Genomic DNA, 114116 nt, shown 5'->3' with positions numbered 1-114116 from the left:
GTCGCGCACCGCCTTGGTCTTGAGCGCGGCCGCGTCCGATCCGGAGCCCGGCTCGGTCAGGCAATAGGACGCGATCCGGTCCATGGTGACCAGATCGGGCAGATATTTGCTCTTCACCGTCTGGCTGCCGAACCGGTCGATCATCCAGGCCGCCATGTTGTGGATCGAGATGAAGGCGCTGGTGGACGGGCAGCCATAGGCCATCGCCTCCATGATCAGCGCGGCTTCCAGCCGGCCAAGGCCGATGCCGCCCATCTCCTCGGACACATAGATCGCGCCGAAGCCGAGATCGGCCGCCGCCTTGATCGTGTCGCGCGGGAAGATGTGCTTCTCGTCCCATTCCGCCGCATGGGGCGTGATCGCGTCGGCGGTGAACTTGCGCGCCAGATCCTGGATCTCGCGCTGGTCGTCGCTCAGGTCGAACTGGGTGGTCATGGCTTCGGCTTACCTATGGTTGCATCGTGATCGCGGCGGCCTGTTCGGCTTTCGCTTCGTCTTCGATCTCGGCGACGGACTGGCGCGCCATCTCGAAACCGCCCGTCCAGCCCTCCAATATCCACCGGCCCGATACGGACAGGCCGTCATGCGCGAGTTCGCCCGCATAATCGACCCGGTGCGCCAGATCGGCCGAACCGTCATAGACCTTGGCGAAGGCGACCGAGAAGCCGTCGCGGGTTCCGCGTATAAAGGATTCGAGACGCTGCGATGACCGGCTGATCGTGTTCGGCTCGCTGATCGATCCGCTCAACGCGCCGCCGGCATCGTCGATATTGGCCAGGAACGAAACGACGGGCTCCGACGGGGCGTCGTACCAGTAACGCCCCGTCCAGAAACCCGTCATGTCCGCCCTGTCCAATGTCACCCCATGGTCGGGATGACGAAGGCGTTGCTGCCGTCGGGCGAACCGTCGGGCCAGCGCTGCGTGATCGTCTTGGTCTTCGTCCAGAAGCGGACGCCTTCCATGCCGTGCTGGTTGATGTCGCCGAACGCGGACCGCTTCCAGCCGCCGAAGCTGTGATAGGCGACGGGCACGGGAATCGGCACGTTGATGCCGACCATGCCGACATTCACGCGGTGCGCGAACTCGCGCGCGGCATGGCCGTTGCGCGTGAAGATGGCGACGCCGTTGCCATATTGGTGCTGCGAGGGGAGGGCGAGCGCCTCCTCGAAATCATTGGCGCGCACGATCTGGAGCACGGGGCCGAAGATTTCTTCCTGGTAGCTCTGCATGGTCGGCTTGACATGGTCGAACAGGCTGGGGCCGATGAAGAAGCCCTGCTCGTGGCCCTGCAAGGTGAAGCCGCGGCCGTCGACGACCAGTTCCGCGCCCTCGTCCACGCCGGTCTGGATCCAGTTCTCCACGCGTTGCTTGTGCGCCGCGTTCACCACCGGGCCGTAATGCGCCTCCGCATCGGTCGAGACGCCGACGCGCAGCGCCTCCATCGCGGGCACCATCTTCTCGCGCAGTGCGATCGCGGTCTTCTCGCCCACCGGCACCACCACCGGCAGCGCCATGCAGCGCTCGCCCGCCGAACCGAAGGCCGCGCCCGACAGGTCGTTCACCACCTGGTCGAGATCGGCGTCGGGCATGACGATGCCGTGGTTCTTGGCGCCGCCCATCGCCTGGACGCGCTTTCCGGCGGCCACGCCGCGCTTGTAGACATAATGGGCGATGTCGGACGAACCGACGAAGCTGACCGCCGCGATATCGGGATGGTCGAGGATCGCGTCGACCATTTCCTTGTCGCCATGCACGACCTGCAGCACGCCTTCGGGCAGGCCGGCTTCAAGGAACAGCTCGGCCAGGCGGACGGGCACGGAGGGGTCGCGCTCGGACGGCTTGATGATGAAGGCGTTGCCGACGGCCAGCGCGACGCCGGACATCCACAGCGGGATCATCGCGGGGAAGTTGAAGGGGGTGATGCCCGCGCCGATGCCCAGCGGCTGGCGCATCGAATAGACGTCGATGCCCGGCCCGGCGCCCTGGGTATATTCGCCCTTCAGCGCGTGCGGGATGCCGCAGCAGAATTCGATCACTTCCAGGCCGCGCTGGATGTCGCCCTTGGAATCGGCGATCACCTTGCCATGCTCGGACGAGAGCAGATGGGCCAGCTCGTCCATATTGGCTTCGACGAGCGCCTTGAAATTGAACATCACGCGCGCGCGGCGCTGCGGATTGGTGGCGGCCCAGCCCGGCTGCGCCTTTTTGGCGGCGGCGACGGCGGCTTCGAGCACGGCCTGATCGCCCAGCGCGACGCGCGCCTGGATCTGGCCGGTATTGGGATTGAAGACGTCGCCGAACCGTGCGCCGTCCGACGCGAGCGGGTTGGCGAGCTTGTGGGTGACCTGACGCATGGCGTGGGAACCTCTCCTATGGTGACGCGGGCCTACTGGACCTTTGTGAAATTGCACTCAAGTCCAAATCTTCGCATGCCGAACCTGCAATTTTGCAGGGATTTGGGGTGGCCCCCGCGCTGTCATCCCCGCGCATGCGGGGGTCCAGCTTCTTCTTTTTCCCTGACGCTTCCCGGAAAAGCTGGATCCCCGCGTGTGCGCACTGTTGTCCGGGATTTTTGCGGGAGGTTTACGCAAACCTAGCAATTCGGCGGAATGTGCCGACAATGCCGGTGACGAGACATGGTTTGCGGTCGCAGTGCACCTCTCCTCCCTATCGAAGATGGGGAGGGGGACCACCACGGCTTATGCCGTGGTGGTGGAGGGGAAATGCGATGGATCATCCAGCGCCGTAGCTGCCAGAAATCCTGAGAGAATCCGGTTCGAAGGCAGCGCGAAACGGAGGCGTGGTCCTTCCCCTCCACCACGCCGCTTCGCGCCGTGGTCCCCCTCCCCATCTTCGATAGGGAGGAGAATTCTTCCCGCCTCAAGCTTCGAGCGAAATCCCGGACAGCTGTGCGCGTGCGCGGGGATGACGGGCGTGGAGAAGGGCGCCGCGCCTCGATCCGGCGTCGGTCTGCGCCGGCATTGCCTGGCGATTCATCCCGACGCGCGATTCGATCCGCGAATCGGGGCGCGTGGGCCTGCACGCCGGCCTTTCGGGAATCTTGCGCCGTCACCCCTTGAAACGGACCGGAATGTGTCTGAATGGTCACACATTTCGTTCCATTGTCACGCCTGGCGTGACAGTTTCGTTAAACGGGCTTGCGATCGCGGCAAATTTATATAACATGTTCACTATCAGCTGGGGAGCAGATTCCGGCGGTAGTGGCAAAGTCCAGATTGGGAGGGTTGAGTGTCCAGAATAACGAAGTTCAGCGCGTCGTGCGCGGCTTTGGCGATTGCGATGGTGTCCGTGCCCGCATTCTCCCAGACGGCCGCAGCGGACGAAGCCGAAAGCGACTATACCGACATCATCGTGACGGCGAACAAGCGCGAACAGCGCCTGCAGGATACGCCGACCAGCATCGGCGTCATCTCGAGCGAGGCGCTGGCCGCCCGCCAGGTGACCGACGTGCAGGAAATCACGCGCAACGTCGCCGGCCTGAACGTGGTCAATGCCGGCCCGGGCCAGAACACGCTGATGATCCGCGGCCTTGTCGGCGCGGGTGAATCGACCGTCGGCCTGTATTACGACAACATGCCGACCGCCGGCATGGGCGAGAGCGCCGCGCTTGCGGGCGGCCGCCAGACCGATTTCCTCGTCTACGACGCGCAGCGCGTCGAGGTGCTGCGCGGCCCGCAGAGCACGCTCTACGGTTCGTCGGCGCTCGCGGGCGTCGTGCGTATCCTCTCCAACCCGGCGAAGCTCGGCACCTTCGAGGGCCGCGTCGACCTGGACGGTTCGACGGTCTCGCACGGCGGCGAGGGCTATTCGGTGAAGGGCATGGTCAACGTGCCGCTGGGCGATCATGTCGCCATGCGCTTCGTCGGCTATGGCGTGCACACGCCCGGCTTCGTCGATCAGACGCGTTACGGCATCAAGGACTTCAACGACGCCGACAGCTGGGGCTTCCGCTGGAACACGCTGTTCGAGCTGGGCGAGAACACGTCGGTGACGACGCAGCTCTATGTGCAGGATCTCAAGTCGAACGGCCCGGCCTATACGCGGCCGCGTTCGTCGGTGATCGGCGGCGTGACGCTGCCGGGCGCGGGCAAATATGCGACCAACGCGCAGACGCTGGAAACCTATGACGACCGTTCGATCCTGGCGAGCCTCAACTTCGAGCATCGCTTCGACAATCTGACGCTCAACTTCAACCAGTCCTATCAGAAGCGCCGCAACGTCAGCTTCACCGACGAGCAGGGCCTGCCCTATTTCTTCGGCTTCCTGCAGTCGATCGGCGCCTTCCCCAACATCACGCTGCCCCAGGCGATCACCTTCCGCTCCGAACAGGATCTGGAGATGTGGAATTCGGAGCTGCGTCTGGCTTCGGACTTCGACGGCCCGCTCAACTTCGTGGTCGGCGGCATCTATCAGGACCGCTCGGTCTCGATCGCGAACAGCTTCATCGATCTCGACCAGGCGACCGGCGACGTGCTCTACAGCCGTCCGCTCTGGTATGCCCGCGCGGCCGATTTCCAGCTCAAGCAGCTCGCGGCCTTCGGCGAGGTGACGTTCAAGGTTTCGGACCAGTTCTCGCTGCTGGCGGGCGCCCGCGTCTTCCAGAACAAGCGGCGTGACATCGCCCGCTCGATCGTGCCCTTCCTGCGGCTCGGCACGGCCGGCGCGCCGGACGATGTGAAGAGCAAGGAAAGCAAGGTGATCTATCGGTTCGAAGCCGATTTCAAGCCGAGCGACAATGTGATGCTCTACGCCTCCGCCTCGCAGGGCTATCGCGCCGGCGGCACGATCGTCCGCGTCATTCCCGAACTGCCGGCTTCCTACGGTCCGGACTATACGTGGAATTTCGAGCTGGGCGCCAAGACCGACTGGCTCGACCACGCTCTCCAGGCCAATATCGCCGTCTATCAGATCGACTGGTACGACACGCAGATCGCGGGCGAGTTCTTCAACGGCTCGTTCGAGGGCATCCTGAACTGCGAAGGCCGCTGCGCGCGTTCGCAGGGCGTGGAAGTCGACCTGACGGCGCGCCCGGTGCGCGGGCTGGAGCTGACGGCGAGCGGCACGGTGTTCAAGGCCAAGTGGCTGAAGGCGCAGCCCGCGATGAACGGCACGCCGGCGGCGGGCACCCAGTTCACCAACACGCCCACCTTCACGCTCAACGGTTCGGCATCGTATCGCTGGGAAATCGGCGGCGACAAGGAGATCGAGATCCGCGCCGACGCGCAGCATCGCGGCAAATACGCCTATTCGGACTATCGCCCGCAATATAATCAGTTCTCGCCCAAGGCGTTCACGCTGGTCAACGCGGCGGTCACGCTGTCGGCGGCGGACAAGTGGAACGTCTCGCTCTACGGCCGCAACCTGACCGACAAGCGCGCGGTGCTGACCACGGCCGGCGACAATGTGCAGTTCGATCAGGAACTGATCGCGCAGCCGCGCACCTTCGGTGTGCAGCTCGGCTACAGCTTCTAAGCCGACACGGGTTCACCCCCGGGGCGGGATCCGGTTTCCGGATCCCGCCCTTTTTTGTGTGTGGGAGAGACGGACTTTGCTTCCTGCCGCCACATCTTCCTGTCATCCCCGCGAAAGCGGGGATCCAGCTTCTTCTTCTTTTTCCTGACGCTTCACGGAAAAGCTGGATCCCCGCTTTCGCGGGGATGACAAGGTGGGAAAGGATGGCATGACGGTTGGGACATTGGCCGGCTTTGCAATCGCAATGGCGCTTCCGCCGTGTCGCGACGGCATGCTAGGGTGAAGGATGAGCGAAGAGTTGGATGACAGGGCCGACGATGCGTCGTCCGCGCGCGTAAAGAGCGTCGAGGTCGCGGTGCAGATCCTGGATTCGCTGACCGAGGCGTCGGCGCCCGTCCGCGTATCCGATCTGGCGCGCCGGCTGGGCATGACCAAGGCGCGCGTATCCCGCCACCTGCAGACACTGACGCAACTGGGGCTGGTCGATCGCGCGCGCGAGGGCGAGGGCTATGTGTTCGGCCGCAAGCTGCTCAAATTCGGGCGCGCGGCGGTCTATCGCAGCAATATCGTCCAGCTCGCCCAGCCCTATCTGCAGGATCTGTTCGCCGGAACCGGCCATACCGCGCTGCTCGCCATCCCCTCGCGCGGGGGCGCGATGGTCGTCGCCTCGGTCAACAACCAGTTCGAGCCGGGGATCATGATCCATCCCGGCATGCTGCTGACGCTGCCGACATCGCCGGCGGCGCGGCTGATCTATTATTTCGAGGGCAAGAAGCCGAAGCCGGTGCGGGTGGAGGGCAATCTGCGCCGCCACGGGCTGGACTATGAAGCCAATCCGCACGGCACCGGCCTGGGCGGCATCGCCGCGCCGGTGTTCGAGCCCGACGGGCTGATCGCGTGCTCGATCGGGCTGATCCTGTCATCCTCGCTGCTGATGCCGGAGCCCGAGGAGGCGCTGCTCGATCAGGTGCGGCATGCGGCGCTGCAATTGCAGAACGACTATGCGGAAGGCGCGGTTTCGCCGCTGATGCCGGCGGTGGAATAAGCGGGGGCTTCTTCTTCTTCTGTCATCCTCGCGCATGCGGGGATCCAGCTTCTTCTTCTTTTTCCTGACGCTTCACGGAAAAGCTGGATCCCCGCGTGCGCGGGGATGACAAGGGAGGGGGTGAACGACGGCTGGGCAAATCTGATGGGCCTTGCGGAGTGACGGGGGCAGTCCCACGCACCCATCACCCCGCCGAAACCCCCGGATATTGCAACCGCGAGCCCAGCCGGCGCGAGGATTGCGCGCAGCAGCGGATCAGCGATTGCAGCATCGCGCGCGAGGGGCCGTGTTCGGCGAGGTCGCCGCGCGGCACCATCAGCGTGACGACGGCCGAGAGATTCTCGCCCTGGTCGAAGACGGGGGCGGCGAGCGCGCCATGGCCGAGATTGAACTTGTCGCGCGTCCAGCAATAATAGTCGCGCTGGATCTTGCTCACCTGCTCCATGAATTCGGCGCGGTCGCCGATGCGGAAGCTCGCCTCGCGCGTGCAGAGATGTTCCAGCCGCGCCTCGCGCGCCTCCTTCGGCAGAAAGGCGAAGACGATCCGGGCGGAGGGTGAATCGGGCAGGCCGAGGACAAGGCCGGGCTCGACATTGATATGGATCGCCTGGGGCGCGGGAATGGTGCGGACGACCACGGCGTCGCCATCGGCCGGGGTGCAGAGCAGCACGGTCAATTGCGTCTCGCGCCCCAGCGCGGTCAGATGCTCGTCGAGCACCATGCCGATATCCATGCGCCGCGCGGCGATCTGCCCCCAGCGCATCAGCCGCCAGCCCAGTTCATAGCCCCGGCTGCCCTGGCGGCCGACCAGCCCCAGCTCCTCCAGATTGGTCAGGTGCCGCGACGCGCGGGATTTGGTGATGCCCAATATGTCCGCCACGTCCTGCACGCTCACCTTCGATCCGCGCTCCGCCAGCAGGTCGATGATGTTGGCGGCGGTGGCGACCGATTCGATATTGCCCAGCCCGATGGTCGGCGATTGCCGCCGCAGATCCCGATCGCTCATCCGGCCCTCCATTTGTCGCGCATAGTGCAACATATGGACGCTGTTGTTGCGCATGTCGAGACACGCCGATAGCGAAACCCCCGAAACATCGGCAGTTTGGAGAGGCGCCGCAATGGCGAGTCCGGCACAGAATGAGCGGCTGACGCGCGTGGGACCGGGAACGCCCATGGGCGAGCTGCTGCGGCGTTACTGGCATCCGTTCGCGGCGGCGGCCGAGCTCGACGATCTGGGCATCAAGCCGGTGAAGCTGCTGGGCGAGGAGCTTGTCGCCTTCCGGTCCGGCAATGGCGGCTATGGCCTGATCGACCGGCAATGCCCGCATCGCCGCGCCGACATGCTGCACGGCATCGTCGAGGATGACGGCATCCGTTGCAGCTATCATGGCTGGTGCTTCGGCGCGTCGGGCCAGTGCCTGGAACAGCCCTTCGAGGATCTTGCCAATCCCAAGGCGCGCTTCCGCGACAAGATCCGCACCAAGGCCTATCGCGTCGAGGAAAAGGCGGGGATGCTCTGGGCCTATATGGGGCCGGAGCCCGCGCCGCTCGTGCCCAATTGGGAACCCTTCACCTGGGAAAACGGCTTTCGCCAGGTCGTCTATGCCGATGTGCCGTGCAACTGGTTCCAGTGCCAGGAGAACAGCCTGGATCCCGTCCATTTCGAATGGATGCACCGCAACTGGTCTTCCCGGCTGTTCGGCGACGGCAGCTATGGCCCCAAGCATCTGGAGCTGAAGTTCGACGAGTTCGAATTCGGCCATATCTATCGCCGCGTCCGCGAGGATACCGACAAGAGCAACCAGCACTGGACGGTGGGCGCCACCGCGCTGTGGCCCAACGCCTTCTTCCTGGGCGACCATATCGAATGGCGCATCCCCGTGGATGACGAGAACACGCTGAGCATCACCTGGATGTTCCACCGCGTGCCCGTGGACCGCGAACCCTATGTCCAGCAGCGCGTGCCCTATTGGAAGGGGCCGGTGAAGGACGATCAGGGCAACTGGATCACCAGCCATGTGCTCAACCAGGATATCGTCGCCTGGGTGGGGCAGGGCGTGATCGCCGATCGCACCGAGGAGCATCTGGGCCAGAGCGACCTGGGCATCGCGATGCTGCGCCGCAGCTTCGACAAGAACATGCAACTGGTGGCCGAGGGGCAGGACCCCAAGGGCCTGATCCGCGATCCCGAGCGCAACATGTGCGTCGAGCTGCCGATCAAGCACCGCGAGATGTTCACATCGTCGATGACCCTGGCGGAGAGCCGCGCGATGGGCGACGCGCTCGCATACCGCCTGAACCGCCCCGATTACCAGCATCAGGTGGGCCAGCCCGAGGCCGTGAAGCGCGAATATCAGGTCGCGATGGGCATGATTCCCGAAGACGCCGAACACACGATCTAACCGCGCCGCCGGCGCCGAACCCCTTTGAGCATTTGAGCAGGAGAGCGACATGAAACTTGGTACGATCAGGATCGACGGCAAGCCGACGGTGATCGCGCGCGTGGCCGACGAAGCGGCGGTCGCGCTCGATTTCGCATGGATGGAGGATCTGATCGAGGCGGGCGACAAGGGCCTGGATCAGGCGAACGAGGCGATCGTCGCCGCGCTCGCCGGCAAGCTGCCCGTGATCGAGCTGGGCAATCCCGACTGGATGGCGCCCAATCCGCGCCCGTCCAAGATTCTGGGCTGCGCGGTCAACAACAACAATCTCAACGAAAAAGCCATGAAGCCGATGACGGCGCCGATGTTCTTCATCAAGGGGCGTTCGGCGCTGACCGGCCATAACAAGACGATCGACCTGCTCGCCGATCACGGCCAGTCGATCCCCGAGCCCGAACCCGTCGTCGTCTTCGGCAAGCGCGCCAAGAACATCGCCCCGGAAGAGGCGCTGGACTATGTGTTCGGCTACACGCTGACCAACGACGTCACCGCCAGCGGCGTGAAGTTCGGCCAGGATTCGATCGCGCTGAAGCAGACGGCGGACGTGGTGAAGCCGCACCACACCGCGTGGCGCCCCAAGTTCGAGGGTGAGGACACCTGGCTGCTCTTCATCTACCATTCCAAGTCGAAGGCGGCGGACACGTTCGCGGCGATGGGCCCCTGGCTCACCACCAAGGACGAGGTGCCCAACCCCAACGCGCTGAACGTGCGCGGCTATATCGACGGCGAATGCTATGCCGACGACAGCACGGGCAATTATTTCTTCCCCGTGGAGCGCGTGATCTCCGAAGCCAGCAAGTGGTTCACGATGGAGCCGGGCGACTGCATCCACACCGGCACCGCGTCGAAGGGCACGCCGAAATTCCCGCGCGGCAATATCGGCACCTATCTGAACCTGTATGACGGCAAGGTCACCGATGTGGAGATCGACGGGCTCGGTCGCCTGTCCAACCGCATCCGCATGATCCCCTGACGCACCGGACGGGAGGGACGAAGTGGCCAAGATCGTGCTCGGTATCGGCTGCGCGCACACGCCGCAGCTCCATACCCTTGCGGAGGACTGGGATATCCGGGGCGCGCGCGATCGCGCCGACGGCATCCCGCTCTGGTACAAGGGGAAGAAGCTCCCCTATGCCGAGCTGGAGGCGGCGCGCGCGGAGGACGGGATCGGCGACCTGCTCGATCTCGCCACCCGCCGCGCGGCGCTGGAGGCGAGCTTCGCCGCGATCGACCGGTTGCACGAGATGTTCGTGGCGGCGAACGTCGATGTCGTCGTGATGATCGGCAACGACCAGCATGAGTTCTTTTCGGACATCGTGCCCGCCTTCGCGGTGATCGGCGCGGACGAGCTGCCCAACCTGCCGCGCACCGCCGAGCAGAACGCCCGGCTTCCCGTCGGCATCGAGATTTCGGACCACGGCCATCTGCCCAGCGAGCGCGTGAGCTTTCCCGGACAGCGCGCGCTGGGCAGGCATATCGCGCGCAGCCTGGCGGACGAGGATTTCGACGTCACGCTCTGCCACGAGAAGCCGACCGTCACCAACGACAAGTCGCTGCTTTACGGCCTGCCGCACGCCTATGGCTTCCTCTACAAGAACGTGCTGCGCGATCATGTGAAGCCCAATGTGCCGGTGGACGTGAATTGCTGGTATTATGACAACAGCCCCTCCGCCCGGCGCTGCTACAAGTTCGGCGGCGCGGTGGCGCGGGCGATCGAATCCTGGGATCAGGATCTGCGCGTCGCGGTGATCACCACCGGCGGGCTCACCCATTTCGTGGTGGACGAAAGCTGGGACCGCTGGTTCCTCGACGCGCTGGCGCGCGACGACGAACAGGCGCTGTCGACCATTCCGCAGAACGAGCTGATGGCCGGCACGTCCGAGTGCAAGAGCTGGATCGCCACATCCGCCGCGATGAAGGAAGCCGGCCTTTCCATGTCCGTGATCGATTACCAGAAGCTCTACCGCACCGAGGGCGGCACCGGTTCCTCCTGCGCATTCGTGGCGTGGCAATGAGCGCGCGTTCGGTGATCATCTCGGGCGCCGGCCCGGTCGGCCTCGTGCTCGCGCTCGATCTCGCGCGGCGCGGCATCAGCTCGACCGTGCTGGAACGGCGCGAGGCGGGCGAGCCGCCGAGCGTGAAGTGCAACCATGTCGCATCGCGCACGATGGAGGCGTTCCGCCGCCTGGGCATCGCCAACGATGTGCGCGATGCCGGGCTGCCGGCGGATTACCCCAATGACTGCGTCTATCGCACCACGGTGACGCAGGGGCACGAGATCACGCGCATCCCCATCCCCGCGCGCGCCGAACGCTGGACCGATTTCGACGGGCCGGACACATGGTGGCCCACCGCCGAGCCGCCGCACCGGATCAACCAGATCTATCTGGAGCCGATCATCTTCGCGCATGCCGAAGCGCATCCGCTGATCACCATCCACAACCGCACCGAACTGGTGGAGGCGGCGCAGGACGAAGACGGCGTCACCGCCACCGCGCGCAACCTGGACAGTGGCGAGACGATGACGCTGGCCGCGCCCTATCTGATCGGGTGCGACGGTGGGCGATCGCTGGTGCGCAACATCATCGGCGCGAAGCTTTCGGGCGACCCCGTCGTCCAGCGCGTGCAATCCACCTATATCCGCGCGCCGAAACTGCTCAGCATGATGCAGGGGCGGCCGGGCTGGATGAACCTGTCGCTCAATCCGCGCCGCTCGGGCAACACCGTGGCGATCGACGGCAAGGAGAACTGGCTGATCCATTGCTACCTCTACGAGCATGAGGAGGATTTCGACGCGATCGACCGCGACGCCGCGATCCGCACGATCCTGGGTGTGGGCGACGATTTCGAATATGAGATCATCAGCAAGGAGGACTGGATCGGCCGCCGTCTGGTGGCGGACAAGTTCCGCGATCGCCGCATCTTCATCTGCGGAGACAGCGCGCATCTGTGGGTGCCCTATGCCGGATATGGCATGAACGCGGGCATCGCCGACGCGATGAACCTTGCCTGGCTGCTCGCCGGCACGCTCAACGGCTGGGGCGGCGCGCATCTGCTCGACGCCTATGAGGCGGAGCGCCTGCCGATCACCGAACAGGTTTCCCACTTCGCGATGAACCACGCGATCAGCGCGATGGCGCATCGCCGCGAAGTGCCGGCGGAAGTGGAGCAGGATGACGATGCGGGCGCGGAGGCGCGCGCGGGCATGGGCAAGCGCGTCTATGACCTGAACGTCCAGCAATATTGCTGCGGGGGCCTCAATTTCGGCTATTTCTACCCGAAATCGCCGCTGATCACCTATGACGGCGAACAGGCGCCGGGCTATTCGATGGCGGGTTTCCAGCCCTCCACCGTGCCGGGCTGCCGCACCCCGCATTTCTGGCGGACCAACGGCCGTTCCGCCTATGACGATTTCGGCGCGGACTATACGCTGATGCGCTTCGATCCGGCGGTGGACGTGCTGCCGCTGCAGATCGCGGCGGCGGAGGCGGGCGTGCCGCTGGAGATCATCGACGTGGCGGAGGACGAGCGCACCGGCGTCTATCGCCACGCCCTGCTGCTCTCGCGGCCGGACCTGCACGTGGCCTGGCGCGGTGATGCGCTGCCGGACGATGTCGACGGGCTCGTCGGCAAGATCCGGGGCGCCTGAAAGCCAACAAGACTGGAGAGATCGCGATGAAGCTGGTGACGTTCCTCGATGGCCAGGGCCGGGCCCGGCCGGGCGTGCTGGCGGATGGCGATCTGATCCTCGACATAGCCGCCGCGACGGCGCGCGACGGCGGTCCGGTGCTGGACGATATGATCGCGGTGATCGCCGCGGGCAGGATCGGCCTGAACCGGATCGCCGACTTACTGCAATCGGCCCCGGAGGCGGAATGGCGCGCGCGCGAAACCGTGCGCCTGCTCTCGCCGCTGCCGCGCCCCACCCAGATCCGCGATTGCGGCAATTACGAACGCCATGTGAGCCAGGCGATCGCCGCCGCGATGGAGCTGCGCGCGCGCGCCACCGCCGATCCCGCCGCCACGCTGGCGGGCTTTCGCGCCGCCGGCCTCTATAATATCCCCCAGGTCTGGTACGATCAGCCGCTCTATTACAAGGGCAACCCGATGAGCGTGATCGGCCCCGATGCCGATGTGATCCGCCCGAGTGCGGCAAAGCTGATGGATTACGAGCTGGAACTGGCGGTGGTGATCGGCGGCCCGGCCAAGAACCTGACGCCCGAAACCGCGCTGGATGCGGTGTTCGGCTATACCATCTTCAACGATTTCAGCGCGCGGGATCTGCAATCGCGCGAAACCCAGTTCCGCTTCGGCCCCGCCAAGGGCAAGGATTTCGACACCGGCAACGCGATCGGCCCCTGCATCGTCACCGCCGACGAGATCGCCGACCCCGAAAACCTGACCATGATCGCCCGCGTGAACGGCGAGGAACGCGTGCGCACCACCTCCGGTGGTGGCCAGCACTCGATCAGGGACACCATCGCCTACATCTCCCGCGACGAAACCCTCCACCCCGGCGACCTGATCGCGCTGGGCACGGTGCCGGATGGGTGCGGCTATGAGAGCCTGACATTCTTGGATGACGGGGATGTCGTGGAGCTGGAGGTCGAGGGGATTGGGGTGCTGCGGAACCGGTTGATTGGGGGCTGAGGGGTAGGGCGGTGTCACGTCATGGTGCCGCAATTCTCTGTGGCTTCCTTCCTCGCACGAGATTTTTCCGCCACGAAGTTTCATAGTTGGAATTCGAACGTCATGCTTGGTGACAGCTTTGCGCCCTCATTTCGGACGTTCAATGTGGGCAGCGCTGCTCTTCAAAGCCGTCGTTCGTCAACATTCGTCTACGAAGGGGCTAATGGAAGCTATTGCTGAAAGCGAAAGATCGTTTCTGATTTATGGTCAGGGTTTCGATGGCTCATTCTGCCAGATCGCGACGGCAGCTACTCACTGCGATCCGATGCTCCCATGGAAATCTGTCACTTCAACGCCGCGTAGGCCTTCGCCAAACGCTCTTCAAGGTCGGTGAGCATCGGGTCTAGCGCAGTGGTAATTTCGTCGAAGCTGTGATAGGTCTTTGGAAGATCGAAGCCAAGGAAGCTACCATATTCACCCATTTGAATCGGGTACCGCTCGCGTCGCGCTTCTGCTAGTACCGTCTCGGAATACAGAACAATCAGGTTTCCGGAGTAGCTGTGCTCAAAGCTATCCGATCGAAGACCGATCTTAATCCGATAGCTCTTGTCCAAATCCCAATACAGTGACTTCGCTATAGCGACACGATCGGCAATGTCGCGTAATCGCATAGCTGATAGATCATTTTTAGTTTCCAACGAAAGAGTTGCCAACGAGCTAACCTGTACGTTCGTTAGGTTCGCGGCCTCGATCGCCCCTGCTTGAAAACCCGCTTCGCACAGAAGGATGCCTCGATCGGCACCAAGATCTGCCACGATCTCGCGCAGACCGAGCACATGAAGTTTAGAAACAGGCGATTTCCAATGCTTGCACTCGACGAGCCAAAGAATCTCAAAGCCGACGTGCTTAGATCTTACCACCACGTCGACATCATGCGTGGTTCTTGCACCCTTCAATGTCATGTCAATGTCGGCAGATAGGCCAAGCGATCGGAAAAACTCGGCTGCTTCCTGTTGGTACTCTTTCCAATCAACAGCCATCGCCCCCACTCCCGTCAAATATCACAATAAGTCAAGGAAACTGCTCTTGATCAAAGGCTTATTTGTGGGCAACCCTCAGCGAGGGTCGTTACCGCAAGAGGAAGGATGGCGATCGTTCGCGAGATGGGCAGTTTGAGGCGAGTAAGAAACGACTTGCGATACTCCCTCAAGTGAGAGGTAGACCGAGCTGTTGCGGGCCAGGCGATAATCGTAGCTCGAGGCGATCCGTCTTCAGAACGATATCTAGACGCATCCCTAACTGTTCAAAATAGATCGAGCGCGGCTGGTCCATTTCCATGAAGCCAAAAAAAGAGAAAGGAATTTCAGTACTATCCTCTGTCGATCGATCCGTCAGGACCTCGCCAATCCCACGCTCCCAGTCAGCCAGCACATCACGGTCAGAACCAGCTATCCCCGTCTGAAGGAGGATCAGACCTTCTTCGAATCCTCCCGCCTTACGCCTCTTATCGTCTGCCGAGCGCTTCACCGCATCGAGTGAGACACCCTCCGCTTTGGCAATAGCGCGGAAGACTTCAAACAAATCCGCTAGCTCTTCGCGTTTTTGCGCCTCGCTTGAAGCCTCTCGTACTTCGAGTGCTTCCTCAATCAGCTTGCTGATTAGAAAGCCCTTGCGCAGATTTCCGGATATCTGCCGCGCGACCTGAATTTCTTGTCGCTCCGCTATCCTCCCCGGTATTTTGTCGCGAACAAGCTTGCCGAGGTTCGTTGCGCGACGGACGCGAGAATGGTCTTTTTCCGTTGGCGTGACGATGGTGCAGCCGATTTTACGCAGTTGATAGAATGCGTGGGCGAGCGTCGAGCCCGACAGAATGATTGGAACGCGCGCTGCGTGAGCAGCTGCGCCTACAGCCTCAATGAACTCATTGTCGCGCATGAGATTTAGATCCGTCGGCCGTAAGGCCAGAGCCTGCCTGGTTCGTGCACCTTGCCACGCTACAAACTGCCCAAGCGTTTCACGATCGGTCACCGTAAAGACTCTGTAGCTGCTTCGATCGGGGTTTCGCCCGGGATCGTGATCTGCTTCATGCGCTTCGGTCCAGTACCAGGGGAGATTGAACGCCCTGCCGTCCACGTCCACGCAGCCGATAAACCACATTATATGACAGGCGCGCCCAAGACGCTCGGCGACGTGCGCGGATCGTAATGCGACATCCTTTGCTTCGGCCGAAACGATGCTGTTGCTTCGCGCTAGTTCATTCTTTACCCGAACATACTGCCACCCCCCGTCGGGCTGCGAAATGAGCATATCAGATTTGTATTCAGGATAGTCGGTAGCGTGCCCTGTCGGCACGTGTACTTCCCAAATATCATACGGACAATATTGCAACGCATCTGGCAGGCCCCAGAGGGAATTAATCTCCACAACCGGATTCTGCGGTTCCGCGCGCACCCATGCACTGCTCCGGGAGGCTACGAAGCGGTGCGCGACAAATGCGAACTGCTTGTCGGGGTTTGCGCGCCTTAGCTCCCGCGCATTCTTTATAACCCAATCTGCGGCTGTAGCTGGGTCGAGGCATTCCGATCTAGGCAGATTGGTGATCTTTTCCGCTCCTGCGGGGACGCTTGTGCGCACCATGATACCAGCTTTACCGATTAGCGCCCGGAAATCGTCCTCAAGCTTCTTTTGAGCTGATTTGGTAAGTCGCTTTGGCAGCGCGCTTAGCGGCGCATAGAATAGAGTGGGCTTGTGAAGCGCATTAGGCTCCCACAATTGCTCAAGGACTTCCAGCTTGTCCCATTCTCGAAGAGCGCTCTCCTCCGCCAACCGAAAATAGGCGCCGCTGTTTGCTTCCGGCCGAGCTGCTGGCGCTACGCGAACTTGGAATGGGTTTGCGCCCCAAAGGTCCTCGTCTTCTTCGTCGATCTGGACAAGATAATAAGCGCTGTTATCGGTGATCCACTCACAGTTCAATCGTTGTGACCGCCCCCGCAGAAGCTCGTTATTGAGCCAAGCCCCGACGCTTCCAAACAGGCGCTCACGCGCCAAGCCGGACTTAACGGCCAGCCGTGCTTCAGGTTCGGCAGCTTGATCGCGTTGGCTGTTCAGCCGCTGGCGAAGGGTCAGGCCGTCGGCTTCCCTTATTGAAATTTCCCAATGATCGCGGGTCTTGGAAATGCGCTGTAGATTGCCAAACTCGCCCTGAGCGGTCGGGCGAATGTGGCGGTGGACCATGATACCTGTTTCACGATCTCCGGTTGATGCAAGAACCTTGCTGATCGCATCAATCAATCCGCTGCTGAATACAGAGAGGTCGTCGTCAAATTCGAGCTCGTGGCTTTCGAATGTGCCACGTTCCCAGATGCTCTCACCGACGACGCTTGATCGAACAAGAAGCTGCTTTCGAGGCCCTGAGATCTCGCGCAATTTTGTGACAAAAGGCGCATCTAGCCAGTCGTGAGCAACGGAAGCTGATGCGGCCAGCGCTGCGGAAATCAGTGCAAATGGAGGAGTCCAGGCTCTTGGAATCGCTAGAGAACTCGCGCCTTTCACGCCGAACCTAGTGGCAAGTTGTTGAATGTCCGCCCAGTCGATGCGCTCGTATGCATCGGACAGGATGATGTCGTTCACTTCTTCTCCAGTGTACCGAATACGGCGTTGGCAATGTTCGAGAGCAGCCCGCTCACGCCGTCTGAGAAATAGCCGACCAGGAATGCTAGCGCCGCTGTCGGCGCAATCCCCGAGGCTGGCGCGGCAGCCGTCTGCGCGGCGAACATGCCAGAAGCGAACAAGGTCATTACAACACAAGCATAGGCTCCCCCAATAGCGGGGGTCATCAACCGCCAATAGCGCCTATCAAGGTGCCATTTACCCTTGGCCACTGAGTGGATCAGCCATTTAATAGAGAAGGTAATTCCACCGACCGATCCAGTGCAGAAAATCGCAAGCAAGCGAAAGCTTATGGAGAGCTTGGCGTTGCCTAGAGAAATGGAGATGTTTTGATCTGCCAATCCGAGGCAAATTCCTGCGCCAAGGATTGAAATTACCAGCATGAAAATGAGAGTGTACGTTTCTACGTTCATCTCACGCCGCGCTTCAAGCGGGTATTTCGACTCCCACTGCCAAGGTTTCCGCCCATCAGTATAGTCTTGAACCCCACCAAAGGTGGGCTTCATCGGCGCCGTCGGCTCTGCCGCCGGCGTGGGGGGCACGTCGTCAGCAGTCACGCTGTCGGGCGGCCTCGAGATGGCGGAACATCTCGATCGTGCCTTCGATGTTCTCGTTATGGGGATGATCGCGATAATTCCAGGTCTCACCATCGCCGATCAATGATGCCGCCACTCTGCGGAAGAACTGAGAGCCTGCGCTCTCGACATCAGTCGCGACAATCGCAATGTCACCGGAGCCAGCGATATAATAGGATCTGGCGCCCATCTGAGCATACGCGTCGACGGCATTGGCTTCGTACCAAGTAAGATCTGCTCCAGCACGCGCGCCAGCCGTGAAGGCGGCAAAATCGAAAGGGGGGCGCACGATCACGTGTAGGTGCGCGTAATCCAGGCCGCACCCAACAGGTGTGCCCGTGCTCACCGGGCCATGCTCGAACCAAATTATCTCATCCATCGCAAGAGAGAGGTGAGCAGCGATTTCGCGGACCGCTTCCAAGGGAGAAAGGCCCGATTTAGAGGCCCATTCACGGGCGTTCGTTGCTGAGCGGCGGGGGATAATCAAAAGCCAACCCGGCACAATGGCGCCTAGGGTCGGGGCAACGATCCAATCCTGAGTTTCGAGCAAAGGCCTATCGTAGACCGCTGTGCCGCGCCCAGAAAGCAGCGCCGCAAACCGTTGTTTGCCGCTGGCCATCTCGATACCCGACGTCATTGCCACCTCAAAACGATCCTATCACGCCCATGGCCATGGTGAAAGCATCCCACATTGGCCTACCACGCCAGCGGTTTCAACAGCTGGATACCAATCAGATCGCCAATGCGAGGTTAAGGGGCGGCAAGTAGGCCGTTTCGGCTGCTCGCAAGTAGCAGGCCGGTCTCCTAGAGCAACTTCTCATTTCGCATAATGACGCTGCAAAGCCGTCAGTCGGCAACCGGCCCACCATTGCCGTTTTCCTGCCAAAACCCACGCTCTGCTTAATCACCCCGCTCGCATAGCAGCAACCCGCTCTCGGAACTGCCGCCGTCCCACCGTCAGCAGGATCGCGGTGATCGGGCCGACGATCGCGGCGGTGATGGCGATCGAGATGTTGAGCTTGGATTCGTCCATGATGATGTAATCGCTCATCGCGGCGGGCACGATCGGGCCGAGCGCGGTGCCGAGGATGCCGGTGGAGAGCAGGAACAGCGCGCCGAGCTGCGCCCGCAGATTGTGCGGGGCGATCATCTGCACCGCGGCGGGGATCAGCACGGGATTGAAGCCGCCGAAGAACTTGATCGGCCAGATCATCACCGCCATCAGCGTGGCGTTGGGCATCAGCGGCATCAGCGTGCCGAAGATGCTGAGGCCGATCGCGCACACCGTCGCCATCATGATGCACGCATCCACCTGTCCGCGCGCGATGCAGCGGCTGGAATACCAGCCGGCGAACACCATGCCGGCGGGGCCGGCGGTGAGCGAGGCGAGGCCGTTCACCCAGCCCGCCTCGTCCGCCTTCCACCCGTGCATGCGGATAAACAGTTCGGGATACCAGGCGTCGAGATAGGAGAGGATCGAGAGGAAGCCCGCGCCGATGAACAGCGAAACGCCCATCAGCGGCCATTTGCCGAGGAACTGGCCGATCACGGTGAGCGAGAAGGAGCCCGTGTCCACCTTGTCGATCGTCTTCTTGCGCGCCGGTTCCCTGAGCGTCGCCACCCACAGCGCGATCAGCAGCCCCGGCGGGCCGATGATCAGGAACACCGCGTGCCACGACTTGTAGGTGCCGAGCAGCGGGAAGGTGACATAGGGCGTCGTCTCCAGCGCGCCGACGATGATGCCGCCCAGGATCAGCGCGGTGCCCGCGCCGATGAAGATGCCCAGCGAATAGATGCTCATCGCGCGCGGCAGGCGGGTGTCGTCGAACCGGTCACGCAACAGCGAATAGGCGGACGGGGAGAGCGTCGCTTCCCCCACGCCCACGCAGATCCGCGCCGCCATCAGCGCCGGAAAGGTGCGGGCGAGCGCGCAGGCGCCCGTCGCCAGCGACCAGACGGAGATGCCGGCGGCGATGATCCATTTGCGCGGATAGCGATCGGCCATCCACCCCATCGGCAGCGCCATCGCGGTGTAGAACAGCGCGAAGGCGCCGCCTGTCAGCAGCGCGAACTGCGTGTCGGTGATGCCCAGGTCCGCCTTGATCGGGCCGACCATCAGGGTCAGGATCTGCCGGTCTAGGAAGGAGAGGGTATAGGCCACCATCAGCACGATGGCGGTGTACCAGCCATAACGGTAGCTGACGGGCGCGCCGTCGGCGCTGCCCTCCGGTGCCTGTGCCGCGACTGTCATTGAACCTCTCCCGTTGCCGGTTTGGGCATGTTTTGCGTTGGAATATCGGGTGTGGGTGCCGGGTGGCGCATCGCCGGCGCGCGTGGCGTCAGAACAGTGCGCCAGCCCCGATGCCGTTCGGGCTGAGCCTGTCGAAGCCCTGTCCTTCTCCCGCGATGGCAAAGGAAGAACAGGACTTCGACAGGCTCAGCCCGAACGGTTTGGATGGGGACGATCGTCGGGGTCATCTCCGGCATCCTAATCATCAGGCGTGGACCAGTCCCGGTGCATCCTCGAGTTCGAGGCACAGATATTTGAGTTCCAGATAATCGTCGATGCCGTGGCGGGAGCCTTCGCGGCCGAGGCCGGAGGATTTCACGCCGCCGAAGGGCGCGACCTCGGTGGAGATCAGTCCGGTGTTGATGCCGACGATGCCGGTTTCCAGCCGCTCGGCCATGCGCCACACGCGTGAGACGTCGCGGGCATAGACATAGGCGGCAAGGCCGTATTCGGATGCGTTGGCGGCGGCCACCGCGTCCTCGTCATGCGTGAAGCGGACGATGGCGGCGAGCGGGCCGAAGGTTTCCTCCACCAGCACCGCCATGCCGTCCGCCGCGTCGGCGATCAGCGTGGGTTCGAAGAAACGGCCGCCCAGCGCGTGGCGGCGGCCGCCCGCCACCAGCCGCCCGCCGCGCGTGAGCGCGTCGGCGACATGCAGCTCCACCTTGGCGACCGCCTGGTCGTCGATCAGCGGGCCGATCGTCACGCCATCGTCCGCGCCATTGCCCACTTTCAGCTTCGCGATCGCCTCGGCGAACAGCGCCACGAACGCGTCATAGACGCCGTCCTGCACATAGAAGCGGTTGGCGCACACGCAGGTCTGGCCGGCATTGCGGAACTTGCTGGCGATCGCGCCCTCGACGGCGGCGGGCAGGTCCGCATCGTCGAGCACGATGAAGGGCGCGTTGCCACCCAGTTCCAGGCTCAGCTTCTTGATGGTCGGCGCCGATTGCGCATAGAGCGCGGCGCCCACGGCGGTGGAGCCGGTGAAGCTGACCTTGCGCACGATCGGGTTCGCGGTCAGTTCCCCGCCGATCGCGCGGGCGGCGCTGCCGGTGACGATGTTGAGCACGCCCGCGGGCACGCCCGCCTGTTCGGCGAGCGCGGCAAAGGCGAGCGCGGTGAGCGGGGTCTGCTGCGCGGGCTTCACCACCACGGTGCAGCCGGCGGCCAGCGCGGGGGCGATCTTGCGCGTGATCATCGCCGCCGGGAAATTCCAGGGCGTGATCGCCGCGACCACGCCGATCGGCTGCTTCAGCGCGAACAGGCGCTTGTCGGGCAAATGGCCGGGGATCACGTCGCCATAGACGCGCTTCGCCTCTTCCCCGAACCATTCGATGAAGGACGCGGCATAGGCGATCTCGCCGCGCGCCTCCGCCAGCGGCTTGCCCTGTTCGGCGGTCAGCAATTCGGCCAGTTGATCCTGATGCGCGACGATCAGATCGAAGTAACGGCGCAGGATCGCCGCGCGCGCCTTGCCGGTGCGGGCCGACCATTCGGGGAAGGCGCGGTGCGCGGCCTCGATCGCGGCGCGGGTTTCATCGGCGCCGAATTCGGGCACGCGGCCGATCACCTGACCCGTGGCCGGGTTGGTCACCGGCAGCCATGCCTCGCCGGACAGCCATTCCCCGCCGATCAGGCAGGCATCGCGCAGCAGGGCGTTCATCAGTTGCCCGCGCCCAGCTTCATGATCTTGTGCTCGCCGGTGGCGAAGGCGAGATTCTTGGTTTCCATGTAGAAATCGAAGCTCCAGTCTCCGCCGTCGCGGCCGATGCCGCTGGCCTTCACCCCGCCGAACGGGGTGGGCAGGTGGCGCACATTCTCGCTGTTCACCCAGACCATGCCCGCTTCCAGCGCGTTCGACACGCGCAGCGCGCGGCCGATGTCGCGCGTCCACACATAGCCGGCCAGGCCGTAATCCACGTCATTGGCCTTGGCGATCGCATCCGCCTCGTCGTCGAAGGGGATGGCGGTGAGCACGGGGCCGAAAATCTCCTCGCGCGCGATCCGCATCGTCTGTTCGGCGGCGGTGTAGAGCGTGGGGGAATAGAAATAGCCGGGCCGGTCGATCCGCTTGCCGCCCGCCGCGATCGTTGCGCCGTCGCCTTGCGCGATCTCGGCATAGCTGCACACCTTGCCCAGATGGCGCTCATGGATCAGCGGGCCGACCTCGGTGGCGGGATCGAAGGGATCGCCCACCTTCAGCGCGGCGGCGCGTTCGGCGATGCGCGCGACGAAGCCGTCATAGATCGAACGCTGCACCAGCACGCGCGACGAGGATGTGCAGCGCTGGCCGTTGAGCGAATAGATCATGAAGACCACGGCATCGAGCGCGCGCTCCAGATCGGCATCGTCGAACACGATCACCGGATTCTTGCCGCCCAGTTCGAAATGGACGCGCTTCAGCGTGTCCGCACCCTGCTTCATGATCGCGCTGCCCGTCTTCGATTCGCCGACAAAGGCGATCGCCTTGATGCCGGGATGTTCGGTCAGCCGCCGTCCGGTCGATTCGCCCAGGCCGTTGACCGAGTTGAACACGCCGGCGGGCAGCCCCGCATCATGCGCGATCTCGACGAGCAGCCGCGCCGAATAGGGCGACCATTCGGCGGGCTTGTGCACCACGGTGCAGCCGGCGGCCAGCGCGGGCGCGATCTTCCATGTGGACAGCATGAAGGGCGTGTTCCACGGCGTGATCACCGCGACCGGGCCGATCGGATAGCGCGTCGTGACGTTGAGATGGCCGGGGGAGGGCAGCGCCTGCCCATCGGCGGCGCCCGGCGCGCGATCGGCGAAGAAGCGGAAATTCTCGGCGCCGCGCAATGCCGCCTTCGACATGAAACGCCAGGTCTGCCCCGCGTCCAGGCATTCGATCGAAGCGATCTCGTCGGCGCGCGCCTCGATGCCGTCGGCGATCCTGTGCAGGATCTCCTTGCGCTTCTCGCCGGGGGTGGTTGCCCAGCCATGGAAGGCGCCGACGGCGGCGTCGACCGCCGAATCGAGTTCGGCGGGGGTCGCGTCCTTCGCCTGGCCCAGCTCCTCGCCGGTCGACGGATCATAGATCGGGAACGCCTCTCCATCGCCGGAAACGGCCGCGCCCGCGATATAATGGCCCAGCGGCCGGGTGCGGAACGGCTCGGTGGTTTTCAGAGCCAGTTCGCGGCGCTTGGCGGGCATGGGTATCTCCGAATGAAATGGTTATCGTGTTAAATATATACTCGGAGTTTCGCCGCCGTCAAACCACTTCTGGCCCCGAAGCGCCGAATGCTCCGGTTGACATTTATCGTGTTAAGTATCATCCCTTGGGCCTCATTCAAACCGATCGAGAGCAGGATGTTCGCGGGCACCGCATATGGAATCGCACTCAATGACGGCGCGCAACTGAGCGCGCTGGATCCGGCGTTTCACGAAAAGCCCTATGGCCAGCCACCCAGGGCGCCGGTGCTCTATGTGAAGTCCGGGCCGGGCATCGTGCGGGGCGGCGCGGCCATCGCCGTGCCGCAGGGCGCGGACGGGCTGGTGCTGGGCGCGACGATCGCGTTGCAGCGGACGGTGACGGGTTTCGGCGCGGCGCGGCTGGCGCTCGACCTCGCGGTGCCGCACCAGAGCTTCTTCCGGCCCGCCATCGCCGAACTGGGGCGCGACGGCCTGCTGGCGGTGGGCGATGCCGGCGTGGTTCCCGCCGCGCTGGACGATCTGGAGATCGTGACGACGGTGAACGGCGCGGAGGTCCATCGCTGGAACCTGTCGCGCCTGCACCGCGACGTCCGCACCGCGATCGCCGACGTCACCGCCTATATGTCGCTGCTGCCGGGGGACATGCTGCTGGCGGGCGTCGCCGGCGACGCGCCGATCGGCCGCGCGGGCGACCGGATCGAGATCGCCGCGAACGGCCTTGCGGGGCTGACGGTGACGCTTGGCGCGGCAGAAGGAGGCCGACCATGAAGCATGTCCGCCTCGTCCATGCCGGACGCGAGCAATGGGGTGTGATGACCGAAGACGACAGCCGGATCCGGCTGGCCTCCGGCATCGAGCTGCCTTTCGATTCGGCGGTGCTGCTGCCCCCCGTCACGCCGGGCGCGCGGATCTTCGCGCTGGGGCTCAACTATGCCGATCACTCGGCCGAACTGGGCTTCAAGGCGCCGGACAAGCCGCTGGTCTTCCTGAAGGGGGCGAACAGCCTGGTCGCGCATCGCGGCACATCCTGGCGACCGCGCGACGCCGAGCAGATGCACCCGGAATGCGAACTGGTGGCGGTGATCGGCCAAACCGCGCGCAACGTGGCGGCGGCCGACGCGCTGGCGCTGGTCGGCGGCTATACCGTCGCGTGCGACTATGCCGTGCGCGAGTATCTGGAGAATTATTACCGGCCGAACCTGCGCGTGAAGAATCGCGACGCGCTGACGCCGCTGGGGCCGTGGATCGTCGATGCCGCCGACGTGGCCGATCCGCAGGCGCTGGCGCTCTCGACGCGGATCAACGGCAAGACCGTCCAGTCGGGCTCCACGGGCGAAATGGTTTTCCCCATCGCCGATCTGATCGCCTATCTTTCGGCGATCACGACGCTGGAGCCCGGAGACATGATCCTGACCGGAACGCCGCATGGCGTGGCCTTTGTCGCCCCGGGCGACGAAGTGGAGTGCGAGGTGGAGGGCATCGGCCGGCTGGTCAACCATGTGGACTGGCAGCCATGAGCCTGTACCAGCTTTCCAGGCTGCTGTTCGAACTCAACCGCGATCGCGCGTTGCAGGACGCATTCACCGCCGACGCGGCGGCGGTCGCCGATCGCTATGCGTTGACCGAAGAGGAGCGGGGCGCGGTGCTCCAGCCCGATATCGGCCTGCTCTACGTGCTGGGCGTCAACGGGCAGATCCTGATGCATTTCGCGGCGTTCAGGCAGATCGCCTGGGCGGATTACCTGCAGATGATGCGCGACGGCGTTCGCCAGCACGGCCCGGTGCGCGACGGCGTCTATGCGATGACGAGCGGGCTGGATGAAAAGGTTGCCGGCGTATGAGCCTCGTCTTCACCGGAATTTGCAGCCATGGCCCCGGCATCACCGGGCGCGCCGATCTGGCGCCGCCGGAACTGCGCGATCCCTTCTTCGCGGCCTATCACGCGATGCGCGACGCGCTGCACGCGACGAAGCCCGATGCGGTGATCATCGTCGCGGCCGAACATTTCGCCAATTTCTTCATGAACAACATGCCGTCCTTCGCGATCGGCATGGCCGATGGTTATGAAGGGCCGATCGAGGATCCGGACTGGCTGCGCATCCCGCATCGCACGGTGCGCGGCGATGCCGCGCTGTCGCGCCGCATCATCGCGGAGGTGCAGCAGACCGTCGACCTCTCCTATGCCGAGGAATGGAAGTTCGATCACGGCATCATGGTGCCGCTGAGCTTCCTCGATCCCGAAAACACCCTGACGGTGATCCCCGCGAACATCAATTGCCAGGGGCCGCCGCTGGCGCCGCTGGCGCGCGCCTGGGCGTTCGGCGAAGCGCTGCGCCGCGCGGCGGACGCGGTGCCCGAACGGATCGCGCTGGTGGCGACGGGCGGCATTTCCCACTGGCCCGCCACGCCCGACAGCGGCCGCGTGAACGAGGCGTGGGACCGCGAGTTCCTGCGCCGCTGGGCGCTCAATGACCGCGCATTGCTCACCGCCTATACCGACGCTGAAACCTATGCCGATGCGGGGCAGGGCGGGTTCGAGATCCGCACGCTGATCGCCGCCGCCGCCGCCGCGCGCGGGCCGGGCACCGTGCATTTCTTCGCGCCGATCCCGATCTTCAGCACCGGCTGCTTCATCGCCACGGCGGAGATCGCCTGATGGCGCACGCGACCGTCGAATGGACCGACAATCTCGAAGGGGATTTCGACCTGAAGGGCCTGCTCGCGCTGATCGCGGCGGAGATGCGCGAGCGTTCGGGCGGGGTGTTTCCCGTGGGCGGCATCCGCGTCCGCGCGATCCGGATCAGCGACTATGTGATCGCCGACGGCGCCGGGCCCGAAGACGCCTTCATCAATATCGACGTGAAGATGGGCGCGGGGCGCGACGCCGCGTTCCGCCAGGCATTCTTCACGCAGATGTTCGACGCGGTCAAAGCCCAGTTGGGCGACCTGTTCGATCGCCGCCCGCTCGCGCTCTCGCTCTATGTCGAGGAGGCGGAGGGCTGGAAGCACAACACGATCCACAAGCGCCTTGCTGCCCAGGGCCGGAGCTAGAACCATGACGCTGACCACCGACCAGATCGCCGCGATCGCGGAGCGGCTCGACGCGGCCGAACGCGGCCGCACGCAGATTTCGCAGCTCTCGCTCGCCCATCCCGACATGACGATCGAGGATGCCTATGCCGTCCAGCGCGCCTGGACGAAGAAGAAGATCGCCGATGGCCGCAAGCCGATCGGCCACAAGATCGGGCTGACGAGCCGCGCGATGCAGCGCTCCTCCAATATCGACGAGCCCGATTACGGCCTGCTGCTCGACGATATGCTGTTTCCCGACGGGCGCGATATCCCGATCGAGCGCTTCATCGTGCCGCGCGTCGAGGTGGAACTCGCCTTCCGCCTGAAGCAGCGGCTGTCCGGCCCCGATTGCACGCTGTTCGATGTGCTCGACGCCACCGACTATATCGTGCCCGCGATCGAGATCATCGACGCGCGCATCGAACAGGTGGACAAGGCCACGGGCACGACGCGCAAGGTGTTCGATACGATTTCGGACAATGCCGCCAATGCCGGGCTGGTGCTGGGCGGCCGCCCGGTGCGGCCGATGGACGTGGACCTGCGCTGGGTTTCCGCGCTGATCTTCAGGAACGGCGTGATCGAGGATTCGGGCGTCGCCGCGGCGGTGCTCGGCCATCCCGCGCACGGCCCCGCCTGGCTCGCCAACAAGCTGCACCCCTATGGCGAGGTGCTGGAAGCCGGCGAGATCATCCTGGGCGGCAGCTTCACCGCGCCCGTCCCGGCGCGCGCGGGCGACAGCTTCCATGTCGATTTCGGCCCGCTGGGCACCATTTCGGTGCGCTTCGCATGAGCGCGTTCGGAGACTGGATCCACGCCGCCGGCACCGCGCGCCTCGGGCTCTGGCAGGCGCTGGCCACCCCCTATACCGCCGAGATCTGCGCGCAGGCGGGCTATGACTGGCTGTTGTTCGACGGCGAGCATGCGCCCAACACGCTGCAGACCCTGCTCGCGCAATTGCAGGCGGCAGCACCCTATCCGGTCCATCCGATCGCGCGCGTGCCGGTGGGCGACCCCGTCCATATCAAGCAATATCTCGATATCGGTTTCCAGACGCTGCTGCTGCCGATGGTCGACAGCGCCGCGCAGGCGGCCGCGCTGGTTTCCGCGTCGCGCTTTCCGCCGCGCGGCACGCGCGGGGTGGCGAGCGCCACCAGCCGCGTCTCGCGCTTCGGCGCCGACACCAGCTACCTCAGGCAAGCGCATGAACGCGTCGCGCTGATCGCGCAGATCGAAAGCCGCGCCGCGCTCGACGCGGTCGATGCGATCGCCGCGGTCGAGGGGATCGACGCGCTGTTCATCGGCCCCGCCGATCTCGCCGCCTCGCTCGGCCATCTCGGCGATCCGCGCCATGCCGATGTGCAGGCGGCGATCGAGACGGCGCGCGCCGCGATCGCGGCGGCGGGCAAGCCGGCCGGCATCTTCGCGCTCGACCTTGCCGATGCGCGCGCCAAGATCGCGCAGGGCTTCGCCTTCGTCTCGATCGGCACCGATGTCGGGCTGCTCGCCAATGGCGCCCGCGCGCTGCTGCGGAGCGCGACCGAAACCGCCTGAACATAATCGGGGTGAGGCCATCGCCCCGCATCACCAGAGGATCAGCAATGCTCGATACGCCCTTCAATCTCGTCATCAACGGCCAGCCGGTGGGAAGCGCCGGGCGGATCGACGTGATCGATCCGGCGACCGGGCGGCCCTTCGCGCATTGCCCGCTCGCCACGATCGAACAGCTCGACGACGCGGTCGCCGCCGCGCGCGCCGCCTTTCCGGGCTGGGCGGCGACGCCGATCGACGCGCGCGCCGATGCGCTGCTGCGGCTGGGCGCGCTGATCGAGGAGAACCAGGCCGATCTGGCGGCGCTGCTGTCGCGCGAGCAGGGCAAGCCCGTCAAATCGGCGCAGGGCGAGATCGGCGGCGCGGTCTACTGGATCCGCGCGACGGCGGGGCTGCGCCCCAAGGTGGAGCGCATCGAGAATCCCGAAGGCCCGGTGATCGAGATCCACCGCAAGCCGCTGGGCGTGGTCGGTTCGATCACGCCGTGGAACTTCCCGGTGATGATCGCGATCTGGCACGTCATTCCCGCGCTGCTGGCGGGCAACAGCGTGGTGCTGAAGCCGTCGCCCAACACGCCGCTGACGACGCTGCGCATCGGCGAGCTGGCGAGCGCCGTGTTGCCCGCCGGCGTGTTCAACGTGGTGACCGGCGATGTCGAGATCGGATCGGGCATCGCCCGCCATCCGGGCATCGACAAGATCGTCTTCACCGGATCGACGGGCACGGGCCGCGCGATCATGCGCGACGGCGCTGCGAACCTGAAACGCCTCACGCTCGAACTGGGCGGCAACGACGCCGCGATCGTGCTTTCCGACGCCGATGTCGACGCGATCGTGCCGCGCCTCTTCTCCGCCTCGTTCGGCAATAGCGGGCAGATCTGCGCGGCGATCAAACGGCTCTATGTCCATGAGTCGCTCTACGACACGGTCGCGGCGCGGCTGGCGGAACTGGCGGCGGCGGCGGTCGTCGGCCCGGGCGACGGGGCGGACAGCCAGTTCGGCCCGCTCCAGAACCGCAGGCAATACGACTATGTCCGCGCGCTCGCCGAGGATGCGAAGGCCAATGGCGGCCGGTTCCTGAGCGGCGGCGAGGCGCCGGATGGCGACGGCTATTTCTTCCCGCTCTCCGTGCTCGTCGATGTGAGTGATGGCATGCGCATCGTCGACGAGGAGCAGTTCGGCCCGATCCTGCCGGTCATCCGCTTCAGCGATCCGGAGGATGCGCTGGCGCGCGCCAATCGCGGCGAGAACGGGCTTGGCGGATCGGTCTGGTCGTCGGATCCCGGCGCGGCGGCGGCGCTCGCCATGCGGCTCGAATCGGGCAGCGCCTGGGTCAACGACCATTCGACCATCTCGCCCCTGGTGCCGTTCGGCGGCGCCAAGCAGTCGGGCATCGGCGTCGAGTTCGGCCAGCATGGGCTCGACGAATATACCCAGATCCAGACGCTGCGCCTGCCGCGTGGCTGAACGTCATTCCGGATAATGCGCCAGCACCCATGCCGTTCGGGCTGAGCTTGTCGAAGCCCTGTTCTTCCTTGGAATTGAAGCAGAAGGACAGGGCTTCGACAGGCTCAGCCCGAACGGGGGAATTGGCGATGGCGATATCCGCCCGGCATCTCAAGGCATGTGCGTCTGTTTGCCTGATCCCAGCCGGCGCGCTTTCGACGGGATGACGAACAAAGGCCCGACTGCCTCGCAATGTGTGACGAATTGTGAGATTGCGTCACGTATAGCGAGACGCTAAGGAAGAGCAGTCCGATGGAATCGGACAGCCGCGCCGGCTGTTTGTCCGTCATGAAATTTCGAGCGGTTCGACTGGAACCGCGCAGCGCTCTCAGGGAGTCACCATGTTTGCCGATCTCAGCGATGCCCCTCTCGATCCCATTCTCGGCATGGCGCAGGTCTTCGCCGGCGATCCCAGCCCGCAGAAGATCGATCTGGGCATCGGCGTCTACAAGGACGAGAATGGCAACGTCATCGTCCTCGATACGGTGAAGCAGGCCGAGGAATATCTGCGCAACACGCAGACGACCAAGAGCTACCTCTCCTCGGCGGGCAATCCGCAATATAACGATGCGGTGCGCGGCCTGATCTTCGCGCCCGGATCGGACGCGCATGGCCGCGCGCGGACGATCCAGACGCCGGGCGGAACGGGCGCGCTGCGCGTCGGCGCCGATTTCATCGCCAAGCTTCGCCCCGGCGCGCGCGTGTTCATGCCCGATCCCACCTGGCCCAACCACCCGGCGCTGTTCCGCGCGGCGGGCGTCGAGACCGTGGTTTATCCCTATTATGACGTCGCCGCCGGTCGGATCCGTTTCGATGCGATGATGGACGCGCTGGGCGAACAGCTCACCGCCAACGACGTGCTGCTGCTGCACGGCTGCTGCCACAATCCCTCGGGCGCGGATCCCGATCAGGCGCAATGGGCCGCGATCGCCGAACTGCTGGAGCGCACGGGCGCGATGCCCTTTGTCGATCTCGCCTATCTCGGCTTCGGCCATGGGCTGGAGCCTGATCGCGCGGGCATCAACATCCTGGCGGCGCGGGTGCCGGAGATGATCGTCGCCAGCTCCTGCTCCAAGAATTTCGCGCTGTATCGCGAACGCACCGGCGCGCTGACCCTGGTCGCGGGCGGGGAGCGGCAGGTGGAGGCCGCGAAGGGCCATTTGCTGCCGGTGGTGCGCGCCAATTACTCGATGCCGCCCGATCACGGCGCCGCCGTCGTCGCGCACATCCTGGGCACCCCCGCGCTGCGCGCCGAATGGGAAGTGGAGCTGAACGGCATGCGCGAGCGCATCCGCCGGGTGCGGCTGGAACTGGTGAACCAGCTTGCCGGCAAGGGCGGTCGCGACTTTTCCTATCTTGCCGATCAGACCGGCATGTTCGCGCTGCTCGGCATTTCGCCCGCGCAGGTCCAGTCTCTGCGCAGCGACTGGCATATCTACGCGACGGACAGCGGGCGCGCCAATCTGGCGGGCCTGACCATGGCCAATGTGGCGCATGCGGCGGAGGCGTTCGCAAGCGTCACCCGATAGGGAGAAGCGCATGGGCGGGTGCCCGATCGGGCACTTGACCCCATGCGCCCACTCCATATAGATAACGTGTTAAGTTTATGGCGGATCCGGATTGGCCCATCGGCCCCTTGGCGGTCGCCGCTCAACCAGATGACGGAGAAATATCTGTGACCCAGTATGAACCGCAGGAACGCACCGGGGGCGAGGCGCTGGTCGAACAGCTCATCGTGGAGGGCGTGACCGACATTTTCGGCATTCCCGGCGTTCAGCTCGACTGGGCGGTCGAGGCCATTCGCGAGCGTGGCGACCGGCTGCGCTTCGTCGTGCCCCGGCACGAACAGGCGACCTCCTACATGGCGGACGGCTATGCGCGCACGACGGGCAAGGAAGCCGTCTGCATGGTCGTGCCCGGCCCCGGCATGCTCAACGCGCTGTCCGGCATCTCCACCGCCTATGCCTGCAACGCGCGGGTGTTGTTCCTGGTCGGCCAGATCCCGTCGGACACGATCGGCAAGGGCTATGGCATGCTGCACGAACTGCCCGACCAGTCGGGCATGCTCAAGAAGCTCGTCAAATGGCATGCGATCGCGGAGAAGGCGGAGGATTTCCCCGCGCTGGTGAACGAGGCTTTCGCCCAGCTCCGCTCCGGCCGCCCCCGGCCGGTCGCGATCGAACTGCCGACCGATCTGCTCCAGGCGCGCGCGGTGAGCGCGCTGCTGCCGCCGGCGCCCTATGCGCCGACCAAACCCGATACCGGCCTGATTGGCGAGGCGGCGGCGCTGCTCGCCAATGCGCGGTTCCCCGTGATCCAGTCGGGCGGCGGCGTGCTCGCGTCGGACGGCGGCGAAGCGCTGCGCGCGCTCGCGGAGCGGCTTCAGGCGCCTGTCGTGATGAGCGAGAATGGCCGCGGCACGCTCGACGATCGCCATCCGCTGGCGCTGACCGCGCTGGGCGGCCGATCGGTCCTGCCGCATGCCGATGTCGTGCTGGTCGCGGGCAGCCGCTTCCTCGACGGCCACGCGCATCCGATCAATGCCTCGGCGGGCACGAAGTACATCTATCTGAACGTCGAGCCCAATGACTGGGAAGCGCCGCGCCTGCCGGGCCTGTCGATCCTGGGCGACGCGCGGCTGGGGCTGGAGGCGCTGCTGGCGGCGCTGCCCGCCGATCTCGATCGCGCGGACGTTTCGGAGAAGGTCGCGCTCGTCAAGGACTGGATCAAGCTCCAGACCGGCGCGATCCAGCCGCAGACCGATTTCGTCGCCGCGCTGCGCGGCACCATGGCCGATGACGACATCCTGGTCAGCGAGCTGACCCAGGTCGGCTATTTCTCCAATATCGGCTATCCCGTGCACAGCGCGCGCGCCTTCATCACGCCGGGCTATCAGGGCACGCTGGGCTATGGCTTCAACACCGCGCTGGGCGCCGCGCACGGCAATCCCGGCAAGCGCGTCGTCTCGCTGAACGGCGATGGCGGCTTCAGCTGGGGCCTGCAGGAACTGGCGACCGCCGCGCGCGAGAATTACGACCTCTCGGTCGTCGTCTTCGTCGACGGCTATTACGGCAATGTCCGCCGCATCCAGAACCGCGTGTTCGGCAAGGAGATCGGCGTCAAGCTGACCAATCCCGATTTCGAGCTGCTCGCGAAAGCCTATGGCCTGCACACCCAGGCGGTGGACTCGCCCGAGGGACTGCGCGACGCGCTCCAGGCCGCGAAGGACCGCGGCGGCCCCGCGCTGATCCAGGTGGCGGTGGGCGTGATGCCCAGCCCCTGGGCGCTGATCCACCCCTTCGTCCCCTCGATGGTGCCGGTGCCGCCCAATCCGCTGGGCGAGCCTGAAGCGGCCTGAGGCCGGTTTCGAAACGATATGCCGGGGTTCGGCGGGCAAGGCTCGCCGGACCCCGTTTGCGTTGCGGCGGTGCTGTGATTGTCCCACCCGTCATGCCAGCCCTTCGACTGCCTGCAAGCAGGCGCTCAGGACAGGCGCTGGCATCCGCCACAGGATGAAGCTCGATTACCGTGCCCTCCCGATGTCATTCCTGCGCACGCGGGAGACGTAGTCGACCGCAGGTCAATCCAGCTTCTTCTTCTTCTTCTTCTTTATGCTTCACGGAAAAGCTGGATCCCCGCATTCGCGGGGATGACAAGTGAGGGATCGGGAACCAGGCGCCCGCGCTACTCGCCCTTGCTCTCGCTCGGCGCGAATTCGGCGAGGACCTCGCTGAACGCCGCCAGTTCCGACAGCAGCGTCTGCAGGCGCTCCTGCCCGAACGCCGCGACATAATTGTTGATCAGCACCAGGGTGAAGGCGGCGGTGTGATCGATCACGTCCTGCCCCTCCGCCGTGATCGCGACGATCGAGCGGCGGCGGTCGGTCTTGTCGAGCTTGCGCGCGACCAGCTTGCGATCGACCAGTTCCTTCAGGATGCGCGTCACGCTGGGGCCGTGCAGCATTGCTTCCTCGGCCAGTTCGGCGATGCCGAGCGGGCCTTCGTCCGAAAGCACGCGCAGCACGCGCCATTGCTGCTCGGTCACATTGGCCTCGCGCAGCAGCGGGCGGATGGGCGCCATGATCGCTTCCCGCGCGGCGAGCAGCGATCCCGCGACCGATTTCTTGTAGGGGGCGAGCTTGTTGGGAGGAGCCATGTCGTTCCTATAGAGAAAAAGGGAACGGACGGGCAACAATGTCGATGGCGATTTTATCGCCCAACTCCTTGAAAATCGGTGGTACGGCACGCTTTTCCGGGAAAGATTCCGCGCGTTCGCCGATCGCCGCCGCGCGTCCCTGGCCGTCAGACGTTGAGATTGACCGAAACGATCCAGGCTTCCCCGTCGCCGGCATTGAGATAGGCATGGCCAATGCGGCTGTCGATATAGACGCCTTCGCCCACGTCGAGCACGCGGGGTTCGTAGAATTCGGTGTGGATCTCCACGCGGCCCTCCACGACCAGGATGAACTCCTCGGCGTCGTGGCGCAGCAGCTCGCCGAACTCCTCCAATGTGCGCGTCTTGCACTGGCAGCGGATGGGAATCATCGCCTTCACGCGCAGGTCGCTGCACAGATAGTGATAATTATATTTGGGCGTTTCAACCGGCAGGCCCGATCCCCTGGGCGCCCAGCTTATTCGCCCGGTCGGCGCGCCGCGCACGCTTTCCTGCGGCGTTTCCGGCGACAGGAATTCGGAGAAACTGACATCGAACGCTTCCGAGATCTGCTGGATCCGGTCGTAGTTCAGGGTCAGCGCGCCGTGCTCCACCTTGGAGAGGGTGGACAGCGGGATGCCCGATTTCGCGCTCAGCGTCGCCAGGCTCCATTGGCGCGACTTGCGCAGCGCCTTGATCCGCTGCCCCATCGGCCCGGCATGTTTGCGTGAAACTCCCATCGATGTCCCCTGCGCCTCCAGGGGATCGGAAGCGTGTGATGGCATGCGGGATAGCCATCGCCACCGCCGGGGTCAAAAGGGTTGGCGCGGCAGCCGCGATCGCCATCCGGCGCATCGCCGCGCGGAGGTTTCAGGGCCGCCGCACGCCATCGATCCGGCGGGTGATCTCCGCCTGCTCGGCCGGCGATTTCGTCCGCCACCAGCGCGCGACATAGGCGCTGCTCATCGGCACCAGCCGTCCGCGCCAGCGCGCGATCTGCGCCTTGGGGAAATGATTGTCCGCGCCCAGCAGATAATGGTCGAAAAAGGCGAGCACCATGTCGTTCTGGGTGCCGATCAGGTCGCCCGCCGGCGCGGTGCCCAGCATCATCCCCTTCAGCGGCCAGCGGATGAACAGCGGGAAATCGGTGATGCCGACATGTTTGGAATCGGCCAGCATCACACGGTGCATATCGGGCAGGCTTCCGGCATTGGCGAAGCGTTCATAGGAGAATTCGTTGCTGCCGCGCGGTTCCGCCGGCGCGGGCGCGCCGAGCAGCTTGAAGATGTGTGACGGATCTGAATGGAACATCAGGAACGGCACCGGCATGTCGCGGTCGAACGCGTCATAGCCCAGATCGGTGCCGTCCAGATTGATGCCGGCCGCGCAGCGCCGATCGATCATGCAGACCGCGCCGCTGGTGGCGCCGCCGAACGACATGCCCAGTTCGCCCACCCGATCGTAACGACCGGCGGCGACCAGCGGGGCGACGGCGGCGGGCACCGCGCCCTTTTGCAGCCGGTCGTGCACGAACAGCCGGTCGGCCAGCCATGTCGCCGCGCTGCGCATGCCGATCCGGTCGTTCGATTTCACCGCGTCCGCGCGCAGCTTCAGCATCGCGTCCAGCCGTGCGCCCGGATCGGCTGCGGCCACCGCCTTCACCAGCACGGGATCGGGCTTGCCGTCCGACGGCTTTTGCGGGGGCAGCGGTTCGAACGGGACGACGTCGCCATTGGGGAACAGCGTGGCGCCCGCGTCGCCGCTATGCTGGATCGAGACGACCATATAGCCGTGGCTGGCGAGCTGTTCGAGCAGCACGCTGTTCTGCGCCAGGAACGAGGTATAGCCGTGGCTGTAGAACAGCACCGGCAGCGCGCGGGCGCCGGGCGCCAGCGGCGCATCCTCATAGGCGTTGGTGGGCACATGCCAGAGATGGCTGAACAGCGGCGGAAAGCCGATGGAGTCGCCGATCGCGCGGCCGGACATGCCGGCCTCCGCGCGCGTCATATAGGGGCGCGGGCGCATGCCGGAGACGTCGCCCGCCGGATACCAGATGCGGACGAGCAGGCGGCGCGGCTGATCGGCCGGAACGCCCGAGACGCCCTTGCGGGACGGATCGTCGAGCTCGAAGGTCCGCACCCCCACCGCATGGTCGCCATCGGGCCTGGGCAGCGCCCGCACCGGGAATATCCAGACCGGGAAGAGCAGCGCCAGCGCGAGGCACAGCCACAGCAGCCCGGTGATCCAGGGCAGGCGCCAGGGCCTGGCTGCGCGCCCCGCCTTCGTGGCGCGATCGGCCCGCCAGCGCGACGCGGCGATCGCGACCAGCGCGAGCACGCCGAACAGGGCGCCGCCGCCCACCTGCCAGCGATCGATCATGATGCCCCAGAGCGCCACGCCGATGATCGCGACGGCCAGCCCCGCCAGCACCGCGCGCCGCCGCGTGTCACGCCAGCCGAGCCAGCAGGCGACGAATCCGGCCACCAGCAGCGCCTGCACCCAATCGACACCCATCATCAGACGCACCCTCCCGTCGCGACACTCGCGTATCTCTATTCGGGATGGCTCCGATTGTCTCCAAATTTTCTTATCAGAGAAATTTTCTATTCAGGATGATCTGATGATGGCGCGCGTTGTCGCCGCTATCTTCGATGCGACTGCGGAGGGTGGTGCGGCAACGCGCCGCAGGTGAATTTCCTGAAAGATTCTGACGCTTGAGGATTTCGCGAAATGGCGCGGCCGGAGGGGGCGTGTCCGATAGCCGAACGCAGCGCACGTCTAGGCGCGGCCCCCCGAAAAGGGGTCTATTTCGTGATCTGCGGGAAAATGGTGCTGCCGGTGAGGATTGAACTCACGACCTCAGCCTTACCAAGGATGCGCTCTACCACTGAGCTACGGCAGCACGGCCCGACGGGCGGTTGCGGGCCTATGGCGGAGGGGCGGGCGTTCGTCAAGGCGGGCTTGCCCTGTTCTCGCCAATCTGTTTGGAATTGTCGCGATGGGCAAGCAACAGGATGAGCGCGCGGCGCGTCTGGCGGAGGCGTTGCGCGAGAATCTGCGCCGGAGAAAGGCGCAGGCACGCGAAGGGCAGGGGGATGGCGCGCCCGTGGACGCGCGCGAATCGGCTTCGACCGATGCCGGTGATTCGTCCGAATCATGACGATCGCCACCGCGCCCACCATCCTGACCGAGCGCACGATATTGCGCGCGCACCGGCATGGGGATTTCGAACGCTTCGCGCAGATCTGGGGCGATGCGGAGGTGACCCGATTCGTCGGCGGCGTGCCGTTGCCGCGCGGCGACGCATGGACGCGTTTCCTGCGCGCGGTCGGGCTATGGCCGATCATGGGCTATGGCTATTGGGCGGTCGAGGATCGCGGCGATGGCCGCTATCTGGGGCTTGTCGGACTGGCCGAACTCGAACGCGGCATTCCCGCGATCGCCGGCGTGCCCGAAGCGGGCTGGGTGTTCGGGCCGGATGCGCATGGCCGGGGCATCGCCAGCGAAACCGTCGGCGCGATCATCGGCTGGGCCGACGCCAATCTTCCGGATCCCGAAACCTGCTGCATCATCGACACCGAAAACGCGGCATCGATTCGCGTGGCGGAAAAGACGGGTTTCGTCCTTGCCGGGCCGGAGGATTACCGAGACGGGCGGATATTGGTGTTCAGGCGGCCGCGCGCGGGCTGATACGGGCGCCCGATGAGCGGAAACTCACCGGGCGCCGGCATCACGCCGCCATTCGGTAGCAATCGCTGCCGTCGGGAAGCGCATCGTCCTCCGCCAGCGCGTAGAGCGCGCACGGGGCCTCGCCGGCGCGCCCCGCGCTGGGGCGGTTGACGATGGATCCGGTGGGGCGGAAACCCAGCTTGCGCAGCACGTTGCCCGACGCGGGATTGTCGAGGAAATGCGACGCGACGACGCGGCCGAGCTTCAGCGTGCGCGCGATGCCGATCAGCGCCTGGCCGGCCTCCGTGGCATAGCCCAGGCCCCAATGGGGGCGGGCGATCCAATAGCCCATCTCGATATCGCCGCCCGGCGCGCGGCCGAGCCCGCAGCCGCCCACCAGCCGTGGCGCGCCATGGGTGCGCGCGGTGATCAGGAACTGGGGCAGCGCCGGATGGCGCTCCGCCGCCAGGAAATCCCGGGCATGATCGATATCATAGGGCCAGGGAGCGGTGGCGAGGTTGCGGACGACCATTTCATCGCCGATCGCGGCGGCCAGCGCGGCCGCATCCTCCGGCCAGCCGGGCCGGAGCAGCAATCTGGGGGTACGCGCGAACATGTCTCTCTCCTCTATGTCGCGCCCCATGCCGCAATCAGATTACGCCATGGAGACAATGGGATGAGGGAGACAAAGAAAAAGGGAGCGGGGGCGACCCCTCTCCCTCTTCACCTGCCGCAGCAGGTTTTCGGGCCGCCCCAGGGGCGACCCGTCATGCGGTTCGCCCGATTTTACTCGGCTGCTTGCGCCATAATATCGACCGAGCAGAATTTGCGGCCAAGCTTGCCGTCGTGGAAGGTCACGCGGCCTTCGACGAGCGCGAACAGCGTGTGATCCTTGCCCATGCCGACATTGCGGCCCGGATAGACCTTGGTGCCGCGCTGGCGCACGATGATGTTGCCCGCGACGACGTCCTGGCCGCCGAACTTCTTCACGCCAAGGCGTCGGCCGGCTGAGTCGCGGCCGTTGCGGGAAGAACCGCCTGCTTTCTTATGTGCCATCTCTCAAAACTCCTGTCGGCGCGCTTACGCGTCGGTCTTCTTCGCGGCCGGCTTCTTGGCGGCTGCGGGCTTCTTCTCGGCGGCGGGCTTGGCGGCCTCAACCTTGGGCTCCTCGGCCTTCTTGGCCGCGGCCTTCGGCTTCTCGTTGCCGATCGCGGTGATCTTCAGGATCGTCATCTGCTGACGATGGCCGTTGCGGCGGCGATAATTGTGCCGGCGGCGCTTCTTGAAGACGATGACCTTCTCGCTCTTCGCCTGCGCGATGATCTCGGCCGAAACCGTCAGATCCTTGGCGGCCTTGAGCTCGCTGCCTTCGCCGGCGAGCAGGACGTCGCCCAGCGAGATCGAATCACCGGCATTGCCAGCGATCTTCTCGACGGCGATCTTGTCTCCTGCGGCAACGCGATACTGCTTGCCGCCCGTGCGCACGATAGCGAACATGGCTTGTCTCTTCATCTTCAAAGCTATCCACACAGGCGAACGGCCACGGCCGGACCCCCGCGCGGGAAAGTGGGGCTGTTAGCTTCGCTTTCCCGCGCTGTCAACGAGGAAAGGGCGCTCAAACCCGCCATTTCCGCGCTCGCGATGTGCGATCACGGTCCCCGGCGGTTCATCGCGCTGAAAGCACGATTCGCCTAGCAGACATGGCATGGGACGTCGATAGGGCGGCCCGAGGAAAGGGTTTTCGATGGCGCTCGCTCGCTTGCTGCTTGGTTCCGCGGTCTCCGCCGCGCTTCTCGCCACCTCGGTCGCGCCGGCGGCGGCGCGGCCGTATCGCGGCCATCATGGCGGCTGGAACGGCGGCTGGCATCATCGCGATCGCGGCGTGCGTGGCGGCGGTCTGCTGGCGGGCGTGGTGATCCTGGGCGGCATCGCGGCGATCGCCGGCATGTCGGCGAAGAAGGATCGCCAGGTCGATGACGAGATCGCCTACCGGAATCGTGCCTACCAGAATCGTGATCGTACAGCCGACGCCTACGCCGATCGGTCCGACGACGGCGAATGGCGTGGCGACGATGCGGGCGGCCGGATCGATTCGCCCGCCATCGACGACGCCCATGCCGGCAACGACGCACAGGTGATTCGCGACGAGGACGCGGCGGTCGACGCCTGCGCCGGCGCCGCCGAGGACGAGGCGCATGCCTATGGCAGCAACGCCAGCGTCCGCGACATCGCGGACGTTCAGGGCGAGGGCACCGAATGGCGCGTGAGCGGCACGGTGGAAACGCGCAATGGCTATCGCGATCGCGCCAGCGCGCGCGGCTTCACCTGCACCGTCCGCTATGGCCAGATCGACGGCGTGCGCCTGGACGGCGAAAGCGTGGCGCTGCGCTGATAAACGTGCGTTGATAAATGAATGTCATTCCCGCGAATGCGGGAATCCAGCGGCACCGTTCTATCCGGAAAGGGCGGTGCAACTGGATTCCCGCGTTCGCGGGAATGACAATTGGAACTGGGGGGCTTAGCTAATCCCGGTGCCACGCCATCGCCGCGCCACGGCGGCGGGTGATCCGCTCCTCCTGCGCGATCAGGGCCAGCGCGATCCGCACCTCCGCGAAATCGTCGCCTTCGCCCGATGCGGCGCGGCGGGCCTCGTCGTCATAGCCGCGCGACGCCAGATAGGTGGCCGCCGCGTCCCGGGCGCGCTCGATCGGGGTCATCTTTCAGAACACCATCTTTCAGGCCATCATCTCTCAGGGACATGCCAGCCGATCTGTCGGGCCTCACGCGCCTTGTAGAAGAACTGGCTGCACACCAGCCAGCCTTTGAGCGGCCGCAGCGGCAGCGTGCAGGTGAGCAGCAGGAAGGGAAGCGAGGTGACGAGGTGCACCCAGAATGGGGGCGTGAACAGGATCTCGATCATCAGCGCCACCACCACGGCGGGCACGCAGCCGAAGCAGATCACGAAGAATGCGGGGCCGTCCGCCGGATCGGCGAAGCCATAATCCAGCCCGCAATGATCGCAGCTTTCGCGCAGCGACAGCAGCCCCTTGAACAGGGCGCCCTGGCCGCAGCGCGGGCATTTGCCGCGAATGCCGGTCTCGACGGGCTTCAGCGCCGGCCAATGGGGCGCTTGCGTGTTGCTGTCTGTCATGCTCGATCGTCCCGATTCTTTCGGACGGGCAGGTTTGCCGCGCGATACGTAATTATGTATGGCTATCATGCCATGCAAAGTCAAGGTTAGAGACATGCAAAGCTGGGTGCCCGATCTGGCGGCGGAAGCCGCGCCCATTTATCTGGCGATCGCCAGCGCGCTCGCGCGCGATATCGAGGCTGGCGTGCTCAGGCCCGGAGACCGACTGCCGCCGCAGCGCGCGCTGGCCGAGCGGCTGGCGGTGGACCTGACCACGGTGACCAAGGCCTATAATGAAGTGCGCCGGCTGGGCCTGATCGAGGGCGGCGGGCGGCGGGGCAGCTTCGTGCGCGCCGATGTGGGCGGGCAGGCGGAAGCGACCGGCGCGGTGCTGACCGATACCGGCATGAACCTGCCGCCCGAGCCGCTGGGCGGGCGCTTCGCCGCCTGTTTCCGCGAAGGGGTGGCTGAACTGCTCGCGGGGCCGGGGGCGGCCGGGCGCTTCCAGTATCAGCCGAGCGGCGGCGCCCAGCCCGATCGCGCCGCCGGCGCCGCGCTGCTCGCGGCGCGGGGCATCGCGGCGACGGAAGATGACGTTTTGGTCGCCAGCGGCGGCCAGAACGCGCTCCACGCGATCCTCGGCACGCTGTTGTCGGCGGGCGATACGATCTGCATCGGCCGTTTCGCCTATCCCGGCCTGCTGGCGCTGGCGCGGCGGTTCGGACTGGTCGTGCGCGCGATCGACGGCGATGGCGAGGGGATCGATCCGCGCGCGCTCGATCTCGCCGCGCGCGCGGGCGGCGTGCGCGCGGTCTATATGGTGCCGACCAACGACAATCCGACGGCCGCGACGATGGGGGAGGAACGCCGCCGCGCCATCGCTGATGTCGCGCGCCGGCACGATCTGATCGTGATCGAGGATGATGCCTATGGCCTGTTGCCGGCGGCGCCGCTGCCGCCGATCGCGGCCTTCGCGCCCGAACGCACCTGGCATGTGACGAGCCTGTCCAAGATCATCTCGCCCGCGCTGCGCATCGCTTATCTGCGCGCGCCTTCCGCGCGGGACGCGTGGCGGCTGGCGGGCGAGCTGCATGAAACCGCGATCATGCCGCCGCCGGTCAGCGCGGCGCTCGCAACCCTGTGGTTGCGCAACGGCAGCTTCGCCGCGCTGGTGGCGGAGGTGCGCGCGGAGGCGGTGGCGCGTCAGGCGATCGCCGCCGATATCCTGCGCGACCTGGACTATGCGACGCATCCGCAAGGCTATCATCTCTGGCTGGCGCTGCCCGCCGGCATCGCCGCCGCCGATCTGGTGGGGACGCTGCGGCCCGCCGGCCTGTCGGTGGTGACGTCGGACGCCTTCGCCGTCGATCCGGGCGGGGCGGGGCAGGCGCTGCGCATCTCCATCGGCGGCGGCCTTTCGCGCGAGCGGCTGGCGCGCACGCTGACGATGCTCGACGCGATGATGCAGGGCGCACGGGGCGCGCACCTTATCTAGGGTCCGGCCCCATGACTGATGAGGCCGTGACGAGGGCGAATTGGGTTCATGGCCAGGCGCGAGTGCGCCGGATAGCATCGCTATCCGGCAATCGAGCAACGACGCCAGGGATCCAATTCCTCCTCGCCTGAAGGGTGGCATCATATCGGGCGATCCGCGGCGTCGGAACGCTTGCACGTGGCGATGCCACGCGCCGCACCTTCCTCCCGGCGGCTCATCCCGATCTGATACCATCTCGACCTCAGCAGTCATGGCGCCGGACCCTAGTATTGCGCGGGAACTGGGCGCCCTAAAACCGGGCGCCCGAAACTGGACGCCCAAAACTGGACAGGGCGGCTCCGGCAACCTAGTGCCGCGCGCATCCCCCTCTCGCACAGGAGCCGCCGACTCGATGTCCGCAGATCATCAGGATTCCATCCTCATCGTCGATTTCGGAAGCCAGGTGACCCAGCTCATCGCCCGGCGGGTGCGCGAAGCCGGCGTCTATAGCGAGATCGCGCCCTTCAATTCGGCGGGGGAGGCCTTTGAACGGCTGAAGCCCAAGGGCATCATCCTGTCCGGCGGGCCGGCGAGCGTGACCGAGGCGGAAAGCCCGCGCGCGCCGCAGCATTTCTTCGATGCGGGCATCCCCATTCTCGGCATCTGCTATGGTCAGCAGACAATGACGCAGCAGCTCGGTGGTGAGGTCGAGGGCGGCGAGAGCGGGGAGTTCGGCCGCGCCTTCATCCAGGTTTCCGGTCAGTGCGCGCTCTTCGACGGACTGTGGACGGAGGGTGAGACGCATCAGGTGTGGATGAGCCATGGCGACAAGGTGACTTCGCTCGCGCCCGGCTTCCGCATCGTCGCGACCACCGACGGCGCGCCCTTTGCGGTAATCGCGAATGACGAGAAGCGCTTCTATGCGATGCAGTTCCATCCGGAGGTGGTTCACACCCCCGATGGCGGCAAGCTGCTCGCGAATTTCGTTCGCCATGTCTGCGGTCTGGCGGGCGACTGGACGATGGCCGAGTTCCGAGAGACCAAGATCCGCCAGATCCGCGAACAGGTGGGCAAGGGCAAGGTGATCTGCGGGCTCTCCGGCGGCGTCGACAGCGCGGTGGCAGCAGTGCTGATCCATGAGGCGATCGGCGAGCAGCTCACCTGCGTCTTCGTCGATCACGGCCTGATGCGCAGTGGGGAGGCCGATCAGGTCGTCAGCCTGTTCCGCAACCACTATAATATCCCGCTGGTCCATGTGAGCTGCGAGACGCTGTTCCTGAACGGCCTCGCGGGCGAGACCGATCCCGAGAAGAAGCGCAAGTTCATCGGCAAGACCTTCATCGACGTGTTCGAGGCCGAGGCGCGCAAGATCGGCGGCGCCGAATTCCTGGCGCAGGGCACGCTTTATCCCGATGTGATCGAAAGCGTCAGCTTCACCGGCGGGCCGAGCGTGACGATCAAGAGCCACCACAATGTCGGCGGCCTGCCCGAACGCATGAACATGAAGCTGGTCGAGCCGCTGCGCGAGCTGTTCAAGGACGAGGTCCGCGCGCTCGGCCGCGAGCTGGGCCTGCCCGACATCTTCGTCGGCCGCCATCCTTTCCCCGGGCCGGGCCTGGCGATCCGCATTCCGGGCGAAGTCACCAAGGAACGCTGCGACATATTGCGCAAGGCCGACGCCATCTATCTGGAGGAGATCCGCAACGCCGGGCTCTACGACGCGATCTGGCAGGCCTTCGCGGTGCTGCTGCCGGTCCGCACCGTCGGCGTGATGGGCGATCATCGCACCTATGATTCGGTCTGCGCGCTGCGCGCCGTCACCTCGACGGACGGCATGACCGCCGACGTCTTCCCCTTCGACGCCAGCTTCCTGACCCGCGTGGCGACGCGGATCGTGAACGAGGTGAAGGGGATCAATCGCGTGGTTTACGATTACACGTCGAAGCCCCCGGGCACGATCGAATGGGAGTAAACCGGAAGTAATGATCGTCCGGGGGACGATCATCCGGTTTACTCGGCTCCGCAAGGAGCCGCAGGGCCGGAAGTAATGATCGTCCGGGGGACGATCACCCCGGTTTACCCGGCTCCGCAAGGAGCCGCAGGGCCGGAAGTAATGATCGTCCGGGGGACGATCACCCCGGTTTACCCGGCTCCACAAGGAGCCGCAGGGCCGGAAGTAATGATCGTCCGGGGGACGATCACCCCGGTTTACCCGGCTCCACAAGGAGCCGCAGGGCCGGAAGTAATGATCGTCCGGGGGACGATCATCCGGTTTACTCGGCTCCGCAAGGAGCCGCAGAACGCGAAATAGACAAGGTCCGGGGGAGGTTCTCCGCGTTCACTCGCGTGGCGGTGCGGCAAAGCGATATGTAGCTGGGGCCGGCTAATAGAAACTCATGTCAGCTATGCGCCCTGATATCGACCATTCGCCGTTTGATGGTGGATGCCCGAAAGCCGCCATCTGGTCAGAACGGGAGCGTCGGACTTTTGCGACGAGTTGATAGCATGGCAACTAAGGCGCCCCGGCTTCCGCGCCGATGCTAATGCAGGAAAGAGGACGGCTCGGCCGCCCTCTTTCCTGCATATCAGCGTGCCCGCCGTGCCTTTCTGGCTGCGTAGCGGGCGTCGCGTGCAGCCTTTCGATCCTCCTCGGTCCAGAGCAACCGTTCTTCCCGCTTCTTCGCTTTGGCGTCCGCCCGTGCCTGGACCTCCGCATCGCGCTCCGCCTTCACAACGGCTTCCGCCGCGACGGCAGCCTGCCGGACCTGTTCACGCTTCGCTTCGACGGCCTCTTCCTTCGCGCGAGCGGCGGCCTCCCTGGCGCGCCGGGCCGCGGCTTTTTTCTCAGCCTCCGCCTTCTCGCGGGCGACGCGGCGGGCGGTCCGTTCGGCTAACACTGATTCGTCGACGGGAAGCCGGGCCTTGTATTTTGCCAGCGCGGCGCTCCGGGCGCGGGCTGCCGCCTGCTGTCGCTCCTGAAATCCTGGAATTTGGAATGCTGACATGCTTCGTTGCTTCTCCTTGTATCAAGCGTGCCGCGAATGACGGCATGAGCCCCCTATGATGAGTGAAAGTGCCGAAGTCGATCCGCCACGCGGCAGTTCGGTAACCCCACGCCAACGCGATGATCATCGCCTGGCGCCTTTGGCGAGAGAGATCGCTCGATCATGCTCAGATTGAAAATATCCCGGGGGCGAGCATCCGGTTTGCTCGGCTCCGCAAGGAGCCGCAGAACCCGAAATAGCCAAGGCCCCAACCATGCTGACACACGCTGTCAGCCATGGCTCTCTACAAGCCCGTCCATCGACAACAGCCGGATGGACCATGGCATGACCGATACGGATCGGGTGACCCTCTATTATGCGCCGCGAAGCCGGGCGAGCGGCGCGCGCCCGCCTATCTCGCCGTCAATCCGCTCGGCAAGGTGCCGGCGATCCGCTATCGCGGCGCGATCATGACGGAGCAGGTCGCGATCACCATCCATCTCGCCGATCTCTTTCCGCGGACCGGCCTCGCGCCGGCGCTGAACGATCCGCTGCGCGGTCCCTATCTGCGCTGGATCGCCTATTATGGATCGTCGTTCGAACCGGCGTTGATCGACAGGTTCATGCGGCGCGATCCGGCTCCGATCGGCCAATCGCCCTATGCCGATTACGAAACCATGCTTGGCGCGGTCGAGGCGCAACTGGCGGGCGGGCCGTACCTGTTCGGCGACCGCCTGACGGCCGCCGATATCCTGTGGGGCGCAGCGCTGAGCTGGACCATGACGTTCGGCCTTGTACCCAGGAGCGAGGTCTTCGAGCGCTTTGCCGAGCGGATCACCAGCCGGCCCGCTTTCCGGCTCGTCGATGCCGCCGATGCCGAGATGGCGGCCGTGCATGCCGCGGCGGTGGGTGAACCGGTGGGCGCATGACGTCGCTTATCGTCGGGCGGTGCGATAAAAATTTGCCCAACGCCGTCGATTTCCGACACACTCGTTCGTCGTCCCGATGTCAGGCCATGCGGCCGGCTTCAACAAGGAGACAGGCGATGCGGGTGATGGTGTTCGTAAAAGCCAGTGAGGACAGCGAAAAGGGCGCGCCGCCGACGATGGAGGCGTTCGAGGCGATGGAGCGGTTCAACGAGGAACTGGCCAGTGCCGGCGTCCTGCTGGCCGGCGCGGGCCTCAAGTCCAGCGCCTCGGCGAAGCGCATCATCTATGACGGGCCCGCCCGCACCGTCACCGACGGGCCGTTCGCCGAGACGCGCGAGCTGGTCGCGGGCTTCTCGATCTGGGAGGTCAAGGACATGGACGAGGCGGTCGCCTGGGCGAAGCGCTGCCCCAATCTGATGCCGGGCCGCAGCGAGGTGGAAATCCGGCCCTTCCTGGAAGAGACGGACATGGCCGATCTCCTCTCCGCCCTGGGCGACGACGCGCGCGACACGCTCGGCGTCGCCTGATGGCGCCTCGCTAGACAAACGTTAACCGTGCCCCCGGTACCTTGTCGTTCATGGGTGCGGATATGCCAGGCAAGGCGAGGCCCGATCATCCGGGGCTTTCGGCCGATCCGGCCGCGCGGCGGCTGGTCTGGCTGCTGCCCCTGATCTTCGTTCCGGCGCATGGCATCGCGGCGCTCCTGAGCGGCGATACGAATGCGCCGGTCACGCTGATGTTCGAAACTCTGGCGCCGCTGATCGCCGCGATCGCCTGTATCTGGCGGGCCTTGCGCAGCCGTGGGCGTGCCCGGCAGGGATGGATGGCGCTGGGCGCGGCGATGCTGTGCTGGACAGCGGGCATCGGATCGCAACTCGTGGAGGTGCTGCTCACGCCGGCCGCGACGGGCAATGGCGCGGTCTCGATGCTGCTGTTCGTGCTGTACGGCGTGCCGCTCATCTTCATGCTCGCCAGCCCCGGCGGCGATCCCTGGCGGGTGCGCGTGGTCGATGGCGTGCTGGCGCTGCTCCTGGGGGCGCTGTTCGCCGTCTATATCTTCAGCTTCGTGCCGCTTGCCGGAACGCAGGAGGATGCCGGGCTGCTGACGCTTTCGGCGATGTTCGACATCCAGAACATCTTCATAGCAGTGCTGGCGCTCGTCCGCTTCCGCGCCAGCGCGATCGATCGCGAGCGCCAGCTGTTCGGCACGCTGGCGGCCTTTGCCGGCGTCTATATGCTCGCCGCCGGCTATTATAATCATTTCGTCGACGAAGGGCCGGGCGTCGCACCGGTCAGCCTGATCGTCGGCCTGCCGTTCATCCTGCTCGCCGTGCTTGCCCTGCGCGCGGGCGATCCGCCGCCGGCCCCGTCGGCAGGAAGGATCTTCGAACGGGTTGTGACTGCGGGCAGCCCGCTGATCCTGCCCGTCGGCCTGCTGATCATTTCCGCCGCGCTGGTGCCGCACATGCCCGTGCTGGCGATCGCCGGCTGCGTCGCCGCCACGCTTGGCCATGGCCTGCGCGCCGTGCTCAGCCAGCTTCACGCGCTGGGCGAGCGCGACCGGCTGGCGCGGATGTCGCATATCGACGCGCTGACCGGCCTGCCCAATCGCCGCCAGTTCGACGAGGCGCTGCGCCGCGAACTCACCCGCGCGGCGCGCGCGGGCGATGGCCTTGCGCTGTTGATGATCGATATCGATCATTTCAAGCTGCTCAACGATACGCTTGGCCACGGCACCGGCGATGCGCGGCTGTGCGAGGTGGCGGGCGCACTGCGCGGTTGCGCCGGCCGCGCCACCGATATCGTCGCCCGCTATGGCGGCGAGGAATTCGCGGCGATCCTGCCCGGCGCGAGCCCGGCCGAAGCGCTCGCCCGCGCGGAAGCGATGCGCGCGGCGGTTGAGGCGCTGGCACTGTCGTCTCCCGCGCCGGCAGGGCGGGTCACGGTGAGCATCGGCGCGGCGCGATTGTTGCAGATCGATGCCGAGGCAGGACCAAGATTGCTGGAGCGCGCGGACGGTGCGCTGTACGATTCCAAGCGCGCCGGTCGCAATCGTGTGACTGCCGCCTGGCCGGTCGACGAACCCACCCAGACAGCGCGCGCGGGATCCGGCTGAGGCCGGTCCTCAGCGATCGCGGAGCCGCAGCGGCGGCAATGCCGCCGACGGCAGATCCACACGCAGTTCCCCGGCAAGGGTGGGCGCGATGCGGCGCATGTCGATCGTGCCGAGATCGCGTACCGCGGCGATCCCCGGTCCGGCGATGAGGAAGGTCGAACGCATGTCCGGGCGCAAGGTCCGGGTCGAGAACGCGCCGTGCGCGCCGCCCGTGTCGTCTTTCACCAGCGGTCCCGTCATCGCATTGCCCATGCGATAGCCGGGCCTGAAGGCGACGACGAACGCCGCGTCGGGAGACAGCCCCAGGCTGGCGATCTCGCCGCCGTCATGGATGCCTTCGATCCCGTTCGCCGGATCGGCGGCCAGCCCGCGCAGATATGCCTTCACCCGCGCCTTCGTCCGCGCGTCTTTCGGATCGCGCAGCACGATCATCGCCGATCCGCCGACATACCAGGCGAAGGCGCGCCACGACGCGACCGCCTTTTCCGCGTTCAGGACGATGAAGCCGCCTTCGGCCAGCGCCGCGTTCAGGTTCATCTGATGCGTCACCCTGAAGAAGCCGTGATCGGAGACGATGGCGATCACGGTGTCGGGATGCGCCTTGCGCTGCGCAGCGACGACGCGGCCGATCGCGGTGTCGATCCGTTCCAGCGCCGCCCTGGCTTCGGTGCTGAGCGGGCCGGTCTCATGCTGGCGATGGTCGAGCGAGACGAAATGGACCGTCAGCAATTCGGGGCGTTCGCGCTCGATCAGCGCGATCGCGTCATCGGCGATCTTGCGGTCATCCTCGTCATCGCCGTCGGTCAGGTTGAAATCGATGTCGCCCGCTTGCCCGGTGACGGGCCAGAAGAGGCTGCCCGTCTTCAGCCCCGCCGCCTTCGCCGCGCCCCACAGGGTCGGCGCCTTGATCTGGGCATAGAGGCTGTAGCTTTTGGGCAGCGTTGCCGCCGCCTCGAACGGGCGGTTGTTGTAGATGCCGTGCTCGCGTGGCGGCACCCCTGTCACCAATGTCGTGTGGTTGGGATTGGTCACCGTGGGATTGACGTTGATCACGCGCGCATGGCCGCCCTCCGCCAGCATGGCCCGCAGCGTGGGGATGCCCAGCCCATGGCTGTCCGCGTTCAGCACGGCATCGGGCATCAGCCCGTCGATCGAGATCAGCAGCACGGCGTGGCGCTCCGCCGCCTTCGCCTCAGTGACCGCCACCGCCGGCCGGGCCTCCGCCGGGCTCCCGGTCAGGAGCCCGGCCAGCGCCAGCGCGGTGAGCGACAGGATCGCGCGCCGCGTCCGCATCAGAATTTATGCTCGAATTTGAGGCGGAACTGGCGGCCGCGCGGGTTGACGGTGCCGACGAAGAAACCCTCATCCTCGTCCGCCACCGGCGGCCAGGCATCGAACACATTGTTGACGCTGAAGGTGATCGAATTGCGGAACCGGTCACCCGCGCCATTGCCGAAGGCGTAGGTGATGCGGAAATTGTGCAGGGTCGCGGGCTTCACGCGCATATAATAGCGGTTGATGCCATTGTCGTTGAACACGGTGATGCTCTTGGGCTTGCCCAGCGCCTCGTAGATCGCCTCGGTCGTCGAAGTCGAGGTGTCGGCCGACGCGCCGTAATAGGTGGTGAACCAGTCCATCGACCAGCCGCCGCTCTTCCAGTTGAGCGCGAGGTTGCCGATCCATTTGGCGCGGCCATCCTTGCCGAGCTGATCGATCACGACGCCGTCGTCGGCGAGTTCCTCGTCGCGCTGGATGTTGCGGGTGGCTTCGCCGCGCAGGGTGAACTGGCCGATGCCGAAATCGGGCACGCGATATTGCAGGCCGAAGTCGATGCCCGCCAGGCGGCGCGAACCGAGATTGATATAGTCGTTGATCAGGCTGGTGATCTCCCCCACCACCGCGCGCTTCGTCGCGTTGCCGGGCTGTGCGGCATTGTACGCGGCGAATGCGGCGCGGTCCGCATCGGTCGGCGCGCGCCGGGTGACGCGGCCATTGCCCGCATAATTGGCGCCGCCCGAGCCGAGATCGACCTGATCGATCGTCTTGCCCGATTTGAGCGCTTCCTGCGTGGCGAGATCGAGCGCGAGTTCGTCGAGCGCGAGCACCTGCGCGTTGCCGAGCGCGGTGATCGCATCGCGCTGGCGCATCTTCCAGTAATCGGCGGTGAAGGACAGGCCGGGCACGCCGGGCACGTCGAGCACGAAGCCCGCGCCCCAGTTCTTCGCGCGCTCGGGATTCAGCCGGTCATTGCCCTGGCGGAAGGTTCGGCGCGGGCCGTTATTGTCGATCGCGGCATTGGTGACGTCGGCGCGATAGGGATCGGCGGCATAGTTCACGCGCAGCAGCGGCGTCGTATCGGTCTGCGCCAGATTGGGCGCGCGGAAGGATTCATTGTACGAACCGCGCAGCCGCAGCCAGCGTGTCGGCGCCCACAACACGCTCAGCTTGGGCGTGGTGCTCTGGCCGTGGATCGAGAAACGCTCATGGCGGATCGCGGCGCCGATCTCGAAATATTCGGCGAGGGTGAAGCGATTGTCCTGCGTGATCAGCGGCAGCGCGACCTCGGCATAGGCCGATTGCACATTCTGGCTCGCATCGATGTCCGAATTGGGGCTCATCGCGATGAAGTCGTTGTCGTCCTCGCGCAGATAGGGGAAGTCCTTGCCCGATCCGGCGGGGTTGAGCCCGGCATAGGGCGCCTTCCATGCACGATAGCTTTCCCAGCGCATCTCGGCGCCCGCCGCCACCTGCATGCGGCCGCCGCCGCCCGGCAACTGCCACAGCTCGCCCGAAAGCTTGGCGTCCCAGGTGATGATCCGGGTTTTGCCGTAGCGATTGTCGGTGTCGTACATCGGATCGGTGACCGAGGCGGGATTCACATAGGCCTTGTCGACCACCACCTGGTTGTTCACCACCTTGAAGGTGACGGGGAAGGGGTTGTAGGCGGTCGCGTCCGTCCGATCGAGCGCGCGGCGCAGCAGCGATTCCCGGTAGATGTTGGTCTCCGTCTCATGGCTGTACGCGCCGGAGATCAGCAGCCCGCTTTCCCAGCTCCAGTTCTCGCCGATCCGGCCGCGCGCGCCGGCCAGCGCGCGGTAGAAGCTGGAATTGACCTGGATGTAGCGATCGCGCGTGCCCGGCGGGATCAGGCCGGAAATGATGGTGACGTCGCCCGGCGTGCCCTGGATGCGCGGGGTGCCGTCGGCATTGGGCGCGCCCGCCACATCGTAGAAGCGCACGCCGAACGGGTTATAGGGGTTGGAGGCCGGGATATAGAGGCCGGGCTCGTTGACGTTCTGCATATTGGCTTCTTCGCGCTGGCTGTTCGCGCGGGAGCCGGAATAGAGCACATCGCCGAACAGGGTGATGTCGTCGTTCAGCTCATGCTCGACGAACAGGGCGGCGTTGACGCGTTTCAGCCCGGGGATGAGCGTGCGGTGCGGCAGGCGGTTGTCGTAATATTCGTCCTCGGGATTGCCCAGATTGCGCGACGGCGTCGTCTGCCTGAAGTTCACAGCGCCATTGGCGTCGGGATACAGGAAGAAAGTGCCGTCCGCCGCCATGGTGGCGACGCCGCCCGCCGGCGCGGTCGCGGTGGAGATGCCGCGATTGCCCACGGGGCGCGATCCGTTGAAGGTCAGGAAATCGGACTGGATGGAGCCGCGCCGATACTGGCCATAATGGTTGATCGTGCTGCCGTTATCGAGGTCGTTGTCCAGCGCGAAGGCGGCGCCCGTCGCGGGATTGATCACGGCCAGTCCGTCCCATGGCGCGGGCAGCTTGCGGGTGCGGCGCAGGTCCGACTGGCTGCCCCATTCGCGATCGGTGAACAGCAGTTCGTTGCGCCGGAACAGATCGAGCGAAACGCCGATCGAGGTCTTGCCGAACCTGAAGCTGTTGGCGGCGGTGATACGGAACTCCTCCGCGCCGCCATGTTCGGTCAGCCCGGTATCGAAGCTGATCCGCCCGCCCTCGCTGTTGGGCGAGATGATCGAGTTGATCACGCCCGCCGCCGCGTCCGCGCCATAGATGGCGGAAGCGCCGTCGCGCAGCACCTCGACGCGGGAGAGCAGCGCGGTGGGAATGACATTGGCGTTGGCGGACAGCGCCGGCACGCCCTGATCGGTGCCCGACAGCGGATGCGGCGCCATGCGGCGGCCGTTGATCAGCATCAGCGTGCTGCCCGCGCCGATGCCGCGCAGGTCGACCGAGGCGACGTCGCCGCGCGCGCCCTGCGACGCGATCGTCGCTTCGTTGATGGCGGGCGGGCCGGCGAAGGGCAGGGTGGCGAACAGGTCCGCGCCGGTCGATCCGCCGCGCAGTTCGATGTCCGAGCGGTCGATGACGGTGACGGGCAACGCGCCCTCGGCCTCCGCCTCCGCGCGGCGCAGATTGGTGCCGGTGACCACGATATCCTCGTCGCTGGCCGGCGCGTCGGCGTCGGCGGGCAGCGGCGCGGTCTGCGCTTGCGCGGCGGAGGTCGCGGCCAGCACGGCGATGATCGCGGTGCCGCACAAAATCGAATGACGAACCATTGGTCTTCCCCTGAATCTCCAGGCGCGGCGGCACAGGCTGTCCCGGCGCCCGCCTTGTCGAAGACCGGATAGGATTTCAGCGTGACGCTATTGTTGTCGGATGGGCCGTGCTTTACCGATAGATCCACCGAAAATTTCGATGGATATCATCCGTGACGCTGAACCAGCTCCGCAGCTTCATCGCGGTCGCCCGCCACAACGGCTTCACCGCCGCCGCCCGCGCGCTCAAGATGAGCCAGACGACGATCACCTCGCAGATCCAGACGCTGGAGGAGGAGCATAAGGTGCGCCTGTTCGAGCGCCGGGGCCGCCGCATCGAACTCACCCAGGTCGGCGACCAGCTCCTCCAGATCGCGCGCCAGATGATCGACCTGGAGGACGACGCGGCGATGATGCTGAAGGACAGCGCCGATCTGCGCAGCGGCGCGCTGAAGATCGGCGCGGTCAGCCCCTTCCATGTCATCGAGATGATCGAGGCGTTCAACGCCAGCTATCCCGACGTCTATCTGTCGACGGCGCTGGGCAATTCGGAATCGGTGCTGCGCGAACTGGCCAATTATAGCTGCGACGTCGGCATATTGGCGCACGACACCGATGACGATCGCTATCATGTCCAGCATTATGCGAGCTATCCGGTGATGGCCTTTGTTCGTCGCGATCATCGGCTGGCCGCGCTCAAGAGCATCGAGCTGGCCGATCTCGCGAAAGAAAAGCTGCTGATGCGGGAGCGCGGATCGACGACGCGCCGCGCGCTGGAGGAAGGGCTGGCCGCGATCGGCGCGTCGCCGCGCGTCGCGATGGAGATCGGCAGCCGCGAGGCGATCCGCGAAGCCGTCATCCGGGGGCTTGGCATCGGCACCGTTTCCGAATCCGAATATGTGCCCGACGAACAGCTCCACCCGCTGCCCATCGCCGGCGCGCCGGTGCTCACGCACATCCATGTCTGCTGCCTGCGCGAACGCCGCCGCAGCCGCATCATCGCCGCGTTCTTCGACGCGCTCAGGCAGACCAGGGCGGGGAAGCGGCGGGTGCGGGGCGGGGTTGTGGCGGAGGGTTAGGGTTCGGACCGCCGAGGGGGAACCCAATACGCCGTCGCTCCAGCGAAAGCTGGAGCCCATGCGATCTTCTAGCCGCAATGGAGCCGGAGGCATCGTATAGGCTCCAGCTTTCGCTGGAGCGACGGCGAGGGATCGAACGGCTTGAAACCAACCCCATGCCGTCATGCCAGCGCAGGCTGGCATCTGCCAACCAGATCGCGCTTCGTCCTGTGGGAGATGCCAGCCTTCGCCGAAGGCGAAGTTTATCCTGAGCAACGCCGCAGGCGGCGTCGAAGGGCTGGCATGACGGTGTGGGGTGGCATCAATTCAACGAAATTTCCGTTAGGTTTATCGATCTGACACGGATGTTATGATGACATAGCTGTCATCAAGCGCCGCTAGCGATGGGATCCCTTCCCATTTTCAAGCGGATATCCATGACTTCGATCCCCACGCCGTTCGACGCCCCGCACGGTTTTCGCGGCCCCGTATCGGCCGCTATTTTCGACTGGGCGGGAACGGTGCTCGATTTCGGCTGCATCGCGCCGGTGGCCGCGTTTCGCGAGGCGTTCGCGCTGGCCGGTGTCGAGATCGGCGAGGCTGAGGCGCGCCTGCCGATGGGCGCCGCCAAGCGCGAGCATATCGAGCTGATCCTGGATCAGCCCGGGGTTCAGGCGCGTTGGCGGGGCATCGTTGGCGCGGCCTCCACCCAGGGCGATGTCGACCGGCTCTATGCCGATTTCCTGCGGATCGACGAGGTGAACTGCGCGAAATACAGCGCGATGATCCCCGGCGTGCTCGAGGTCATCGCCGAACTGCGCGCGCGGGGCATCGCGATCGGCAGTACCACCGGCTATCCGCGCGCGGTGATGGACGGGCTGGCGCCGCTGGCGGCGGCGCAGGGCTATGTGCCCGATTGCTGCGTCACCGTCAGCGATGTGGCGCGGGGCCGCCCCTGGCCGGACATGGTGCTCGCCAATGCCCTGGCGCTGGGCGTCGCCGATGTGCGCGGCTGCGTGGTGGTGGACGACAGCCCCACTGGCCTCGCCTCCGGCCGGGCGGCGGGCATGTGGGCGGTGGGGATCGTCGCCAGCGGCAATGAGGTCGGCCTGCCGCTCGACGCGTGGCGGGCGCTGGACGAGGGCGCGCGCGACCGGCTGCGCCGGGCGGCGCATGCGAAGCTGGAGGCCGGCGGCGCCCATTATGTGATCGACACCGTGGCCGATCTGCCGCCCGTGATCGACGCCATCGATGCGCGGCTGGCGGCCGGAGAGCGGCCGTGACCGGCTGGTCATTCCACAATCCCGTCCGCCTGCATTTCGGCGATGGCGTGTTCGATGAGGTGGCGGATGCGATCGCCGGCCGCCCTTATCTGCTCGTCACCCATCCCGACGCGGCGATGCGGCCGTGGCGCGCGCATCTGGCGGGGCGCGCGGGCGCGCCGCTGGCGGCGGTCGACGATATCGAGCCCAACCCCTCGCTCGCCATGCTGCACCGCATCTGCGATCGCCTCACCGCCGCGCGGCTGGAGCCCGCGCTGATCGTCGCGCTCGGCGGCGGATCGGTGATGGATACCGCGAAATTCCTGGCGGCGGGCCATGGCCGCTACACGCCGGTCGTCCATTATATGGAAAGCGGCCTGCCGCCCGAGCGCCCGGCGCTGCCCATCATCGCCATCCCCACCACATCGGGCACCGGCAGTGATCTGACGCGATGGGCGACGATCTGGGATCCCGAACAGGGCCGCAAGCTCTCGCTCGATCGTGACGATCTTTATGCCGAGGCGGTGTTCGTCGATCCCCGGATCACCGAAAGCCTGCCCTGGCCGATCACGCTCTCCAGCGGGCTCGATGCCCTGTCGCACGCGCTGGAAAGCCTGTGGAACGTCAACGCCACGCCCGTCACGCGCGATTTCGCGGTCGCGGCGGCGCGCGATCTGATGGCGGGCCTCGCCCGGCTGAACGGCGATCCGCTGGACGTCGGCGCACGCACGGTGATGGCGCTGGGCGCCACCCGCGCCGGCCTCGCCTTTTCCAACACGCGCACGGCGCTGGCGCACAATATCTCCTATCCGGTGACGCTCGATCACGGGATCGCGCACGGCATCGCCTGTTCCTTCTGCCTGCCAGACGTGATGCGGGCCGCGATCGGCGCGGACGGGGATTGCGACGCGGCGCTGGCGGGGCTGTTCGGCGATCTGGATGCCGCCCCCGGCCGCCTGCGCCGCTTCCTCGACGATCTCGGCGTCGCCGCCGGTCCCGACGCGCTGGGCATCGCGCCTGACGAATGGCGCGAGATCGTCGACGCCGCCTTCGCCGGGCCGAGGGGCCGCAATTTCATCGGAACGCGGGATCGCTTCCCGATCGCCATTCCCGCCGCCGCCGCCGGCGTCGCGGAAGCGTAACATGGCACAGGCACAGGAGACGGCCATGACTGCCGAAACACCGGTCGAGACCGACGCGCTGGCGCGGCTCGACAACATGCCCTGGACGCGTTTCCACACCACGCTGACGATCGCGCTGGGCGTGGGCTGGGCGCTCGATTCCTTCGAGACCAACATCATCGGCAGCATCTTCGGCGTGCTGAAGACGCAGTGGAACCTGTCCGCCGCGCAGGGGTCGCTCGCCGTCAGCATCTGGGTGGTCGGCATGCTGATCGGGGCGATCGGCTTCGGCTATCTGGCCGATCGGTTCGGGCGCAAGCGCCTCTTCCTCGCCACCCTGCTCTGGTACGGCGTGTTCGCCACCGGCACCGCCTTCGCCTGGGATTATGAATCCTTCCTGTTCTTCCGCTTCATGACCGCGCTGGCGGTGGGCGGCGAATATTCGGCGGTGACGGCGACGATGGGCGAATTTTTCCCCAAGGCGCATCGCGGCCGCACCGACGCGCTGATCCTCTCCGGCTTTCCGCTGGGCGCCATGGCTTCCGCCGGAGCGTCCTGGCTGCTCTTCAGCTGGTTTCCGCCCGAGATCGGCTGGCGCATCGGTTTCGGCCTGGGGGCGACGCTGGCGCTGTTCTTCCTCTGGGTGCGCCGCGCCATCCCGGAATCGCCGCGCTGGCTGCTCCAGCAGGGCCGCGTCGCGGAGGTGGAGGCGATCGTCGAGGCGATCGCCGCGACCGCCAAGGGCACGCCCGCCTTCGAAAGCGCCCGCCGCCGCTATGCCCCGGCCAGCTTCATGCCGGTGACGCCGTCCTTCCTGCGCAACCTGCGCGAACTCTCCACCGGCTATCGCAACCGCTGCGGGCTGGCGAGCGTGCTCAACTTCTCGCAGGCGGCGGTCGTCTATGGCGCGCTGGCGCTGATGGCGCTGGTGATCCTGCCCGAAATGAACGTGCCGGCGGCGGACCTGCCGCTCTATTATTTCTGGGGTAATGCGGCGGCCCTGCTCGGCGGCATGGTCGGCGCGGTCTCGGTCGAGGCGGTGGGGCGGCGGACCTCCTTGCTCGTCAGCTACAGCCTGACCGTGCTGGCGATCCTGCCGCTCTACGCCTTCACCACCCTGCCAGGCATGGTGTTCAGCTATTGCCTGATGCAGTTCGGCGTCACCTGGGCCTATATCACCGCCTATGTGATCGCGGCGGAGATCCTGCCCACCCGCTTGCGCGCGACCGGGCTTGGCGTGTCGGTGGCGATCGGCCGCGTCGGCGCCATGCTCGCGCCGCTGCTCCTGACCTTCGCCTATCAGTCGACCGGCGCGCCGTCCTCTGCGCTGCTCGTCCTCATCGCGCTGGCGCTGCCCGGCCCGGTCGCCGCGCTGCTGTGGAGGATCTGGGGGGAGGAGACGCGCAACGTCTCGCTGGAAGAGGGCAGCGCGGAAGCGGGGGACAGCAGAACCCCGCGCGACCGCCCCGTCCGCTTCCCGTTCTTCGCGGCGTGACGGGGGAATAGCCGGGCCGAACCGATTGCCCCCGCTCGGCGGGCGGGCGATAAGACGGGCATGATCAAGACTTTGCTCGTCGCCGCGCGCGACCGGAACCGCCTTGGCGAGATCGCGCAGGTCGCCTCGCGTTTCGGGCTGGGGGTGGTGCTGGCGCGGCTCGGCATCGCAGATGCGGGGCAGGGGGGTGATGGCGATCCCCACGGCCTGCCGCGTCGCACGCGGCTCGCGCTCGAGGCGCTCGGCCCCACGTTCGTCAAGTTCGGCCAGATCCTGGCGACGCGCGGCGATCTCCTGTCGCCCGAATGGATCGCCGAACTCGAGCAACTGCACAGCCAGGCGCCGACGCTGGCGTTCGAGGATCTGCGCCCGGCGGTGGAAGCGGCGCTGGGCGAGCCGCCCGAAACCGCCTTTGCCAGCTTCGATCCCGCGCCGCTGGCCGCCGCGTCGATGGCGCAGGTCCACCGCGCAACCTTGGCCGACGGGCGCGCGGTGGTGCTCAAGATCCGCCGGCCCGGCATCCGCCCCCGCATGGAGGCGGACCTCCGCCTGATCGCGCAGCTCGCCGCCGTCGCGGAAAGCGCGAGCGCGGAGGTTCGCCGCTTCGCGCCCGCCGCGATGATGCGCCAGCTCACCGAAGCGGTGCTGGAGGAACTCGATTTCACCGGCGAGGGCCGCAATGCCGACCGGCTGCGCGCGGATTTCGCGGAGGAACCGCGCGTGGTGATCCCCGCCATCCACTGGGCCTGGACCTCCGAAACCTTGCTGGTGATGGATTATGTCGCGGGCGTTCCGCCCCGCGATGGCGACACGCTGCGCGCCGCCGGCATCGATCCCGCCGCGATCGCCGCGCTGGGCGCGGATGTCGTGCTCGATATGGTGCTGGTCAATGGCCGCTTCCACGGCGATCCGCATCCCGGCAACCTGCTGTGCCTGCCCGGCAACCGGATCGCGCTGCTCGATCTCGGTATGATCGGCCATGTCTCACCGCGCCGGCGCGAGGAGTTCATCGATTTCGTCCAGTCGCTGAACACCGGCGATCCCGCGCGGCTCGCCGATATATTGGCGGTCTGGTCGGCGGGAAGCGCGCCGCGCGATCGCATCCTGTCCGCGGCCGAACGGCTGGTCGCGCGCCATGGCAGCGGCCCGCTGGTGCTGAGCGTGCTGGTCGGCGATTTCCTGCCGATGATGCGTGACGAGGGGCTGACCCTGCCGCCGGACCTGCTGCTGATCTTCAAGGCGCTGGTGACGATCGACGGCGTGCTTTCCGCGATCGAGCCCGATTTCGATCTGTCGCAGGCGATGCGGCGATCGTCGCTGCGCATCGCGCGGGCGCGGCTGTCGCCCGATCATTGGGGGCCGACCGTGCAGGCGCTCGCCTGGGAGCTGGGCAAGCTGGGCGATGGCGCGCCGCGCCTGGTGCGCGCCGCCGTGCGCCGGCTGGAAGCTGATCCCGCCGATGTGGCGGCCCCGCACGCGGCGCTCTCGGCCGCGCTCGCCACCGCCGGCCGCTGGATCGCCGCCGCCATCCTGACGGGCGCGGCGCTGATCGCGGGTGCGCTGCTGCTGTCGTAGGGGTTGGGGCTCGATCCGGTGCCTTTTCGGTGTCATCCCCGCGAACGCGGGGATCCAGCTTCTTCTTCTTTTTCCGGACGCTTCACGGAATAGCTGGATCCCCTTTCGCGGGGATGACACGTTTGGGAGCATCAGTGGATCGCGCATAGTCCCGCCTGCGCTGGCATATCGGACAGGGTAGATTGCCCAGTCCTCAACCCACCCGGTGCGGGAAGGGGCAGTGAAGGCTGCATGTCTCCCGCACGGTCACGGTCAGGATCGTGCCGCCGGAGAGGATCTCGATCGCGGCCAGCCGCAGCCCGTCGGCGGTGGTGCCGTCGGGCGTCGCTTCGATGCGGAGATGGCGGGCACGCACCGATGCGGGCGGAAACCGCGCGATGAAGTTGCAGGGATCGGCATGGCCCGCCGCCTGCCAGTCGGCGATTGGCACGGCATCGTCGAAAGCCGGACTGTCCGATCCGTGGATGCGGAAACGAACCGGCCGGCGGCATGCCGATCCGTCGCCCGGCTTCACGGAATGCAGCCGGATCGCGTCGATCGCGCGGCTCGCGCCCAGATCCGCCTCCAGCCAGGCGGCGGCCTCGATCCGCGAACCGTCCAGCGGAGAGAGGCGGGAATAGCGCGATATCGTCGCGATCATCGCGGGCTGTGCCACCATCGCTCCGGCGCGCGCGCTCTCGCCCGCCAGCAGCGGCGCGGCGAACAGGCCGGCGCCGCCGATCGCGGAGCGGGCGATGAACTGTCGACGGGTCGTCCGCATCGCTGGCTCCGTGCCGCTCAGATATAGACCGGCGTGTTGGTGATCTGCTCGCAGCCGGTTTCGGTCACGATCACATGATCCTCCAGCCCGCTCATGCCGACGCCGGGATGTTTCATGAACGCCTCCACCGCGATCAGCATGCCGGTTTCATAGGGCTTGTCGATATTCGCCAGCTCGCCGGGCATGGGCACATAGCCCGATGCGTCGGGCGCCACCGGGCCGGTGCCGGGGTCACCCGCCGGAATGATGTCCGGGCCATAGAATGTGCCCATCTGATGCCCGAAAATCCCCAGATTCACCTTGATGTCGCGCGCCTCGTCCTCGAAGGGCGCCGCCGCCTTCGCGCCGATCACGCCCAGTTGCCGGGGCGTGATGCCCGGTCGGATCGATTTGATGATCGCCCGGCACACCTCGGCCGATCCCTCCAGGATGTTGCGCTGCTCCCTGGTCGATCGCCCGCCGCACACCGCGCTGCGGCCGGGATCGAGCCAATAGCCCTGGAAGATCGGCCCCTGGATCCACCCGCGCACCATGTCGCCCTTGTTGGGCGCGGTCATGTCATAGCCATGGAGCATGTCGCCGAGGATGTATTTCTCCGCATGCGCGCCGTGATGCATGTCGATGCGCGAGAAGCAGCCGCCACGGCGCATGATCTCCGCCGCCGTGCGCGCCGCCGCCGCCGCGGAGGTCTCGCCCGCGATCATCGCGTCCATGCCGGCGGCGAGCGCATGGGTGACGATGTCGCCCGCCGTGCGGAACACATCAAGCTCGCGCTTCGATTTCACGCGCTGGGGTTCGAGCAGGAACCATTCGTCGGTCACCCACTCGATCTGCGGCGTCAATGCCCGCAGCCGCCGGTCATAGAGGCCGGGGAGCACATCGTCGCCGACGACGGCGACGCGCCCTGTTATGCCGTGCTTGCGGAAATATTCGGCGAGCCCGGTGATCACGCTGGGCTCGTGCACGATCAGATCGCCGCACACCGCCTTGTGATATTCGGTTTCCTCGGGCGGCTGCGCGCTGTGCAGCTCCGGCTCGCGTCCGCCCCGGAACAGCACGGCGGAAAAGGTCCAGCTCCCCATCTGGACATCGTCCGCCCAATCCTGCCCGGTCCCGGTATTGGCATAGTTGGTCAGCCAATAGACATTGCCGAGCCGGTCATAGGATCCGGCGCCGCGCGACCAGACCAGCAAGGTTTCGTAGCCGCGCGCGCGCATCGCATCCCACACGCGCCGCCAGCGCTGCTCATATTCCTCGCGCGGGAAGACGCTGCCGCCGCTCACGATCGATCAGCCCTTGATCCGCATGGTGAGGCCGATGGTGCGCGGCGTCACATAGGTCACGTTCTCGAACACGCCGGGAATCGTGCTGACCGCGCCCGAACCGATGGCGAGGATGCCGCGCTTGTTGAAGGCGTTGCGGACGAACAGGCTGATATCCACGCTGGACCCTTCAGCGCCGATGTCGAAATTGGCGATGTCATAAGCCGGGCGGAAGCGCCCTGAACTGACCACGCCGTCGATGCCGAACGGCGTCTTGCCGACATGCTGCCAGCTTCCGCGTGCATAGGCTTCCCATCCCTCGTTCACCGGATAGCGCAGTTCGGAGGAAAGCGCGAATTTCCAGCGCGGCGTCTCGGGGATGGCGTCGCCCCTGGCATAGCCCGCCGCCGCGCCGAAATCGGCGGGCACGCTGGTGAATTTGGCGTCGGTATAGCTGATCTGCCCACTCAGCGTGATGTGTTTGGACGGGCGCAGATTCATTTCCAGTTCCGCGCCGTCGATGCGCGCATCCCCGGCATTGGCGAAGAAGGTGGAGCCGCAGGGATCGGGAATGGTGAGCTGGATGCCCTTCTGCTCGATCCGATAGGCGGCGCCATTGACCGTCAGCACCCGGTTCGGCGTCTCGATCTTCGCGCCAAGCTCGTAGTTCCAGACCGAATCGGGATTGAAGATCGGCCCCACCGAACTCGCGAGATCGCAGCCCAGCGCTGGCGGAATCGCGGCATTGGCGCCGCCGGCGCGGAACCCGCGCGAGACGGTGGCATAAAGCGTGGCGTTGTCGCTGGGGCGATAGTTCACGGTGAAGCGCGGGCTGGCGCTGGTCTTCTTCGCGGTGATGCGCGGCGTGTCGATGCCGCACAAGATGCCGGGAAAGGCTTCGGTGCAGGTCGCCTCCAGCGTGTTCTTCAGGCGATAGGCGCGCACGCCCGCGATCAGCTCGAGCTGATCGCTGAGTTTGTAATTGACCTCCGCGAAGCCCGCGATCTGCTGTTCGGACGTCCGCTGGAGATAATCGTAGAAGATCGGCCCGATCGGCCGCGGCGCGGGGCCGAACTCGGCATTCAGCAGATCGGAGAATGGCTGTCCGTCGAAAATCTGGCCCAGCGATTGATCGGTATGGCTGAAATAGACGCCCGCGATCCAGTTGAACGGGCCGGCATTGGACGATGTCAGGCGCAGTTCCTGGGTATAGCTGTCCGCCGTTCCGGGCATCCGGCTCTCGAACGGCGCGAAGGCGCCGAAGATATTGTAGCCCAGCGGGGTATAGTCGATCGCCGCGTCCGATTTCTTGTTGAGATAGGAACTCGACGAGACGAGCTTGAGGCTGCCGAATTCCTTTTCGACGGTCAGGTTCGCGACGAGCAGGTTGGTGTGGGAGGGTTCTCCGCCGACGGCGCTCGCGCGGCCGAAACCGGGCAGGTTGCTCTGCGTCGCGATCGGATTGTCGGCGCGGATGCGTTGATAGAACAGGCTGGGCGTGATCGTCAGGTCGCTGGCGGCTTCCCATCGCAGGGCGGCGCGAACGGCCAGGATCACGGCATCGTTGGCGTTCTTCTCGGCCACCTTGTCGTTCGACTGCGGCGATGTGAAGCCGGCGAGCGTCGCGTCGTAGCGATCGATATAGCCCGCGATCTTCTCATAGCTGCCGGTCACGCGCAGCGCGAGGTTGGTGGCCAGCGGCAGGTTCACCGCCGCCTTGGCGCCATAGCCCTCGCCGCCGCCCTTCACGCTGTTGACGGTGGCTTCGCCATGCGCGGCGAAGCCCGAAGGATCGGGCTGGTTGGTGATGTAGCGGATCGTCCCGCCCGTGGAGCTCGATCCGAACAGCGTGCCCTGCGGCCCGCGCAGCACCTCGACGCGCTGCATGTCGAACAGGTCGATATTGGGCGTGCCGCTATAGGCATCGGTGCGGAAGTCGAACGGCGTGTCGTTGATATAGACCGCGACGGCGGGGGCGAGGCCGAGATCGGTGGAAAGGCCGCGCAGCCCGATATTGGATTCGCCCGGTCCGACGGGCGTGAAGGTGAGGCTTGGCGTGTTGCGGACCAGGCTTTCGGTGTCGCGGATGCCGAGCCGGCCGAGCGCCTCGCCGCCGAAGGCGGACACGGCCTGCGGCACGTCCTGCAACCGGCTTTCGCGCCGCTGCGCGGTGACGATGATGTCCCCCTCGTCACGCGGCGCGGTGTCGGTTTCCTGGGCGATCGCCGGCGCGGCGAGCAATGTGGTGGTCAGCAGTGCGATGAGATGGATGTGTCGAGACATGATGCCTCCCCTTTGGTTTCTTGATTATGGTTCTGGTTGCTGGCTGCCGGTCAGGCCGCGATCGCCGACACGCGGCCAAGCCCGTTCTGCTTGACCGAGTCCGCGTAAACGAAGCCGGGTTCGGTGTGGTAGCTGAGCAGCGCGATCATGCGGCGCTTGTCGCCCGCCACCTCGGTCACGCGGTGGAGCGCCCGGCAGCCGCGGAACAGCAGCAGCGTGCCGGCCTCCACCTTCTGCAACCGGGTGCGCGGCGACGCGCCGTCGAGGATCGCGTTGATGTCCTCGACGGGGGCGGTGTCGACCTCGGGCGCATATTCGAACGCGCCGCCGGTTTCGGGCGCCTGCAGCAGCAGCGACACCACGAAGTCGTTATCGTCGAAATGCCAGCCATGCTGGTCGCCCGCGCCCATATAGGTGATGTTGACGTTGATCAGCGGATCGGCGGTGGTGTGCAGGCGCGCAATCCCCAACGCGTCCTGAACCAGCGCCATCAGCTCGGGCGAGCGATAGAAGCTCTGCACCGCGCCATCGGCTTCGAGCAGGTCGGAGCCGAGAATCCACATCGAATAGGGGGCGGCGCGATTGCGCAGCGCCTCGTCGGCGATATCGGCGAGCGGGCCGCGCGGATTGAAGCCGAGCATCTGATCTCGCCGGTGCGCGCTGCCGAATTTGGCGGCCGCTTCGGCGACCATCTCCGCCAGCGCCTCGGGCGCGACGAAATCGGGGAAGGCGGCGGCGCCGTCCTCGGCGAGCTGGCGCGCGGCGGTCTCCACGATGGCCGCGCGTCGCGCCGCGTCGGACAGGGGATAAAGGCTGGTGTTCACGATCGACATGGATGCTCCCGAAACTCTCACCGGACCGCCCGGCATCGCGGGATGAGTCATCGCATCCGTCCGTTCGGCGCGACAGCAGAGAAAAACTGCGGCATCATCTCAAAAAGTGATGGAAGCGGATCGCTCAGCCCGCTGCCCGGGCGCGAACCCACAGCGCGCCCGCGACCGCCACGGCGACACAGCCCAGGCAGAAGGCGCCGACCGCGCCAAGACCCAGATATTGCAGCAATATGCCGCCGACCGCCGGGCCGATGGTGAGCCCCGCGCCCGTGATCGCGGGCGTCAGCGCGACCATGCGTCCGCCCCGGTCGACCGAGGCGAGCAGGCCGAATTTGAACGCATATTGAAACGGCCATGCGAAGGTGAAGAGGCAGATGGCCGCGACGAAGCCCGCCGCGCCGATCGGCAGGGTGAGGGCGACGACACCGCACGCCAGGATCGCGGCGCCCACGAGCAGGCCGGCCCTTTGCGGCATGCGTTCGGCGAGCGCGCTGGCGGCGAGCGATCCCGCCAGTCCGCCGAATGCCGAAACCGACAGCGCGAAGGCGATGGGCGCGGCGCCCAGGCCTTTGCCCACGCCGATGCGTTCCAGGAAGGGCCAGAGCGACGCCATGCCGATGAAATAGGCGAGGATGGCGGCGAGCGCGCCGATGGCGAGCCGATCGCCGCCAAGGCGGAGCGGGCGCGCGCCATCACGCTCCCGCCGCTGCGCCGCGCCGATCGGCCGGGCCAGCCAGAAGCCGGGCAGGGCGATGGCGGACAGGGCGAGGAACAGCCATTGCCAGCCGAAGCTGGCCGCGATCCAGCCGAAGCTGCCAAGGCCGACCATGCCGACGATCGACTGGCCCGCCAGATACAGGCTGATCGCGCGGCCGGGGCGGGCGGCGCGGCCCATCGCGGCATAGCAGATGCCGCCCACCACGCCTTCGCCCAGGCCGGAGAGGATGCGCGTCGCCGCGACATAGGCATAGTGGCCGTCGAGCATGGTGAGCAGGTTGCCCGCGATCATCACCGCCAGCCCGACACGCACCATCGCGGCCCAGGAGAGGCGCGTCGCGATGATCGGGCAGAACAGGCTGCCGACCAGGATGCCGCCCATGTTCATCGATGCGATCATGCCGCCACCGGCGACGCCATAGCCGAAGCGTTCGGCGAACACCCCCACCATCACCGGCAGCACCGCAGGCAGCGTCGCGGCGGCCACGCCGAGATAGATCGCGGCCCAGACCGCCGCCGGGGGCGGGGGAAGAGCATCTCCGCCGTCGCCGGCCGTCATGCCGTCAGCCATGGGGGCGCTTGTGGAAACGCCCGGCCTTCATGATCGTGCTGAGGCGCCGGCCATCCTCGGCCAGCAGCGCGATATCCGCCAGCGGGTCGCCATCCACGACCAGCAGGTCCGCCGTGGCGCCCGGCGCGATGCGGCCGAGATCGGGGCGGCGCAGGATCTCCGCGCCCGTCACCGTCGCCGATCGCAGCACGTCATGCGCGGGCTGCACCTCGCGCCGGTACAGGAATTCGCGCGCCTGCATCACGAACAGCTCGCCCGGCAGATCGGTGCCGAAGCCGAGCGGAACGCCCGCGCGCCACGCGGTTTCGAAACCCTGTGTCGCAAGCTGCGTCAGTTCCTTCGCCTTTCCGCGCACCGCCGCCGGCAAGCCCAGCATGTCACCCTTTTCGATAAGCGCCATGACGATGGCAAGCGTCGGCACCGCGAAGCCGCCGGCTTCGCGCAGCATGGCGGCCGCCTCGGCGGTGATCAGCGTCGCATGCTCGACGGTGCGCACGCCCAGCCGTGCCGCGCGCATCACCGCGTCGGCGGTGTGCGCATGCGCCGCGACATAGGCGCGCCAGCGCACCGCTTCCTCGATGGCGGCCAGGATCTCGTCATCGGTGAACTGCGCCATCCAGATCGGATCGGTGGGTGAAAGCACGCCGCCCGACATCATGATCTTGATGCAGTGCGCGCCCATGCGCAGCTCCTCACGCGCCGCGCGGCGCACCGAATCCGCGCCGTCGACGATATGCGCGATGCTGTGCATCAGGTGGCAGCGGCACGGCTCGACATCCTGTTCGGGCGTACGCAGATCGCCATGCCCGCCGGTCATCGACAATGTCCGCCCGGCGTAGAAGAGGCGCGGCCCGACGATCAGCCCGTCCTCCAGCGCCCGGGCCAGGCCATGATCGGCGCCGCCGACATCGCGGATGGTGGTGAAGCCGCAATCGATCGCGTGGCGCAGCATGCGCGCGGCGTGCGCGGTGGAATAGGATGGCGGATGGCCCAGGATCTGCGCGGCGCTGGCGCTGGAAAGCCGGGGATGCGTGTGGACGTCGATCAATCCGGGCATCAGCACGCCGCCGCGCACGTCGATGCTGTCCGCGCCGGGCAGGCGCGCCGGGCCGCTGTCGACCGCCATGATCCGCCCGTCCTCGACGACGACATGGCAATCCTCGCGATAGCCGTCCGCCGCCTCGTTCAGCACGCGCGCATTCTCGAACACGATCGCCTTCACCACAGTCCTCCCGCTTTCTTGCGGGAACCCTAGGCCGGGGACGGGCCGCGCCAAACCAGAGAAAAGTGGACACTGGATGCCTTTTCGATATGAAAGGATCCATGCGAAGCCTGCGCCAGTCCCTGCCGCCCCTCAACGCGATCGCGGTGTTCGAAGCCGCGGCGCGGCACCTGAGCTTCACGCGCGCATCGGCCGAACTCAACATCGCCCAGTCCGCCGTCAGCCGGCACGTCTCCAATCTGGAGGCCGATCTCGGCGTCTCACTGTTCGTGCGCAACGGCAACCGGCTGGTGCTGACCGCGTCGGGGCAGGTGCTGGCCGAGGCGATCCAGATCGGCCTGGGGCGCATCCGCGACAGCGTGGAGGCGATCCGGCGCCGCAACCGCCAGGGCGCGACGCTCACCATCGCATGCAGCTATGCGATGGCGCACGACTGGCTGATGCCGCGCTTCGGCGCGTTGCGCGCGCGCCTGCCCAATATGCAGATCCGGCTGATGACCGCCGATGCCTATCTGGATTTCGAGGCGGAGGATGTCGACCTGTCGATCCGCTACGGCAATCCGCGCGACTGGCCCGATTTCCGCGCGCGCAAGCTGCTGGAGGAAGTGGTCTTCCCGGTTTGCGCGCCCGCGCTGCTCGATCAGCATCCGGGGCTGGTGGAGGATCTGCCGGAGGCCTGGGCCGAAGCGCCGCTGCTCCAGCTCACCCAGACCAGCCAAGGGCTGGTCGACTGGCGCGAATGGTTCCGCGATCTCGGCGCCACTCCGTCCACGCACGGGCCGCTGTTCAGCACCTATACGCCGATGCTGCAGGAAGCGCTGGCGGGGCGGGGGATCGTGCTCGGCTGGAAGGGGATCGTCGATCCCTATCTGGAGACCGGCCAGCTCGTGCGTCCATCCGCCCGGCAGCTCACCTCCGATCACGGCTTCTTCATCGTCCACCGGCCCGACGCGCGCGAGGACCTGATCGAAACCGTGATGGACGCGCTCATTGGGCCGCCGCCGAAGGCGGGTTGATCGGGCCTATTCCGGGCGATCGTCCAGGAAATGCTCGACGACCAGCGCGAATTTCTCGGGTTCCTCCACAAAGGGCGTATGGCCGCTGCGCTCGAAAAATTCGAGCCGCGCGCCCGGTATGCCCTTGCTGATGCGATAGGCGACGCTGGGCGCGACATTGGCGTCGAAGCGCCCGTTGATCACCAGCGCCGGCAGCCTGAGCGTCTTGAGCGCGGGGTAGAGGTCGAGCTTCATCGCGTCGAGCATCACCGCCGTGCACGTCTCGCGCGAGAACTTGCCGTCATCGGCCGTGCGGTTGCGCTGATCATAATAGGACATCCGGTCATAGGCATCGACCTGCACGCAGCCCATTTGCGCCGCCGGGCTGGGGTCGTTCGGGATCGCCGCCATGATCTCCGGATAGAGCTTGTCGAACAGGAATTCGTGCGTCGTCAATTTGGCGTCGCCCGATCCCACCAGGATCAGATGGGCGACATGCTCGGGATAGCGCGTCGCATAGGCCATCGACAGGATGCCGCCCCAGGAATGGCCGAGCAGGTCGATCCGTTCGGCCTTGAGCTCACGTCGCAGCGCTTCCAGATCCTCCACCATCCTGTCCACCGTCAGCCCGGCGGCGGGGCTGCCCGGCGAACGCCCGGTGCCGCGCTGGTCGTAAAAGACGATCCGGCGCCGTTTCGCCATGCCCGCCCAGACCGGCGCCGCGATCATGTAGCGATGATCATATCCCGGCCCGCCATTAACCGCGATCAGCGGCACGCCGCCGGGCTTGCCGATCGAAACGCTGTACAGCCGGCCCGCGGCGGGCGCGGCGGGCTCCGCGATCGCGGCACCCGCAACGGAGAGGCCCGCCGCCGCCAATATCAGCATGATCGATCGTCTCACCGCCGCAATCCTCCCTCGTCTTCGTTGCCCGCACGCTATGCGGTGGGCCGATACCGCGCGAGCGCAAAGAAGAGATGGATGCATCACCCTGCGATATGATCGCCGATCAGATATTGATGCTCGTCGGGATCAGGCTGGGCTGTAGATAGGGATAGGGCGCCAGCCGTTCGGCGTTGCGCGCGACGATGCGGGCTTCCACCGCCTGCAATGCCGCCTGGAAGCGCGGCAAGGCGCAGTCCGCGCCGATGATCGCGGGATCCCGGAACCAGGCGAGGTAGGGGAAGTCGTTGCTGAGATAGGTGCCGAGCGGGCGATACAGCACCGAGCCGAGCAGATAGAGCGTGTTGAGCTGCTCCAGCGCCAGCGAGACCGGCAGCATGTAGCCCAGCCAGTCCTGCTTGCCATGGCCCGCCTGTTCGGTGGGCGCCGCCGCCCAGCCCGCGCCGGTGATCGCGGGCGCGAAGTCCATCAGGTTCTTCTGCGGGAAATTGACGGCCGCGTGCTGCGCGCTCGCGGTAAAGATGATCATCGTGCAGACATCGGCGAGATGGGCGCGCGTGGCGATCGGCTTGAAGCCCTTCACCAGCCCTTCGGAGACGACCGAGCCCGCCCAGGCGACAAGTTCGGTATCGCCCGTCACCGCCGCGTCATCGGCATAATAGATGGCGACATATTGGGTCGCCCAGTCGTGAATCGCCTGCCACACCAGCAGCGCATCGTCGCGATAGGGATAGTCGGGCAGCGCCGCCGGATCGGCCACGTTGCGCGCGGCCAGATCGTTGGGCAGCATCTTGCCGTGGAAATCGAACGCCAGGCGATCGCTCGCCGCCGCCTTCTCGCTGGAGGCGATCGTGCCCGCGAAGATATGGTCGATCGGGCCGTTCGCGGCGATCAGCGATGTCGCCGCCTGGTTGTTGATGAACAGCAATCCCTCGAAATGCGGCACCAGCAATGCCCAGATCGGATGAACCTCCGCCAGATGGCGGTGCGTCGCGACCGCGAACGCCTCCATCACCAGATGCGTGCGCGCCAGATGCGCGAACAGTTCGTGATAATTGCCGTCGGCCACCTGGACGACCAGTTTCGCGATCTCCCAGCCCCAGGCGTCGCCGGCGATCACCGATGGCGTGAAGATCGGATTGAGGCTGCTGTCCTGCCCGCACTGGATCGCCACGGGGACGAGTGAAGACCCGCCCGGCGGCACCGCGAACAGCGCCATCGGCAGATAGGCATATTTGGGCAGCCCGTCCCACATGCCCGGCACCAGGATGTCGAGCTCGGCATAATCGGAAAGATAGACGCGGCCCTCGCCGAGCGCGGCGGTCAGCGTGTCGTTGGCGACCACCGCCGCATAGGTCTCGTCCGAAAGCGGGAATTTTTCGGGAAGCGCGGTGATGCCCTTGATCAGCACCGAATTGGGGCCGGCGACGCGCATCCGCGCGAACACGTCGTCCTCCTGGAACTGATAGGCGATGCCGGGCGCGCGGATCGTGTCGAACAGCGCCATATAGGCGTCGAGCGAGAGCGGATCGGTGGTGCCGATGCCCCGCAGTTCGGCATCGCTCATCTCGACCATGCCGCGCAGTTCCTGGGCATGCTGCCTGAGCAGGGCGAGATGCGCGTCATGCTCGACATAGTCGATGCCCGTTTCCACCTCGGCGGCGATGCGGCCGAAAATGCCGGTGGCGGCATGCTCCGCATGTTCGGCATGGATGCGCGCGGCGGACGCCTCGATCTCGTCGCATCGCGCCAGCGCCGCGGCGATCGCGGGTTGCGGCGTGGCGATCTCGCCCTTGGCGCTGCTCGTCATCTTGATGGAGAGCTGGTTGCGCGCGATCTTCAGCCCGACCCCGATCAGGATCAGGAACCAGGACAATGTCGGCGTGTCGCTTTCCGGCACCTTGGTCGCCAGCGGCACGCCGGGCAGCGTCGGCACGTCGGTCGTCCATTGATAGTTCAGGCAGGTGGCGGCGATCTGCGCGGCGCGCTTGGCCTGCTCGGCCTGGGTGTCGTTCTGGGGCAGTGTAGGATTGACGGCGGCGCGTGACATGCTTCCCTCCCGATGCGGTTCCATCGGGCGCGACCGATAGGGAGATCATGATTAAGGGCGCGTAAAGCATGGCTGCCCGCCCGCGAAAATTTCGTGGCGGTGCCTATGCTTAACCAGAGCTTCAGTCTTTGCTGCTAGCCGCAGCACCATGAGGGGAATCATCAAATCGTTTCGGATGACGGCGTTTCCGCCGATCCCGGACGTCATCCAGGACGATTTCAAGCTGTTGAGGGCGGCGCGGCTGCAAAGCCAGATCCCCTTGCTGTACCTGACCCTGTTCCTGACGATTCCGACGACGATCTACGGATCGAGCGAGGGCGCGCCTTCGATCGTCCGGCTCGGCCTGCCGCTGGTGATGGGCGTGGCCTGCCTGTTCCGTTTCTTTTCGTGGATGAAGAAGCGCAACATGGCCGTCGACGTGGCGACCGCCGGGCGAATGATCTCCGCCGCGACCTGGGTTTCGAGCACGCTCGCCATACTGTGCAGCGCCTGGTGCGTGGTGAGCTGGTGGAGCGCGCCGGCCGAGACGCGCATCTATTATCCGATGATCATGGCGATGGGGTCGCTTGCGACGGTCTATTGCCTGTCCACCATCCGCGCGGCGACGATCATCAACCTGGCGATCGGGCTGCTGCCGATCTCGCTGCTGCTGCTTTTCACGGGCAATCGCATGGATCTGGCGGCGGGCACCAGCCTGACCGTGGCCAGCGCCTTCCTGCTGCGCATGATCTTCCAGCAGCACGGCCAGCTCGTCGATCTGCTGCTGCTCCAGCGCCAGATGCGCGATCTTGCCAATACCGATCCGTTGACCGGCCTTGCCAACCGGCGTGCGTTCGACGAGCGGCTGGCGTGCGAGATCGCCCATGCCCGCCCGGATACCAGCTTCTCGATCGCCCTGCTCGATCTCGACGGCTTCAAGCCCGTCAATGATCGCTACGGCCATGCCATGGGGGACCGTCTGCTGTGCGAGGTCGGCAACCGCCTGCAAAAGGCGTGCGGCGACAATGGCGTGGTCGCGCGGCTGGGCGGCGACGAATTCGCGATCCTGCTGCTGCCCGGATCGACGATCGCCCCACGGAACGTCGCTGATCATCTGCTTTCGGTGCTCGTGCCGCCCTATCAGCTCGCCAACCATGTGATCCGCGTGGGCGCCAGCATCGGCATCGCCAACTGGCCCGCCGACGGCGCTACGGCGGAGGCGCTGCTCGAAATCGCCGATCATTCGCTGTACGCGGCGAAGGCGGAACTGGCGGGAAACGAACCCCGGGCGGACAAGACCGTCCGCTTCGGCCGCGAAAGAGCCGCCTGACCCCATCCCCGATCGAGACCCCGCCGCAGGGGCGGTCTTGACGTCCGCGCTTTCATGTAACATTACAAGTTTCATGAAAGCCGATCAAACAGCCTCGACCGCGCCACAGGCGCATTTCTCCGATCCGGAGGCGGTGGCCCGCTATGCCGAGGGGCCGCCGCGCTTCGTGCCCGGCTACAGCGCCATGCAGCGCATGGCCGAACTGCTGATCGCCGAACGCGTGCCCGAACAGGCGCGGATCCTTGTCCTTGGCGCCGGCGGCGGGCTCGAACTCGCGGCGTTCGCCGGGGCGCGGCCCGGCTGGAGCTTCGATGGCGTCGATCCGTCGGCGGAGATGCTCGCGCTGGCGGAGCGGACGATGGGGCCGCTGGCGTCGCGCGCGCGTCTGCATCGGGGCTATGCCGATGATGCGCCGACCGGGCCTTTCGATGCCGCGACCTGCCTGCTCACCATGCATTTCATGTCGATCGCGGAACGGCGCGGGGCGGCGGCCGCCATCCACCGGCGCCTCCGGCCCGGCGCGCCCTTCGTTGTCGCGCATCTCGGCTTTCCGCAGGCCGATGGCGCACGCGCGCGCTGGCTGTCGCGCTACTCCGCCTTCACCGTCGCATCCGGCCTGGATCCGGAAAAGGCGCTGAACGCGCGCGCCGCGGTCGATGCGCAGACCGTGATCCTGGCGCCGGAGCAGGACGAGGCGATCCTGCGCGAAGCCGGCTTCTCCAATGTCGAACTCTTCTACGCGGCATTCAGCTTTCGCGGCTGGGTGGGCTACGCCTGAGGGAGAGTTGGTCTGAGAAAGCGCGGAAGAGCGCTTTCCGGCGGCGGCACCGCCCCGCCCCCCCCCCCACCCGCCCGACCGGATGATACTGGATCGGGAGGTTGGGCGGGGGAGCGGGCCGGTAACGGCTTTCTCGAACCGCCGCTGATGCTTCAACGAAGCTAATGGCCGCCATGAATTGAATGATCAGGTCATCCATGCGGCCGCCCGGTACAAGGCGGGCATGGGTGAAAATGGCGCCACGGCGGATGCGATCCTGGTTCAGTCCTTCGTGCTGGATGGCCCCGCCGCGCGCGGTGGGGATACGCCGCGCGTCGCGATCAAGGACTCGATCGACATCGCCGGACTGCCCACGCGCGGCGGCAGCCGGCTGTTCGCCGATGCGCCGCCCGCCCGCGATCATGCCGATGTCGTCCGTGCGCTGCTCGATGCGGGCTGCCGGATCGTCGGCAAGGCCAATATGCACGAACTCGCCTATGGCGTGACCGGGATCAACGGCTGGACGGGCACGCCGCTCAATCCGCGCTGGCCCGATCGCATTCCCGGCGGTTCCTCCAGCGGTTCGGCGGCGGCGGTGGCGGCGGGGCTGTGCGATTTCGCGCTCGGCACCGATACCGGCGGGTCGATCCGCGTGCCCGCCGCGTGCTGCGGCGTTTACGGGCTGAAGCCCAGCTTCGGGCGGATCAGCCGGCGCGGCGTGATGCCGGCGGAAAGCTCGCTCGATTGCGTCGGGCCGTTCGCGCGCGATCTGGCGACGATCGAACGCGCCATGGCGATGCTCGATCCCGGCTTCGCCGTGGATGCGCTCGATGCGCCGCCACGGCTGGGCTGGGTCGCGGTCGATGCGGATGCGGAGGTCAAGCGCGCGGTCGATGGCCGGCTCGCTGCTTCGGGATGCGCGATCGTGCCCGTGGCGCTTCCCGGCATGGCGGCCGCCTTCGATGCCGGGCTCACCATCATCGCGGCGGAAACCTTCGCCGCATACGGCATGTTCGCGGACGCGGACGGGCTGGGCGCGGACATCCGCGAGCGGCTGCGGGCCGCCGGCCGGATCACGCCGGACCAGCTCGGCGCGGCCGGGCAGGTGCGCGCCGCCTTCGCGGCGGAAGTGGATGCGGTGCTGGCGCAGGTCGATGCGCTGGTGCTGCCCACCATGCCCGGCTTTCCGCCCACGCTTGCCGAGGCGACCGATCCGCGCGCGGCGATCGGCGGGCTCACCGGCTTTGTCCGGCCATTCAATCTCTCGGGCCATCCCGCGCTCACCATGCCGGTTATGGCCGCGAACGGCCTGCCCGCCGGCATCCAGCTCGTCGGCCGGCGCGGCGGTGACGCGGCGCTGTGCGCGGCGGCGCGCTGGCTCGAAATCCCAGGAGGAGAGGAAGATGAGTGACGCGCTGACAGGCCTGCTCGACGAACTGGCCGCGCGCCGCGCGGCGTTCGGCGCGGCCCGCCAGATGCCCGCCGATATCGTCGCGAAGTTCAAGGCGGCCGGCGTCTATCGCGCGCTGGTGGCGAGGGAGTTCGGCGGCGACGAGAAATCGCCGGCCGAGTTCCTCCGGCTGATCGAGACGATCGCGACCGCCGACGGCTCGGCCGGATGGGTGGCGAGCTTCGGCGTGTCCGCGCTCTATCTGGCGGCGCTGCCGCGCGAGACCATCGCCGAAATCTATGCCGACGGCCCCGATGTGGTCTTCGCGGGCGGGCTGTTCCCGCCACAGCCGGCATTCCCCGTCGATGGCGGGCTGAAGGTTTCGGGCACGTGGAAGTTCGGCAGCGGATCGACCGGCGCGGACCTGATCGGCGTCGGCATCAAGGTGGAGGGCGGGCCGGCATCCGGCCTGCCGCGCATGGCGGTGATGCCCGCGAAGAGCGTGACGATCGCGCCCAATTGGAACGTGATCGGGCTGGCGGGCACGGGCAGCCACGATCTGGTGGTCGAAAATGTCGTGGTGCCGGAACACTGGACCTTCGTGCGCGGCAGCGCGGCGACGCTCACCAATCCGCTTTATCGCTATCCGTCGATGGCGTTCGCCGCGCAGGTGCTCGCCATTGTCGGGCTGGGCGTGGCGCGCGCCGCGCTGGACGAGATCACGCGGATGGCGGGCGGGCGCGGCTCGATCACCGGCGCGCCGGTGCTGGCCGATCGCGCCTATGTCCAGATCGAGATCGCCAAGGCCGAGGCGGCGCTGCGATCGGCGCGCGCATTCTTCTACGACGCGACCGAAACGGCCTGGACGAAGCTCGTCGCCGGAGAGGCGCTGGCGATCGAGGACATCAACCTGATCCGCCTGGCCGCCAGCCATGCCGCGCGGGTGGGCTCCGATGTGGCGCACGCGGCGTTCACCCTGTCCGGCACCACGGGCATCTATGCCGACCATCCGATCGCGCGGCATGTGCAGGATGCGATGGTGGTCGTGCAGCACGCCTTCCTGTCCGAAGGCACCTGGCAGAGCGCGGGCCGCGTGCTGCTGGGCCTCGATTCGCCCCCGGGCTTCCCCTGATCGCTGAAAGGATCCTTGCATGACCAAGCCCATTCGCACGCTGTTCTGCGGCGCCGTGCTCCAGCCCTTTTTCGACCTGCCGAGCGCCCAGATCCCGATGGTGCTTCAGGCCGCAGGCCTGCTGACCAAGACGATCCGCGAGATGCCCGGCGTCACCGTGATCGGCACGATGGACGATGACGAGACGATGGTCGGCACCTCGCCCACAGGCTGGCCCTGGACCTTCTACATCCTGGCCGATGTCGTCGATCGCGAAACCGTGATCTCGGCCTGCAACCTGTTCCGCACGATCGAGGTGGGCGAGCATCGGCTGTGGAAATATATCCGCGTCGAGGCCCGCATGGGCCGCGAGCTGGCGATGCCCGAACCGGCATGAGCCAGACCGACGAGCTTGCCCGCCTGTCCGCCCGTCTCGACACGCTCGAGGCGGAAAGCGCGGTGCGCCGGGTGATGGCGGCGTATTTCCGGATCTGCGACCGGCTGGGCCCCGATACCGATCTGGAGGCGCTGGGCGAGCTCTTCACGCGCGACGCGGTGTGGCAGGGCAAGGGGCGCTATCAGGCCGCGTTCGGCGGCTATCGCGGGCGCGCCGCGATCGTGGAGATGATCGCGGGCTATTGCGCGCCGGTGCCGCATTTCCGGATGACCGGCCATTTCTTCTCGGCCGAGGCGATCGAGGTGGCGGGCGAGACCGCGACCGGCCGCTGGATGATGCTGCAATGCTCGACCTATCATGACGACAGCGCCGATCTGCGCAGCGCCGCGCTGACTGTGGGGTTCGCGCGCGAGGACGGGCGCTGGCGCATCGCCGATTTCCGGACCGAGAACATCTTTTCCCGCCGCGTCGATCACTGGAGCGACGCCGAGACCATTCCCGTTCCCGCCGCGCAACAAGGAGGCCAGCAATGACTGAAGACTATGCCGCGCTGGTGCGCGACGATCGCGTCCACACCATGCTCTATCGCGATCCCGCGATTTTCGATGACGAGATGGAGCGGATCTTCAAACAGGCCTGGATCTGGGTGGGGCATGACAGCGAACTGCCCGGCGCCAACAGTTTCAAGACCGCCCATGTCGGCCGCCAGCCCGTGATCGTGACGCGCGACAAGGCGGGCGCGGTCCATGTCCTGCTCAATCGCTGCCGCCACCGCGCCGCGAGCGTCTGCGAAAGGAAGAAGGGCAAGGCCAGCGTGTTCGTCTGCCCCTATCATGGCTGGAGCTATGATGTGGACGGCGGCTTGCGCAAGGTGCCCTTCGCCGATGGCTATCGCGAGCCCGTCGACAAGGCCGATCATTCGCTGATCGCGCTGCGCACCGAATGCTATAACGGCATGATCTTCGCGACGTTCGACGACGCGATCATGCCGCTGGCCGAATGGCTTGGCCCCGCGCGCAAATGGATCGACCTGTTCATGAAGCAGGGCGCGGGCTTCGGCGTGAAGACGCTGGGCGAACATCGCTTCCGCTTTCCCGGCAACTGGAAGATCCAGCTCGAGAACACCACCGACGCCTATCATTTCCCGATCGTCCACAAGACCTTCCTGTCCTCGCTCGACGAGGACACCGAGAATCTGATGGACGTGCTCGGCCAGGGCGGCTGGGTGGAGGATCTGGGCAACGGCCATAGCGTGATGGTGATGATCCCCGATCTGATCGATCTGGAGGAGAATCTCGACGCGCCGATCCCCGATCGCTTCGCGGCGCTCGCGGCCGAACTGGCGGCGGAGGGCCATGACGATGATCAGGTGCGCCGCATCGTCCGCGCCGTCGGCGGCAGCGGTTTCAACCTGAACCTGTTCCCCAATGTCGCCTGTTCGATGGCGTTCTTCCGCGTGCTGCGCCCGGTGGCGGTGAACGAGACCGAGATCCAGCATATCGCGATCGGCATGGATGGCGGCCCGGAAGCGGCCAACCGGGCGCGGCTGCGGCTGCACGAGCATTTCCAGGGGCCGATGGGCTTCGGCACGCCCGACGATGCCGAGGGGTGGGAGCGCGTCCAGCGCGGTGCCGCCGCCGGCGACGCGCTCTGGGTGATGCTCAACCGCGGCGTCGATGCGCCGGACGGGCGGCCCGAGCCCGGCCATGAAGCCGGCGACGTCAGCGCCGAAACCGGCATGCGTGCCGCCTATCAGATGTGGAAAAGGATGATGACGGCATGAGCGTCGACATGGCCACCGCCGGCATTTCGATGGCCGGGGCGCAGGAATTCATCTGGCGCGAAGCCGACATGCTCGACCGGCTCGACTATCGCGAATGGCTGAAGCTGTGGACGGCCGAAGGCGAATATATCGTGCCGATCGAGCGCGACGTGGATGATCATGCCGGGGCGCTCAACATCCTGCATGACGACGCGGAGATGCGTGAGGCGCGCGTGAAGCGGCTGTTGTCGGGCTTCTCGATGTCGTCGGCGCCGCCCGCGCGCACCGTGCGCACCGTCTCCCGCTTCGTCATGCTCAAGACCGCGCCCGAACGGGTGAAGCTGCGCTGCGCGATGCACATCGTCGAATATAAATATGATCGCACGCGCCTGCTCGCGGCGGACGTGACCTATCGGCTGAACGTGACCCCCGGCGGCATCGCGCTCGATCGCAAGATCGTCCAGCTCGTCAATTCGGACGATGCCCAGTTCGGCATCGGCTATCTGCTGTGAGCGCGGCGCTCGTCACCGGCGGGGCGCAGGGGCTGGGCGCCGCGATCGTCCGCGCGCTGCATGCCGCCGGCCACAAGGTCGCGATCGGCGATATCGATATGGACGCCGCCTCGGCGCTGGCCGGCGAACTCGGCGACGGCGCGATGGCGCTGCGGCTCGACGTGCGCGAACAGGCGGGCTTCGAACAGGCGCTGGCCGCGATGGTCGCGGCCTGGGGATCGGCCGGGATCCTGGTCAACAATGCGGTGATGACGGTCGCGCGGCCGGTGCTGGAGATCAGCCCGGAGGAATTCGATGCGGTGATCGCGGTCAATCTGCGCGGCACCTTCATCGGCAGCCAGGTGTTCGGCCGGTATTTCCGCGACCGCAGCCACGGCCGGATCGTCAATATCGCCTCGCTCGCCGGGCAGAATGGCGGCACTTCCACCGGCGCGCATTATGCCGCGTCCAAGGGCGGGATCATCACGCTGACCAAGGTGTTCGCGCGCGATCTCGCGCCCTTCGGAATCACCGTCAACGCGATCGCGCCGGGGCCGCTCGACCTGCCTTCGGTCCGCGCCCTGGTGCCGGCGGACAGGCTCGACGCGCTGGTCGCCGGCATTCCGGCGGGCAGCCTGGGCGATCCCGCCTTTGTCGCGGCGATGGTCGTCCAGCTCGCGTCCCCCGCCGCCGCCTTCACGACCGGCGCGACCTGGGACGTGAATGGCGGCCTGTTCATGCGCTGACGATCCATGGTCGACCGTCAGATCTTCCGCGCGGCGATGGCGCGGCTCGGCGCGCCGGTGACGATCATCACCTCCGATGGCGCGGGCGGGCGCTACGGCATGACCGCGTCGGCGGTGTGCAGCGTCACCGACGATCCGCCGACGCTGCTCATCTGCGTCAACCGGTCCTCGAACGCCAACATGGTGCTCAAGGCCAATGGCGTGCTGTGCGTCAATATATTGGCCGCGCGCCACCAGCCGGTATCCGAACGCTTCGCGCGATCGGGGCTGACGATGGCGGAGCGTTTCGGCGAAGAGGCTTGGGAAACATTGGCCACCGGCGCGCCGGTGCTCGCCGATGCGTCGGTCGCGCTCGATTGCCGGCTGGTGGAGGTGAGCGAGGTCGGCACGCACAGCGTCTTCTTCTGCCGGGTGGAGGATGCGCGTTTCCATGACGATGTCGAAGGGCTGATCTATTTCGACCGCGCCTATCATCGCGTCGGCCCGGCGCTGGATGGGATGCGCGCATGACGCGGATCCTGGGCTTTGGTGAGGTTCTCTTGCGGCTGGCGTCGCCGATGGGCGTGCCGATGGCGCATGGCGCTACGCTCGATATCCATGTCGGCGGGGCGGAGGCGAATGTGCTCGGCGCGCTCGCGCAGCTCGGCCACGACGCCGCGATGCTTTCGATCCTGCCCGATACCATGCTGGGCGACAGGGCGGCGAACGGCCTGCGCCTGATGGGTGTCGAGACCGCGCCGATCCTGCGGGGGCCGGGGCGGATGGGGCTTTACTGGCTTGAGCCGGGCGCGGGGCCACGGCCCGGCCGGATCGTCTATGATCGCACGGGATCGGCCTTCGCCGAAACGGCGGGCGATATCGACTGGACCGATGCGGTCGCGGGCGCGGACTGGCTGCATCTTTCCGGCATCACCCCGGCGCTGACCGGTGCGTGCGCGCGGGCGGTGCTGGCGGTCGCGCGGGCGGCACGGGCGGCGGGCGTGCGCGTCTCGCTCGACTGCAATTACCGGCCGAGCATCTGGGCCGCTTCGGGCGGCGACGCGCCGGGCCTGCTCGCGGCGCTCGCCGGAGAGGCGGAACTGCTGTTCGGCAATCATCGCGATATCACGCTGATGACGGGCGAGGTGTTCGCCGGGGACGATCGCGATCGACAGGCCGCGCTGGCGGCGTTCCGCCGCTTCCCGTCGCTGCGCCTGATCGCCTCCACCCGCCGCGAGGTCGAAAGCGCGGCGCGGCAGAGCCTGTCGGCGCGGCTCGACATGCGCGACGGCGCCTTCGTGTCGGATGCCGTGGCCATGACCGGTATCATCGACCGGATCGGCGCGGGCGACGCCTTCGCGGCGGGCGTGCTGCACGGTGTGTTGTCGGGGGAAAAGCCCGCTTGCATGGTGGAGTTCGGCCTTGCCGCTGCGGTGCAGAAGCATTTCATCGCCGGCGATATGTGGATCGGCGGTATCGGTGATCTGAATGCCGAGGCGGGGGATATCAGCCGGTAACACGAGATCGGGGTGTGACTTCTCCTCCCTGCGCTTCAGCGCGGGGAGGAGAGGCATCTCGCCTTCGCTGGAGTTCAGCCCGGCCCGTCCGCCCCGCTCACCCACCAGCCGATATCCGCGACATCGTCCAGAAACCGCATCCGGCCGGCATCGTCACCGGCCAGCAGCTGCGCCATCACGCGTTCGGCCACCGGATCGGCGGCCCAGCGCAACTGGCGGCCGTCCGATCGCGATATGTCGACGATCAGCCGGCCGAGCGTGTCGGGCGCGAAGCCCTTGTCGGCATTGCGGGCATGTTCGGCCTGCTGTGCGGCGATGAGCGGATGATAGGGGGAGGCGGGGCCGCTCGCGCCCGTCATGCCTTTCGCGGCGTCGGTGAACAAATTGGTCGAAAAGCCCGCGGGCTCGACCAGCGCGACGTGGATGTTCCAGCGCGCGACCTCCTGGCGCAGCGCTTCGGCCAGTCCTTCCAGCGCGAACTTGCTCGCGGCATAGATGGCGTCGCCGCCGCGACCCGCCAGGCCGGAGAGCGAGCTGATCATGATCACATAGCCGCCGCGCCGCGCGCGCATCGCCGGCAGCACCGCCCTGGTGAGCAGCGCGGCGCCGAAGAAATTGGTTTCCATGACGCGCCGGATCTCGGCCTCGTCCATGTCCTCGAACGCGCCCACCGGCAGCATCCCGGCATTGTTGACCAGCACATCGATGCGGCCGTGCCGGGTGAGCAGATCGGCGACGAAGGGCGCGAAGCGTTCGGATCGGGTGACGTCGAGCGCGGCGATCTCGATGGTCAGGCCGCGCGCTTTCGCCGCCTCGGCGAGCGCGCGCCCGCGTGCGGGATCGCGCATCGTCGCGATCACGGTATCGCCGCTTTCGGCGAAGGCGAGCGCCGTGGCGAGGCCGATGCCGCTCGAACAGCCGGTGACGAGGATGGTCCTGCCCATCGGATCAGCTCAGCAACATGGTGACGCCGACGCCGATGAAGGTGCCGATCGCCTTGCCGAAGATCGCGCACATCACCCCCGGCGTCACCAGCGCGTACCAGCCGCGCGCGGAGGCGATGGCGGCGGCGGGCGCGGGCCCCACGACATTGGCGGCCGATGCGATCACCGCTTCGGCCAGGTCGATCCGGAACAGTTTCGCGGCCCCCAGGATCAGGATGAAATGCACGGCGAGCACGATCACGCCGAACACGAACATGGGCAGCGCGTTGTCGATAAAGGCCAGCGCGTTGGTGGTCATGCCGATGCACGCGAAGAAGACGTACATCAGCAGCATGCCGAGATCGAAATCCGCGCGGAACCGTTCCATCTGGCGCGGGAAGAGATTGGCGATGGCGAGCGAGATCAGCGTGACGACCAGGATCGAATAATGCTCGATCCCGAAGCGCACCGCGATCATGTGCGCGACCGCGCAGATCGACAGGCTGAGCGCGAGCAGGCCGGCGATCTCGACCGGGCGGAAGGGCGGCGGGCCGTCCGCCTTCGCATCGACGCTTTCGGTCTCGACCGTGTCGAAGCGCGTCGGGATGGCGCGGCGGATGAAGCCGATCGCGGGAATGCTCACCAATGTGATCAGGCCGAGCACGCTGACCGGGCTCGACGCGCTGATCGCCGCGGCGAAATCGGTCTTGGTCAGCTCGACCGCGTCGGCCACCGCGACAAGTGCCACCGCGCCGCCGATCCAGCCGCCGGTATAGACGCCCGCGACCTTGGCGCCGAGCGGGCCGAGGTCGATCAGCAGGAAGGCGACGGTGCTGCCGATCATCACGGTGACGCTGCCCAGCAGGAAGATGATGAGCAGCTTGCCGGTTTCGCGCACGATCTTGCGGATATTGGCCTTGAACAGGAACAGCGGGATCGCGGCGGGCACGATCACCGAAAAGACGAAATCATAGGCCGGCGCCTCGAATGGCACGATCTTGAAGTTCGATAGCGCCATGCCGCCGACGATCACCCACAGCACGCCCGAGGTGCGCTTGAGGATGCGGTGGCCGTCGGCCCAGAAGCCCAGAAAGGCGAGGGCGATCAGCAATGCGGACAGCAATTGCACATTGTCCGCGGCGATCAGGGGCATCGTCCACTCCTTGGCCCAGCGGGCCGGATGACCCCCATATTCGCCCAGTGTTGCCGGATATGGGGGCGATACAACTCAATGTTGCTCATCGGAGCAATCAACAAAGCTAATTTTATGCGCGTCCGTGGCGCTCCTACCCTCCTGGCCGGATGATTTTCCAGGAAGCAGGTGAAAGCGGTGTCCGATTTCGACGTAGTGATCGCGGGCGGCGGGGTGAATGCCCTGGCCTGCGCCGCCACCCTGGCCCGGCACGGGCTGAGCGTATGCGTGATCGAACGCAACGCCAATGTCGGCGGCGGCGCGATCACGGAGGAAGTGACGCTGCCCGGCTTCAGGCACGATCTCTACGGGTCGTCGCATGTGTGGATCCAGTGCAATGAGGATTTCAAGGCGATCCAGCCCGAACTGGAACGCTATGGCCTGAAATATATCGAGCCGAGCGACCATATCACCGGCCACCCCGATCGCGGCGGCGGGCCGGGCATCGTCATCCACAAGGATATCGAGAAGACCTGCGCGTCGATCGCACAATATTCCAAGGCCGATGCCGCGCGCTATCGCGGCGTCTATGCCGATTTCGAGCAGGTGCGCGAAGGCTTCATCAAGGCGTTCTTCTCCCCGCCGGCCATGCCGTCCGCGCTGCCGCGCGCGCTGGAGACGAGCGAGGCCGGATTGCGGCGGCTGCGCGAATTCTCGATGTCGGCGCGCGCCTGGGTCGAAAGCAATTTCGAGAATGACTTCATCAAGGCGGTGATGCTCAACTGGGCGCTGGCGCCGCAGATCCTGCCCGATCAGGAAGGGGCGGGGCAGAGCTTCTACATCATGATCCCGGCCATCCATTATTATGGCCAGGCGATCCCGGAAGGGGGCAGCATGGAGCTGCCCAAGGCGATGGCCCGCTATGTCGAGGCGCATGGCGGCAAGGTGATGACGCGCGCCAGCGTGGCCTCCGTCATCGTCGAGAATGGCCGCGCGGCGGGCGTGCGGCTGGAGGACGGGCAGGAAGTGCGCGGGCGCCGCGCCACTGTATCCGCGCTCGATCCCAAGCAGACTTTCCTGAAGCTGCTCGGCGAGGAGCGGCTGGAGCCCGGCTTCGCGTCGATGGTGAAGGGGTTTTCGTTCGGCAAGATCTCGATCTGCCGCGCGCAGCTTGCGCTGAGCGAGGCGCCCGAATTCCTCAACGGCGCGGACATGAGCGCCTGTCCCTTCCACCGCATCGTCGATTCGATGCCGCAGATGATCAAATTCTACGCGGAGATCGCGATGGGCGTGCCGCCCTCCGATCCGTTCCTGTGGTCCGCCTGCTGGACCAAACTGGATCCCAGCCGCGCGCCGGCGGGCAAGCACACGCTGATCTTCGACACCTATGTCTCCAACTGGCTGGCCGATGGCCGGACCTGGGACGAGATCGGCGAGGATTATTATGCGTGCGTGCTGCTGCCCAAGTTGCAGCAATATGCGCCCAACATCGCCGGCGACGTGATCCTGGGCCATCACATCCAGCATCGCGGCACGCTGGAAGCCGCCAATCTCAGCTTCGTCGAGGGCACGACCAATGGCGGCGAGCGCATCGCCGCGCAGCTCGGATCGTTCCGGCCGTTCCCCGGCTACGCCCATTATCGCTCGCCGGTGCGCGACCTCTACATGACCGGGCCGCATTGCCACCCCGGCGGCGGCATTTCCGCGATGGGGACGATCACCGCCCGCGTGATGCTCGACGACATGGGCATCGCGCCCGCCAATTTCTGGTGATCTGCTTCAGGAGACCGACGACATGACCACAGCCGCGCCGAAGATCGACAAATATACCGCCCTTGTCATGCAGCCGCATGTCGAGGTGGCGGAGGATCGCGACGGCATCACCCGGAACCTCGACCGCGCGATCAACATGATCGATTTCGGCGTCGGCTATTTCTGGGAATTGCCCGCCAAGCTCGTCGTCTTCCCCGAATATTTCATGCAGGGCGTCACCACGCCGGGCAAGGGCGAGCATGGCATCGACGGCTTCATGAAAAAGGCGATTGAGCTCGACGGGCCGGAGATGCGGCGGCTGGGCGATACCGCGCGCGAATATGGCCTGTATATCGCGGGCGGCGGCGTGATCGAGCGCGTGCCCCAGTTCCCCGATCGCTGGTTCAACACCGCCTTCATCATCGGCCCCTCGGGCGATGTCGTGCTGCGCTACCACAAGTGGCACATCCCGGCCTCGATCGGCCTGGGCACCTCTCCGCACGACATTTTCGACGAATATCGCGAGGTGTTCGGCGGCGATATCTCCACGCTGTTCCCGGTGATCGACACCGAGATCGGCAAGCTCGGCACCATGACCTGCCATGACGGCTGCACGCCGGAGGTTTCGCGCGCGCTCGGCTATAATGGGGCGGAGGTGATCTGCCACCCGGTCGCGCTCCAGGAAGTGGAGGGCGTTTCCGAACCCTGGGACTTCTGGGTGTTCACGCGCCGCGCCCGCGCGCACGACAACATGGCCTATGTGCTCGGCTCCAACTGGGGCACGGTCGACTATGCCTATTATCCCAAGGCCTTCTGTCCCGGCGGATCGTTCGCGATCGACTATACCGGCATGATGATGCGCCACGCGCCCTATCCGCAGGAACAGGTGCTGGGCGTCACCATCGACATCGAATCGCTGCGCGAGCACCGGTCGCGCTGCAACCACAACACCTGGGTCGATGTCCGGACCGAGGGTTTTCGCCAGATCTACGAAAAGCCGATCTATCCGGCCAACCAGTTCCCGTCGGGCAAGCCGCCGCGCACGCTGGCGGACAAGATGGGGCCGGTGAAGGAGGTTTTCACCGATCTCTACGGCCGTGGCCAGTTCACCCCGCCGGCGGGCAAGACCGTCGCCGACATGGCCGATCTGCACGCCGGCCGCGTCGCCGCCGCCCAGGCGCGCGGCACGCTGCGCAAGAGCTGAGGAGAAACGGGATGCGCGTCGTCAGCTCGCTCGCCGATATCGACTTCACCGTGGGCCGGGTGCGCCGCGAAAGCGGCAATCTGGTGATCGAAAGCGGCGCGGACAGCACGCTGGAAACCACCGTCACGATCACGCCGCGCGATGCGCGCCACGCGCTCGGGCGGCTGATCGGGGCGGGGGCGGTGTGGGGTTTCCTGCCCGCGATCCTGTTCGGCGGCGGCGGCGGCGAAACCACCGCCGCCACGACCGATCATTGGGAAGAACGGCGCAAGTCGACGGGGCTCAACAAGCCCTGGTGACGCGCGGCGCGTTTGGACAAGCCGAAAAAGACCCGCTTCCCCGCCCAGCTTCCCGAAACATATCGGGCGGCTGGGCGGGGAAGCGGGCTTTTATCATTCGCAAGCGGCGTTTCGAACCACCCTCACCAGTTCCACAACGTCCCGTCCTCCAGCCGGTTCACGGGCAGATAGGAGGGCTGGTAGGGATATTTGGCCGCCAGCGCCTCGTCGATCTCCACGCCATGGCCGGGCACGTCGCCGGGCAGCATGTAGCCCGCGTCGAAGCTGTAGGCATGGGGGAAGACGGCGTCGGTCGCCTCGGTGTGGCGCATATATTCCTGCACGCCGAAATTGGGGACGCTGATGTCGAAATGCAGCGCGGCGCCCATGCATACCGGCGACAGGTCGGTCGCGCCGTGGCAGCCGGTGCGGACCTGATAGAGCGCGGCGAGGTCGGCGATGCGGCGCAGATGGCTGATGCCGCCGGCATGGACCACGGTGGCGCGGATATAGTCGATCAACTGGTTCTGGATCAGGTCCTTGGCGTCCCAGATCGTGTTGAACACCTCGCCCACGGCGATGGGGGTAACGGTGTGCTGGCGGATCAGGCGGAACGCCTCCTGATTCTCCGCCGGGGTGGGGTCTTCCATCCAGAACAGGCGATAGGGTTCGAGGGACTTGCCGAGCCGGCCCGCCTCGATCGGCGTCAGCCGGTGATGGACATCATGGAGCAGATGATGCTCGAAACCGAAACGGCTGCGCAGCGCGTCGAACAGCTTCGGCGCGTGATCGAGATATTTCTCGGTCGACCAGATATTCTCGGTGGGCAGCGCGCCGTCGGCGGGCTCGTAGAACATCTTGTCCTTCGAGACGCCATAGGTGGAGGCGAGGCCGGGAACGCCGGACTGGGCGCGGATCGCCTTGTAGCCCATCTCGATATAGCGCTGCACCTCGTCGACGGTCTCGGCGATGTCGCCGCCATTGGCATGGCCATAGATCATCACGCCGTCGCGGCTGCGTCCGCCCAGAAGCTGGTAGAGCGGAAGCCCCGCCGCCTTGGCCTTGATATCCCAGAGCGCGGTGTCGACCGCCGCGATCGCGCTCATCGTCACCGGGCCGCGCCGCCAATAGGCGCCGCGATAGAGATATTGCCAGATATCCTCGATGCGGTGCGCGTCGCGGCCGATCAGGCAGGGAATGACATGATCGGTCAGATAGGACGCCACGGCGAGCTCGCGGCCGTTGAGCGTGGCGTCGCCGATGCCGGTCAGCCCCTGGTCGGTTTCGATCTTCAGCGTCACGAAATTGCGGTCGGGGCAAGTGACGATGACGCGGGCGCCCGTAATCTTCACGGTCTTGATCCTTGTTCGATGGAGCGATTGGGACGACATAGTGGCCGCTGGCCAAGGGCTCGACAAACTGGCGCTGGTCATCGGCGCGATCAGATTTTCTTATCGATGCGAAGGAAGAAGCGATGAACCGGAAGCTGCCACCCCTGCTGGGTCTGCGCGTGTTCGAATGCGTCGCGCGGCATCTGAGCTTCACGCGCGCCGCGGACGAGCTGTGCGTCACCCAGGCGGCGGTCAGCCATCAGGTGAAGGCGCTGGAGGATTGGCTGGGCGCCCCGCTGTTCCAGCGGCTGAGCCGCACGATCAAGCTGACCGAGCTGGGCGAGACGATGGTGGGGCCGCTCACCCGCGCCTTCGACATCATGGCGGAGGCGACGGGCCAGGCGCTGGAGCGCGACCAGGTGGCGCCCTTGACCGTCGCCACCTTCGATTCCTTCGCCAGCGCATGGATCATCCCGCGCCTGTCGCGTTTCCAGGAACGCTTTCCCGATATCGACGTCCGCTTCATCGCCAAGCGGCAGGAGGATGACGCGCTGTCGAGCGGCGATGCCGATATCGAGATCCGATACGGCAATGGCGGCTGGCCCAATCTCCAGGTCGAGAAGCTGATGGGCGAAAGCGTGGTGCCCGTCTGCGCGCCGTCACTGCTCGAACGCCACGGCGCCCCGACCGAGCTGGCCGAAGTCGGCATGCTGCCGCTGCTCCACGACGTCTTCGCGATCGACTGGACCGAGTTCCTCAACCATTTCGACATACGCGGCGTGAACGTGCGGCGCGGCTTCGGTTTCAGCCATTCGCATCTGGTGAAGCGCGCATGCATGGCGGGCTACGGCGTCGCGCTCGGCCGCTGGCCGCTGGTGGCGGACGAGGTCAAGTCCGGCGTGCTGGTGCGGCCGTTCGATGAAGCGCTGATGCTTGACGACGCCTATTATGTGGTGTGCCGCCGCAGCGTCTCCGACGAGGCCAATGTGAAGGCCTTCGCCTATTGGATGCTCGACGAGGCCGAGCTGTTCCTCAAAGAGTCCGGACCATCACCGACTTGAATTCGGTGAAGGCCTCCAGCCCGGCGAAACCGTGTTCGCGGCCATGGCCCGATTGCTTCATGCCGCCGATGGGCATCGCGAGTTCGGGAAAACCATGGCTGTTCACCCAGACGATGCCGGCCTGGATATCGGCGGCGACGCGGTGCGCGCGGCCGACGTCGCGCGTCCAGATGCTGGCGGCGAGGCCATAGTCCGAATCATTGGCCAGGCGCAGCGCGTCCGCCTCGTCGTCGAAGGGAATGACGGTCAGCACCGGGCCGAACACTTCCTGGCGGACGATCTCGCTGTTCTGGTCGACGCCGGTGAGGATGGTGGGTTCGTAGAAGAAACCGGGGCCATCGCGCATCGCGCCGCCCGTCGCCACCTGTGCGCCCGCCGCTTGCGCGCGTTCGACATGGCCGTGGACGGACTGGCGATGCGCGGCGCTGATCAGCGGGCCCATCTGCGTATCGGGCGCGAAGCCCGATCCCAGCCTGAGCGCGGCGGCATGGGCGGCGATGCCCGCCACCACCTCGTCCAGCGCCGATCGCTCGACATAGAGGCGCGATCCCGCGACGCAGACCTGGCCGGCATTGCCGAAGATCGCATCGGCCGCGCCTGCGATCGCCTGCGGCAGATCGGCATCGGCGAAGATCAGCACAGGCGATTTGCCGCCCAGTTCGAGCGACAGCCGCTTCAGCCCGGCGCTGGCGTCCGCCATCAATTGCCGGCCCACCGCCGTCGATCCGGTGAACGAGATCTTGGCGATCAGCGGATGCCTGACCATCGCCGCGCCCAGTTCGCGGCCGATGCCCGGCAGCACGGAGATCACGCCTTCCGGCACGCCGGCCTCCAGCGCGAGCGCGGCGAGATGGAGCGTGGTGAACGGCGTCAGTTCGGATGGCTTGAGGATCGCCGAACAGCCCGCGGCGAGCGCTGGCGCGAGTTTCCACGCCGCCAGCGCCAGCGGTCCGTTCCACGGCGTGATCAGCCCGGCGACGCCGATCGGTTCCCTGATCCCGTATCCGAGAAAGCTCTGGCCGGGCAGCGAGGGGGAAAAGGTGCCGCCGTCGATCTTGGTGACCCAGCCGGCATAATAGCGGAAGGTTTCGGCGCTGTGCGCGACTTCGCCATGGAGCGCCGCGCCGAAGGGCTTGCCGCCGTTGAGCGTTTCAAGTTCGGCGAGCAATTGCGCGTCGCGTTCGATCAGTTCGGCGATGCGCAGCAGGATGCGCTGGCGCTCGGCGGGGGTCTTGCCGCGCCATCTCTTGTCCGCGAACGCTTGCGACGCGGCTTCGGCGGCGCGGTCGAGATCGGCGATGCCCGCCGCGTGCGCGGTCCCGAACGCCGCGCCGGTCGCCGGATCGATGCCGGTGATCGGCGCGCCCGCGCCCTCGGCCCAGGCCGCGCCGGCGAGGAAGGGGCGTGGCGCCGCCAGGAAGGACCGGGTCTGGGGGCCGAGCGCGTCGGTCATGACGCCATGTAGTCCATCAGCGTCTGGATGACGCGATCATTCTGGTGCGGCCGACCGACCGAGATGCGCAGCGCCGCTTCGGGGCCGCCGGCGGAAACCGGGCGCGGGATGATGCCGCGCGCCTCCAGATAATGCGCGGCACCCTCGGGATCGCGGCCGGCGGCGGGGAAGCGGACCAGATAGAAATTGGCGGACGAGGGGATGACCTCGATCCCCGCCAGGTCGAGCGCCTTCGCGATCCGCGCCAGCTCCGCGTTGTTCTCCGCACGCACCATCGCCGCATAGTCGACGTCGCGCACCGCCGCCTCGGCGGCGGCGAGAGCCGCGGCGTTGCCGTTGAAGGGCGTGCGGATGCGCTGGACCATGTCGATGATCGCGCGGGGCGCGTACATCCAGCCGATGCGCAGCCCGGCAAGGCCGTAGAGCTTGGAGAAGGTGCGCGTCATCACGACATTGTCGTGCGCGCCGACAAGCGCCGCGCCCGCTTCGTAATCGGGCGCGTCGACATAATCGGCATAGGCGCTGTCGAGCAGCAGGATCACGTCGCCCGGCAGCCCGGCATGGAGCCGCGTCAGTTCGTCGCGCGGCAGATATTGGCCCACCGGATTGTTGGGGCTGGCGAGCACGACCATCCGCGTATTGGGCGTCAGTGCCGCCAGCAGGCCGTCGACATCGGGGCGCAGGCCGGGTTCAGCCACGCTGATCGCATTCGCGCCCTGCGCGATGCTGTGCACGAACGCCATGGCGAAGCTGTACTGGCTCAGCACGACATCGTCGCCGGGGCCGGCATAGGTGCGGATCAGCAACTGGATCAGTTCGTCCGATCCGTTGCCGCAGACGATGCGGTCGGGATCGATGCCATGCACCTCTCCGATCGCCGCGCGCAGCGCCGATTGCGACCCGTCGGGATAGAGCTGAAGGTCGGACGCCAGCGCGCGATAGGCCTCCAGCGCGCGGGGGCTGGGGCCGAGCATCGATTCGTTCGAGGACAGCTTCAGCGGCTGGGCCACGTCGTCGAGCGCGATCTTGCCCTGGCGATAGGGGGCGAGGCCGGCGATCGCGGGCAGGGGGCGGGGGCGCGCATCGGTCATCGCGCTCACTCCACGCCCTCGAACGCGGGCGGGCGGATGATGAAGGGCCAGGGCGACGCCATGTCGCCGCACGGCACCTCGATCAGCGCGGGTTCGTTGCGTTCGAGCGCGGCCTTCACCGCCTTGTGCAGCGCCTCGGGCGTGGTGACGCGCTCGGCGCGGATGCCGAAGCTTTCGGCGAACTTGCAAAAATCGGGGTTCTTCAGGTCGGATGCGATCAGCCGGCCGCCGAACCATTCCTTTTGCTGGCGCTGCACATTCTGGAACTTGTTGTTGTTGAACAGCACCGTGACCAGCGCGATATTGTGCTGCGCGGCGGTCGCCATCTCGTTGGCGGTGAACAGGAAGCCGCCGTCGCCCGCGATGTTGACCACCGCCTTGTCCGGATGCGCGGCCTTCACGCCCAGCGCGGTCGCATAGCCATAGCCCAGCGTGCCCTGATAGCCGCAGGTGACGATATGGCGCGGTTCATAGACCGGGAAGGCATACCAGGACGTATAGCCGACCTGGGTGATCTCATCGACGAAATAGCCGTCGTCGGGCAGCGCGGAGCGGATCGCCGCCAGATAGGATGCCTGGGGCTGGACGCGATCCTCGACATCGCCGCGAATACGCGCGGCGAGCTGGGTCAGTTCGTCCTCGCGCGAGGCGCGCTTGTCGAGCACGCCCGCCAGTTTCTCGACCAGGGCGGGCACCGCGTCGGCGGCGTCGGCATGGATGGCGACGGCGGGCGCCGCGATCCGGTCCAGCTCCTCCGCATCGATGTCGATGCGGATCACCTTCATGTGCGGCGGCACTTTCCAGTAGAGATATTGCTGCTCCATCCGCGTGCCGAGGCCGATCACGACATCGGCGTTCTTCCACAGCTCATACCCCGCGGGGAACATCTGCGAGAGATAGGATCGGTCTGAAACCACGCCGCGCCCGCTGCGGAAGGAGACGACGGGCGCCTGCAGCATCTCCGCGAGCTGGTGGAGCGACGCGCCGGCCGCGATCGCGCCGCCGCCCGCGATGATCAGCGGATTGCGCGCGGTCTTGAGCAGCGCGACCGCGTCGGCGATCGCGTCGTCGTTCAGCGCGGGGGCCTTGTCGATCGTCGCGGCGGGCAGCAGGTCCGCTTCGGCGCGGTCGCCCATCACGTCCATCGGCATTTCCAGGCTTACGGGCCGGGGGCGGCCGCTCAGCATCTGGCGGAAGCCTTCGTTGACCAAGGCGGGGGCGCCCTCGACCGTCATCGCGCGATCGGCCCATTTGGTCAGCGTGCGCATTGTCGCGAGCTGGTCGGGCAATTCGTGGAGATAGCCGATGCCCTTGCCCAGCCCCACGGTGGGGATCTGCCCGGTCAGGCAGAAGACCGGGGCGTTGGTGGCGTAGGCGGAGCAGAGCGCGGCGGTGGTGTTGAGCACGCCGGGGCCGGGAACGACGGTATAGACGCCCGGTTTTCCGGTGGACCGGGCATAGCCGAACGCCATATAGGCGGCGCCCTGTTCGTGGCGCGTGCCGAACAGGCGCAGCCTGTCACCGGCGCCGTGCATGGCATCGAAGAAATGATCGAGCTGCCCGCCGGGCAACCCGAAGATCGTATCGACACCATTGACCATCAACTGGCCCAAAAGAGCCTCGGCCCCGCTTTTAGACATGAAATCCGCCTCTTTGACGCAAGATGTTTTGTTGGCGGAATCGTGTCCGAAACAGCACGTCAGTGGCAATTGAATCAAACTTCTGGCGGCCATTAGATGGTTTGATGGTCGCGGGGCCGATATGCCCCGATTGGATTAGCGAGGATTATGGTCGCGATCAGTAAGCTTCGTTTGAAGCCCCAAGCGGCCTCAGCCGATAGTTCGCCCGATAGATTTGGCCCGGCAAGCGGGACAGGACGTCAGCAAAGACGCCTGATCGCAAGGGCTTACGGATCGGGGAGATTGACGATGCGCACCAACTGCAAAACCTTGTTTCTGACGGCTACCGCGCTGGCCCCGCTGATCGCGGCGATGCCGGCGATGGCGCAGGACGCATCGACCGCCACCGAGGCGGCCGCGCCGGTTTCCGGCGACGAGATCGTCGTCACCGCGCAGCGCCGCGAACAGAATCTGCGCGACGTGCCGATCAGCATCTCCGCCTTTTCCGCCAAGGCGCTGGAAAAGGCCAATGTCTCCGAAGCCAAGGATTATCTGGCCTTCGCGCCCAATGTCAGCTTCACCGAGGATGGCGAGACCGGCAACCGCTCGATCAACATCTCGATCCGCGGCGTCAGCAACATCGATCTTGGCGAGGCATCGACCCAGCAGTCGATCGGCTATTATCTCGACGAGCTGAGCGTCGGCTCCACCGCCAACGGCACCTATAATCCGCCGCTGCTCGACGTTGAGCGCGTGGAGGTGCTGCGCGGGCCGCAGGGCACCTATTTCGGCCGCAACGCATCGGGCGGCGCGCTCAACATCACCACCAAGAAGCCGGGGCCGGACTTCTACGCCGAAGGGGGCGCCGAATATGCCAGCTTCGATACGTACAAGGCCTATGGCATCGTCAATGTGCCGCTGGCGCAGGGCCTGTATTTCCGTGGCCTCGCCTCGTGGGACAAGAGCAATGGCCTGATCCGCAACATCAATCCCAAGGGCACGCCCAACAGCGGCTACGAATATCTCCATTTCCGCGGCGCGGTGCGCGCGCAGCCGATCGACAATGTGACGATCGACCTGTCGGCCGCCTATTCGGACGAGGATGAGGGCTTCGACGCGACGGTGCCGTCGGGCGTGCTCGACCTGGACACCAAGAGCATCTTCGGCCCGGATTTCGTGGCGCTGCCCGATGGCGTCGGCTTCTATCCAGCCAATCAGCGCCGGGTGAACCACAATGCGCCCGAATATAACCGCAACAAGTTCCTGCTGATCAACAACCGCATCTCGGTCGATTTCGATGGTTTCGCGCTGCGTTCGGTGACCGGCTATATCGACAGCAAGAACGGCCGCCTGTTCGATCAGGACAATATCTCCGCCGATGCGATCAACCGCATCAACCGCAATCGCGGGCGTTCGTTCAGCCAGGAACTGCGGCTCCAGTCCACGGGCAAGCAGAAGCTCGACTGGGTCGTGGGCGCGCTCTACGCCAAGGATCGCATCCGCCAGTTCAACAGCATCCAGGCGGGCGCGGACACCAGCTATGTCGATCCGCTGACGGGCAATGTCATCGGCCTGTTGCCGCCGATCCCGCAGGGCTTCCGCATCAACGAGAACAACAAGATCTTCAGGACCGAGAGCATGGCGGCCTTCGCCGACGTCACGCTCAACCTCGATCGCCTGCACCTGACGGTGGGCGGGCGCTATACCCGCGACAAGATCAGCAACAGCGCCTTCGGCGTCTATGCGTTCGAAAGCCCGGTGCCCGATATCGCGGGCAGCAAGAGCTTCACCGATTTCTCGCCGCGCGCGGTGCTGCGCTACGAATTCAGCGACAATGACAATGTCTATGCGTCGGTGTCGAAGGGCTACAAGGCCGGCGGCGTCGACATCAATTCGGGCATCACCTCGCCCTTCCGGCCGGAAGAGCTGTGGAACTATGAAGTCGGCATCAAGGGCAGCGCGCTCGACAATTCGCTGCAATACAGCCTGTCCGCCTTCTATCTGAAATGGTCCGATCTTCAGGTGCAGACCAATTTCCTGCGCGATCCCAACGATATCAGCTCGGCGGTCGAGCTGACGCTGAACGCGGCCAAGGCCTCCAACAAGGGCTTCGAGATGGAATTGCAGGGGCGCCTGTCGCGCGAACTGCGCGCCATGGTCGCCTTCGGCTATCTGGACAGCAAGTTCGACAGCTTCCCGCTGGCGGTGCTCGCGGGCGGCAATTCGGTCAACCTGACCGGGCTGCGCCTGCCCAAGACGCCGCGCTTCACCGTCACCACCGCGCTCGATTACGAGCGTCAGATGACCGACGATCTGAGCCTGTACGGCCGCGCGGAACTGAACTTCCGCTCGGCGGCGGCGGGCGATCTGGAGGGCGTCGCGTCCGAGCAGCTCAACCTGCCGCGCTTCCCGTACAATCCGTCGGCCTATGCCGTCGTCAATCTGCGGCTGGGCGTGACCACCGATCGCTTCGAGATTGGCGGCTATATCGAGAACCTGACCAAGACCGACTATTACACGGGCACGCAGGACAATTTCGGCCTGGGCGGCATCCGCCTGCGCCCGCATCCCCGCGTGTTCGGCGTGACCGGCAAGGTGAAGTTCGGAAGCTGAGGTTCGGAACGGGATCCTCTCCTCTCTCATTGTCATTCCCGCGCATGCGGGAATCCAGCTTCTTCTTCTTCTTTCTGATGCTTCTCGGAAAAGCTGGATTCCCGCGTGCGCGGGAATGACACGAGGGGGACATAATCCTGCTCGATATCAATCCGGGTCGAGCAGCCGCGCGCCGCTGCCTTCCCGTCCAAGCGCATCCTCCGGGTTGCGCAACGGGCAATCCTCGATCGACAGGCAGCCGCAGCCGATGCAGCCGCTCATCTGGTCGCGCAGCCGGGTCAGGCGCGCGATCCGGTCGTCGAGCTCGTCGCGCCATGCGGTCGATAGCCGCGCCCAGTCCGCCGCCGTCACCCTGTGGCCGTGGCCGACCGTCGCCAGCCGCTCGCGGATCGTCGCCAGCGGAATGCCCGCGCGCCGCGCGATCTTAATCACCGCGATCGCGCGCAGCACGCCCCGGCCATAACGCCGCTGGTTGCCGGCGTTGCGGTTGCTCCACAACAGGCCCTGCGCCTCGTAGAAATGCAGGGTGGAGACGGGCACGCCCGCGCGCGCGGCCACTTCGCCGACGCTCAGTTCGCGATGCACATCGAACGGCCTGACCTTTGGGCGCATGCCGGTTTCCCTATTTACCTCAACTAATGTTGAGGTTTTATAGGAGCGCTTCCGATTCGCAAAGGAAGCAGGTTTGCCGCCCCCATCACCCGTTCCCGCCCCGCTTTTCCGGGCTTTTGTCCGGTCAGGCGGCGATCATCCGCAGATAGAGCCGGGCGAGCATCTCGCCGATCTGGCCGGGCGTGCGGCCGGTGACGATGGTTTCGTCGACCGCGCCGTGCAGGCCGTGGAACATGACGACCGACACGCTGGCGGGATCGTCGACCGCCCAGATGCCGGCGGCATCCCCGGCGGCGAGCAGATCGGTCAGATTGCGCACCAGCGGGATATCGCCCATCGCCTCGCGCAGCGGCATCTCCGCGCCGTGGAACACGACGTCGTGCAGCGCGCGCATGTCGAAATAGGCATCGACCGCCGCGGTGATCCACGCGGTCAGCCGGCCGTTCCAGTCGGCTTCGCCGTGGCGGCCGACGGCGGCGAGGACGCGATCGAGGAATTCGTCGGAAAATTGCGCGCGCAGCGCGTCGAGCAGATCCGCCTTGGTATCGAAATAATGGTAGAAAGTGCCCTTCGCGACGCCAGCGCGCGCCGCCACCTCGTCCACCGTCGTCGCCTCCACGCCATTCTCGACGAACAGCGCCCCCGCCGCCTCGACCAGCGAGGCGCGCCTAATGTCCGCGCGGCGGGCCGGCGGCTCGGTGTTCGCCAGGCGCGACTTCAGGCGGTCCATGCGGGTGGGGCGGCCATATTTTCCTTCGCTCATGTCACGTTCCTGCGCGCTCGATCGTCAAAGTGCGAGTGGCTTGACCGATCGAAGCTTAAATAATAATCGTTCGCAATAATTCCGACTCATAGTCGGTTCATGACGGAAACGCGATATCATGACAACCGAGACCCCAGAATCCCCCGTGCCCGCGCGCCTTGGCGGCCTTTGCGGGCGCCCGTTGCTGATCGCGCTCGTCGCGGTGCTGTTGCTGTTCGCGCTGCTTTATGGTTGGCGAACGGCGCGCAGCGCGGCGGCGCCGCAGGGTGCACCGCCCCCCGTTCCGGTCGCGGCGATCTCCGTGGAGCCGACCGAGGTGCCCGCCGCGCTCGAAGCGGTCGGGTCGCTCCGCGCCGTGCGGGAAGTGATGCTGGCGCCCGAAGTCGCCGGCCGGATCGTCGCCATCCGGTTCGAGGCGGGCATGCGGGTGGGGGCAGGCGCGCCGCTCGTCCAGCTTTATGACGCGCCCGAACGCGCTGATCGCAGCGCCGCTCGCGCCCGCGCCGATTTTGCGGGCGTCCAGCTTGCGCGGTCGCAGGAACTGGCGCCCAGCGGCGCAGAGCCGCGCGAACTGCTCCAGCAGCGCCGCGCCGAGCGGGACCAGGCCGCCGCCGCCGTCCAGCAATTCGATGCGCGGATCGCGCAGAAGCAGGTGCGCGCGCCGTTCGCGGGCGTGCTGGGCGTGCGCCGGGTCAATCCGGGCCAATATCTCAATCCCGGCGATCCGATCGCGACCCTGACCGCGCTCGACACGCTCTATGTCGATTTCGCGCTGCCCCAGCAGGAACTCGCGCGGCTGCATGTCGGCGCCACGGTGAACGTGACCGTCGATGCCTGGCCCGGCCGCGTCTTCGCCGCGCGTGTCAACGCGATCGAGCCGCGTATCGGCGCGGACACGCGCAACGTCTCGGTCCAGGCGATGCTCTCCAACCGCGACGGCGCGTTGCGCCCCGGCATGTCGGTGACGGCGGCGCTCGCGCTGCCGCCCGAACAGGGCGCGCTCGTCGTGCCGGCCACCGCGATCCAGACCTCGGCCTCGGGCGACAGCGTCACCGTGATCCGTGGTCCCGATGCGCGCCGCAAGGGCAAGGCGGAAGCGGTTTCGGTCACGACCGGCCGCCGTATCGGCAACCGTGTGATCGTGACGCGCGGGCTGAAGCCCGGTGACGTCGTCGTGACCGAAGGCCAGCTTCGCGTGCAGCCCGGCGCCGATGTCGTCGTCGCGCCTGCTCGCCCGGCGGGAGCACGCTGAGATGCGCTTCACCGACATCTTCATCCGCCGCCCGATCCTGGCGATCGTCGTCAGCCTGCTGATCCTGCTGGTCGGCGGCAGCGCGATGTTCCTGCTTCCCGTCCGGCAATATCCGAACATGGAAAGCGCGACGATCGTGATCGACACCGGCTATCCCGGCGCCACGCAGGACGTGATGCAGGGCTTCGTCACCACGCCGATCGCGCAGGCGATCGCGACCGCGAACGGCATCGAATATCTGACCTCGACCTCCAGCCAGGGCAAGAGCCAGGTCAAGGCGAAGCTGGTGCTCAACGCCAATGCCGACCGTTCGATGACCGAAATCCTCGCCAAGGTGCAGCAGGTGAAATATCGCCTGCCGCCCGGCGCCACCGATCCGGCGATCACCAAGATCACCGATGGCGCGTCCGAGATCCAGTATATCTCGTTCACCAGCGATACGCTGAGCGTGCCGCAGATCACCGATTTCGCGACGCGTGTCGCCCAGCCGCTGATCACCGCCGTTCCCGGTGTCGCCTCCGCCAAGCTGGAGGGCGGGCAGGCGCTGGCGATGCGCATCTGGGTCGATCCCGCCAAGCTCGCCGCGCGTAATCTGTCGGCAAGCGACATCGCGGCGGCGCTGCGTTCCAACAACGTCCAGGCGGCGCCCGGCCAGCTCAAGGGCAGCGACACCGCGATCAACATCACCGCCACCACCGACCTGACCGGGGTCGAGGATTTCCGCCAGATGGTGGTCAAGAGCGGCGCCGACGGGCTGGTGCGGCTGGGCGATGTCGCCACGCTCGAGCTCGGCGGGCAGAATTACGATTCCAACGCGGCGGCGGACGGCAAGGTGGGCATGTTCATCGGCATCGCGCCCACGCCCGACGGCAATCCGCTGGAGATCATCAAGGGCGTCAACGATCTGCTGCCCGGCATCCAGAAGGTCGCGCCGCCGGGCCTGAAGGTGTTCAACCAGTTCGACGTGGCGCATTTCGTCAACGCCTCGATCGACGAGGTCACGCACACTTTGGTCGAGGCGATCGTGATCGTGATCATCGTCATCTTCCTGTTCCTCGGCTCGTTCCGCGCGGTGATCATCCCGGTGATCACCATCCCGCTCTCGCTGGTGGGCACCGCCGCGCTGATGCTGGCCTTCGGCTTCTCGCTGAACCTGCTCACGCTTCTGGCGATGGTGCTGGCGATCGGGCTGGTCGTCGACGACGCGATCGTCGTCGTCGAGAATATCCACCGCCATATCGAGGAGGGGCTGAGCCCGATCCGGGCGTCGCTGATCGGCGCGCGCGAGATCGTGGCGCCGGTGATCGCGATGACGATCACGCTGGCGGCGGTCTACACGCCGATCGGCCTGATGAGCGGCCTCACCGGCGCGCTGTTCCGCGAATTCGCCTTCACCCTCGCCGGATCTGTGATCGTATCGGGCGTGATCGCGCTCACCCTGTCGCCGATGATGAGTTCGGTGCTGCTCAACGCCAAGGTGAATGAAGGGCGGCTCGCCCGGACGATCGAGCACAACATGGAGCGGGTGACCGCCGGCTATGCGCGCATCCTCGATCGCACGCTCGCCGCGCGCGCGGCGGTGCTGCTCGTCGGGCTGGGCGTGCTGGCGGCGATCGTCGTGCTGTTCACCGGCGCGCAGCGCGAACTCGCGCCGCAGGAGGACCAGGGCTATGTCTTCGTCGCGTCGAAGGCGCCGCAATATGCCAATATCGACTACACCTCGCGCTTCAGCGGCGATATCGAGCGCATGTTCCGCACGCTCTCCGAATATCGCAGCAGCTGGTTCGCCAATGGCACCGACGGCACCAATAACGGCTTTGGCGGCGTCATCCTGAAGGACTGGGACCAGCGCGCGCGTTCGGCCGACGAGATCCAGGCCGAACTGAACGGCAAGGGCGGCGCGATCACCGGCATCTACGCCACCGCCTTCCAGCCCGCGCCGCTCCCGGCGGGCAGCGGCGGGCTGCCCGTGCAAATGGTGATCCGTTCTTCGGACGAATTCCCGGAGATCTTCGCCACGCTCGAACGCATCAAGGGCGCCGCATGGGGCAGCGGCCTGTTCGCTTTCGTCGACAGCGATCTGGCGTTCGACAGCCCGGAGGCGCGGATCGTCGTCGATCGCGCCAAGGCGGGGCAGATCGGCGTCTCGATGGAGGCGATCGCCGATACGCTCGCGATCCTGGTGGGCGAGAATTACATCAACCGCTTCAACTGGCACGATCGCTCCTACGACGTGATCACCCAGGCGCCGCCGGGCCAGCGGCTGACGCCCGACAATCTCGGCCGCTTCTATGTGAAGGCCGCATCGGGCGAGCAGGTGCCGCTGTCGACCGTGGTGCGCGTCGATATGCGGCCCCAGGCCAACAAGCTGCCCCAGTTCAACCAGATGAACGCGGCGACGCTGTCGGCGGTGCTGGCGCCCGGCGTCACCATGGGCCAGGCCGTCGATTTCCTGAAGAACCAGCAGGTGCCCGCCGGCACCACGATCGACTGGCTGTCCGACAGCCGCCAATATGTGAGCGAGGGCGATCGGCTGACGATCAGCTTCGGCTTCGCGCTGATCGTCATCTTCCTGGTGCTGGCGGCGCAGTTCGAAAGCTTCCGCGATCCGCTCGTCATCCTGGTCACGGTGCCGCTCGCGGTGTGCGGGGCGCTGGTGCCGCTCTATCTCGGCTTCGCCACGCTCAACATCTACACGCAGATCGGCCTCGTCACGCTGATCGGCCTGATCTCCAAGCACGGCATCCTGATGGTGTCCTTCGCCAACGAGATCCAGAAGCATGACGGGCTCGATCGCGTCGCCGCGATCCGCCGGTCGGCGGCGGTGCGCATGCGGCCGGTGCTGATGACAACCGCCGCGATGGTCGCCGGCCTCGTCCCCCTGCTGTTCGCGAGCGGGGCAGGCGCGTCCAGCCGGTTCGCGATCGGCATCGTCGTGGTGATGGGCATGCTGGTCGGCACGCTCTTCACCCTGTTCGTCCTGCCCACCGTCTACAGCCTGATCGCGCGCGACCACCGCGTCGAGGCGCAGACGGAACGCGAGCATGAGCTCGCCACCGCGGAGCTTGCCCATGCGTAAACTGATCCAGGTCCTGATGCTGATGTCGACCGCCGCCTGCGCGGCCGGCCCGGACTATCGCCCGCCCGAACGCGCATCGGCCGCGCCCGGCGCGTTCGTGACGACGATCGCCGCGACCGATCCGGCGCTGCCGCTGCCGGACGATTGGTGGCGGCTCTACCAGGATCCGGTGCTCGACGCGCTGGTGGCGCGCGCGCTTGCCGCCAATACCGATCTGCGCGTCGCCTCCGCCAATCTGGCGCGCGCCCGAGCGGTGCTGGGCGAAGCGCGCGCCGGCCGCCTGCCGACCACCGGCGTTTCGGGCGGCGCCAGCTATGGCGACGCGATCCAGGGCAATCCCGTCGGCGGCATGGACCGGCAAATGAGCTATTCGGGCGGCCTGTCGCTTTCATGGGAAGCCGATCTGTTCGGCCGCGTCGGCCGCGCGATCGAGGCGGCGCGCGCCGATGCCCAGGCGGTGGAGGCCGCGCGCGACATGGTGCGCGTGACGGTGGCCGCCGAAACCGCGCGCGCCTATCTCGACGCCTGCGCCTTCGCTGAAACCGCCGCCATCGCGCGCGCCTCGCTCGACACCGCCGATCACGGGCTGCGCATCGTGACCGCGCAGCAACGCGCGGGATCGGCCGGCCGGCTCGATGTCGAGCGCGCCGCGACGGCGGTGGCGAACGCCCGCGCGGCGATCGCCCCGGCGGATGCGCAGCGCGGCGTCGCGCTGTTCGAACTGGCCGCATTGCTGGGGGAGGCGCCGGGCGGCGTTCCCGCCGATGCCGCGCGCTGCGCCGCGCCGCCATCGCCCGTCGCGGCGCTGCCGGTGGGCGACGGCACGGCGCTGCTGCGCCGCCGGCCCGACCTGCGCGAGGCGGAGCGGACGCTGGCGGCGGACACCGCACGCATCGGCGTCGCGACCGCCGATCTCTATCCGCGCATCTCGCTGGGCGCGTCGGGCAATTATTTCCGCAACGACAGCGTGCGCGGCAATGACAGCTTCTCCTTCTCGCTGGGGCCGTTGCTGTCGTGGAGTTTCCCCAATGTCGCGGTGGCGCGCAGCCGCATCCGCCAGGCGGAGGCGCGGGGCGAGGCATCGCTCGCCGCGTTCGACGGCAGGGTGATCACCGCGCTCAAGGAGGTGGAACAGGCGCTCACGCTCTACGGCAGCGAACGCGAGCGCAACCTGGCGCTCACCGAGGCGCGGACGCGCGCGGGCACCGCGTTCGAGCTGGCGGATGCCCGCTATCGCGCCGGATCGATCGCCTATCTCGACCTGCTCGTCGCGCAGCGCGAACTGATCGACGCCCGCGCCGCGCTCGCCGCCTCGACGCAGCGGCTGGGCTCGGCGCGTGTCGACCTGTTCAAGGCGCTTGGCGGCGGTTGGGGGCAGGCGGACTGAGCAAGAAGCGTGTGCAGGCGGGACTTCGAAGCGTGCGGCCATGTTCGTTCGTCGCCCGGTACGGGCTGTTGGTCTTGCTAATGATTTGCAGCAGCGACGCTTTCGGTTCATAGGAAGCGCGCTGACTCGTCGACTTCTGATGATCGCCGGGAAGCGGATCGGGGTTCGAAATGGCATCGGGTATGGCGACGATCGACATGGAGGGGCTTTACAGCGGCCATGGCGATTGGCTGCGTGGATGGCTGCGCCGCTACACCCGTTGTTCGGACCGGGCGGCCGATCTGGCGCAGGATACCTTCTGCAAACTGATCGAAAGCCCTGTGTCCGGGGCGCCCCATAATCCTCGGCCATATCTCGCGACGGTGGCACGCCGCCTCATGATCGATCAGGCGCGGCGGATGGAGGTGGAGCGGACGTTCCTGGAGGCGCACGCCGCATTGATGGCCGGTGCGGCCGCACCGTGCCCGGAACGCATCGCGGCTGCGATCGGCGAATTGAATATTGTGGTGCGCGCGCTCGAAACCTTGTCCGAACGGGCGCGCCGCGCCTTTCTTCGCGCCCGTCTCGATGGGGCGCCGCACGCGGAGATCGCGGCGGAACTGGGCGTATCGAAGAGCATGGTGAAGCAGTATGTCGCGAAAGGCTATGCCTGTTGCTATGCCGCCGCCTATGGAGCCGGCCACGACATCGGATAGCCGCGAGCAAGAGCCGAGCGCCGCGATCGTTCGCCAGGCCGCCGAATGGCTGGCCCATGTCGAATCCGGTGACGCGTCCGCGGCTGATCATGAGGATCTGCGGGCATGGCGGGCGGCGGATCCCGCCCATGCCGTGGCGCTCGACCGTCTTGGCGGCGTCCGGGCGAGACTGGACGGTACGCCGGATGTCGAGCGCGAGGCCTTGCGCCGGCTGATGTTGCGGCCCAGGCGGCGGGCCGGTGCATCGTTTCTTGCCGTCCTGGTGCTGATCGGGGCCGGATGGATGGCGTCGCGCCTGCCCTGGGTTCAACTCTATTTCGCCGATCAAAAGACGGAAGCAGGAGAAACGCGCGTCGTGGCGCTGCCCGACGGCAGCAGCCTGACCCTTTCCACGGACAGCGCGGTCAATCTCGAGATCGGTGACGGCGAGCGGGCGGTGCGCCTGTTGCGTGGAGAGTTGCTGGCGCATGTCGCGAAGGCGGATGCGCCGCCATTCGAGGTGATGACCGAAGATGGCACCGCCATTGCCCTTGGCACGGCCTATACGGTTCTCAAGGAATCGGCCGCTACAACGGTTGCGGTCGCGCAATCGCAGGTCCGTGTCTGCCCCGTGCCGGAAGATGACGAGGGGTGCCTGACGCTGGGGCCGGGGCAGCGTGCGCGCCTTGCCGGCGGAAGGGCCGTGCGATTGCCCGATGTTTCGGCCGCCGATGTCGGTGCCTGGGCCGAAGGCTGGCTCACCGTCGACGATCGGCCGCTCGCTGAAGTGCTCGACGAACTCAATCGCTGGCGCGCGAAGCCGATCGGCTTCGATCGGACCGCGTTGGCGGACTTGCGCGTTTCGGGGATATTTCCGCTTCGTGATACGGACAGGGCGGCGGCCAACCTCGCCAGGTTGTTGCCGATCATGATGGACCGGAGCGATCCGGACGCACCCGTCATCCGCCGCCGCTGAATTTCTTCCCGCCGTCCGCTGTCCCGATCGCGATCTCGTTCGTCCCCTTGATGAGGGCTTTGCTCAAAAGGGGATATAGGTGCGTAAATATGATCTGGCCGCCGGGGTCGCGGCGGCATTGGTGCTGGCGTTTGTGCCGGGCTTTTCGGCGGTGGCGATGGCGCAAACGGCGCGCGCGGCGCGGAGTTACGATATTCCGGCCGGCGCGCTCGGGCCGGCGCTCAATCAACTTGGCCGAGCGGCCGGTGCCGTCATTTCCTATGATCCGGCGATCGTCCAGGGCAAGAAAACGGCAGGCGTGCGGGGTGCCCGCACCATCGATCAGGCGTTGTCGACGATGTTGCGGGGCACATCCCTCCGCGCGAGGGCGGACGGTGCGGGCGGTTTCGTCATCGGCGCGGGCTCGCCCGTGCGCATGAACCGCAATGCACCGGATCGCCGGCCCAAACCGGCGTCAGGATCCGCGGCACCGGCCGCCGCCCAGGCTGAATCCGTCGAGCCCGGGGGCGAGATCGTCGTGACCGGGCTAACCTCACCCTATGCGCGCACCGGATTGTTCGGCGAACAGGCGGTGATGGACACACCCTTCTCGATCACCGCCTATACCGAGGAACTGTTCAGGACCCGGCAGGCGCGCACCATCACCGACGTGATCGCGAGCGATCCCTCGGTCCGCAGCAATCTGTCGGCAAGCAGCGAAAGCGAACAGTTCGTGCTGAGGGGTTTCCCGCTCTTCGCTTCGGAAGTGGCGGTGGAGGGCCTGTTCGGGATGCTGCCCATTCGGCGCATTCCGCTCGAGCCCTTCGGCAAGGTGGAGATCTTCAAGGGACCGAACGCGCTGGTGAACGGCGTGGCACCCTTCGGCAATATCGGGGGCATGATCAACCTGGTCCCCAAGCGCGCGCAAGCGCGCCGGACGGTGGATCTGACTGCCGTGCACATGGGCGATGGACAGTTCGGCGGCAATGTCGATCTGGGCGACCGATTCGGCGACGACGGGCAGTTCGGCGTTCGATTGAATGCCGCGCGTTATGCCGGCGATCTTGCGGTCGATCATACCAATCGACGCGCGGACGTCGTCAGCCTGGCGATGGATTACAGGACCGGCAATCTGAAGCTGACGGCCGATTTCCTCTACACGTCCGAATTGATCAGGGGGCAGGATCATCATCTGACGGCCAATGCGGGGTTCGACATCCCGGACGCGCCGGGATCGACGGTGAACTATGGGCAACCCTGGACGCGCACGATCACCGGAAGCAAGAGCTTCATCCTCGGCGCCAGCTACGAGATCCTGCCGCGGACGACCATTTCCGCGAAATACGGATATCTCAAATTCGCGGAGAAATACCGATATACGCTCGGCACGCTGACGTCCGCGAACGGCAATTTCACGTCGCGATTCAGTCTGTTCGGCAGCGAATCCGCCGACCGGACGGGAGAAATCTCGCTTCGTTCCGCCTTCGATACCGGCCCGCTCAGCCACAATTTCGTCGCGTCGGCGACGACGCTCTACATCAAGGGCTTCGGCAACCTGCCGTTCGCGGCGATACCGACGCTCGCGAACAACATCTACAATCCGGTCCATATCGCCCGGCTGGATGGGATGTTCACCGATGCCGTGGCCGCGCAGTTCCGTGACATGCGCCATTCCACGGACCGCAAGCTGCGCGGCATCGCCGTTGCCGACACGATTTCGGCATTTGACGATCAGGTGAGGCTGACGCTCGGCGTCCGTCGCCAGAATGTCAGGATGGCGAACTTCAACCGGGTCACGGGAGATCGCATCGACAATTATGATGAATCTCGGACCACCTATGCGGCGGGCCTTGTCGTCAAGCCGAGGCGCAACTGGTCGCTATATGGCAGCTTCTCCCAGGGATTGACGCCCGGCCTGTTCGCACCGGCGGGCTCCGCGAACAACGGTACGGTCTTCGCGCCCTTCGTCAGCACCCAATATGAATTCGGATCCAAACTCGAACTCGGTCCCCTGAGCACGAGCATGGCGTTCTTCCGGATCAACCAGCCCTTCGGATATGTTCAGCCCACCACGAACATCTTCGTTCTCGACGGGGATGTCATCAACAAGGGCATCGAGTTCAACGTTTCGGGCAAGCCGTTCAAGGCGCTGACGCTGCTGGGCGGCATCTTGTTCTCGGATGCGGAACAAAAAGGAACGGCCGGGGGGCTGACCGACGGGAAGCGGCCGATCGGCACGCCGAAATGGCAATTCAACCTGTTCGGTGAATATGAGCCGGAGGTGCTTCCCGGGCTCGGGATCAACGCGACCTATATCCATACCGGCCGGCAATTCTACGACGCGGCCAATCTCAGGCCGATCGACGGGTGGAACCGGGTCGATCTCGGCCTGCGATACGGTTTCGAGTCCGGGGGCAATCGCTACACCGTGCGCGCGGCCGTCGAAAATGTGACGGACAACGCGTTCTGGCAGTCGGCGTCGCGTGGCTTCCTGACGCGGGGCGCGCCCAGAACCGCGCGCCTGTCGTTCGAAATGAGCTTCTGAGAGAGGCGGCTTCGACCATGGCCTCGCAGACCCGGAGCCGGTGATGGCCGGCTCCGGGATCGCGGGCTTCAGGCGGCGTCGACCAGCACGATCTCGCTGTCCTCTGTCGCCGTCACCCGCAGCACCTCGACATCCCTGATCGCCGCGCCGTCACGGGCGTTGACGCGGATGCCTTCTATCTCGACCGCGCCGGTGGCGGGGACGAGATAGCCGCGCCGATCCTTGCCCAGCGGATATTCGGCGGTCTCGCCGGCCTTGAGCGAGGCGCCGACGACACGGGCATTGGTGCGGATCGGCAGCGCGTCATTGTCGTTGTCGAAACCGGATGCCAGCACCACGAAGCGTCCGGCGCGATCGCCTTTCGGGAAGGGCTTGGCGCCCCAGCCGGGCTGTTCGCCGGTCCTGGACGGGATGATCCAGATCTGGAAGATCCGCGTCGTCACGTCCTCCAGATTATATTCCGAATGCCTCACGCCCGTGCCGGCGGACATCACCTGCACGTCGCCCGCCTCGGTCCGGCCCTTGTTGCCCAGGCTGTCCTCATGCGTGATCGCGCCTTCGCGGACATAGGTGATGATCTCCATGTCGCGATGCGGATGCGGGGGAAAGCCGGTCTTGGGCGCGATGGTGTCGTCGTTCCAGACGCGCAGGTCGCCCCAGTTCATCCGGGCATCGTCATGATAGCCGGCGAACGAGAAGTGATGCTTGGCATCCAGCCAGCCGTGATTGGCGCCGCCAAGGCTGGCGAAAGGGCGAAGTTCGATCATGCTCTGTCTCCTCGATGCCCCGTGGGGGCCGTGCTGTGATGCGATGGAGATAGAGGTTGAGACCTTTCTATTGAACTGGCATAAAATCGGTTCAAATGTTCGAAGGAGTTGAAAGGTGGCGAATCCCGGCACGCCTACGCTCGATCAGCTCAGGATCTTCCTCGCCATCGTCGATACCGGCAGCTTCGCGGCGGCGGGGCGGCGGCTCAACCGTGCGGTTTCGGTGATCAGCTATGGCATCATGAACCTGGAACAGCAGCTCGGGCTGACGCTGTTCGAGCGGGAAGGGTCGCGCAAGCCCGTGCTCACCACGGCGGGCCGCGCCCTGCTGGCGGAAGCGCGCGCGATCTCGCAGGGCATCGACGGGCTGCGCGCCAAGGTGAAGGGGCTGCTCGACGGGCTGGAGGCGGAGGTCGATCTGGCGGTGGACGTGATGCTGCCGGCCGATCGGCTGGGCAAGGTGCTGCGCGCTTTCGCGGCCGAGTTCCCGACGGTGTCGCTGCGGCTTCATGCCGAGGCGCTGGGCGCGATCACCGCGATGGTGCTGGACAGGACGGCCGTGGTCGGCATTTCGGGGCCATTGGCGGCGGGGGTCGAGGGGGTCGAATGCATCTCGGCCGGATCGGTGCCGATGGTGCCGGTCGCGGCGCCCGATCACCCGCTGGGGCGGATGGAGCGGATCGCGCCGGGCGCGGGACGCGATTATACCCAGCTCGTGCTCACCGATCGCTCGCGCTTCACCGAGGGGCAGGATTTCTCGGTGCTGAGCCCCAAGACCTGGCGGCTGGCTGATCTCGGCGCCAAGCACGCGCTGCTGCGCGAAGGGATCGGCTGGGGCAATATGCCGTTGCAGATGATCGAGCCCGATCTGGTCGCGGGCACGCTGGTGCGTCTCCACATGCCCGATCATCCCGGCGGCACCTATCGCTTCGCGGGCGTCTGGCGGCGCGATACCCCGCCCGGACCGGCCGCGTCCTGGCTGCTCGATCAGTTCGTCGCGCTGGGCGCGAACGACGTCGAGGAAGAGGGTTTCGGGGATATCTGAGCCGGTATCACGCCGGCCGCGCCGATCCGGGATGGAAGGCGCAGGCGGCGGTGCCCGCCAGCACGAGCGCGCCGGCCAGGATCAAGGGCGCGGTCAGCCCGGTGCGCATCACCAGCACCGCGCCCAACGCGGCGCCGCCGAAGATCGCGGCAACGCTGCCGATGCGCCGTCGCCAGTTGATGTTGGCGCCGCCCGCCAGGCTCGAATCGGCGGCGAGCCCGGTCAGCGTCAGCGTCAGCACCGTCGTGGTGAGATCGGGCACCTTGAGCTGGCGGATCGTGGCGTTTCGGAAGCCCATGGCCAGGCCGGTCAGGATGATGATGGCATAGACGCCGCGATCGGGCGTCTGCGTCGCCACGTCGAAATCGATCGCGATGGCGGCGGCGATCCACAGCAGCGCGGCCTCGATCGTCGCGGCGATCATCAGCCAGCGGCGCAGTGGCCGGCCGGCATGCGCCTTGCCCGTCCGGCCCGCGACCAGCGCGCCCGCCAGAAAGGCGATGATCGCGACCAGATAAGGCGCGACGCGAAAGCCCGGCGTGCCCGCCGCCGCGAAGCCCAGGAAGACGATATTGCCGGTCATGTTGGCGGTGAACACCTTGCCCAGCCCGAGCACGCTGATCGCGTCGACCAGGCCGGTGGTGACCGAAAGCAGCAGCAGCAGCCCGGCGAGGGGCGGGGATTGGGGTGGCGATTGGGGCGGGGTGGTGCTCATGGCGTGCCTTTCAGATCCGGAAATTGGCTTCTAGGCCGAACAGGCCGATGGTGCGGGCCGGCCCGGTCTGGCGGATGAAGCCGCCGGGCTGGAATGCGGAGAGCGATGTGGAGAGCTCGAGTTCGGGCGTCGCCTGCCAGCTCAGGGCCGCTTCGATCTCCTTGCCGATGAAGCGGCTGCGCGCCGTGCCGGGCGCGCGGATGAGATTGCCGGGAATGTCGTAGACGCCGTCCCCACGTGCATGGCGCCAATAGGCCATGCCCGCGATCGCGAACGAGACATTGCCGCCCAGGTCGAGCGAGACGCTGGGGTTGAGGTTGACGATATTGTAGGGGCCGACGGGGGAGAGCTCGCCGAAATATTTGCCCTTGGGGAACAGCGCGTTGAAGGTGCCGAGCGTGCCGTCGGCGGGATCGCGGTCGCCGCTGACGATGTTGAAGCGCATCACCGCGTGCGGCGCGAACGGCGCCTTGGGAAAATGCCGGCCGACCTCGCTGCCGAGTGTCCATGTCCTGATCTTCTGGGCCCTGATCGTCCGACCGGCGAAGCGGCCGAACTGCGCCACCGCCTCGACGTTCCAGTGCCAGTCGCCCGCGTCGCCATGGCTGCGCAGCCCCAGGCCGTGCCGCAGCTCCTCGCCCTCCACCCCGCCGAAGCGCGCATCGCGGTTGCGATAGCCGAGATAATAGAGGTCGAGCCCCGGCAGCGCGGCATAGGCGCCCCAGAGCGTTTTTGTCGGAGACGAGCCGTCGTCGAACGATCCGGCGCCGGGCCGCACCGGCCGCGCCGCGAACAGGCTGAGTTTCGCGGGGCCGCGCGCCAGATCGGCGCGCGCGCCGTCAAAGGCGAGCGGCACATTGGGGCCGTAGCGCGTGCCGATCAGCCGCTCGGTACCCAATGACAGCATCTGCCGGCCGGCGCGCAGCGAAAGCCGGGTGTCGTCGCTCAATTGCAACTCCACCTCGCCGAAGCCCTGGAGCAGATCGACGCGGCTCTGGTCGATCGGCCCGGCGGCGGGCGCCATGCCGACGGCATAGGCCGCGATCGGCTGGACGAACGCGCGGACCGCGCCGACATGCAGGTCGGCATAGGGAAGCGCGCGCACCCACAGATAGGAATCGCCGGGCGCCTCGGCGCCGCCCCACAGCGCGTTTCGATTGCTTTCGGAACGCAGGCGGAGTTCGATGCCCGTGGTCAGCCACGCGTCGCCGTCCGCATCGAGCGGGATATATTTGAAGCCCTCGCTCCAGCGCCCGTTGCGCGCCGCCGGATCGGCGAGTTTCGACCAGTCCTCGTCATAGCGCGTGTTGGTGAGCGTCGGCGCCCGCCAGGCTTCGCCGGTCTGCGCCGCCACGGGCGTGCCGCCCAGCAGCAGGGCGAGGGCGAAGATCCGGTCAGCCACGGCTCGCCCGCCGGTGCGAGAGGATCGCGACGAGCACGAATCCGCCGATCAGTCCCAGATGTTCGAAAAAGGCGTTGGTCGCCATGAAGCGATCGGGGCCGTCCATCGTCCAGAAGGCGTTGGCGACGATGGCCGCGAACAGCGTGAACACGCCCAGCATGCCCGCGCCCAGCCAGACGAGTCGGTCGAGCAGGATCAGCGCGGGGCCGATCAGTTCGACCAGGATCGTGAGCGCCGCGAACAGCGCGGCGGGCTGGACGCCGAAATGCGCCTGTTCCGCCACGGCACCCTGCCAGTCCGCCAGCTTGACGACGCCGCCGATCAGATAGGGGCCGACCAGCGCCAGCCGCGCGACGAACCAGCTTGCCGGCCAGTCGAGGATCGCGGCGATCGGGCGGGGCGTGGTGCCGGTCCGTGTCATCCTGTCTCTCCCGCCAATCCCGCTCAGACCGCCCAGCAGCCGCAGCCCAGCGTGCCCCAGAAGCTCTGGACGTCGGCGGCGGGCACGGCGGCGCCCAGCGCCGCCGCATGGTCATGGCCATGGACCTGGCAGGCGGAATGGCAGGCGCAGGCCGATGCTAGCTTTTGCGCGGCTTCGGGCTTGCGCCAATAGCCGCCGAAGGTCGCGACCGGCGACCAGTCCGGCATGGGGCGCGGGGCGGGCGGGGCGAGATCGGCGAAATCGCCTTCGCCATGCACCACCTTGCCGCCGAGCATCGTCAGCACCGCGCGCAGGCCGGTGATCTCGTCCTCCGGCACCGCGAAATAATCGTCCGAAAGCAGCGCGAGGTCGGCGAGCTCGCCGGTCTTGATCCGGCCCTTCTTGCCCTGTTCGTTGGAGAACCAGGTGTTGGCCTCCGTCCACAGCCGCAGCGCGGTTTCGCGATCGAGCCGATTGGCCTGCGGATAGAGCCTTAGCCCGCCCACGGTTTTCGACGTCACCAGCCAGGACAGGGAGACCCAGGGATTGTAGCTTGCCACGCGCGTCGCGTCGGTGCCGGCCCCCACGGGAAGGCCCGCCGCCATCATCCGCTTGATCGGCGGGGTGCGTTCGGCCGCCCTTGCGCCATAGCGCTCGACGAAATATTCGCCCTGATAGGCCATGCGATGCTGCACGGCGATGCCGCCGCCCAGCGCCGCGATGCGATCGATATTGCGGTCGCTGATCGTCTCGGCATGATCGAAGAACCAGTTGAGACCCTGTAACGGGATGTCGCGGTTCACCTTCTCGAACACGTCGAGCGCGCGGCCGATGGTCTGGTCATAGGTCGCGTGCAGCCGCCACGGCCAGCGGCGTTCGGCGAGCAGGCGGATCACCGGTTCCAGGTCGCTTTCCATGTTCGGCGGCATGTCTGGCCGGGCGACGCGGAAATCCTCGAAATCGGCGGCCGAATAGACCAGCATCTCGCCCGCGCCATTGTGGCGATAGCTGTCGTCGCCGTCGCCGGGCTTCACTTGGGTGGACCAGCTCGCGAAGTCCTTCAGCTCCTCCTTCGGCTTCTGCGTGAACAGGTTATAGGCGATGCGCAGCGTCAGTTCGCCGTCACGGTGCAGCGTCTCGATGATCTCGTAATCGTCGGGATAATTCTGGAAACCGCCGCCCGCGTCGATCACGCTGGTGACCCCGAGCGAATTGAGCTCGCGCATGAAATGGCGGGTCGAATTGAGCTGATATTCCGGCGGCAGCTTCGGCCCCTTGGCGAGCGTCGCATAAAGGATGGTGGCGTTGGGCTGGGCGAGCAGCAGGCCGGTCGGGTTGCCCGCCGCGTCGCGGACGATCTCGCCGCCGGGCGGATTGGGCGTGTCCCTGGTGTAGCCCACCGCGCGCAGCGCCGCCGCGTTGAGCAGGGCGCGATCGTAAAGGTGCAGGATGAACACCGGCGTGTCCGGGGCGGCGGCGTTGATCTCCTCGATCGTCGGCAGCCGCTTCTCGGCGAACTGATGCTCGGTGAAGCCGCCGACGACGCGCACCCATTGCGGCGGCGGCGTGTTCTCCGCCTGGCGCTTCAGCATCGCCATCGCGTCTGACAGGCTGGGCACACCGTCCCAGCGCAGTTCCATATTATAGTTGAGCCCGCCGCGGATGACATGGATGTGGCTGTCGATCAGGCCGGGGATCAGCCGGCGGCCCCTGGCGTCGATCACCGTCGCCCCCGCGCCGGCGGCGGTGCGCGCCTCCGCTTCGGATCCGACCGCGACGAACACGCCGTCGCGGATCGCGACCGCTTCCGCCTGGGGGTTCTCACGGTCGAGCGTCGTCACCTTGGCGTTGGTCAGGACAAGAGCGGTCGAGGGCATTGCGGGTCTCCCCATGGAGGCGATGGCGGGTGAGGCGAGGATCGTGCCGGCGGCGCCGGCGAGCGTCTGGCGGCGGGTGAGGCGGGTCATGCCCGGTCTTCCGGGCGCTCGGCATCCGGGCGGGTTGCCACGCCCAGCACCTGCTCGGCGCAATCGGCGCGGACATAGGCGAGCACGTCCTGGCCGCGCAGCACCCGCTTGGCGACGGGCAGCACCTGTTCGCCAAGCAGGATGCCGAGCAGGCCGATCAGCGCGATCGTCGGCGGGGCGGGGGAACGGACGTTGAGCAGGCTGTAGACGATGCCGACCAGCAGCCCGGCGCCCAGCGAAAGCAGATAGGGTTTCATCGGTCCGTTCTCACTTCATCCCAGGGGGAGGCCATGATTCACGCGTCGGGCCGATTTCGATCCGAAGCGAACATGGCCTGTCCGTCAGTTGCGCGCGAAGGCGAGGAGGTCGGCGTTCAGCCGGTCCTGGTGGGTGGCGGTCAGCCCGTGCGGCGCGCCCTCGTAGATCTTGAGCGTCGCATTCGGCACGATCTTCGCGGAAAGCAGGCCGGCATTGCCGATCGGCACGATCTGGTCGTCATCGCCATGGATCACCAGTGTCGGCACGTCGATGCTGCGCAGATCCTCGGTATAGTCGACCTCGGAAAATTCGCGGACGCACAGATACTGGCCCAGGATCGATCCTGCCATGCCCTGCGCCCAGAAGGACTGGCGCAGGCCTTCATTGGGTTCGACGCCGTCGCGGTTGAAGCCGAAAAAGGCGGTGGGCAGATCGAGATAGAATTGCGAACGATTGTCGAGCACCGCCTTGCGGATGCCGTCGAATACCTCGATCGGCAGACCGTCGGGATAGGCCTCGCTCTTCGCCATGGTCGGCGGAACCGCGCCGACCAGCACCATCTTCGCGACGCGGGCGGTGCCATGGCGGCCGACATAATGGCTGATCTCGCCGCCGCCGGTCGAATGGCCGACAAGGATGGCGTTCTTCAGGTCGAGCGTCTCGATCACGGTGGCGAGATCGTCGGCGTAGCTATCCATGTCGTTGCCGGTCGCCGGCTGGTCCGACCGGCCATGACCGCGACGGTCATGGGCGACGACGCGATAGCCCTGCTGGAGCATGAAGAGCATCTGCCCGTCCCATGCATCGGCGCTGAGCGGCCAGCCATGGGAGAAGACGACGGGCTGGGCATCCTTGCTGCCCCAGTCCTTGTAGAAGATCCGGGTACCGTCGTTGGTGGTCACGAAGCTCATGGCGGAATCCTTTCGATTTGATGCGATCGATGGACAGGCCGGGCGGGCGCCCGGCCCGTAACGGGTCAGGCGTGGCCGCCCTCGGACGCGCCGAACATGGTCTTGGCATAGGTGACGCCCAGGCCATAGGCGCCGCCCCATCGCTTCGCGACGCCGGTCGTGAAGTCGTAGGTTTCGGCGCGCGCCCAGTCGCGCTGCAGCTCGAGCAGATATTGCAGCGCGGTCAGCGGCCTGGCGCCGAGCTGGATCATGCGCTGGACCGCGCGTTCATGCGCTTCCTCCGAAATGTCGCCACAGGCGTCCGCGATGAAATAGACGTCGAAGCCCTGGTCGATCGCGGACGCGACGGGGCCGACGATGCAGACGGAGGTCCACAGCCCCGCGAACACCAGCCGTTCCTTGCCGATCCGGTTGACCGCGTCGATCACCGCGGCGTCCTCCCAGGTGTTCATCGATGTGCGGTCGAGCAGCGCCTGGCCCGGAAAGGCGTCCGTGATCTCGTCGAACATCGGGCCGGAAAAGCTCTTCTCGGCAACGGTGGTCAGGATGGTGGGCACCGCGAAGCCGGCGGCGGCGTTGGCGACCAGCGCGGCGTTGTTGCGCAGCAGCGTGGGATCGATCGACTTGGTGGCGAAGGCCATCTGCGACTGGAAATCGATCAGGACCAGCGCATGATCGGTCGGGGAAAGCAGGCTCTTGCCTGGGGTCGGCGTCGCGGTGAGGGGCATCGTGAAATCTCCATTCCTTGGCTTGCTCCGGCCAGCAGCGCTGCCGTGAGGCCGGTGATATGGAGAATCGCTTCGATGAAATACTGGGATAAGTTCCGATATTATGTTCGAGTTTTTAGAAAGGATGCCCGGCGCCGCGTCGGGCGCCGGGCATGATCGCCGGGATCAGCCCTCGACTTCCTTCGCCAATATCTCCAGCAGCC

101 protein-coding genes and 1 tRNA gene (2 of these 102 only partly in view) are annotated in these 114116 nt (G+C 66.4%); 54 read left to right on the top strand and 48 right to left on the bottom strand.

Annotated features, from left to right (window positions below; all coding sequences use genetic code 11):
- The 3 genes in view from K7G82_RS15745 to K7G82_RS15735 are tightly spaced (at most 17 nt apart) and all read right to left on the bottom strand, a layout consistent with a single transcriptional unit that may run on beyond the window.
- On the bottom strand, positions 1-435 hold the start of the coding sequence (locus K7G82_RS15745; RefSeq protein WP_222990869.1) for an acyl-CoA dehydrogenase family protein. Its footprint begins 711 nt before the window's first position; 435 of the gene's 1146 nt are visible here — the first part of the coding sequence; it begins with the start codon at positions 433-435; its stop codon lies off the left edge, out of view.
- A gap of 13 nt (positions 436-448) precedes the next feature.
- The gene (locus K7G82_RS15740; protein WP_222990868.1) at positions 449-841 is read right to left on the bottom strand and encodes a hypothetical protein; all 393 of its coding nucleotides are present in this window, start codon (positions 839-841) and stop codon (positions 449-451) included.
- A 17-nt stretch (positions 842-858) separates the two neighbouring features.
- Entirely contained in the window at positions 859-2355 is a 1497-nt protein-coding gene (locus tag K7G82_RS15735) for a CoA-acylating methylmalonate-semialdehyde dehydrogenase (protein WP_222990867.1), read from the bottom strand.
- 895 nt (positions 2356-3250) lie between these two features.
- Here K7G82_RS15735 and K7G82_RS15730 point away from each other — a divergent pair.
- A complete protein-coding gene (locus tag K7G82_RS15730) occupies positions 3251-5494 on the top strand; it encodes a TonB-dependent receptor (protein ID WP_222990866.1) in 2244 nt (747 codons plus the stop codon).
- 286 nt (positions 5495-5780) lie between these two features.
- The gene (locus K7G82_RS15725; RefSeq protein ID WP_222990865.1) at positions 5781-6539 is read left to right on the top strand and encodes an IclR family transcriptional regulator; all 759 of its coding nucleotides are present in this window, start codon (positions 5781-5783) and stop codon (positions 6537-6539) included.
- Positions 6540-6723: 184 nt separating this feature from the next.
- Here K7G82_RS15725 and K7G82_RS15720 read toward each other — a convergent pair whose 3' ends face one another.
- The gene (locus K7G82_RS15720) at positions 6724-7545 is read right to left on the bottom strand and encodes an IclR family transcriptional regulator (protein WP_222990864.1); all 822 of its coding nucleotides are present in this window, start codon (positions 7543-7545) and stop codon (positions 6724-6726) included.
- Positions 7546-7657: 112 nt separating this feature from the next.
- Between K7G82_RS15720 and K7G82_RS15715 the strand changes: the two genes are divergently transcribed.
- From K7G82_RS15715 to K7G82_RS15695, 5 genes are read left to right on the top strand one after another with little or no spacing between them, the layout of a single operon-like run.
- Positions 7658-8941, top strand: a complete 1284-nt coding sequence (locus tag K7G82_RS15715; protein ID WP_222990863.1) for an aromatic ring-hydroxylating dioxygenase subunit alpha — start codon at positions 7658-7660, stop codon at positions 8939-8941.
- Between the two features lie 49 nt (positions 8942-8990).
- Positions 8991-9953, top strand: coding sequence for a fumarylacetoacetate hydrolase family protein (locus K7G82_RS15710; protein WP_222990862.1), 963 nt, complete (start codon positions 8991-8993; stop codon positions 9951-9953).
- A 22-nt stretch (positions 9954-9975) separates the two neighbouring features.
- On the top strand, positions 9976-10995 hold the full coding sequence (locus K7G82_RS15705) for a DODA-type extradiol aromatic ring-opening family dioxygenase (protein WP_222990861.1): 1020 nt from the start codon (positions 9976-9978) through the stop codon (positions 10993-10995).
- Complete coding sequence (locus K7G82_RS15700; protein WP_222990860.1) at positions 10992-12629, top strand: FAD-dependent oxidoreductase; 1638 nt, start codon at positions 10992-10994, stop codon at positions 12627-12629. The genes K7G82_RS15705 and K7G82_RS15700 overlap by 4 nt, the downstream gene beginning before the upstream one ends.
- A 26-nt stretch (positions 12630-12655) precedes the next feature.
- Positions 12656-13630, top strand: coding sequence for a fumarylacetoacetate hydrolase family protein (locus K7G82_RS15695; RefSeq protein ID WP_222990859.1), 975 nt, complete (start codon positions 12656-12658; stop codon positions 13628-13630).
- A 323-nt stretch (positions 13631-13953) separates the two neighbouring features.
- Here K7G82_RS15695 and K7G82_RS15690 read toward each other — a convergent pair whose 3' ends face one another.
- The 7 genes from K7G82_RS15690 to hpaE form a co-directional block, all read right to left on the bottom strand.
- Positions 13954-14649: a restriction endonuclease gene (locus tag K7G82_RS15690; protein ID WP_222990858.1), complete on the bottom strand. Its 696-nt coding sequence runs from the start codon at positions 14647-14649 to the stop codon at positions 13954-13956.
- A gap of 166 nt (positions 14650-14815) precedes the next feature.
- A complete protein-coding gene (locus tag K7G82_RS15685; protein WP_222990857.1) occupies positions 14816-17239 on the bottom strand; it encodes a nucleoside triphosphate pyrophosphohydrolase in 2424 nt (807 codons plus the stop codon).
- A complete protein-coding gene (locus K7G82_RS15680; RefSeq protein WP_222990856.1) occupies positions 17236-17835 on the bottom strand; it encodes a hypothetical protein in 600 nt (199 codons plus the stop codon). The genes K7G82_RS15685 and K7G82_RS15680 overlap by 4 nt, the downstream gene beginning before the upstream one ends.
- Positions 17825-18490, bottom strand: coding sequence for a hypothetical protein (locus K7G82_RS15675; RefSeq protein ID WP_222990855.1), 666 nt, complete (start codon positions 18488-18490; stop codon positions 17825-17827). The genes K7G82_RS15680 and K7G82_RS15675 overlap by 11 nt, the downstream gene beginning before the upstream one ends.
- 267 nt (positions 18491-18757) lie before the next feature.
- Positions 18758-20104, bottom strand: coding sequence for an MFS transporter (locus tag K7G82_RS15670; protein WP_222990854.1), 1347 nt, complete (start codon positions 20102-20104; stop codon positions 18758-18760).
- 244 nt (positions 20105-20348) lie between these two features.
- Positions 20349-21809, bottom strand: a complete 1461-nt coding sequence (locus K7G82_RS15665) for an NAD-dependent succinate-semialdehyde dehydrogenase (RefSeq protein ID WP_222990853.1) — start codon at positions 21807-21809, stop codon at positions 20349-20351.
- A complete protein-coding gene (gene hpaE / locus K7G82_RS15660; RefSeq protein ID WP_222990852.1) occupies positions 21809-23317 on the bottom strand; it encodes a 5-carboxymethyl-2-hydroxymuconate semialdehyde dehydrogenase in 1509 nt (502 codons plus the stop codon). The genes K7G82_RS15665 and hpaE overlap by 1 nt, the downstream gene beginning before the upstream one ends.
- 156 nt (positions 23318-23473) lie before the next feature.
- On the opposite strand from hpaE, the gene K7G82_RS15655 reads away from it, so the two are divergent.
- From K7G82_RS15655 to K7G82_RS15610, 10 genes are all read left to right on the top strand, one after another.
- Positions 23474-24085, top strand: coding sequence for a fumarylacetoacetate hydrolase family protein (locus K7G82_RS15655; protein ID WP_222990851.1), 612 nt, complete (start codon positions 23474-23476; stop codon positions 24083-24085).
- Complete coding sequence (locus K7G82_RS15650) at positions 24082-24834, top strand: fumarylacetoacetate hydrolase family protein (RefSeq protein ID WP_222990850.1); 753 nt, start codon at positions 24082-24084, stop codon at positions 24832-24834. Before K7G82_RS15655 ends, K7G82_RS15650 begins: the two co-directional genes overlap by 4 nt.
- Positions 24831-25157, top strand: coding sequence for an aromatic ring-opening dioxygenase subunit LigA (locus tag K7G82_RS15645; RefSeq protein WP_222990849.1), 327 nt, complete (start codon positions 24831-24833; stop codon positions 25155-25157). The genes K7G82_RS15650 and K7G82_RS15645 overlap by 4 nt, the downstream gene beginning before the upstream one ends.
- On the top strand, positions 25154-25972 hold the full coding sequence (locus K7G82_RS15640; RefSeq protein WP_222990848.1) for a DODA-type extradiol aromatic ring-opening family dioxygenase: 819 nt from the start codon (positions 25154-25156) through the stop codon (positions 25970-25972). The genes K7G82_RS15645 and K7G82_RS15640 overlap by 4 nt, the downstream gene beginning before the upstream one ends.
- A complete protein-coding gene (locus K7G82_RS15635; RefSeq protein WP_222990847.1) occupies positions 25972-26367 on the top strand; it encodes a 5-carboxymethyl-2-hydroxymuconate Delta-isomerase in 396 nt (131 codons plus the stop codon). Before K7G82_RS15640 ends, K7G82_RS15635 begins: the two co-directional genes overlap by 1 nt.
- A 4-nt stretch (positions 26368-26371) precedes the next feature.
- Positions 26372-27178, top strand: a complete 807-nt coding sequence (gene hpaH, locus K7G82_RS15630) for a 2-oxo-hept-4-ene-1,7-dioate hydratase (protein ID WP_222990846.1) — start codon at positions 26372-26374, stop codon at positions 27176-27178.
- Entirely contained in the window at positions 27175-27939 is a 765-nt protein-coding gene (locus K7G82_RS15625) for an aldolase/citrate lyase family protein (RefSeq protein ID WP_222990845.1), read from the top strand. The genes hpaH and K7G82_RS15625 overlap by 4 nt, the downstream gene beginning before the upstream one ends.
- A 47-nt stretch (positions 27940-27986) precedes the next feature.
- Positions 27987-29402 (top strand): aldehyde dehydrogenase family protein, encoded by a 1416-nt coding sequence (locus K7G82_RS15620; protein WP_222990844.1) that lies wholly within the window; start codon positions 27987-27989, stop codon positions 29400-29402.
- Between the two features lie 380 nt (positions 29403-29782).
- Entirely contained in the window at positions 29783-30970 is a 1188-nt protein-coding gene (locus tag K7G82_RS15615) for an amino acid aminotransferase (RefSeq protein WP_222990843.1), read from the top strand.
- A 146-nt stretch (positions 30971-31116) separates the two neighbouring features.
- Positions 31117-32799, top strand: coding sequence for a thiamine pyrophosphate-dependent enzyme (locus K7G82_RS15610; protein WP_343228587.1), 1683 nt, complete (start codon positions 31117-31119; stop codon positions 32797-32799).
- Between the two features lie 326 nt (positions 32800-33125).
- Here K7G82_RS15610 and K7G82_RS15605 read toward each other — a convergent pair whose 3' ends face one another.
- The 4 genes from K7G82_RS15605 to K7G82_RS15590 all read right to left on the bottom strand — a co-directional run bounded on the left by K7G82_RS15605 (position 33126) and on the right by K7G82_RS15590 (position 36495).
- On the bottom strand, positions 33126-33596 hold the full coding sequence (locus tag K7G82_RS15605) for a MarR family transcriptional regulator (RefSeq protein ID WP_222990841.1): 471 nt from the start codon (positions 33594-33596) through the stop codon (positions 33126-33128).
- Between the two features lie 146 nt (positions 33597-33742).
- The gene (locus tag K7G82_RS15600) at positions 33743-34333 is read right to left on the bottom strand and encodes a helix-turn-helix domain-containing protein (RefSeq protein ID WP_222990840.1); all 591 of its coding nucleotides are present in this window, start codon (positions 34331-34333) and stop codon (positions 33743-33745) included.
- Positions 34334-34463: 130 nt separating this feature from the next.
- Positions 34464-36110: an alpha/beta hydrolase gene (locus tag K7G82_RS15595; protein WP_222990839.1), complete on the bottom strand. Its 1647-nt coding sequence runs from the start codon at positions 36108-36110 to the stop codon at positions 34464-34466.
- A gap of 310 nt (positions 36111-36420) precedes the next feature.
- Positions 36421-36495 (bottom strand) — tRNA-Thr (locus K7G82_RS15590).
- Positions 36496-36591: 96 nt separating this feature from the next.
- Here K7G82_RS15590 and K7G82_RS15585 point away from each other — a divergent pair.
- Complete coding sequence (locus K7G82_RS15585; protein ID WP_222990838.1) at positions 36592-36753, top strand: hypothetical protein; 162 nt, start codon at positions 36592-36594, stop codon at positions 36751-36753.
- Positions 36750-37283: a GNAT family N-acetyltransferase gene (locus K7G82_RS15580; RefSeq protein ID WP_222990837.1), complete on the top strand. Its 534-nt coding sequence runs from the start codon at positions 36750-36752 to the stop codon at positions 37281-37283. Before K7G82_RS15585 ends, K7G82_RS15580 begins: the two co-directional genes overlap by 4 nt.
- Before the next feature lie 40 nt (positions 37284-37323).
- On the opposite strand, the gene K7G82_RS15575 is transcribed toward K7G82_RS15580, so the two are convergent.
- The 3 genes from K7G82_RS15575 to rplU form a co-directional block, all read right to left on the bottom strand.
- Entirely contained in the window at positions 37324-37878 is a 555-nt protein-coding gene (locus tag K7G82_RS15575) for a GNAT family N-acetyltransferase (RefSeq protein WP_222990836.1), read from the bottom strand.
- A 170-nt stretch (positions 37879-38048) separates the two neighbouring features.
- On the bottom strand, positions 38049-38318 hold the full coding sequence (gene rpmA / locus K7G82_RS15570) for a 50S ribosomal protein L27 (RefSeq protein WP_222990835.1): 270 nt from the start codon (positions 38316-38318) through the stop codon (positions 38049-38051).
- Between the two features lie 24 nt (positions 38319-38342).
- Positions 38343-38759 carry a 50S ribosomal protein L21 gene (gene rplU, locus K7G82_RS15565; RefSeq protein WP_222990834.1) on the bottom strand — a complete coding sequence of 139 codons (417 nt, stop codon included), beginning with the start codon at positions 38757-38759 and terminating at the stop codon, positions 38343-38345.
- A gap of 247 nt (positions 38760-39006) precedes the next feature.
- On the opposite strand from rplU, the gene K7G82_RS15560 reads away from it, so the two are divergent.
- Entirely contained in the window at positions 39007-39654 is a 648-nt protein-coding gene (locus tag K7G82_RS15560; RefSeq protein WP_222990833.1) for a hypothetical protein, read from the top strand.
- Positions 39655-39784: 130 nt separating this feature from the next.
- Here the strand turns inward: K7G82_RS15560 and K7G82_RS15555 are convergent, their stop codons facing one another.
- Entirely contained in the window at positions 39785-39979 is a 195-nt protein-coding gene (locus tag K7G82_RS15555; protein ID WP_222990832.1) for a hypothetical protein, read from the bottom strand.
- A gap of 26 nt (positions 39980-40005) precedes the next feature.
- Positions 40006-40413, bottom strand: a complete 408-nt coding sequence (locus tag K7G82_RS15550) for a DUF983 domain-containing protein (RefSeq protein WP_222990831.1) — start codon at positions 40411-40413, stop codon at positions 40006-40008.
- 94 nt (positions 40414-40507) lie between these two features.
- On the opposite strand from K7G82_RS15550, the gene K7G82_RS15545 reads away from it, so the two are divergent.
- Positions 40508-41887 (top strand): aminotransferase-like domain-containing protein, encoded by a 1380-nt coding sequence (locus K7G82_RS15545; RefSeq protein WP_222990830.1) that lies wholly within the window; start codon positions 40508-40510, stop codon positions 41885-41887.
- 391 nt (positions 41888-42278) lie between these two features.
- Entirely contained in the window at positions 42279-43838 is a 1560-nt protein-coding gene (guaA, locus tag K7G82_RS15540; protein ID WP_222990829.1) for a glutamine-hydrolyzing GMP synthase, read from the top strand.
- Positions 43839-44451: 613 nt separating this feature from the next.
- Here guaA and K7G82_RS15535 read toward each other — a convergent pair.
- A complete protein-coding gene (locus K7G82_RS15535; protein WP_222990828.1) occupies positions 44452-44871 on the bottom strand; it encodes a DUF6481 family protein in 420 nt (139 codons plus the stop codon).
- A 275-nt stretch (positions 44872-45146) separates the two neighbouring features.
- On the opposite strand from K7G82_RS15535, the gene K7G82_RS15530 reads away from it, so the two are divergent.
- The 3 genes from K7G82_RS15530 (at position 45147) to K7G82_RS15520 (ending at position 47895) form a co-directional block, all read left to right on the top strand.
- Complete coding sequence (locus tag K7G82_RS15530) at positions 45147-45779, top strand: glutathione S-transferase family protein (protein ID WP_222990827.1); 633 nt, start codon at positions 45147-45149, stop codon at positions 45777-45779.
- Between the two features lie 116 nt (positions 45780-45895).
- The gene (locus K7G82_RS15525; protein ID WP_222990826.1) at positions 45896-46306 is read left to right on the top strand and encodes a YciI family protein; all 411 of its coding nucleotides are present in this window, start codon (positions 45896-45898) and stop codon (positions 46304-46306) included.
- A gap of 62 nt (positions 46307-46368) precedes the next feature.
- Positions 46369-47895: a GGDEF domain-containing protein gene (locus tag K7G82_RS15520; protein WP_222990825.1), complete on the top strand. Its 1527-nt coding sequence runs from the start codon at positions 46369-46371 to the stop codon at positions 47893-47895.
- 9 nt (positions 47896-47904) lie between these two features.
- Here the strand turns inward: K7G82_RS15520 and K7G82_RS15515 are convergent, their stop codons facing one another.
- Positions 47905-49188, bottom strand: coding sequence for an alkaline phosphatase family protein (locus K7G82_RS15515; RefSeq protein ID WP_222990824.1), 1284 nt, complete (start codon positions 49186-49188; stop codon positions 47905-47907).
- Positions 49188-52430, bottom strand: coding sequence for a TonB-dependent receptor plug domain-containing protein (locus K7G82_RS15510; protein ID WP_222990823.1), 3243 nt, complete (start codon positions 52428-52430; stop codon positions 49188-49190). The genes K7G82_RS15515 and K7G82_RS15510 overlap by 1 nt, the downstream gene beginning before the upstream one ends.
- 152 nt (positions 52431-52582) lie before the next feature.
- Between K7G82_RS15510 and K7G82_RS15505 the strand changes: the two genes are divergently transcribed.
- From K7G82_RS15505 to K7G82_RS15485, 5 genes are all read left to right on the top strand, one after another.
- A complete protein-coding gene (locus K7G82_RS15505; protein WP_222990822.1) occupies positions 52583-53488 on the top strand; it encodes a LysR substrate-binding domain-containing protein in 906 nt (301 codons plus the stop codon).
- A 416-nt stretch (positions 53489-53904) separates the two neighbouring features.
- Positions 53905-54750, top strand: coding sequence for a phosphonoacetaldehyde hydrolase (phnX, locus tag K7G82_RS15500; RefSeq protein WP_222990821.1), 846 nt, complete (start codon positions 53905-53907; stop codon positions 54748-54750).
- Entirely contained in the window at positions 54747-55871 is a 1125-nt protein-coding gene (psrA, locus tag K7G82_RS15495; protein ID WP_222990820.1) for an iron-containing alcohol dehydrogenase PsrA, read from the top strand. The genes phnX and psrA overlap by 4 nt, the downstream gene beginning before the upstream one ends.
- Before the next feature lie 25 nt (positions 55872-55896).
- Positions 55897-57345: an MFS transporter gene (locus K7G82_RS15490; protein WP_222990819.1), complete on the top strand. Its 1449-nt coding sequence runs from the start codon at positions 55897-55899 to the stop codon at positions 57343-57345.
- A gap of 60 nt (positions 57346-57405) precedes the next feature.
- Positions 57406-58920, top strand: coding sequence for an ABC1 kinase family protein (locus K7G82_RS15485; protein WP_222990818.1), 1515 nt, complete (start codon positions 57406-57408; stop codon positions 58918-58920).
- Positions 58921-59113: 193 nt separating this feature from the next.
- On the opposite strand, the gene K7G82_RS15480 is transcribed toward K7G82_RS15485, so the two are convergent.
- From K7G82_RS15480 to K7G82_RS15455, 6 genes are all read right to left on the bottom strand, one after another.
- Positions 59114-59680, bottom strand: coding sequence for a hypothetical protein (locus K7G82_RS15480; RefSeq protein ID WP_222990817.1), 567 nt, complete (start codon positions 59678-59680; stop codon positions 59114-59116).
- 17 nt (positions 59681-59697) lie between these two features.
- On the bottom strand, positions 59698-60963 hold the full coding sequence (locus K7G82_RS30040; protein WP_222990816.1) for a M24 family metallopeptidase: 1266 nt from the start codon (positions 60961-60963) through the stop codon (positions 59698-59700).
- Positions 60964-60969: 6 nt separating this feature from the next.
- Positions 60970-63225: a TonB-dependent receptor gene (locus K7G82_RS15470; RefSeq protein WP_222990815.1), complete on the bottom strand. Its 2256-nt coding sequence runs from the start codon at positions 63223-63225 to the stop codon at positions 60970-60972.
- A gap of 50 nt (positions 63226-63275) precedes the next feature.
- Positions 63276-64058, bottom strand: a complete 783-nt coding sequence (locus K7G82_RS15465) for a HalD/BesD family halogenase (protein ID WP_222990814.1) — start codon at positions 64056-64058, stop codon at positions 63276-63278.
- 124 nt (positions 64059-64182) lie between these two features.
- Positions 64183-65334 (bottom strand): MFS transporter, encoded by a 1152-nt coding sequence (locus K7G82_RS15460; protein ID WP_222990813.1) that lies wholly within the window; start codon positions 65332-65334, stop codon positions 64183-64185.
- A 4-nt stretch (positions 65335-65338) separates the two neighbouring features.
- Positions 65339-66568 (bottom strand): metal-dependent hydrolase family protein, encoded by a 1230-nt coding sequence (locus K7G82_RS15455; RefSeq protein WP_222990812.1) that lies wholly within the window; start codon positions 66566-66568, stop codon positions 65339-65341.
- A gap of 101 nt (positions 66569-66669) precedes the next feature.
- Here K7G82_RS15455 and K7G82_RS15450 point away from each other — a divergent pair, with 101 nt between their 5' ends.
- Positions 66670-67584, top strand: coding sequence for a LysR substrate-binding domain-containing protein (locus K7G82_RS15450; protein WP_222990811.1), 915 nt, complete (start codon positions 66670-66672; stop codon positions 67582-67584).
- 6 nt (positions 67585-67590) lie between these two features.
- On the opposite strand, the gene K7G82_RS15445 is transcribed toward K7G82_RS15450, so the two are convergent.
- Positions 67591-68466, bottom strand: coding sequence for an alpha/beta fold hydrolase (locus K7G82_RS15445; RefSeq protein WP_222990810.1), 876 nt, complete (start codon positions 68464-68466; stop codon positions 67591-67593).
- A 106-nt stretch (positions 68467-68572) separates the two neighbouring features.
- A complete protein-coding gene (locus K7G82_RS15440; protein ID WP_246623594.1) occupies positions 68573-70516 on the bottom strand; it encodes a lipoxygenase family protein in 1944 nt (647 codons plus the stop codon).
- Between the two features lie 175 nt (positions 70517-70691).
- Here K7G82_RS15440 and K7G82_RS15435 point away from each other — a divergent pair, with 175 nt between their 5' ends.
- From K7G82_RS15435 to K7G82_RS15385, 11 genes are all read left to right on the top strand, one after another.
- On the top strand, positions 70692-71825 hold the full coding sequence (locus K7G82_RS15435) for a GGDEF domain-containing protein (protein WP_222990808.1): 1134 nt from the start codon (positions 70692-70694) through the stop codon (positions 71823-71825).
- A gap of 73 nt (positions 71826-71898) precedes the next feature.
- Positions 71899-72603 carry a class I SAM-dependent methyltransferase gene (locus K7G82_RS15430; protein WP_222990807.1) on the top strand — a complete coding sequence of 235 codons (705 nt, stop codon included), beginning with the start codon at positions 71899-71901 and terminating at the stop codon, positions 72601-72603.
- A gap of 178 nt (positions 72604-72781) precedes the next feature.
- Positions 72782-73993 (top strand): amidase, encoded by a 1212-nt coding sequence (locus K7G82_RS15425; protein ID WP_246623593.1) that lies wholly within the window; start codon positions 72782-72784, stop codon positions 73991-73993.
- Positions 73986-75104 carry an acyl-CoA dehydrogenase family protein gene (locus K7G82_RS15420; RefSeq protein WP_222990806.1) on the top strand — a complete coding sequence of 373 codons (1119 nt, stop codon included), beginning with the start codon at positions 73986-73988 and terminating at the stop codon, positions 75102-75104. Before K7G82_RS15425 ends, K7G82_RS15420 begins: the two co-directional genes overlap by 8 nt.
- Positions 75105-75123: 19 nt before the next feature.
- Positions 75124-75480, top strand: a complete 357-nt coding sequence (locus tag K7G82_RS15415; protein WP_222990805.1) for a hypothetical protein — start codon at positions 75124-75126, stop codon at positions 75478-75480.
- Positions 75477-76013 (top strand): nuclear transport factor 2 family protein, encoded by a 537-nt coding sequence (locus K7G82_RS15410; RefSeq protein ID WP_222990804.1) that lies wholly within the window; start codon positions 75477-75479, stop codon positions 76011-76013. Before K7G82_RS15415 ends, K7G82_RS15410 begins: the two co-directional genes overlap by 4 nt.
- Entirely contained in the window at positions 76010-77263 is a 1254-nt protein-coding gene (locus tag K7G82_RS15405; protein ID WP_222990803.1) for an aromatic ring-hydroxylating oxygenase subunit alpha, read from the top strand. Before K7G82_RS15410 ends, K7G82_RS15405 begins: the two co-directional genes overlap by 4 nt.
- Complete coding sequence (locus K7G82_RS15400) at positions 77260-77754, top strand: aromatic-ring-hydroxylating dioxygenase subunit beta (protein WP_222990802.1); 495 nt, start codon at positions 77260-77262, stop codon at positions 77752-77754. The genes K7G82_RS15405 and K7G82_RS15400 overlap by 4 nt, the downstream gene beginning before the upstream one ends.
- A complete protein-coding gene (locus K7G82_RS15395) occupies positions 77751-78479 on the top strand; it encodes an SDR family NAD(P)-dependent oxidoreductase (protein ID WP_222990801.1) in 729 nt (242 codons plus the stop codon). The genes K7G82_RS15400 and K7G82_RS15395 overlap by 4 nt, the downstream gene beginning before the upstream one ends.
- Before the next feature lie 6 nt (positions 78480-78485).
- Positions 78486-78989: a flavin reductase gene (locus K7G82_RS15390; protein WP_222990800.1), complete on the top strand. Its 504-nt coding sequence runs from the start codon at positions 78486-78488 to the stop codon at positions 78987-78989.
- Positions 78986-79975, top strand: coding sequence for a sugar kinase (locus K7G82_RS15385; RefSeq protein ID WP_222990799.1), 990 nt, complete (start codon positions 78986-78988; stop codon positions 79973-79975). Before K7G82_RS15390 ends, K7G82_RS15385 begins: the two co-directional genes overlap by 4 nt.
- Before the next feature lie 74 nt (positions 79976-80049).
- Here the strand turns inward: K7G82_RS15385 and K7G82_RS15380 are convergent, their stop codons facing one another.
- Entirely contained in the window at positions 80050-80919 is an 870-nt protein-coding gene (locus tag K7G82_RS15380) for an SDR family oxidoreductase (RefSeq protein WP_222990798.1), read from the bottom strand.
- 4 nt (positions 80920-80923) lie between these two features.
- Positions 80924-82051: a DUF819 family protein gene (locus K7G82_RS15375; RefSeq protein ID WP_222990797.1), complete on the bottom strand. Its 1128-nt coding sequence runs from the start codon at positions 82049-82051 to the stop codon at positions 80924-80926.
- A gap of 168 nt (positions 82052-82219) precedes the next feature.
- Between K7G82_RS15375 and K7G82_RS15370 the strand changes: the two genes are divergently transcribed.
- The 3 genes from K7G82_RS15370 to K7G82_RS15360 are packed head-to-tail and all read left to right on the top strand — an operon-like array spanning position 82220 to position 85285.
- Complete coding sequence (locus K7G82_RS15370; RefSeq protein ID WP_343228586.1) at positions 82220-83803, top strand: phytoene desaturase family protein; 1584 nt, start codon at positions 82220-82222, stop codon at positions 83801-83803.
- Positions 83804-83825: 22 nt separating this feature from the next.
- Positions 83826-84986 carry a nitrilase-related carbon-nitrogen hydrolase gene (locus K7G82_RS15365; RefSeq protein ID WP_222990796.1) on the top strand — a complete coding sequence of 387 codons (1161 nt, stop codon included), beginning with the start codon at positions 83826-83828 and terminating at the stop codon, positions 84984-84986.
- A gap of 11 nt (positions 84987-84997) precedes the next feature.
- On the top strand, positions 84998-85285 hold the full coding sequence (locus K7G82_RS15360; protein ID WP_222990795.1) for a hypothetical protein: 288 nt from the start codon (positions 84998-85000) through the stop codon (positions 85283-85285).
- Between the two features lie 122 nt (positions 85286-85407).
- Here the strand turns inward: K7G82_RS15360 and manD are convergent, their stop codons facing one another.
- The gene (manD, locus tag K7G82_RS15355) at positions 85408-86655 is read right to left on the bottom strand and encodes a D-mannonate dehydratase ManD (RefSeq protein ID WP_246623592.1); all 1248 of its coding nucleotides are present in this window, start codon (positions 86653-86655) and stop codon (positions 85408-85410) included.
- Positions 86656-86738: 83 nt separating this feature from the next.
- Between manD and gcvA the strand changes: the two genes are divergently transcribed.
- Entirely contained in the window at positions 86739-87656 is a 918-nt protein-coding gene (gcvA, locus tag K7G82_RS15350; RefSeq protein WP_222990793.1) for a transcriptional regulator GcvA, read from the top strand.
- On the opposite strand, the gene K7G82_RS15345 is transcribed toward gcvA, so the two are convergent.
- The 3 genes from K7G82_RS15345 to K7G82_RS15335 are packed head-to-tail and all read right to left on the bottom strand — an operon-like array spanning position 87628 to position 91840.
- Positions 87628-89109, bottom strand: a complete 1482-nt coding sequence (locus tag K7G82_RS15345) for an aldehyde dehydrogenase family protein (RefSeq protein ID WP_222990792.1) — start codon at positions 89107-89109, stop codon at positions 87628-87630. The genes gcvA and K7G82_RS15345 overlap by 29 nt on opposite strands.
- Positions 89106-90200 carry a pyridoxal phosphate-dependent aminotransferase gene (locus K7G82_RS15340; protein ID WP_222990791.1) on the bottom strand — a complete coding sequence of 365 codons (1095 nt, stop codon included), beginning with the start codon at positions 90198-90200 and terminating at the stop codon, positions 89106-89108. The genes K7G82_RS15345 and K7G82_RS15340 overlap by 4 nt, the downstream gene beginning before the upstream one ends.
- Before the next feature lie 5 nt (positions 90201-90205).
- Positions 90206-91840 (bottom strand): thiamine pyrophosphate-dependent enzyme, encoded by a 1635-nt coding sequence (locus tag K7G82_RS15335; RefSeq protein ID WP_222990790.1) that lies wholly within the window; start codon positions 91838-91840, stop codon positions 90206-90208.
- A gap of 288 nt (positions 91841-92128) precedes the next feature.
- Here K7G82_RS15335 and K7G82_RS15330 point away from each other — a divergent pair, with 288 nt between their 5' ends.
- Positions 92129-94432 carry a TonB-dependent receptor gene (locus tag K7G82_RS15330; protein ID WP_246623591.1) on the top strand — a complete coding sequence of 768 codons (2304 nt, stop codon included), beginning with the start codon at positions 92129-92131 and terminating at the stop codon, positions 94430-94432.
- A 147-nt stretch (positions 94433-94579) separates the two neighbouring features.
- Here the strand turns inward: K7G82_RS15330 and soxR are convergent, their stop codons facing one another.
- Together soxR and K7G82_RS15320 are read right to left on the bottom strand one after the other, a co-directional pair.
- Positions 94580-95044: a redox-sensitive transcriptional activator SoxR gene (gene soxR, locus K7G82_RS15325; RefSeq protein ID WP_222990789.1), complete on the bottom strand. Its 465-nt coding sequence runs from the start codon at positions 95042-95044 to the stop codon at positions 94580-94582.
- 124 nt (positions 95045-95168) lie between these two features.
- Positions 95169-95807 carry a TetR/AcrR family transcriptional regulator gene (locus tag K7G82_RS15320; protein ID WP_222990788.1) on the bottom strand — a complete coding sequence of 213 codons (639 nt, stop codon included), beginning with the start codon at positions 95805-95807 and terminating at the stop codon, positions 95169-95171.
- A 118-nt stretch (positions 95808-95925) separates the two neighbouring features.
- On the opposite strand from K7G82_RS15320, the gene K7G82_RS15315 reads away from it, so the two are divergent.
- The 6 genes from K7G82_RS15315 to K7G82_RS15290 all read left to right on the top strand — a co-directional run bounded on the left by K7G82_RS15315 (position 95926) and on the right by K7G82_RS15290 (position 105699).
- Positions 95926-97059, top strand: a complete 1134-nt coding sequence (locus tag K7G82_RS15315) for an efflux RND transporter periplasmic adaptor subunit (protein WP_222990787.1) — start codon at positions 95926-95928, stop codon at positions 97057-97059.
- A 1-nt stretch (position 97060) separates the two neighbouring features.
- Positions 97061-100138, top strand: a complete 3078-nt coding sequence (locus K7G82_RS15310; protein WP_222990786.1) for an efflux RND transporter permease subunit — start codon at positions 97061-97063, stop codon at positions 100136-100138.
- Entirely contained in the window at positions 100131-101525 is a 1395-nt protein-coding gene (locus tag K7G82_RS15305) for an efflux transporter outer membrane subunit (protein ID WP_222990785.1), read from the top strand. Before K7G82_RS15310 ends, K7G82_RS15305 begins: the two co-directional genes overlap by 8 nt.
- A 170-nt stretch (positions 101526-101695) precedes the next feature.
- The gene (locus K7G82_RS15300; RefSeq protein ID WP_222990784.1) at positions 101696-102220 is read left to right on the top strand and encodes a sigma-70 family RNA polymerase sigma factor; all 525 of its coding nucleotides are present in this window, start codon (positions 101696-101698) and stop codon (positions 102218-102220) included.
- Complete coding sequence (locus tag K7G82_RS15295) at positions 102195-103175, top strand: FecR family protein (RefSeq protein ID WP_222990783.1); 981 nt, start codon at positions 102195-102197, stop codon at positions 103173-103175. Before K7G82_RS15300 ends, K7G82_RS15295 begins: the two co-directional genes overlap by 26 nt.
- 79 nt (positions 103176-103254) lie before the next feature.
- Positions 103255-105699 (top strand): TonB-dependent siderophore receptor, encoded by a 2445-nt coding sequence (locus K7G82_RS15290; RefSeq protein ID WP_222990782.1) that lies wholly within the window; start codon positions 103255-103257, stop codon positions 105697-105699.
- Between the two features lie 68 nt (positions 105700-105767).
- On the opposite strand, the gene K7G82_RS15285 is transcribed toward K7G82_RS15290, so the two are convergent.
- Positions 105768-106466, bottom strand: coding sequence for a pirin family protein (locus tag K7G82_RS15285; RefSeq protein WP_222990781.1), 699 nt, complete (start codon positions 106464-106466; stop codon positions 105768-105770).
- Between the two features lie 115 nt (positions 106467-106581).
- Between K7G82_RS15285 and K7G82_RS15280 the strand changes: the two genes are divergently transcribed.
- Complete coding sequence (locus tag K7G82_RS15280) at positions 106582-107511, top strand: LysR family transcriptional regulator (protein ID WP_222990780.1); 930 nt, start codon at positions 106582-106584, stop codon at positions 107509-107511.
- Between the two features lie 7 nt (positions 107512-107518).
- Here the strand turns inward: K7G82_RS15280 and K7G82_RS15275 are convergent, their stop codons facing one another.
- The 8 genes from K7G82_RS15275 to K7G82_RS15240 form a co-directional block, all read right to left on the bottom strand.
- Positions 107519-108226, bottom strand: a complete 708-nt coding sequence (locus K7G82_RS15275; protein WP_222990779.1) for a YoaK family protein — start codon at positions 108224-108226, stop codon at positions 107519-107521.
- A 10-nt stretch (positions 108227-108236) separates the two neighbouring features.
- Positions 108237-109628: an alginate export family protein gene (locus K7G82_RS15270; protein WP_343228585.1), complete on the bottom strand. Its 1392-nt coding sequence runs from the start codon at positions 109626-109628 to the stop codon at positions 108237-108239.
- A complete protein-coding gene (locus tag K7G82_RS15265) occupies positions 109621-110049 on the bottom strand; it encodes a DoxX family protein (protein WP_222990778.1) in 429 nt (142 codons plus the stop codon). The genes K7G82_RS15270 and K7G82_RS15265 overlap by 8 nt, the downstream gene beginning before the upstream one ends.
- Positions 110050-110072: 23 nt before the next feature.
- Positions 110073-112016 (bottom strand): amidohydrolase, encoded by a 1944-nt coding sequence (locus tag K7G82_RS15260; RefSeq protein ID WP_222990777.1) that lies wholly within the window; start codon positions 112014-112016, stop codon positions 110073-110075.
- The gene (locus K7G82_RS15255) at positions 112013-112273 is read right to left on the bottom strand and encodes a DUF1427 family protein (RefSeq protein WP_222990776.1); all 261 of its coding nucleotides are present in this window, start codon (positions 112271-112273) and stop codon (positions 112013-112015) included. Before K7G82_RS15255 ends, K7G82_RS15260 begins: the two co-directional genes overlap by 4 nt.
- An 84-nt stretch (positions 112274-112357) precedes the next feature.
- A complete protein-coding gene (locus K7G82_RS15250; protein ID WP_222990775.1) occupies positions 112358-113185 on the bottom strand; it encodes an alpha/beta fold hydrolase in 828 nt (275 codons plus the stop codon).
- 65 nt (positions 113186-113250) lie between these two features.
- The gene (locus K7G82_RS15245) at positions 113251-113913 is read right to left on the bottom strand and encodes an isochorismatase family protein (RefSeq protein WP_222990774.1); all 663 of its coding nucleotides are present in this window, start codon (positions 113911-113913) and stop codon (positions 113251-113253) included.
- A gap of 165 nt (positions 113914-114078) precedes the next feature.
- A protein-coding gene (locus K7G82_RS15240) for an SRPBCC family protein (protein ID WP_222990773.1) crosses the window boundary here: on the bottom strand, positions 114079-114116 show its 3' end. It continues 433 nt past the right edge of the window; 38 of the gene's 471 nt are visible here — the last part of the coding sequence; its start codon lies off the right edge, out of view; the stop codon is at positions 114079-114081.

This window comes from Sphingomonas colocasiae, assembly GCF_019880585.1.
GTDB classification, from domain to species: domain Bacteria; phylum Pseudomonadota; class Alphaproteobacteria; order Sphingomonadales; family Sphingomonadaceae; genus Sphingobium_A; species Sphingobium_A colocasiae.
Note: the sequence above shows the minus strand (reverse complement) of the source record. Positions and strands in the feature narration are given on the sequence as shown.

What these genes read in the sequence shown, in the direction of transcription:
- K7G82_RS15485 (WP_222990818.1), top strand. Translation starts at nt 57,406, where the DNA reads ATGATCAAGACTTTGCTCGTCGCCGCGCGCGACCGGAACCGCCTTGGC.
- K7G82_RS15550 (WP_222990831.1), bottom strand. Translation starts at nt 40,413, where the DNA reads ATGACAGACAGCAACACGCAAGCGCCCCATTGGCCGGCGCTGAAGCCC.
- rplU (WP_222990834.1), bottom strand. Translation starts at nt 38,759, where the DNA reads ATGTTCGCTATCGTGCGCACGGGCGGCAAGCAGTATCGCGTTGCCGCA.
- K7G82_RS15700 (WP_222990860.1), top strand. Translation starts at nt 10,992, where the DNA reads ATGAGCGCGCGTTCGGTGATCATCTCGGGCGCCGGCCCGGTCGGCCTC.
- K7G82_RS15245 (WP_222990774.1), bottom strand. Translation starts at nt 113,913, where the DNA reads ATGCCCCTCACCGCGACGCCGACCCCAGGCAAGAGCCTGCTTTCCCCG.
- K7G82_RS15335 (WP_222990790.1), bottom strand. Translation starts at nt 91,840, where the DNA reads ATGTCTAAAAGCGGGGCCGAGGCTCTTTTGGGCCAGTTGATGGTCAAT.
- hpaE (WP_222990852.1), bottom strand. Translation starts at nt 23,317, where the DNA reads ATGCCCGCCAAGCGCCGCGAACTGGCTCTGAAAACCACCGAGCCGTTC.
- K7G82_RS15710 (WP_222990862.1), top strand. Translation starts at nt 8,991, where the DNA reads ATGAAACTTGGTACGATCAGGATCGACGGCAAGCCGACGGTGATCGCG.
- K7G82_RS15480 (WP_222990817.1), bottom strand. Translation starts at nt 59,680, where the DNA reads ATGCGGACGACCCGTCGACAGTTCATCGCCCGCTCCGCGATCGGCGGC.
- K7G82_RS15405 (WP_222990803.1), top strand. Translation starts at nt 76,010, where the DNA reads ATGACTGAAGACTATGCCGCGCTGGTGCGCGACGATCGCGTCCACACC.
- K7G82_RS15300 (WP_222990784.1), top strand. Translation starts at nt 101,696, where the DNA reads ATGGCATCGGGTATGGCGACGATCGACATGGAGGGGCTTTACAGCGGC.
- K7G82_RS15490 (WP_222990819.1), top strand. Translation starts at nt 55,897, where the DNA reads ATGACTGCCGAAACACCGGTCGAGACCGACGCGCTGGCGCGGCTCGAC.
- K7G82_RS15530 (WP_222990827.1), top strand. Translation starts at nt 45,147, where the DNA reads ATGGCTCTCTACAAGCCCGTCCATCGACAACAGCCGGATGGACCATGG.
- K7G82_RS15390 (WP_222990800.1), top strand. Translation starts at nt 78,486, where the DNA reads ATGGTCGACCGTCAGATCTTCCGCGCGGCGATGGCGCGGCTCGGCGCG.
- hpaH (WP_222990846.1), top strand. Translation starts at nt 26,372, where the DNA reads ATGACGCTGACCACCGACCAGATCGCCGCGATCGCGGAGCGGCTCGAC.
- K7G82_RS15255 (WP_222990776.1), bottom strand. Translation starts at nt 112,273, where the DNA reads ATGAAACCCTATCTGCTTTCGCTGGGCGCCGGGCTGCTGGTCGGCATC.
- K7G82_RS15420 (WP_222990806.1), top strand. Translation starts at nt 73,986, where the DNA reads ATGAGTGACGCGCTGACAGGCCTGCTCGACGAACTGGCCGCGCGCCGC.
- K7G82_RS15515 (WP_222990824.1), bottom strand. Translation starts at nt 49,188, where the DNA reads ATGCGGACGCGGCGCGCGATCCTGTCGCTCACCGCGCTGGCGCTGGCC.
- K7G82_RS15430 (WP_222990807.1), top strand. Translation starts at nt 71,899, where the DNA reads ATGAAAGCCGATCAAACAGCCTCGACCGCGCCACAGGCGCATTTCTCC.
- K7G82_RS15265 (WP_222990778.1), bottom strand. Translation starts at nt 110,049, where the DNA reads ATGACACGGACCGGCACCACGCCCCGCCCGATCGCCGCGATCCTCGAC.
- K7G82_RS15295 (WP_222990783.1), top strand. Translation starts at nt 102,195, where the DNA reads ATGGAGCCGGCCACGACATCGGATAGCCGCGAGCAAGAGCCGAGCGCC.
- K7G82_RS15600 (WP_222990840.1), bottom strand. Translation starts at nt 34,333, where the DNA reads ATGGGAGTTTCACGCAAACATGCCGGGCCGATGGGGCAGCGGATCAAG.
- K7G82_RS15655 (WP_222990851.1), top strand. Translation starts at nt 23,474, where the DNA reads ATGTTCGCGGGCACCGCATATGGAATCGCACTCAATGACGGCGCGCAA.
- K7G82_RS15510 (WP_222990823.1), bottom strand. Translation starts at nt 52,430, where the DNA reads ATGGTTCGTCATTCGATTTTGTGCGGCACCGCGATCATCGCCGTGCTG.
- K7G82_RS15735 (WP_222990867.1), bottom strand. Translation starts at nt 2,355, where the DNA reads ATGCGTCAGGTCACCCACAAGCTCGCCAACCCGCTCGCGTCGGACGGC.
- K7G82_RS15545 (WP_222990830.1), top strand. Translation starts at nt 40,508, where the DNA reads ATGCAAAGCTGGGTGCCCGATCTGGCGGCGGAAGCCGCGCCCATTTAT.
- K7G82_RS15440 (WP_246623594.1), bottom strand. Translation starts at nt 70,516, where the DNA reads ATGTCACGCGCCGCCGTCAATCCTACACTGCCCCAGAACGACACCCAG.
- K7G82_RS15605 (WP_222990841.1), bottom strand. Translation starts at nt 33,596, where the DNA reads ATGGCTCCTCCCAACAAGCTCGCCCCCTACAAGAAATCGGTCGCGGGA.
- K7G82_RS15595 (WP_222990839.1), bottom strand. Translation starts at nt 36,110, where the DNA reads ATGATGGGTGTCGATTGGGTGCAGGCGCTGCTGGTGGCCGGATTCGTC.
- K7G82_RS15385 (WP_222990799.1), top strand. Translation starts at nt 78,986, where the DNA reads ATGACGCGGATCCTGGGCTTTGGTGAGGTTCTCTTGCGGCTGGCGTCG.
- K7G82_RS15365 (WP_222990796.1), top strand. Translation starts at nt 83,826, where the DNA reads ATGACCACAGCCGCGCCGAAGATCGACAAATATACCGCCCTTGTCATG.
- K7G82_RS15535 (WP_222990828.1), bottom strand. Translation starts at nt 44,871, where the DNA reads ATGTCAGCATTCCAAATTCCAGGATTTCAGGAGCGACAGCAGGCGGCA.
- K7G82_RS15640 (WP_222990848.1), top strand. Translation starts at nt 25,154, where the DNA reads ATGAGCCTCGTCTTCACCGGAATTTGCAGCCATGGCCCCGGCATCACC.
- K7G82_RS15410 (WP_222990804.1), top strand. Translation starts at nt 75,477, where the DNA reads ATGAGCCAGACCGACGAGCTTGCCCGCCTGTCCGCCCGTCTCGACACG.
- K7G82_RS15650 (WP_222990850.1), top strand. Translation starts at nt 24,082, where the DNA reads ATGAAGCATGTCCGCCTCGTCCATGCCGGACGCGAGCAATGGGGTGTG.
- K7G82_RS15670 (WP_222990854.1), bottom strand. Translation starts at nt 20,104, where the DNA reads ATGACAGTCGCGGCACAGGCACCGGAGGGCAGCGCCGACGGCGCGCCC.
- K7G82_RS15285 (WP_222990781.1), bottom strand. Translation starts at nt 106,466, where the DNA reads ATGATCGAACTTCGCCCTTTCGCCAGCCTTGGCGGCGCCAATCACGGC.
- K7G82_RS15695 (WP_222990859.1), top strand. Translation starts at nt 12,656, where the DNA reads ATGAAGCTGGTGACGTTCCTCGATGGCCAGGGCCGGGCCCGGCCGGGC.
- rpmA (WP_222990835.1), bottom strand. Translation starts at nt 38,318, where the DNA reads ATGGCACATAAGAAAGCAGGCGGTTCTTCCCGCAACGGCCGCGACTCA.
- K7G82_RS15615 (WP_222990843.1), top strand. Translation starts at nt 29,783, where the DNA reads ATGTTTGCCGATCTCAGCGATGCCCCTCTCGATCCCATTCTCGGCATG.
- K7G82_RS15560 (WP_222990833.1), top strand. Translation starts at nt 39,007, where the DNA reads ATGGCGCTCGCTCGCTTGCTGCTTGGTTCCGCGGTCTCCGCCGCGCTT.
- K7G82_RS15310 (WP_222990786.1), top strand. Translation starts at nt 97,061, where the DNA reads ATGCGCTTCACCGACATCTTCATCCGCCGCCCGATCCTGGCGATCGTC.
- K7G82_RS15740 (WP_222990868.1), bottom strand. Translation starts at nt 841, where the DNA reads ATGACGGGTTTCTGGACGGGGCGTTACTGGTACGACGCCCCGTCGGAG.
- K7G82_RS15470 (WP_222990815.1), bottom strand. Translation starts at nt 63,225, where the DNA reads ATGTCTCGACACATCCATCTCATCGCACTGCTGACCACCACATTGCTC.
- K7G82_RS15260 (WP_222990777.1), bottom strand. Translation starts at nt 112,016, where the DNA reads ATGACCCGCCTCACCCGCCGCCAGACGCTCGCCGGCGCCGCCGGCACG.
- K7G82_RS15720 (WP_222990864.1), bottom strand. Translation starts at nt 7,545, where the DNA reads ATGAGCGATCGGGATCTGCGGCGGCAATCGCCGACCATCGGGCTGGGC.
- K7G82_RS15330 (WP_246623591.1), top strand. Translation starts at nt 92,129, where the DNA reads ATGCGCACCAACTGCAAAACCTTGTTTCTGACGGCTACCGCGCTGGCC.
- K7G82_RS15575 (WP_222990836.1), bottom strand. Translation starts at nt 37,878, where the DNA reads ATGTTCGCGCGTACCCCCAGATTGCTGCTCCGGCCCGGCTGGCCGGAG.
- K7G82_RS15690 (WP_222990858.1), bottom strand. Translation starts at nt 14,649, where the DNA reads ATGGCTGTTGATTGGAAAGAGTACCAACAGGAAGCAGCCGAGTTTTTC.
- K7G82_RS15555 (WP_222990832.1), bottom strand. Translation starts at nt 39,979, where the DNA reads ATGACCCCGATCGAGCGCGCCCGGGACGCGGCGGCCACCTATCTGGCG.
- K7G82_RS15375 (WP_222990797.1), bottom strand. Translation starts at nt 82,051, where the DNA reads ATGCCCCTGATCGCCGCGGACAATGTGCAATTGCTGTCCGCATTGCTG.
- phnX (WP_222990821.1), top strand. Translation starts at nt 53,905, where the DNA reads ATGACTTCGATCCCCACGCCGTTCGACGCCCCGCACGGTTTTCGCGGC.
- K7G82_RS15360 (WP_222990795.1), top strand. Translation starts at nt 84,998, where the DNA reads ATGCGCGTCGTCAGCTCGCTCGCCGATATCGACTTCACCGTGGGCCGG.
- guaA (WP_222990829.1), top strand. Translation starts at nt 42,279, where the DNA reads ATGTCCGCAGATCATCAGGATTCCATCCTCATCGTCGATTTCGGAAGC.
- gcvA (WP_222990793.1), top strand. Translation starts at nt 86,739, where the DNA reads ATGAACCGGAAGCTGCCACCCCTGCTGGGTCTGCGCGTGTTCGAATGC.
- K7G82_RS15665 (WP_222990853.1), bottom strand. Translation starts at nt 21,809, where the DNA reads ATGAACGCCCTGCTGCGCGATGCCTGCCTGATCGGCGGGGAATGGCTG.
- K7G82_RS15450 (WP_222990811.1), top strand. Translation starts at nt 66,670, where the DNA reads ATGCGAAGCCTGCGCCAGTCCCTGCCGCCCCTCAACGCGATCGCGGTG.
- K7G82_RS15465 (WP_222990814.1), bottom strand. Translation starts at nt 64,058, where the DNA reads ATGTCGATCGTGAACACCAGCCTTTATCCCCTGTCCGACGCGGCGCGA.
- K7G82_RS15275 (WP_222990779.1), bottom strand. Translation starts at nt 108,226, where the DNA reads ATGAGCACCACCCCGCCCCAATCGCCACCCCAATCCCCGCCCCTCGCC.
- K7G82_RS15520 (WP_222990825.1), top strand. Translation starts at nt 46,369, where the DNA reads ATGCCAGGCAAGGCGAGGCCCGATCATCCGGGGCTTTCGGCCGATCCG.
- K7G82_RS15645 (WP_222990849.1), top strand. Translation starts at nt 24,831, where the DNA reads ATGAGCCTGTACCAGCTTTCCAGGCTGCTGTTCGAACTCAACCGCGAT.
- K7G82_RS15625 (WP_222990845.1), top strand. Translation starts at nt 27,175, where the DNA reads ATGAGCGCGTTCGGAGACTGGATCCACGCCGCCGGCACCGCGCGCCTC.
- soxR (WP_222990789.1), bottom strand. Translation starts at nt 95,044, where the DNA reads ATGCGCCCAAAGGTCAGGCCGTTCGATGTGCATCGCGAACTGAGCGTC.
- K7G82_RS15435 (WP_222990808.1), top strand. Translation starts at nt 70,692, where the DNA reads ATGACGGCGTTTCCGCCGATCCCGGACGTCATCCAGGACGATTTCAAG.
- K7G82_RS15305 (WP_222990785.1), top strand. Translation starts at nt 100,131, where the DNA reads ATGCGTAAACTGATCCAGGTCCTGATGCTGATGTCGACCGCCGCCTGC.
- K7G82_RS15525 (WP_222990826.1), top strand. Translation starts at nt 45,896, where the DNA reads ATGCGGGTGATGGTGTTCGTAAAAGCCAGTGAGGACAGCGAAAAGGGC.
- K7G82_RS15675 (WP_222990855.1), bottom strand. Translation starts at nt 18,490, where the DNA reads ATGACGTCGGGTATCGAGATGGCCAGCGGCAAACAACGGTTTGCGGCG.
- K7G82_RS15460 (WP_222990813.1), bottom strand. Translation starts at nt 65,334, where the DNA reads ATGACGGCCGGCGACGGCGGAGATGCTCTTCCCCCGCCCCCGGCGGCG.
- K7G82_RS15580 (WP_222990837.1), top strand. Translation starts at nt 36,750, where the DNA reads ATGACGATCGCCACCGCGCCCACCATCCTGACCGAGCGCACGATATTG.
- K7G82_RS15380 (WP_222990798.1), bottom strand. Translation starts at nt 80,919, where the DNA reads ATGGGCAGGACCATCCTCGTCACCGGCTGTTCGAGCGGCATCGGCCTC.
- K7G82_RS15315 (WP_222990787.1), top strand. Translation starts at nt 95,926, where the DNA reads ATGACAACCGAGACCCCAGAATCCCCCGTGCCCGCGCGCCTTGGCGGC.
- K7G82_RS15725 (WP_222990865.1), top strand. Translation starts at nt 5,781, where the DNA reads ATGAGCGAAGAGTTGGATGACAGGGCCGACGATGCGTCGTCCGCGCGC.
- manD (WP_246623592.1), bottom strand. Translation starts at nt 86,655, where the DNA reads ATGTCGTCCCAATCGCTCCATCGAACAAGGATCAAGACCGTGAAGATT.
- K7G82_RS15415 (WP_222990805.1), top strand. Translation starts at nt 75,124, where the DNA reads ATGACCAAGCCCATTCGCACGCTGTTCTGCGGCGCCGTGCTCCAGCCC.
- K7G82_RS15400 (WP_222990802.1), top strand. Translation starts at nt 77,260, where the DNA reads ATGAGCGTCGACATGGCCACCGCCGGCATTTCGATGGCCGGGGCGCAG.
- K7G82_RS15345 (WP_222990792.1), bottom strand. Translation starts at nt 89,109, where the DNA reads ATGACCGACGCGCTCGGCCCCCAGACCCGGTCCTTCCTGGCGGCGCCA.
- K7G82_RS15635 (WP_222990847.1), top strand. Translation starts at nt 25,972, where the DNA reads ATGGCGCACGCGACCGTCGAATGGACCGACAATCTCGAAGGGGATTTC.
- K7G82_RS15620 (WP_222990844.1), top strand. Translation starts at nt 27,987, where the DNA reads ATGCTCGATACGCCCTTCAATCTCGTCATCAACGGCCAGCCGGTGGGA.
- K7G82_RS15250 (WP_222990775.1), bottom strand. Translation starts at nt 113,185, where the DNA reads ATGAGCTTCGTGACCACCAACGACGGTACCCGGATCTTCTACAAGGAC.
- K7G82_RS15320 (WP_222990788.1), bottom strand. Translation starts at nt 95,807, where the DNA reads ATGAGCGAAGGAAAATATGGCCGCCCCACCCGCATGGACCGCCTGAAG.
- K7G82_RS15340 (WP_222990791.1), bottom strand. Translation starts at nt 90,200, where the DNA reads ATGACCGATGCGCGCCCCCGCCCCCTGCCCGCGATCGCCGGCCTCGCC.
- K7G82_RS15585 (WP_222990838.1), top strand. Translation starts at nt 36,592, where the DNA reads ATGGGCAAGCAACAGGATGAGCGCGCGGCGCGTCTGGCGGAGGCGTTG.
- K7G82_RS15715 (WP_222990863.1), top strand. Translation starts at nt 7,658, where the DNA reads ATGGCGAGTCCGGCACAGAATGAGCGGCTGACGCGCGTGGGACCGGGA.